The sequence below is a fragment of the Pseudomonas sp. MOIL14HWK12:I2 genome, from assembly GCF_000510745.1.
In the GTDB taxonomy this organism is placed as follows: Bacteria; Pseudomonadota; Gammaproteobacteria; order Pseudomonadales; family Pseudomonadaceae; genus Chryseomonas; species Chryseomonas oryzihabitans.
Map to the genome: position 1 here is coordinate 447,951 of NZ_AZOA01000003.1, position 113,963 is coordinate 561,913.

Genomic DNA, 113,963 nt, shown 5'->3' on the forward strand with positions numbered 1-113,963 from the left:
AACAGGCCCAGCAGGTGCTCAAGCAGCAGGTACCCATGACGCCCATCGCGCACTCCACGGTCTACATGCCGATGCGCAAGGAAGTCCAGGACTACAAGATCAGCCCCTTCGGGTTGAACGAGTTCTACGGCGTCAGCGTCAGCAAGTGAAGCCTCTTGGCCAGGGTCGGGAGCTAGACTCCCGACCCTGGCCGTTCATTTGACTGATGGAGTGAGACCCATGCGCCTTCCCTACGCCTACTCGTTGCTGGCGGCGAGCCTGCTCGCCTGTGCTCCGCTCGCCCAGGCGGCGAGCAACCTCGTCTATTGCTCGGAAGCCAGCCCGGCCGGTTTCGATCCGGCGCAATACACCTCGGGCACCGAATTCGATGCCTCGGCCGAAACGGTCTTCAACCGCCTGGTGCAGTTCCAGCGTGGCGGCACCACCCTCGAGCCGGGCCTGGCGACCCAATGGGACGTGAGCGCGGATGGCAAGACCTATACCTTCCACCTGCGCCAGGGCGTGAAATTCCACACCACCGACTACTTCAAGCCCACGCGCGACTTCAACGCCGACGACGTGGTCTTCACCTTCCAGCGCATGCTCGACAAGGAGCAGCCGTTCCGTAAGGCCTATCCCACGGAATTCCCCTACTTCACCGACATGGGGCTGGACCAGAACATCGCCAAGGTGGCCAAGGTCGACGACCACACCGTGGTCTTCACCCTGAACAAGGTCGACGCCGCCTTTGCCGCCGACCTGGCCATGAGCTTCGCCTCCATCCAGTCGGCGGAGTACGCCGCGCAATTGCTCAAGGCGGGCAAGCCCGAGCTGCTCAACCAGCAGCCCATCGGCACCGGCCCCTTCGTCTTCAGCCGCTACCAGAAGGATGCGGTGATCCGATTCAAGGGCAATCCGGACTACTGGAAGCCCGAGGACGTCAAGCTCGACAACCTGATCTTCGCCATCACCCCCGATGCCGCCACCCGCCTGCAGAAGCTCAAGGCCAACGAATGCCAGGTGAGCGGCTATGCGCGTCCGGCGGACCTGGTGGAGATGAAGCAGGATCCGCAGCTCAAGGTGCTGCAGCAGCCGGGCTTCAACGTCGGCTTCCTCGCCTACAACGTCCAGCATCCGCCGCTGGACAAGCCCGAGGTGCGGCGTGCCCTGGACATGGCCATCAACAAGCAGGCCATCGTCGACACCGTGTTCCAGGGCGCCGGCCAGGTCGCGCAGAACGTGATCCCGCCGAACCAATGGTCCTACGACAAGAACATCAAGGGCGCGCCCTACGACCCGGAAAAGGCCAAGGCCCTGCTCAAGCAGGCGGGGATCAAGGACGGCACCGAGATCGCGCTCTGGGCCATGACGGTACAGCGCGCCTCCAACCCCAACGCCCGCCAGTCGGCGCAGATGATCCAGCAGGATTGGGCCAAGGTCGGCATCAAGGCCAAGATCGTCAGCTACGAATGGGGTGAATACATCAAGAGAGCCAAGGCCGGCGAACATGATGTGCTGACCTATGGCTGGACCGGCGACAACGGCGATCCCGACAACTGGCTGGGCGTGCTCTATGGCTGCAGCGCCATCGGCGGCAGCAACTATGCGCGCTGGTGCGACAAGAGCTACGACGCCCTCATCCAGAAGGCCAAGACCAGCAATGATCGCGCCGAACGCACCCGTCTCTACGAGCAGGCGCAACAGATCATTCGCCAGCAGATGCCGGTGAGCCCCATGGCCCACTCGGTGGTGTCCCAGCCCATGCGCAAAGAAGTGCAGGGCTTCAAGATCAACCCCTTCGGCGTCACCGGTTTCTATGGCGTAAGCCTCGACCGCTGACCCTGTCCGGCCCGCCTCGCGGGCCTTCACGAGGAGCCTTCCGTGTCCAAACCGCTATTCTCGCTGTCTCTCGCCGCCCTCCTCTGCCTGACGGCCAATGCCGCCCTGGCACGCCCCCTGGTGGTCTGCACCGAGGCCAATCCGGAAGGCTTCGATCCGGGTCGCTACACCTCCGGCTATACCTTCAACGCCTCGGCCACCCCGCTGTACAACCGCCTGGTGGAATTTAAGCAGGGCACCGCTGAGCTGGAGCCGGGCCTGGCCGAAAGCTGGGAGGTCTCCCCGGATGGCCTGCAGTACACCTTCACCCTGCGCCAGGGGGTGAAATTCCACACCACCGACTACTTCAAGCCCACTCGCGACTTCAACGCCGACGACGTGGTGTTCAGCTTCGAGCGCATGCTCGACAAGAACAATCCCTGGTACAACCTCTCCCCGAGCGGCTATCCCTATGCCGCCGCCATGGAGATGGGCACCCTGATCAAGTCCATCGACAAGGTGGACGACAGCCACGTGCGCTTCACCCTCAACCAGCCCGAGGCGCCCTTCCTCGCCGACCTGGCCATGGCCTTCGGCTCGATCCTGTCCAAGGAATACGCCGACAGCCTGCTGGCCAGCAAGAAGACCGACGACATCAACCAGAAGCCCATCGGCACCGGTCCCTTCGTCTTCCAGCGCTATGCCAAGGATTCCAACACCCGCTACAAGGTCAATCCAGACTACTTCGGCAAGAAGCCGCAGATGGACGGCCTGGTGCTGGCGGTGACCCTGGATCCCAATGTGCGCATCCAGCGGGTGCGCAACAACGAGTGCCAGATTGGCCTGACGGTCAAGCCGCAGGACGTGCCGATGCTCAAGCAGGACAAGAGCCTCAAGCTGGCCCAGGTGGAAAGCCAGACCACCTCCTACCTGGCGCTGAACACCAAGCACAAGGCGCTGAGCGACGTGCGGGTGCGCCAGGCCATCGCCATGGCCTTCGATCAGCAGAACTACCTGAAGACGGTGTTCGGCGAAGGCGGCGCCAAGGCGGCGATCAATCCCTATCCCTCTTCGCTGCTGGGCTACGCCAAGGACATCAAGCCCTGGCCCCATGACGTGGAGAAGGCCAAGGCGCTGCTCAAGGAAGCCGGCTATCCCGATGGCTTCACCCTCAAGTACTACATCAGCACCGGCACCGGCCCGGGCGGCAGTCCGGCGCTGGTGGCCCAGCTGATCCAGGGCGACCTCGCCAAGATCGGCATCAAGGCCGAGATCACCCAGTTCGAGTGGGGCGAATTCGTCAAGCGCACCAAGGCCGGCGAGCACGACCTGATGATGATGAGCTGGACCGGCGACAACGGGGACCCGGACAACTTCCTCACCAACAACCTGAGCTGCGCCGCGGTGCAGGGCGGCGAGAACCGCGCCTTCTGGTGCGACAAGGCCTTCAACGACGCCATCGAAAAGGCCAAGCGCATCAACGACCCGGCTCAGCGTACCGCCCTCTACGAACAGGCCCAGCAGATCTTCCACCAGCAGATGCCCTGGATTCCGCTGGCGCATCCGCTGTTCACCGACGTCCTGCAACCCAAGGTACAGGGCTATGTGCAGAGTCCGCTGGGGGTCTACGACTTCTCCACGGTGACCCTCGACTGATCGGCACCTGATGCCGTAAGCGACCGGGCCCGGGCGGCCCGCCCCTCGACCTTTCCCGCCTCGCGCCGTGTTTCGGCGCGACGGGTTCGGTCGTGCCGGAAACGCCCAAAAAAACAGAAAAACGACCGCTTTGGAGCACAGTTGATGACCAACATCCACCGTGGAGGCCTCGCCCTCTCGCTACTCACCCTGGCCCTGACCGCCCACGCCCAGTCCCCGGCGCCGGAAGATCCCAGCTACGCCAACGAGGTCCAGACCCTGCCCAACGTGCAGAAGCCGGTGAAGGGCCAGGAAGGCGCCAAGGGCTTCTTCGCCGACGACAGCCTGACCCTGGCCACGCGCAACTTCTTCGCCCGCGAGACCAGCTCCGATCCGATCTTCAGCTACACCAAGAACGGTACCCGGGTGCGCACCCACTCGCGCAATACCTGGGTCCAGGCCACGGCGCTCAAGTACAGCTCCGGCTACACCCAGGGCCCGGTGGGTTTCGGCATCGACGTGGCGGGCTATCAGGCCACCAACCTGGAGCGGGGCAAGGGTCAGATCGGTGGCGGCGGCAACCGCACCCTGGCCAACGCCGAGGGCGAGGGCCATGCCGAGTGGTCCAAGCTGGGCATCGCCGACGCGCGCTTCCGCGTCTCCAACACCGAGCTCAAGATCGGTCGTTTCATGCTCGACACCCCGGTGATCAGCTACAACGACAACCGGCCCTTCCCCTCCGGTTTCGACGGCTTCGCCCTGACCAGCGACGAATGGGACAACCTCTCGCTGCAGGGTGGCAGCTTCACCCGCGTCAGTCCGCGGACCGGTGCCGGCGACGAGAAGTGGACCACCGAGTACGGCACCCGCGAGGTCACCGCCGACCGCCTGAGCTTTCTCGGTGGCAACTACAAGCTGCCCCAGGGCTGGGAAGTCAGCGTCTATGGCGCCAACTTCGAAGACGTCTGGAACCAGTACTTCCTGAGCGTGACCCAGGCCGGCGGCTCGCTCGACACCTTTGCCTGGAAGGCGGTGGCCAACGCCTATCGCACCGTCGACGCCGGCAGCGCCAAGGCCGGCGACATCGACAACACCGCCTGGAGCCTGGCGTTCACCGGCAGCCACCAGGCCCACAGCCTGACCCTGGCCTACCAGCAGATCGACGGCAACGAGTACTTCGACTACGCCCACGAGACCGCGGCCATCTACCTGGCCAACTCCCTGGTCTCGGACTACAACGGCCCCAACGAGAAGTCGCTGCAGATCCGCTACGAAACCGACTGGAGCTACTTCGGCGTGCCTGGCCTGAGCACCGGCGTCTGGTACGCCAAGGGTTGGGACATCGACGGCACCCACTACGACGCCGGCGCCGGCAAGTACGCCAACTATGCCGAGGTCCTGCAGCAGGATGGCGAGAAGCACCACGAGATCGGCCTGGTCACCACCTACAAGGTGCAGCAGGGCACGCTCAAGGACAGTCGCTTCCGCCTGCTGCTGACCGATCACCGCGCCAGCCAGAACCAGGTCGACGGCAACGTCAAGGAGCTGCGCCTAGTCTCCACCCTGCCGTTCAACCTGCTGTGATGACGAAACCCGGCGGATTTCGTGCAGCGCCCGGCATCTCGCCGGGATCGCGTCGCGAACACCGGCGAAGCCCTGGCCATGTCGAGGATATCGACGGCCGTGGCAACGTGGTAGTCTGCCGGGTTTGGAGCGCTGGCCCAGAGCGCTCTTCGAACCTATTCGTAGGACCGAACGAGGCTGCCGCTGGCAGGCCGCGTTCGTCGCGGACCAGGACGGTCCGCGCAGGGATGAATCCGGACCCCCGTCTGAGAGTCAGATCAAAAGCCTGCGGGCTTTTGAGCGGGCTTTCACTTAAAAACGCGGCCGGGCACGTACTCGCGCCGTCTTGATCAGCCTCAAGAGGAGATACCCCCTCCGATGCTCGCCTTCATCGCCCGTCGCTTCGGGCTGCTGATACCGACGTTCTTTGGCGTCACCCTGCTGACCTTCGCCCTGATCCGCCTCATCCCCGGCGATCCGGTGGAAGTCATGATGGGCGAACGCCGCGTCGATCCGCAGATGCACGCCGAAGCCATGCACCGCCTGGGCCTCGACAAGCCCCTGTACCAGCAGTATTTCGACTACATCGGCAATCTCGCCCAGGGCAACCTCGGCGAATCCCTGCGCAGCCGCGTCGGGGTCTGGGACGAATTCCTGACTCTGTTCCCGGCCACCCTGGAACTCTCGGTGGCGGCCATGCTGTTCGCCACGGTGTTCGGCGTGCTGGCCGGCATCATCGCCGCCCTCAGGCGCGGCTCCACGGTGGACCACGGGGTGATGGGCGTGGCCCTGACCGGCTACTCCATGCCGATCTTCTGGTGGGGCCTGCTGCTGATCATGCTGTTCTCGGTGCAGCTCGGCTGGACTCCGGTCTCCGGTCGCCTGGACCTGCTCTACGACATCCCGCCGCGCACCGGCTTCATGCTCATCGACACCCTGCTCTCCGACGAGCCCGGCGCCTTCGTCGATGCCCTCAAGCACCTGATCCTGCCGGCCATCGTGGTGGGCACCATTCCCCTGGCGGTGATCGCGCGCATGACCCGCTCGGCCATGCTCGAGGTGCTGCGCGAGGACTATGTGCGCACCGCTCGCGCCAAGGGCCTGTCGCCCAAGCGGGTGGTCTTCGTCCACGCCCTGCGCAACGCCCTGATCCCGGTGCTGACCGTGCTCGGCCTGCAGGTCGGTAGCCTGCTCTCCGGCGCGGTGCTCACCGAGACCATCTTTTCCTGGCCCGGCATCGGCAAGTGGCTGATCGAGGCCATCGGCGCCCGGGACTACCCGGTGGTGCAGAACGGCATCCTGCTGATCGCCACCCTGGTCATCCTGGTCAATTTCGTCGTGGACATCCTCTACGGCCTGGTCAATCCGCGCATCCGCCACCAGCGTTGATGCGCCCAAACGGACAGAGCCTATGACAACGGTAAACACCCCGGCCGCTCAAGACCCGAGCGCCCTCTATCCCTCTCCCTTCAAGGAGTTCTGGCACGCCTTCGCCCGCAACAAGGGCGCCCTCGGCGGGCTGATTTTCATGGTCATCGTGGTGTTCTGCGCGCTCTTCGCGCCCTGGGTCGCCCCCCATGCGCCCAGCGAGCAATTCCGCGACTTCATGCTCACCCCGCCACTGTGGCTGGAGGGCGGCAACAGCCAGTTCCCGCTGGGCACCGACGAGCTGGGGCGTGACCTGCTCAGCCGACTGATCCACGGCGCCCGGCTGTCGCTGCTGATCGGCCTGGCCTCGGTGGTCTTCTCGCTGATCCCCGGCATCCTGCTCGGCCTGGTCGCCGGCTTCTCGCCCAATCGCGCCGGTCCGGTGATCATGCGCCTGATGGACATCATGCTGGCGCTGCCGTCGCTGCTGCTGGCCGTGGCCATCGTCGCCATCCTCGGCCCAGGCCTGATCAACACCGTGGTGGCCATCGCCATCGTCTCGCTGCCGTCCTATGTGCGCCTGACCCGCGCCGCGGTGATGGGCGAACTGCACCGCGACTACGTCACCGCCTCGCGGCTGGCCGGCGCCGGCACCCTGCGGCTGATGTTCGTCAGCGTGCTGCCCAACTGCATGGCGCCGCTGATCGTCCAGGCCACCCTGAGCTTTTCCTCGGCGATCCTCGATGCCGCCGCCCTGGGCTTCCTCGGCCTCGGCGTGCAGCCGCCCACTCCCGAGTGGGGCACCATGCTGGCCTCGGCCCGTGACTACATCGAGCGCGCCTGGTGGGTGGTGACCCTGCCGGGTCTCGCCATCCTCTTCACCGTGCTGGCCATCAACCTGATGGGCGACGGCCTGCGCGATGCCCTCGATCCGCGTCTGAAGGTGCAGTCATGAGCCTCCTCGAAATCCAGAACCTCTCGGTGCGCTTCGGCGGCGCCGACGCTCCGCCGGTGGTGGAAGGCCTCGATCTCACGGTGGATCAGGGCGAAATCGTCGCCATCGTCGGTGAGTCCGGCTCCGGCAAGTCGGTGACCATGATGGCCGTGATGGGCCTGATCGATCACCCCGGCCGCATCACCGCCGACCGCCTGGCCTTCGACGGCCAGGACCTGCTCAGCCTCAAGGGTCGCCGCCGGCGCCACCTGATCGGCAAGGAGCTGTCGATGGTCTTCCAGGACCCGATGACGGCGCTCAACCCCAGCTACACCGTGGGCTTCCAGCTGGAAGAGGTGATCCGCCAGCATCTGGGCCTCAAGGGTCGCGCCGCTCGCCAGCGCGCCCTGGAATTGCTGGAAAAGGTCGAGATCCCGGCCGCGGCCAGCCGTCTCGGCGCCTATCCGCACCAGCTGTCCGGGGGCATGAGCCAGCGCGTCGCCATCGCCATGGCCATCGCCGCCGAGCCGCGCCTGCTGATCGCCGACGAACCCACCACCGCCCTGGACGTGACCATCCAGGCGCAGATCATGGAGCTCTTGGTCAATCTGCAGCGCGACGAGGGCATGGGCCTGATCCTCATCACCCACGACCTCGCCGTGGTGGCCGAGACCGCCCAGCGCGTGGTGGTGATGTACGCCGGCCAGGCGGTGGAGAAAGGCGTGGTGCCGACGCTGTTCGACGCCCCCGCCCACCCCTATACCGAAGCCCTGCTGGCGGCTATCCCCGAGCACAGCCAGACGGACCGCCTGCACACCCTGCCCGGTATCGTCCCCGGTCGCTATGACCGGCCGGCCGGCTGCCTGCTCAGTCCGCGCTGCCCCTATGTGCAGCCACGCTGCCAGGAGCGTCCGGCGCTGGAGCCCTATGACCGCGGTGCGGTGCGCTGCTTCTTCCCGCGCAACGTCGCCCCGGGCGAAGCCCCCGAGGTGCTGCCCGAACATCAACGTCCCAGCCAGTTGCCGGAGGATCGCCATGGCGCCGTCTGAAGCCACCGTCCTCGCCCGCTCCACTGCCCCGGAGCAGGCGCCCGAGCACCTCGTGCTCGAAGCCAAGGGCCTGACCCAGCACTATCAAATCTCCCGCGGGCTGTTCAAGGACAGCGCCACGGTCAAGGCGCTCAACGGCGTCTCCTTCGACCTCCAGGCCGGGCGCACCCTGGCCGTGGTGGGCGAGTCGGGCTGTGGCAAGTCCACCCTGGCCCGTGCCCTGACGCTGATCGAGCAGCCCACCGCCGGCAGCCTGGTCATCGGCGGCCAGGACGTGGCCCAGGCCGACGCCGCCCGCCGCAAGGAGCTGCGCCGCGAGGTGCAGATGGTGTTCCAGAATCCCTACGCCTCGCTCAATCCGCGGCGCAAGATCGGCGACCAGCTGGCCGAGCCGCTGCAGATCAACACCAGCCTGTCGCGCACCGAAAGGCGCGAGAAGGTGCAGGCGATGATGCAGCAGGTGGGCTTGCGGCCCGAGCACTACCAGCGCTATCCGCACATGTTCTCCGGCGGCCAGCGCCAGCGCATCGCCGTGGCCCGCGCCATGATGCTGCAGCCCAAGGTGCTGGTGGCGGACGAGCCGACCTCGGCGCTGGACGTGTCCATCCAGGCGCAGGTGCTCAACCTGTTCATGGATCTGCAGCAGCAGTACCGCACGGCCTATGTGTTCATCTCCCACAACCTCTCGGTGGTGCGCCACATCGCTGACGAGGTGATGGTGATGTACCTGGGCTGCATCGTCGAAAAGACCAGTCGCGACCTGCTGTTCGAGCGGCCCCTGCATCCCTATACCCAGATGCTGCTGTCGGCCACCCCGAGTCTGCACCCGGATCCGAGCAAGCCGCGCATCCGCATCCAGGGCGAACTGCCCAATCCGCTGGATCCGCCACCCGGTTGCGTCTTCCACCGCCGCTGCCCCTATGCGACGGAAAAGTGCAAGACCGAGGTCCCAGCGCTGCGCAACGTGGAAGCCCGCCAGGTGGCCTGCCACTATGCGGAGAATTTTCTGTAGGCCAACGGCGCCGTTGGGCTTCACTGGCGATCAATCCAACCTACTCACTGACGCTGGTACGTAGCAGCAACTCTCTTATCGCGGCCATGGGCCGCTCCTACATGGTGATCAGAACCCGTAGGAGCGGCCCATGGCCGCGATAGAGCCGTTAAAGCCAGCAGCATCCTCGAACGCACTTGTTATCTTTGGGCTTCATCCCGCTGCCGGACTTCCCATGCACATCCGCCCCTTCCAGCCCGCCGACACCGAAGCCATGGTCAGCCTCTGGCAGGCTTGCGGTCTGACCCGTCCCTGGAACGATCCCTACCGCGACATCCAGCGCAAGCTCGCCGAGCAACCCGAGTTGTTTTTGGTGGGCGAAGCGGACGGCGTGCTCATGGCCAGCGCCATGGTCGGCACCGATGGCCATCGCGGCTGGCTCTACTACCTGGCGGTGGCTCCCGCCCACCAGCGGCGCGGTCATGCCCGGCGACTGGTGGCGACCGCCGAACAGCTGCTCACCGAGCGCGGCTGCCCCAAACTGCAGCTGATGGTGCGCCGGGACAACGCGGCGATCCTCGGCTTCTATGCGGCCTTGGGTTATGTGGAGGCCGAGGTCGTCACCCTGGGCAAGCGGCTGATCGCCGACGACTAGAGTGGAAGAAGGCGAAGCCCTGTCCGCTGCCGATACTCAATGCCCAGTGGAAAACGCTTCGCGGCTTTCCACGCTATGGACTGACAGCTGACTGCAGGGTGGGTAACGGCGCAGCCTTACCCACGCGCAGCCGAACCTGTTGTGGAAACCCTGGACGGTTTCCACCAGGTATAGCCGGTGTAGAGTGGACGGATCCTCTGAGGAGACGGGCTTCCGAATCCCCCTGCCGGCGAGGCCGTCAGGTCCCTGTCGTCTCCCTGTCAGGCTGCTGTCGGGTTGCCGTCGTGTCGGACAGAGGGGTCTGCGGCTAGGCTTTCCCTCGTCCCTCATCGCTGGAGAAATCGAGATGCAACTGCCCAACAGGATCAAGGAACACCGCCTGGCGCGAGCCTGGTCGCAAGAGCAGCTGGCCGAACTCGCGGGCATCAGCACCCGTACGGTGCAACGCCTCGAAAATGGCGAGCAGGCCAGTCTGGAGACGCTGAGCGCCCTGGCCGCCGTCCTGGAGATCAGGGTGAGCGATCTGACCGAGCAAACCTCCCAGGAAGCAGGATCCGCCGCAGACGAGCGGATCGCCAATGCTCGTGAACAGGTGGCCGCCGAGATCGGCTTCTATTGGCAGGTGCTGCGAGGCCTGGTCATCTGCATCTTTCTCTATGTGCTCAATCGCGAGACTTCGCCCGACAGCCACTGGTCCTGGTGGGTCGCCGCCATCTGGGGAGTTCTGCTGCTGGGCCGCGGCATCCAGACCTTCTTCCTGCGCGACCGAATCGCCCTCTGGCAGCACGCCCGGCTGCAAAAGCTGCTACGCAAGTAGCAAAGGCCGGCGATCGGCACCCACCTCCCGGCGGCCTCGGGCCATAGCGCGGCCATCCGGCCATCGGACTGCCGAGCCAGGTGGCGATCCTGGACTTCAACAGGCTCAGCGCCAACCCACGAGCGTGCCACCCGCTGCCGTAGGTTGGGCTGAGACGGCTTCATCGTCGAAGCCCAACATCCCAGACCTTTTCCTTGCTGTTGGGCTTCGCTGGGCTCAACCCAACCTGCGTTTAGCGTGGCAGCAGCCCCACCAACGGCCCCGGATGCTTGCGGACCTCGGCGTAGGGCACCAGGGTGCCGCCGGGCTCGTCGCAGTTGCGGGCGGCGCGGAAGAAGGTCGGACCGAGGTAGAGACCCTTGGGCGTCAGGTACCAGGGCGCGAATTGCCAGACGTCGGCGCTACGATAATCGCAGCCGTCGCCATCGGCCGGCGCCTGCATCAGCTCTGGATACAGGCGGGTGAACAGCCCGATCACCCAGGGCGCCAGGGTCTGTTCCCGATAGTCCGCCAGGGCCTGGGAATAACGATCTTCCGGCTGCGGGCGGATCGGCTGGCCGTGACCCAGCCAGAGAATGTCTTCCAGCGCCAGCTCCTGGCCGGTCTGGAGATCCAGGGTCAGGGGCGCGCTGCCGAAATCTGGGTGGGCCGCGCCGCTGCAGCTGTACTGGCTGAACAGATTGACGCTGAGCACCCGCTCGGTGAGCAACTGCGGGGTCACCTGCAGGCTGTGCTCGCCGTCAGGACCGATGCAGCTCAGATGGGCGTCCACCTCCGCCCAGAGGCGTTCGCGCAGCACGGCATTGGCCGCCTCGCTGGCACCCTCCACGGTAAACAGCTGCATGCCCGAGACCGGCTCGCGCCACCCGCGCAGCTCACGCCCCATGAAGGTCTGGCGCTCGCCCGGTTCCAGCTGGAGTCCCTGCAGACGGCGATATTCGTAGGGATCGTCCCGGCGCAGTTGCTGCCGATAGCGATCGTCCGCGGCGGGCTGCGCCAGGTGGAGCGGGGCCAGGGCGAGGGGCAGGGTCTTGCCGGCCCCGCTCCAGCTGCCGGTCCAGCGACTGTCGGTGCCGCGCGTCAGCGACCAGCTGGCCTTGGCGCCCTCCTGCCAGGGCGCGCCCTCCTCCAGCTCCAGCCGGTCGCCCGGCTGGGCCGGACCGCTCAGGCGCAGGTCGCGGCGATAGCGGTCGTAGAAATAGCGCCCATAGGCTTCGTCATTGGCGGTGGGATCGAGCTCCACCACCACCCGGGCCTGGCCCAGGGTGCCTTCCAGCAGCAGCTTTTCGGCATGGGCGACGCCGGTGGTCAGCAGCAGGGCCAACCCCAGTCCGGACAGACAAGCTTTCATCAGGGCTCCCGCAGCCAGCGTATCGGTGTTGCGCCCAGGGTAGAGCAGCGGCGCCAGGCTGTCTCGCGGGTCGGCGGACGAGGCACTGCCGCCCGCGCGTTCAGCCATGGGAGAATGGCGTTTTTTTCGACCCCCGGACGCCCATGGATCTCCCCGCCCTGCTCACCCGCCTGCACGCGATCCGCGACGCCAACGCCTGGCGGCGCTATCACAACCCCAAGAATCTGGCGATGGCCGCCAGCGTCGAGATGGCCGAACTGGTGGAGATCTTCCAGTGGAAGAGCGATGTCGAAGCTCGCGCCCTGAGCGCCGCCGAGCGCGAACACGCCGGCCAGGAAATCGCCGATGTGCTGCTCTATCTGCTGCAATTGGGCAGCGAACTGGAACTGGACGTGGAACAGGCGGTGCTGGCCAAGCTGGCCGATAACGAGAGGCGCTTCCTGCCGTGAGCGATACCTTCTTCGACGACCGCGCCACCCGTTTCGCCGCCAACATCTATGGCGGCACCAAGGGCGCCATCCGCCTGGCCGTATTGCAGGCGGATCTGACCGAGGTGCTGCCGCAACGCCCGCTGCGGGTGCTGGACATCGGCGCCGGGCTCGGCCACATGAGTCTCTGGCTGGCGCAACAGGGCCATGCGGTGACCCTGGCCGAACCCTCGGCGCCCATGCTGGCGGGTGCCCAGGAGGCCTTCGCCGCCGCCGGCCTCGACGCCGCCTGGCTGGCGCTGCCCTGGCAGGAGCTGCCCGCCTTCGCCGAACCCTTCGATCTGGTGCTCTGCCACGCGGTGCTGGAGTGGCTGGAAACGCCCACGGCGATCCTGCCGACCCTGCAACGCTGCCTGGCGCCGGACGGCTGGCTGTCGCTGGCCTTCTACAACCGCGATGCCCTGATCTATCGCAACCTGCTCAAGGGGCACTTTCGCAAACTCCGGCAGGGTGAATACGCCGGCGCGGGCCAACGCGGCCTCACGCCGCAACAACCGCTGGACCCTCGCGAGGTCGAGGCCTGGCTGGCGCCGGACTGGCGGATCCGGGCGCGCAGTGGCGTACGGGTCTTCCATGACTACATGCCGCCGGAATTCCAGGCGCGCGCCGCGGGCGAGGAGCTGGTGGCCATGGAACTGGCCCATCGACGGCATCCGGCCTTCGCCGGTCTCGGCCGCTATCTGCATTGGCTCTGCCAAGCTAAGGCAGGATGACCCCGGGCGCGGTATGCTCTGGCCAGCATTCCTTCGAGGAACCGGTCATGCGTCGCCCCCTGCTCTGCCTGTCGCTCACGCTGCTCGCCCTGGCCGGTTGCCAGACGCCCAATCCCTATGTCGCCAGCAGCCTGCCCGAAGCCTCGGTGCCGGTGCTGCCGCAGCAGGATCCGGCGGCCTATCCGCCGGCACCGCGTGACTGGAGTCGCTATCGCACCTGGCGCTGGGCCCCCGGCGCCGCCGTGGTCAGCGGCGGCCTGGATGGCCAGACCGTGCAGCAGGCGGTGGCCGACGGTCTTGACCAGCGTGGGCTGCGACCGGCCCTTGGCGGTGCCCGCGCCGATCTGCAGGTGCGGGCCCGCCTTACCCAGCAGCAGCGCAGCGAGCAGTACACCGACTACTACGACACGGGCTATGGCTACGGCGGCTACGGGCCCTATGGCTACGGCCCGGGCTATGGCGCCAGCGTCGGCCAGGCGCGGACCCGCACCCGGACCTTTCTGGTCGACGTGCTGGAGGTGGAATTGCTCGATCCCGCCACCGGCCGCGTGCTCTGGCATTCGGCCGCCGAACAGGCCAGCGGCGGCAATAGCGGCGAACGCGCGCGTACCCTGAGGGATACCACCCGCCGCCTGCTGGCCAACTATCCGCCCAACTGACGCGATAAGTCGCCCTTAAGCCAGTCCAAGCAGACTAGTCCCCTGACCCAGAGGATCGCCCATGAAACGTTGCCTCCTGCTGCTTGCGGTCCTCTTGCTGGCGGCCTGCGCCGAGCGCGGCCCGCGCAACCTGGACTATGACGCCAGCCGCGACTTCGCCGCCTATCGCAGCTGGGGCTGGGCCGATCCCGCCATCGAGTACCGCCCCAACGATCCGCGGGTACGTAGCGATCTCACCGAACAGCGCCTGCGCGATTCGGTCAGCAGCGGGCTCGACCAGCGCGGGCTGCGTCCCGCACCGGCCGGCGCGCGCCCGGACCTGAAGATCAAGCTCTATGTGATCCTCGATCAGCGCCAGCAGAGCTTCAGCTATGCCGATCCCTACTGGGGCCCGGGCTGGGGTGGCCCCTGGGGCTCCGCCTGGGGTCCCGGTCCCTGGGGGCCGAGCTATGTGCGCACCCAGACCGTCACCTACCCGGTGATGACGGTGCAACTCGACATGCTCGATGGCCGTGACGGCAAGCTGGTCTGGCGCGCCAGCGAAGAGCGCCTGCTGGACGACCAGAACGCCACCCCGGCCCAGCGCAGCGCCGCCTTCAGCCGGCTGATCGGCGACCTGCTCGTCAGCTATCCGCCGCGGCCTTGAGCGGTTGACCGTCCGGGCGGCTCTTGGCTGCCCCCGGTCCGACGCTGAGCAGACGGCCGCTGGGCGGTAACGGATAATGGCCTCTGGCCAGGTACCCCGCGCGTCGTCTGTGGCCCGCTTGCGGGGAACCTGACTGTCTCCAGCGCCGCCCAGGTTGATCATGACGTCCACGCCCATCGCCACCCGCCGCAGCCACAATCTGCTGCTGCGCCTCTTTCCGGTCATCTGCGCCCTGCCGATCCTGCTCGGCCTCGGCTGCTACCTGCTGATCAGGACCGCCACCAGCCAGGACGCCGACGTCCAGCAACGCGCCCGCACCTATATCGAGCGCACCCTGGTGCAGGTGGAAAACGAAATCGGCCACAACATCATCAACTACGCCAAGTGGGGCGAGGCCTACAAGCACCTGCACCTGACGGTCGATCTGTTCTGGGCCAACGACGAGCGCAACGTCGGCGACATCCCCTATGAGCTCTACGGCTACAACGGGGTCTTCGTACTGGATCCGCAGGACCGGACCATCTACGCGGTGATCGATGGTCGGCCGACCGAGCGCGCGGCGGCGCAATGGCTCGAAGGCGATCTGGCCGGTCTGCTGGCGGAGACCCGCCAGCGCCCCGGCGAGACCGAAAGCCTGGTCCGGGTGCTGAGCGTGGGCGGCGTCCCGGCGCTGGTCGCCGCGGCCACCATCACGCCGGGCGCGAGCTACAGCGTGGCCCCTGGCCCCGGCGCGCCCTCGGTGATGCTGTTCGTCAACGTGCTCGATCCGGACACCCTGGCCCATCTCAGCGACACCTATGGCCTGCCGCGACTCGAGGCGTCGCGGGCGCCCCTCGCCGATCACCAATACCTGCAGTTTCTGGATTCGCCGCTGCTGCTCAACTGGCAACCGCCGCAACCCGGTGCCCAGCTCCTGCGCCGCACCCTGCCGATCTTTCTGGCCGGGGTGCTGCTGCTCGGGCTGGTGCTGGCCCTGCTGATCCGTCATGCGCTGAATTCGGCCCGCCAGCTCGACCGGCAATTCGATGCCCTGGTCGCCAGCCAGGCCGAACTGAGCCGCAGCGAAAGCCGCTTTCGCGAACTCGCCGAGGCCGCCTCCGACTGGCTCTGGGAAAGCGACGCCGCAGGCCGTATCACCTATCTCTCCGAACGCTTCGCCCGCATCACCGGTCATGCGCCCGGCAGCTGGCTCGGCCGGCCGCTCACGGAGCTGTTCAGCAGCGAGACCACCCGCCTGGCCAACTGGCTCCAGGACAACGTTCACCAGCGCGACGAGCGTCAGGTGCTGCGCTGCCACTATCGCGACCGCCAGGGTCACGCCCGGGTCTGCGAGATCACCGCCCGGCCGCTGCCCGAGGGCGCCGGCTTTCGCGGTACCGCCAGCGACATCACCGCCGCGGTCAATGCCCAGGCGGAAATCGAACACCTGTCGCAACACGACAGCCTGACCGGCCTGGCCAACCGGCTGCAATTGCAGCACTACCTGGCGCGCAAACTGGCGCAATCCAGAACGCCGCTGACGCTGCTCAGCCTGGACCTGGATCGCTTCAAGCCGGTCAACGACAGCCTCGGCCATGCCGCCGGCGATCGGGTGCTGCAGGAAATCGCCCGCCGCCTGCAGGCCAGTCTGAGGCCCGGCGGCCTGGTGGCGCGCCTGGGTGGCGACGAATTCATCGTGGTGTTGCTCGGTCACCTGGACGTGGCGACGGTCGACCAGATCTGTGCCCGCCTGGTAAACGCCGTCGGCCGGCCGATTCTGCTGGAGGAGCAGTCGGTCAGCGTCGGCACCAGCATTGGCATCGCCCAGGCCCCGGACCAGGCCACCCAGGTCGAGGACCTGCTGCGTCTGGCGGATATCGCGCTCTACCAGGCCAAGGCCGCGGGTCGCAACGGCTGGTGCTTTCATGCGCCGGCGATGGACGCCCAGCTCAGCCAGCGGCGGGATCTGGAGCAGGAGTTGCGCCAGGCGCTGGCGCTCGACCAGCTGCGCCTGGGCTACCTGCCGCGCAGAGGCGTCGCCACGGGTGACCTGAGCGGCGTCGAGGTCCAGCTGCACTGGGCCCATCCGCTGCGCGGTCTGCTGCCGTCCGCCGCCTTCCTGCCGCTAGCCGAAGAGACCGGACTCAGCGTTGCCCTGGGGCCGTGGCTGCTGGACGGCGCCTGTCGCGCCGCCGCGGCCTGGCCCGTGCCGCTGCGGCTGGTCATCAGTCTGTCGGCGCGCCAGTGCGCCGATGCCGAGGCCCTGGTGGAGGCGGTCGCCAGCGCCCTGCAGACCAGTGGTCTGGCAGCGGGACGCCTGGAGCTGCAAGTGCCCGAGGCCTTGTTGCAGGCGGAAGACGTGTCTCTCACTCAGCTGCAGGCGCTCAAGGCCCTGGGCGTGCGCCTGAGCCTGGCCGACTTCGGCAGCGGCTCAGGCGGCCTCGAGGCGCTGCGCCAGTCCGTGCTGGATGGCATCAGTCTGGATAGCCGTCTCGTCGCTCGTCTGGAAGACCAGCCTGCCGATGCCGCCATCGCCCAGGCCCTGATCGGCCTCGGACGGACCCTGGGCCTGCGGCTGGCGGCGACGGGCGTGGAGACGCCGGTCCAGCTGGACTGGCTGCGGGCGCACCTCTGCGACGAGGTCCAGGGCCCGCTGTTCGGCCCGGTCCTGGCGGTCAACGACCTGGCGTTGCTGCTGGCTACCGAACAGCGGCCGGGATGACGACCTAGAGGCGCTCCAGCCACCCCAGATCGCCCCCGCGGGCCGGTACCGGATAGCAGCCATAGGGCGCATAGCCATGGGTACAGACCGGATCGGCGCGCAGCGTGGGTTCGCCCACCGGTTGCGCGCGCCAGCCCTCCAGCAGGGCGATGGCGGCCAGGGCCAGAAGCAGGGCGATGAACAGCGCGGAGCGAATTGTTCTTGTCAGGCGCATGGTGACCTCCCGCGAGGCGATTGCCAGGATCGGCAGACAGCGTCCCCGCTCCTTGAGTATCGACCCTTGGAAGTCATTTCGCCGCCCCGCGCAGCTCCCGATTGCGCAAAGCTGCACTGCGGTGGGTGCAACAGTGGGCTAGGGCGAAGGGTGGAGATCCCGGACAAGGCTGCGCCGTTGTCCAGGCTACGCGCCAAGCCCCGCCCCACTCTAGACCGCCCCCTCTCCCGCCGGGAGAGGGTTGGGGTGAGGGTCACCTGGCCTCGCCTTGGCGATTTCCGGACAAGGCTGCGCCGTTGTCCAGGCTACGCACCTACGCGTGAAGCCCCGCCCCACTCCGGACCGCCCCCTCTCCCGCCGGGAGAGGGTTGGGGTGAGGGTCACCTGGCACCGCCTTGACCATTGCTGGACAAGGCTGCGCCGTTGTCCAGGCTACGCACGAAGCCCCGCCCCACTCCGGACCGCCCCTCTCCCGCCGGGAGAGGGTTGGCGTGAGGGTCACCTGGCATCGCCTTGACCATTTCCGGACAAGGCTGCGCCTTTGTCCAGGCTACGCACTAATCCCCGCCCCACTCCGGACCGCCCCCTCTCCCGCTGGGAGAGGGTTGGGGTGAGGGTCGAGCCGCGTCAGGCGATCTCCACCTGCTCGCCGTTCAGCCGCACCGCCCAGGTGGGCAGGGCCTGCTCGGGGTACTCCAGGCAGCCACCGTCCGCCAAGCGGAAGTGCTGCTTGTACAGCGGCGAGGCGATCACCAGATCCGGGCCCAGCTGGCCGACGATGCCGCGGCCGATGACGTTGGCGCCGGACTTGGGGTCGCGGTTGCCCACAGCGAAGACCTTCTGCTCGGTGTCGGGCAGGTAGAACAGCGCCACCTGCTCGCCCTCGTGCAGGGCCACCACGCCGGACTGGGGCACCAGGTCGGCCAGGCTGCACAGGGGTTGCCAGCGGGGTTCCAGGGCACGCGCGGTAGTGGTCTGGGTCATGGTCAGGCCTCCTCGGTCAGGTTGATCAGGTGCAGTTCGCCGTGGCGCGCCGGCCGACGCTGGCCACGCTCCTTGACGAAATGGATGTCCGGGTCGCTGCCGCGCTGGTTGACGAAGGTACGGAAGCGCTTGAGCTTGTCCGGGTCGTTCAGGGCGTTGGCCCATTCGCATTCGTAGCGATCCACCACCAGCTGCATCTGGGCTTCCAGCTCGGCGCCCAGGCCCAGGCTGTCGTCGATGATCACCTGCTTGAGGTAGTCCAGCCCGCCTTCCAGGGACTCGCGCCACACCGAGGTGCGCTGCAGGCGGTCGGCGGTGCGGATGTAGAACATCAGCAGCCGGTCGATGTAGCGGATCAGCGTCTCGTCGTCGAGGTCGGTGGCGAACAGCTCGGCGTGGCGCGGGCGCATGCCGCCATTGCCGCAGACATAGAGGTTCCAACCGTTCTCGGTGGCGATCACGCCGATGTCCTTGCTCTGCGCCTCGGCGCACTCGCGGGTGCAGCCGCTGACCGCGAACTTGAGCTTGTGCGGGGCGCGCAGGCCCTTGTAGCGGTGCTCGATGTCCAGCGCCATCTTGACGCTGTCCTGCACCCCGTAGCGGCACCAGGTACTGCCGACGCAGCTCTTCACCGTGCGGGTCGACTTGCCGTAGGCATGGCCGGTCTCGAAGCCGGCGGCGATCAGCTCGCCCCAGATATCCGGCAATTCGTGCAGCTGGGCTCCGAACAGGTCGATGCGCTGGCCGCCGGTGATCTTGGTGTAGAGGTCGTATTTCTTCGCCACCTGGCCGATGGCGATCAGGCCTTCCGGGCTGATCTCGCCACCCGGGATGCGCGGCACCACCGAGTAGGTGCCGTTCTTCTGCATGTTGGCCATGAAGGTGTCATTGGTGTCCTGCAGCGGCACCAGGTGCGGATCGGTGATGGGGGCGTTCCAGCAGGACGCCAGGATGGAGCCCACCGCCGGCTTGCAGATGTCGCAGCCATGGTGCCCGCGCCCATGCCGCGCCAGGAGCTCTTCGAAGCTCTCGATACCCTCCACCCGCACCAGGTGATAGAGCTCCTGGCGGGTATGGGCGAAGTGTTCGCAGAGACTCTTGTCGACCTCGACGCCCCGGGCGATCAGCTCGTGCTCGAACACCTGCTTGACCAGCGCCGCGCAGCCGCCGCAACCGGTGGCGGCCTTGGTGCAGCTCTTGATGCCGGCCAGATCGGTGCAGCCGGCGTCGATGGCGGCGCAGACTGCGCCCTTGGTGACGTTGTGGCAGGAACAGAGGGTGGCGGTGGCCGGCAGGGCATCGGCGCCCAGGGTCGGGGCGCCCTCGCCCACCGGCATGATCAGGCTGGCCGGATCCTGGGGCAGCGGGATGCCGTTCTGGGCGTATTGCAGCAGGGTGTCGTAGTAGCTGTTGTCGCCCACCAGCACGGCGCCGAGGACGTGCTTGCCGTCGGCGGACACCACCAGGCGGCGGTAGCTGGCGCTGGCTTCGTCGATGTAGCGATAGCTGCGCGCGCCGGGCGTGGCGCCGTGGGCATCACCGATGGAGCCCACGTCCACGCCCAGCAGCTTGAGCTTGGTGGACATGTCGGCGCCGGTGAAGGGCGTGGCCTGACCGTGGCAGAGGGTGGCGGCCACCAGGCGCGCCATCTGGTAGCCCGGGGCGACCAGGCCGAAGATGCTGCCGTTCCAGGCGGCGCACTCGCCGATGGCATGGATGAAGGGGTCGCTGGTCAGGCAGCCGTTGTCCACGGCCACCCCGCCGCGGGCGCCGAGTTCCAGGCCGCAGCCGCGGGCCAGGGCGTCCTGGGGACGGATGCCGGCGGAAAACAGGATCAGGTCGGTCTCGAGGAAATCCTCGCCGGCGAAGTTCATGCGGTAGCGGTACTCGCTGCCGGCGGTGATGTTCTGGGTGGCCTTGGACAGGTGCACGCCTACGCCCAGGTCCTCGATGCGCTGCCTGAGCGCGGCGCCGCCCAGATCGTCCAGCTGTACCGGCATCAGCCGCGGGGCGAACTCCACCACGTGGGCTTCCAGGCCCAGGGATTTCAGCGCATTGGCCGCTTCCAGGCCGAGCAGGCCACCGCCCACCACCACGCCGCGGCGCGCGCGGGCGGCGGCCAGGCGGATGGTGTCCAGGTCGTCCAGGGTGCGATAGACCAGGCGCGAATCGCCCTCGGCGCCCTCGATGGGCGGCACGAAGGGATAGGAACCGGTGGCCAGCACCAGGCGGTCGTAGCCAAAGGCGCCCTCGGGGGTCAGCACCTCGCGCTGCTCGCGGTCGATGGCGGTCACCGCGCAGCCCAGGTGCAGCACCAGGCCGGGCACGGCATAGAGACCGGCTTCGCTCATGGCCAGGGATTCGGCATCGCGACCGGCGAAGTACTCGGAGAGATGGACCCGGTCATAGGCGCGCTGGCGCTCTTCGCCGAAGACATGGATCTCGTAGTGGTCCAGGGCGCCGGCCGCCAGCAGCTGCTCGACGAGGTGATGGCCGACCATGCCGTTGCCGACGACGATCAGGCGTTCTTTGCGGGTCACGATGCTGTTCATGGAGGCTATCCCCCGGCCGAGGCCAATCAGGTTGATTCGCGGCAAATAAAAAGGCGCCTGAAACCTTGCGGTCTCAGGCGCCTTTGCCTGTTCTAGTAGGGAGGAGCCCTTGGCTCTGCTCCGTGCCCGTCGCCTGCAGTGGCTGTCGATCGCCGTTGATCGACCGGGCGACCCGAATGGGCGGGTCTGCCAGAGCTTTTGCATCGGTTGTGCCAGTTTCGTCGGCTGGCCCGCAGATCGGCCACTGGCGCGGGCTGCAGCCCGCCAAGCGGCTTGCCGGCGCCGGTCCGGACGGCTGCCGACTGGAACCACAACGGTGCAAGGCAGGGCCAGCCTGCCCTGTCCCGGCGCATCTCGACCGCCAGGGCTGCGACCCCGCCAAGCGCCACCGCCACCCCGCCAGGCCAACAGTCATGCGCTCCCCGCGCGCACCGGACCAAGCTGGCGCGAGCCTTGCTAAATCCCTGGCATGGAGCGGTCAACGTCGATCGCCCCCTTCACGACAAAGGCGCCGTGTTCGCCTCCCTCCGGGGAGCGCGACCGGCGCCTTTTCGCTTTCTGGTTTTCGAAGGATCCTTGCCATGACCACTACCCACCTCAAGAGCGTCTGCCCCTACTGCGGCGTCGGCTGCGGGATCGTCATGCAGGTGGAAGACGGTCGGGTCACCAAGGTCAGCGGCGATCGCGACCACCCCGCCAACCGCGGCCGCCTCTGCACCAAGGGCAGCACCAGCCACCAGGCGCTGGTGGACAGCGGACGCATGGAGCAGGCCTATGTCCGCCACGACCGCTCCCACGAACCGGTGCAGACCGGGCTGGAGCAGGCCGTCGCCGTCACCGCCGAGCGCCTGCGCGCCATCCTCGAACGCGACGGACCCGACGCCATCGCCTTCTATGTGTCCGGGCAGATGTCGCTGGAGGCCCAGTACCTGGCGAGCAAGCTGGCGCGGGGCTTCATCGGCACCAACCAGCTCGAATCCAATTCCCGCCTGTGCATGGCCAGTGCCGGCACCGGCTACAAGCTGTCCCTCGGCGCCGACGGTCCACCCGGTTCCTATGACGACCTCGACCGCGCCGACCTCTTCCTGGTCAGCGGCGCCAACATGGCCGACTGCCATCCCATCCTCTTCCTGCGGCTGCTGGACCGGATCAAGCGCGGCGCCCGGCTGATCGTCGTCGATCCCCGGCGCACCGCCACCGCCGAGAAGGCCGATCTCTTCCTGCAACTGCGTCCGGGCACCGATCTGCTGCTGCTCAATGGCCTCTTGCACCTGCTGCACGCCGAGGGCTATCTGGACGACGCCTTCATCGCCGCCCATACCGAGGGCTGGGCGGCCATGCCGGCCTTTCTCGCCGACTACAGCCCGGCGCGCGTGGCCGCCGGGACCGGGCTGGCCGAGGCGGACATCCGCACCGCGGCGCGCTGGATCGGCGAGGCCGGTGAATGGACCAGTCTCTGGACCATGGGCCTGAACCAGAGCACCCATGGCACCTGGAGCACCAACGCCCTGTGCAATTTGCACCTGGCCACCGGCAAGATCTGCCGCCCCGGCAGCGGCCCCTTCTCCCTGACCGGCCAGCCCAATGCCATGGGCGGACGCGAGATGGGCTACATGGGGCCCGGCCTGCCCGGCCAGCGCAGCCTGCTGTCCGCCGCCGACCGCGCCTTCGTCGAGCGTGCCTGGAAGATTCCGGAAGGCACCCTGCACACCCGCCTGGGCCAGGGCACCGTCGCCCTGTTCGAGGACCTGGCCGCCGGCACCGTGAAGGCCTGCTGGATCATCTGCACCAATCCGGTGGCCAGCGTGGCCAATCGCGACACGGTCATCCGCGGGCTGCAGGCCGCCGAACTGGTGATCACCCAGGACGCCTTTCTCGACACCGAGACCAACAGATACGCCGACATCCTCCTGCCCGGCGCGCTCTGGGCCGAGGCCGACGGAGTGATGATCAATTCCGAGCGCAACCTGACCCTGGCCCCCCAGGCCGTCAACCCGCCCGGCGCGGCCCGCGCCGACTGGCAAATCATCGCCGACGTGGCCTGCGCCCTGGGCTATGGCGAACACTTCACCTACGCCTCGGCCGCCGAGGTGTTCGACGAGATCAGGCAATTCCACAACCCCCAGACCGGCTACGACATCCGCGGCGCCAGCCATGCCCGGTTGCGCGAGACGCCGCTGCAATGGCCCTGCCCCAGCGCAGAGAGCGATCCGCGCCAGCCGATCCGCTATCGCAACGACGGCCGCAGCCAGACCCTGCGGCTGGACGAGACCGGCGAACCCAGCGCGCTCAACTTCGCCACCCCCAGCGGCAAGGCGCAATTCTTCGCTCGCCCGCACCTGGACCCGGCGGAACTGCCCGATGCCGATTACCCCTTCGTGCTCAACACCGGGCGTCTGCAGCACCAGTGGCATACGCTCACCAAGACCGGCAAGATCGCCGCGCTGAATCGCCTCAATCCGGCGCCCTTCGTCGAGGTACATCCCCAGGACGCCCAGGCCCTAGCACTCAAGGACGGCGATCGCCTGGAAATCGCCTCCCGCCGTGGACGTGCGGTGTTGCCGGTGACGATCAGCGACCGGGTGCAGCCCGGCAACTGCTTCGCCCCCTTTCACTGGGCCGACGTCCAGGGCAGCGACCTGGCCATCAATGCCGTCACCAGCGACGCCGTCGATCCGCTCTCGCTGCAACCGGAACTCAAGGTCTGCGCGGTGCGCCTGACCCGGGTCGCCACCATCCCCCACCGCCAGCTGCCGGCCGACGAGCCGGTCACCGAGAGCGTCCAGCAACCCGCCCTGGCGCGGCTGGCCGATCTCACCGGGGTCGCCACCGCGGTACGGCCCCAGCTCAGCGCGGCCGAACGCACCTACCTGGCCGGCTTCATGGACGGCCTGCGCGACGGGGGCGCCCAGGGCGTGCCCTGCCTGCCGGCCCAGGCGCCGCTGGCCGCCGACACCCGCCTCTGGCTCGATGGCCTGCTCGCCGGGCTATTCAGCCGCCTGCCGCAAAGCCAGAGTGCCGGCCTGCCCCAGACCGCTACCGCGCCGGCCGATCTGGTGGTGCTCTGGGCGTCCCAGACCGGCAACGCCGAAGCCCTGGCCGAGCGCTGCGTCGCCCGCCTGTGCCAGGCCGGTCTCACCGTCGAATTGCACGACATGGCCGCCTATGCCGTGGAACGCCTGCGCGGTGCCCGCCGCGTCCTGCTGGTGAGCAGCACCTTTGGCGACGGCGAGGCCCCGGACAATGGCCAGGCCTTCTGGCAGGGCCTCGGTCGCCTCGATGCCTCCCTCGCCGAGCTGGACTACGCCGTGCTGGCCCTGGGTGATTCCACCTACGAGCAATTCTGCGGCCACGGCCAGCGCCTCGACGCCCGCCTGGCCGAACTCGGCGCCCGCCGCCTCTGCCCGCGCCTTGACTGCGACGCCGATGGCCTCGACGCCGCCGACGCCTGGCTGACCGCCCTGCAAGGGCAGCTGGCGCCCCAGGCCGCCCAGGTGCCCGTCGCCCCTCCGACCACGAGCGGTCGCCCGACGGCGGTGCCCGCGCGGCTGGTCATCAACCAAAGACTCAACGGTGCCGGATCGAACAAGGAGGTGCGGATGTTCGGTTTCGAATCCGCGCAGCCCCTGACCTACCAGGCCGGCGACGCCTTGAGCGTGAAGGCGCGCAACTGCCCGGAACTGGTCGAGGAGGTGCTCGCCCTCGCCGGCCTGGACGGCGAACAAGCAGTCGCGGTGGCCAAGGTCGGCGAGCTGTCGCTGCGCCAGGCGCTGAGCGAACACTATGAGATCGCCCGTCCCAACCCCGAGACCCTGGCGCTGATCGCCGAGCGCAGTGGCGCTGCCGAGTGCCACGCCCTGCTGGGCAACCGGGATGAACTCAAGACCTGGCTCTGGGGCCGGCAACTGGCCGATGTGCTGGCGCGCTATCCCGCCCGCCACGATGCCGGCGAATTGCTCGGCAGCCTCAAGCGCCTGCAACCGCGCCTCTACTCCATCGCCTCCAGCCCCCTGGCCCATGCCGGCCAGGTGCACCTCACGGTCTCGGCGGTGCGCTACGGTCAGCGCAAGGGCGTGGCCTCCACCTTTCTCGCCGACCGTCTGCAGGACGCCACCACCGAGGTGCATGTCCAGCCTTCACGTCACTTTCGCCTACCGGACCAGGGCGACGTCCCGCTGATCATGATCGGCCCCGGCACCGGCATCGCGCCCTTCCGCGGCTTTCTCCATGAGCGCCGCGCCCGGGGCGACCAGGGCCGCAACTGGCTGTTCTTCGGCGAACAGCACGCCGCCCATGACTTCTACTACCGCGACGAGCTGGAAGCCTTCCAGCGCGATGGCCTGCTGAGCGAACTGAGCCTGGCCTTTTCCCGCGACCAGGCCGAGAAGATCTATGTGCAGGATCGCCTGCGCGAACGCGGCGCCGAGGTCTGGCGCTGGCTGCAGGACGGCGCCCGCGTCTATGTCTGCGGCGATGCCAGCCGCATGGCCAGGGACGTCGACCAGGCCCTGCGCCAGGTGGTGGCGACCCATGGCCACCTCAGCGACGAGGCCGCCGCCGACTATGTGCGCGGGATGAGCGAGCAGAAGCGCTATCTGAAGGACGTCTACTAGCGCCAGTCGCTATAGCACCGCGCGCACCAGGCGGGTAAAGGCCTCGATGGCCTCGCGCTCGCCCAGCGCCCCGCGCACCACGGCCGCGGCCAGGGCCTCGCCGGCGCCGACCAGGCCGATGCAGGACACCTGCAACTCCGCGGCGGACCTCGTGCTGTGCGGCGTGAGCACCGCCGCCACCATCCGGGTGCCGTGCTCCAGCAACTCCTGATACACCGCGGTCTTTTCCTCGCTCCCTGCCAGGGCCGCCGCCAGCACGCCGACCTCGCCCTGCATGTCGGTCACGCAACGGATGTAGCCCTCGGCCAGCGCCGCGGTGGCCTCTTCGGCGCTCTGCTGCCGGGCCGTCATGGCCTGGCGAAAGGCATCCATCTGCGCCAGATCGAGCCAGCGATAGAGTTCGATGAGCAGTCCCGAGCGGGTACCGAAATGCTCGTAGACGACCGGCTTGGAGACGCCTGCCTGTACGGCCAGATAGCCCAGGGTCAGGCGATCCGCGCCCTCTTCCCGGACGATGAGCCGCGCTGTTTCCAGCAATTGCTGACGCCGCGCCGCCTTAGAAAGACGCCGCCCGGCACCATCGGAGATCGGTTTTTCAGGGGTGGATCGCTCTGCCACTGGTCACGTCTTCTTGAAAACCTACTAAAGGTAGGTTAATTCTGATTTAGAACCTACTCTTGGTAGGTTAACGCGGGGAGCAGCTGCTGGCCAGCTGGCGGTGCGGTCTCCGCGATCTCAGCACTGCAGCCACGAGGACAGCATCATGCCACTGCAACCCATACTCTTTGCCGGCGGTTCGGGCACGGTAGGCCGCCAGGCCGTCCACTGGTTCCGCCAGCGCCAGCCTGACTGGCCGCTGCTGGTGGGGGGCCGCAACCTCGCCACGGCCGAGGACGTCGCCCAGGCCGCCGGCCAGGCCCGAGCGGTGGGCCTGGATCTCGACCAGCCGGGGCTGGGACTGGATCCCGCCCTCACCCCGGCAGCCATCATCATGCTGGCACCGGATCAGGCCCTGCACGGCCTGCGTCTCGCCCAGCGCCTGGGCATCCCCTATCTCAATGCCAACACCGGCGTCACCGAATTGGGGCCGGAAGTCGCCCAGTTCATGCACCACCCCGGCGCCCATGCCCTGGTGCTGTCCAGTCACTGGGCTTCGGGCGCCGCCCTGGCGCTGGCGCTCGATCTCGCCCGCCGCTTCACCCGGGTCGCGGCCATCGGGGTGGAGGTCTTGCTGGATGAGGAAGATCCGGCCGGTCCCCTGGCCTGGGAAGACATGGAACGGGTGCACAGCTCGGCGCCCGCGGCCCTGGCGTTTCGGCATGGGCGCCGCCACTGGCTGAGCGGTGCCGACCTGCAGGGCAGCGTCACGGCGCTGGACGGTCGCACGCTGGCCGCCACGGCCTTTGGCTCCATCGATCTGTTGAGCCTCTGGGCCACCACCGCCGCGCCGGAGCTCCGCTTCGACATCGCCATGGGCGAGTCCTCCAGCCGGCGGCGGGGCGCGGAAACGGCGGCCGAGATCGCGGTCAGGGTGACCGGCGAAAGGGACGGCCAGACCACCACCGCACGGTCCGTGCTGGAATTCAGCCAGGGGCAGGCCTCGCTGACTGCCCTCGGGCTGGTGCTGTCGCTGGAGCGGGCGCTGGGCCTGGTGGGCGGAGAGCCACTGCCGTCCGGTCTCTATATGCCCGAACAGCTCTGGGCGGCCGACTGGTTTCTGCAGGAGTTGCAGCGGGAGGGCGCGGTGCTGCATCACCCGGTGGACGGGCACTGAGCTCAGGAAATGGCGGAAGGCAGTGGGAGTCGAACCCACCCGGGAACGGCTGCCGTCCCCAACCGGGTTTGAAGCCCGGCCACGCCACCGGGCGTGATTGCCTTCCTCTGTTGCGCTAGCCCTCGGCGGCGCGGGCCCAGGCGCTGTCCGGGCGGACCCGGCGCTCGTCGCCGAAGCGACGGGTGAAACCGATGCGATCCAGGCATTCGAGGATCTGGATGCTGCGCTTTCGACCGATGCCGAGGGCATCGCGAAAGGCCGCGGCGCGAATGATCCCTGCTTCGCGCTCCAGGCGCAATGCCTCACTGGCCGCGGCTTCCAGACTCGCCTGGGGATAGAAGAGATCCTTGACCACCTGGGTCAGTTCCCCCAGCCGGGCCAGTTTGCGCAGCAACAGGCGCACCTCGGCCTCGGGCTGACCCAGGCTCTTGGCGAGATCGCGGGTCCAGGGCGGATCGAAGCGCTGGGCCTCCAGCAGCGGCCAGAGCCGGGCCTTGAGCCCCTCCTCCGCTTCGGTGAGGCGTACCCGGTGATCGGGCAGGTGCAGCCAGGGACCGCTGCTCTGCAAGTGTCCCTCGGCCAGGGCCGTCTCCAGCAGCGCCAGATAGACGGGCCGCTCCAGTTCCGGCGCGGCGATGCGGCGCAGACGATCCCGATCCGGTCCCAGTTCGTCGGGTTGCTCCTGGTGAAAGGTAGCCAGCGCCACGCCCAGGCGCTCGAGTGCCGCCTGCCACAGAGCCGCCGCGAACAGCCGCGGACCGACCCGCGTGTCCACCCTCAGGGTATCGGCGGGCAATTGCCAGTCGCCTTCGGGGCGGTTGAATTGCCGGGCCAGCAGTCGCGGATCGAGCCCGCCTGCGGCCTGGGCCAGGAGTTCGGGCAGGGCTTCCTCCAGGCCGCCCTGCCGCAGCGCCTGGAGTTGCGCCAGACGCTGCGGGGTGCGGCGATGGCGGGCCGGGGCGAAGGGATCGAGCAGCCGCGCACCGCCCAGGGTGCGCTGGGCGGACTGGTCGCGCAGCACCAGGCGATCACCGTGCACTCCGTGCAAAGGCGCATTGAGCACCAGTTGCGCCAGGGCAGTGGCATCCGGGGCGAGGCTGTCACCTTCCAGCAGGGCGACGCGCCCGGTGAGATCCTGGGCGCCCAGGTGCACGTGCACCGGCGTCCAGTGCGTCAGGTTGCGCGCCTCGCCGGGCAGCAGGCGCAGCTCCACGTCGATGCGGGTGGTGGGCGCGTGCAGCGCCTCGGCCACCAGCCAGTCGCCGCGGGCGAGGCTGTCGGTGCTCAGGCGCTCGCCCGCCAGATTGAGCGATACGCGCTGACCGGCCTGGGCGGTTTCTGCCGCGCGATTCTGCGCATGCAGCCCCCGCACCCGCAGTCGCTGGCCGCGCGGGGTGAGGATGAGCTCGTCACCAACGGCCACCTGGCCGGCGAAGGCGGTGCCGGTGACCACCACCCCGGCCCCGGCGACGCTGAACACCCGGTCTACCGCAAGGCGAAAGCCACCGCGGACGTTGCGCTGGCGCACCTGGTCCAGGGCCGCAAGCAAGGCGGCGCGCAACGCGGGGATACCGGCGCCGCTGGGGCTGGCCACCGGATACAGCGGCGCCCCGGCGAAGGGCCCGGCAGCCAGCAGCGCACTGACCTCCTGACCCACCTGCGCCAGCCGCTCGGCGTCCACCCGATCGGCCTTGGTCAGGGCCACCAGCAGCCGGGGAATGCCGAGCAATTCGAGGATCGCCAGGTGCTCGCGGGTCTGGGGCATGACGCCATCGTCGGCCGCCACCACCAGCAGGGCCAGATCCAGGCCGCTGGCACCGGCCAGCATGTTGTGCACGAAGCGCTCGTGGCCGGGCACGTCGATGAAGCCGGTGAGGCCGCCGTCGCCCAGATCGGCATAGACATAGCCCAGGTCGATGGTGATGCCACGCGCCTGCTCTTCACGGCGGCGGTCACCGGCGACTCCGGTGAGGGCCTGGATCAGCGCGGTCTTGCCATGGTCGATGTGGCCGGCGGTGCCGATGATCATGGGGACGATACCAGGCGGGAGAACAGGGGCGTCATAGGGGCTCCAGGCGGCGGACTGGCGCTCAGGGTAGCGGCGCCCCGCGCGCCCGCCTAGCCGTGATGCTCGCGCAGGAAGGCCACGAAGGCGCGCAGCGGGGCTGGCAGCTGGCGGCGATCCGCGTAGTAGAGCCGCGGACCGGGAAAGGACGGGGACCAGTCCGCCAGCACTTCCACCAGGCGGCCGTCGGCCAGGGGCGCAGCCAGGTAGTCGGCGAAGGAATAGATGAGGCCGACGCCGTCGAGGGCGGCCTGCAGTTCCAGGTCGAGTGCCGAAGCCAGCAGGCGACTGCCCGGCGCGATGTTGATGACCTCGCTGCCGCGCTCGAAACTCCATTGCGCCACCAGGCCGCTGGCGAAGCGATGCCCGATGCAGGAATGCCGGACCAGGTCGGCGGGATGCGCCGGTACGCCATGCTGTTCCAGGTAGGCCGGGGTTCCGGCCACGGCGAATCTCTGGGTGACCGGGCCCAGCCGCACGCTGATCATGTCGGCTTCCAGGTGCTCGTCGTAGCGCACCCCGGCATCGAAACCAGCGGCGAGCACGTCGATCAGCCGGTCCTCGGCCACCACCTCCAGGCGAATGCCCGGATACCGGGCCAGGAAGGGGCCGATCAGCGGCGGCAGCAGCACCCGGGCGACGATGGTGGGCACATTGAGTCTCAGGCTGCCCACCGGGCTTTCGCCCTCGGCATTGATCGCGTCCAGCGCGCCGCGCACCTCGCGCAGGGCCGGGGTAAGGCGTTCCAGCAGGCGCTGGCCAGCCGCGGTGGGCGTCACGCTGCGGGTGGTGCGGTGTAGCAGCCGCACATCCAGTTCCTGCTCCAGCCGCCGCACCGCATCGCTCAGCGAAGAGGCGGCCACGCCACGCACATAGGCAGCGCCGCGAAAGCTGCGGGCCTCGGCCACGGCGGCGAAGGCCGCCAGGTCATCCAGATTCAAGATGCCCCCATTGTACGGCTAGGCGAACAGGTCGTTGTGTCACGACCGGATTATCGCACGGCACCCTGGCGACTAGAGTGAAGCCTCATCCATCTGACGAGGAATCCCTTATGCAACAGCGTCGCTTGGGCCAGCAGGGCCCCCTGGTATCCACGCTCGGTCTGGGCTGCATGGGCATGTCCGATCTCTATGGCGCCGCCGACCGTGGCGAGGCCATCGCCACGGTCCAGGCCGCCCTCGAACGCGGCGTCACCCTGTTCGACACCGGTGACTTCTATGGCATGGGCCACAACGAACTGCTCCTGGGCGAAGCCTTGCGCGGCCGCCGCGATAGTGCCCTGATCAGCGTCAAGTTCGGCGCCCTGCGCGGTCCGGGCGGCGAGTGGCTGGGCTACGACGCCCGGCCGGCGGCGATCAAGAATTTCGTCGCCTACAGCCTCAAGCGCCTGGGCGTGGACCACATCGACATCTATCGCCCGGCGCGGCTGGATCGCCAGGTGCCCATCGAGGACACCATGGGCGCCCTCGCCGAGCTGGTGCAGGCCGGCTACATCCGCCACATCGGCCTTTCGGAGGTGGGCGCCCAGACCCTGCGGCGGGCGGCCGCGGTGCACCCGGTCTGCGACCTGCAGATCGAGTATTCGCTGGTCTCGCGCGGCATCGAGGCCGAGATCCTGCCGACCTGCCGCGACCTGGGCATCGGCATCACCGCCTATGGCGTGCTCTCCCGCGGTCTGCTCAGCGGTCACTGGCGCCAACCCTCGGGCAGCGGCGACTTCCGCGCCCTCAGTCCGCGCTTCCAGCCGGGCAACGTGGAGCGCAACCTGGCGCTGGTAGAGGGCCTGAAGCAATTCGCCGAACGCCGCGGCACCACCCCGGCCCGGCTGGCGGTAGCCTGGGTCGCCGCCCAGGGCGAGGACATCGTGCCGCTGGTGGGTGCTCGCCGCCGCGCTCAGCTCGACGAATCCCTCGGTGCGCTGGAGGTGACGCTGAGCGATGCGGATCGCGCCGAACTGGAACGCCTGCTGCCGCCAGGCGCGGTGGCCGGCGATCGCTACGGCGAACATCAGCTGCGCGATCTCGACAGCGAACGCTGAGCCACGCCCGTTAGCAAAAGCCCGCCTTGCGCGGGCCTTTGCGTTTCAGCGCTCGGCCGGACGCTCCTGCATCAGCACCCAGGGCGCCACCACCACCGCCCACAGCGCCACCGCGGGCGCCTCCAGCCGGCGCCGCGCGCGCGCTTCGTCGACCTTGGCCAGCTGGCCCTGCTGCAGCCACAGACCCACCTGGGCGGCATCGTCCTCGGTCACGGCGATGGCCGCCTCGATCAGGTCCAGCTCGGGCGCCACTTCCAGCAGCACGCCCCGCGCAAAATGCGGTTGCAATTCTTCCCAGCCGATGGCGGCCGTCTGCCCGAGCAGGGTGGCGTAGCGCGTTGCGTGATCGGTCATGGTGCGGGCCTCGCGAAAAGGGCGGATTCTACCGTCGCCCTCCCCGCTTGCCGAGCGCCCGGACGCACGGTCGACAAGTCCGACAAGTTGTCGTCGCCAGCTTTCCAAGACGAACAGACGGTGATTAAACTGCGCGGCGCGTCATAAAGAACAAAATCGGCACATTTTCGCTTCCAACTGCCTCATTAATAAAAGCATTCCGAGTGGAGCACTCATGAAAAAGGCAACTCTGCGTTTCTCCCGCTTGGTCGCGGCCCTGGCCCTGGCCGGCATGGCCAGCCACACCCTGGCAGCCGACACCCTGAAGATCGGTCTGGCCGGCCCCAAGACCGGTCCGGTCGCCCAGTACGGTGACATGGAGTTCATTGGTGCCCAGATGGCCATCGAGCAGATCAACAAGGCCGGCGGCGTCAAGGGCAAGCAGCTCGAAGGCGTGATCTACGACGACGCCTGCGATCCCAAGCAGGCCGTGGCGGTTGCCAACAAGATCGTCAACGATGGCGTCAAGTTCGTCGTCGGCCACCTCTGCTCCAGCTCCACCCAGCCGGCCTCCGACATCTATGAGGACGAAGGCATCCTGATGGTGACCCCGGCGGCCACCAGCCCCGACATCACCAACCGTGGCTACAAGCTGATCTTCCGCACCATCGGCCTGGACAACATGCAGGGCCCGACCGCCGGCAAGTTCATCGTCGAGCACGTCAAGCCGAAGATCGTCGCGGTCATCCACGACAAGCAGCAGTACGGCGAAGGCATCGCCACCGCGGTCAAGCAGACCCTGGACAAGGCCGGCGTCAAGGTCGCCGTGTTCGAGGGCATCAACTCCGGCGACAAGGACTTCTCCTCGCTGATCGCCAAGCTCAAGCAGGCCAACGTCGACTTCGTCTACTACGGCGGCTACCACCCCGAGCTGGGCCTGATCCTGCGTCAGGCGGCCGAGAAGGGCCTGACCGCCAAGTTCATGGGTCCGGAAGGCGTGGGCAACAGCTCCATCTCCGCCATCGCCGGCAAGGCCTCCGAAGGCCTGCTGGTCACCCTGCCGCGCTCCTTCGACCAGGATCCCAAGAACCAGGCCCTGGTGCAGGCGTTCAAGGACAAGAAGCAGGATCCGAGCGGTCCCTTCGTGTTCCCCTCCTACGCCGCCGTGCAGGTCATCGCCGAAGGCATCGCCAAGGCGGGCGACGAGAAGCCCGAGGATGTGGCCAAGGCGCTGCGCAGCAACACCTTCAACACCCCCACCGGCGAGCTGGCGTTCGACGAAAAAGGCGACCTGAAGAACTTCGAGTTCGTGGTCTACGAATGGCACGCCGACGGCACCAAGACTGAAGCCAAGTAAGCCCTGCCTGTAACACCGGAGCCCACCGCCAACGGCGGTGGGCTTCGTTTATCCGCCTCCATCCGAGGCCTGGGACCTGCACCAGAAGTGCACTTGGGTCCCCTGGAGACACCCATGCCCGAGTTCTACCACTACCTGCAACAGCTGGTGAACGGCCTCACGGTCGGCAGCACCTATGCCCTGATCGCCATCGGCTACACCATGGTCTACGGCATCATCGGCATGATCAACTTCGCCCATGGCGAGGTGTACATGATCGGCTCCTACGTGGCTTTCATCGCCATCGCCGGCCTCGCCATGCTGGGCATCCACAGCCTGCCCATCGTCATGCTCGCCGCCTTCGGCGCCAGCATCATCATCGCCAGTGCCTACGGCTACAGCATCGAACGCATCGCCTATCGCCCCCTGCGCGGCGGTAACCGGCTGATCCCGCTGATCTCGGCGATCGGCATGTCGATCTTCCTGCAGAACTGGGTGCTGCTGGCCCAGGACTCCAAGGACAAGTCGATCCCCAACCTGCTGCCGGGCAACTTCATCATCGGCACCGACGCCATGAATGGCGTGGTGATCTCCTATGTGCAGGTGCTGATCTTCATCGTCACCCTGCTCACCATGTTCGGCCTGACCTGGTTCATCTCCCGCTCCCGCCTGGGCCGCGCCTGCCGCGCCTGCGCCGAGGACATCAAGATGGCCAACCTGCTGGGCATCAACACCAACGGCATCATCGCCCTGACCTTTGTCATCGGCGCCACCCTGGCCGCCGTGGCCGCGGTGCTGCTGGGCATCCAGTACGGCGTGATCAACCCGAGCCTGGGTTTCCTGGCCGGCATCAAGGCCTTTACCGCCGCCGTGCTCGGCGGCATCGGCAGCATCCCCGGCGCCATGCTCGGCGGCCTGGTGCTGGGCGTGGCCGAGGCCTTTGGCGCCGACGTCTTCGGTGACCAGTACAAGGACGTGGTGGCCTTCAGCCTGCTGGTGCTGGTGCTGCTGTTCCGCCCCACCGGCATTCTCGGTCGCCCGGAGGTGGAAAAGGTATGAGTGCCCGTCTGCGAACCGCCTTCTTCAGCGCCCTGCTGGTGCTGGCCGTCGCCTACCCCATCCTCGGCCTCAAGCTGGAGACGGTGGGCGTCAATCTCGAAGTGCACGGCGCCACGCCGCGCACCCTCTGGATCGTGGCCCTGGCCGCGGTGCTGATGTTCGTCTGGCAACTGGTGCGTGACCAGGTCACCGCCGGCTGGCGCCGCAGCGGCGGCCTGCCGTTGCCGGCCACCGGCCTGGGCACCAAGCTGACCGAACCCAAGACCCAGCGCTGGGTGATCCTGGGCCTGGTGCTGGTCGCCCTGGTGTGGCCCTTCTATGGCTCGCGCGGCGCGGTGGACATCGCCACCCTGATCCTGATCTACGTGATGCTCGGCCTCGGCCTGAACATCGTGGTGGGCCTGGCCGGTCTGCTCGACCTGGGCTACGTCGGCTTCTATGCCGTCGGCGCCTACACCTACGCCATGCTCTCCCACTACTATGGCCTGGGCTTCTGGGTCTGCCTGCCGCTGGCGGGACTGATGGCGGCGCTGTTCGGCTTCCTGCTCGGCTTCCCGGTGCTGCGCCTGCGCGGCGACTACCTGGCCATCGTCACCCTGGGCTTCGGCGAGATCATCCGCATCCTCTTGCGCAACCTCACCGAATGGACCGGCGGTCCCAACGGCATCAGCGGCATCGACAAGCCGACCCTGTTCGGCCTGACCTTCGAACGCCGCGCACCCGAGGGCATGACGCCCTTCCACGAGTACTTCGGCATCCCCTACAACTCCGAATACAAGGTGATCTTCCTCTACCTGATCGCCCTGCTGCTGGTGCTGCTGACCCTGTTCGTGATCAATCGCCTCCTGCGCATGCCCGTCGGTCGCGCCTGGGAAGCCCTGCGCGAAGACGAGATCGCCTGCCGCGCCCTGGGGCTGAATCCCACGCTGATCAAGCTCTCGGCCTTTACCCTGGGCGCCTGCTTCGCCGGTTTCGCCGGCAGCTTCTTCGCCGCCCGCCAGGGCCTGGTGTCGCCGGAATCCTTCACCTTCATCGAATCGGCCATCATCCTGGCCATCGTGGTGCTGGGCGGCATGGGTTCCCAGCTCGGCGTGATCCTCGCGGCCATCGTGATGATCCTCTTGCCGGAGCTGATGCGCGAATTCAGCGAATACCGCATGTTGATGTTCGGCCTGCTGATGGTCGTGATGATGATCTGGCGTCCGCAAGGCCTGCTCCCGATGCAACGCCCGCACCTGGAGTTGCGCAAATGAGCCAAGCCCTTCTCGATGTCTCCGGCCTGTCCATGAGGTTCGGCGGCCTGCTGGCCGTCAACGGCGTCAACATCCGTGTGGAACAGGGCCAGGTGGTCTCGCTGATCGGTCCCAACGGTGCCGGCAAGACCACGGTGTTCAACTGCCTAACCGGCTTCTACCGGCCCAGCGGCGGCGAGATCCTCCTGCGCGGCGAGGCCATCCAGGGCCTGCCCGGACACAAGATCGCCCGCAAGGGCGTGGTGCGCACCTTCCAGAACGTCCGCCTGTTCAAGGAAATGACCGCGGTGGAGAACCTGCTGGTGGCCCAGCATCGCCACCTCAACACCGGCTTCCTGGCCGGGCTGTTCAAGACCCCGGCCTTTCGCAAGAGCGAAGCCGAGGCCATGGACTACGCGCGCTTCTGGCTGGAACAGGTCAACCTCACCGAGTTCGCCAACCGTAACGCCGGCAACCTCGCCTACGGCCAGCAGCGCCGCCTGGAAATCGCCCGCTGCATGATGACCCGCCCGCAGATCCTCATGCTCGACGAGCCGGCCGCCGGTCTCAACCCGCGCGAGACCGAGGACCTCAAGGCGCTCATCGCCCTGCTGCGCGCCGAGCACGGCGTCACCGTGCTCTTGATCGAGCACGACATGCACCTGGTAATGAGCATTTCCGACCACATCGTGGTGATCAACCAGGGTACCCCCCTGGCCGACGGGACGCCGGAGCAGATCCGCAACAATCCCGACGTGATCAAGGCCTACCTGGGCGAATCCTGATGGAGACCTCCATGCTGCAGTTCGACAACGTCTCCACCTTCTACGGCAAGATCCAGGCGCTGCATGGCGTCAGCGTGCAGGTGAACCGGGGCGAGATCGTCACCCTGATCGGCGCCAATGGCGCCGGCAAGTCCACCCTGCTGATGACCCTCTGCGGCACCCCGCGCGCCCATGGCGGCAGCATCCGCTACGAAGGCGAGGAACTGGTCGGCCAGGAAACCGCGCAGATCATGCGCAAGGGCATCGCCGTGGTACCGGAAGGCCGCCGGGTGTTCGCCCGCCTGACCGTGGAAGAGAACCTGGCCATGGGCGGCTTCTTTACCGACAAGCACGCCTATGAACGCCAGCTGGAGAAGGTCCTCGGCCTCTTCCCGCGACTCAAGGAGCGCTATGCCCAGCGCGCCGGCACCATGTCCGGCGGCGAGCAGCAGATGCTCGCCATCGGCCGAGCGATGATGAGCGAGCCGCGCCTGCTGCTGCTCGACGAGCCGTCGCTGGGCCTGGCGCCCATCATCATCCAGCAGATCTTCGAGATCATCGAGCAACTGCGCCAGGATGGGGTGACGGTGTTCCTGGTCGAGCAGAACGCCAACCAGGCGCTCAAGCTGGCCGACCGCGGCTATGTGCTGGAGAACGGCCGCATCGTCATGCAGGACAGCGGCGCCGAACTGCTGGCCAACCCGGACGTGCGCAAGGCCTATCTGGGCGGTTGAGCATGCCGTCGCTGCCCGAAACGCTTCAACCTCGGCGCAGCGAAGCCCAACGATGCCGTAGCGTGGAAAACGGCGCAGCCTTTTCCACTGGGGGGTTTCGCGGTGAAGCGCGCCCTCACCCCAACCCTCTCCCTCAGGGAGAGGGGGCTATCCATGCAACGCGTAGGTTGGGTTGAGACAGCTCCACCGTCGAAGCCCAACGGTGCCGTAGCGTGGCAAACGGCGCAGCCTTTCCACTGGGGCTTCACAGCGAAGCGCGCCCTCACCCCAGCCCTCTCCCGCAGGGAGAGGGGGCGATCCAAGCAGCGCGTAGGTTGGGTTGAGACGGCTCCATCGTCGAAGCCCAATAGCACCGTAGCGTGGAAAACGGCGCAGCCTTTTCCACTGGGGTTTCGCAGCGAAGCGCACCCTAACCCCAGCCCTCTCCCGCAGGGAGAGGGGGCGATCCATGCAACGCGTAGGTTGGGTTGAGACAGCTCCACTGTCGAAGCCCAACAGCACCGTAGCGTGGAAAACGGCGCAGCCTTTTCCACTGGGGGCTTCACGGTAAAAGGTGCCCTCACCCCAGCCCTCTCCCGCAGGGAGAGGGGGCTGTCTGCACAGGCGTTGAGCACCATCGCCCCCGCTACCCCAACGCCTCCAACCGCTGCCGACTGCGCTCGAACCAGTCGCTCAGGGCTTCCGCCACCACTCTGGTGCGCTTCGGCAACCCACCCTGGTAGGGATGGACCAGAAACAGCGGCTGGCTGGGGGTGCGCCATTCCCGGAGCAGCCAGACCAGGGCGCCGCTGGCCAACTCTTCGTGCACCATGAATGACGGCAGCCGGGCGATGCCCTGCCCGGCCAGGGCAGCCTGCTTGAGCAGGCTGTAGTGGTTGCAGGAAAGACTGGGCTCCACCTGGACGCGGCTGAGCTGATGCTCGCGGTGATAGAGCCAGACGTCGCCCTCGGCATAGTGACTGTTCACCAGGCAGCGATGGCCGAGCAGATCCTCGGGCACCCGGGGGACCTCGACCCCGGCCAGATAGGCCGGTGCCGCGCAGGTCACCTCCTGCATGGCGAACAGCGGGCGGGCGACCAGGCGTTCGTCCGGCTCCAGCCGGGCGCGGATCGCCAGGTCGAAGCCCTCGGCCACCAGGTCGCGGTAGCCGTTGTCCAGCACCAGGTCCAGCTGGATGGCGGGATGGGCGGCGCGACAGGCCAGTAGCACCTCGAAAAAGGTGTAGCCCAGGGACACCGGCACGGTCAGGCGCACCGGGCCGACGGCTTGCTCCTGCAGCCGGGCCACGCTCTGCAGGGCCCGCTCGCGCTGGCGCACCAGGGCCTGAGCCTCCGGGAGCAGGGCACGACCGGCGGGGGTGGGATCGAGGCGTCGGGTGGTGCGGTGCAGCAGCTTGGTCTCCAGGCGCATCTCCAGCGCCCGGATGCGCTTGGACAGCTGGCCCTTGCTGCAGCCCAGGCGCTCGGCCGCACGGGTGAAGCTGCCGCTGTCACAAAGGATGGCGAAGGCGGCGAGATCGGCGAAGTCGTCCTGCATCGTTTCCCCCTGGAAACACTGGATTGCCATTCAGGCGATTTATCCGGGCAATGGGCCATTCTAGGCTGAGGACTCCTTTCCCTTCACGGAGCCACCCCATGAAAATCATCCTCGTCGGCGCCAGCGGCACCCTGGGCAGCGCCATCGCCGAACGCCTGGGCAGCCGCCATGACCTGATCCGCGTCGGCCGCCGATCCGGCGACCTGCAGGTCGACATCACCCAACCCGAGTCCATCCGTGCCCTCTTCGCCCAGGTGGGTCGTTTCGACGCCCTGGTCAGCGCGGTGGGTTCGGTGACCTTCGCCCCCTTCACCGAGATGACGCCCGAGGCGTACCAGAAAGGCCTGCAGGACAAGCTCATGGGCCAGGTCAATCTGGTGCTGCTCGGCCAGCAGCAGGCCGCCGAGGGCGCCTCCTTTACCCTGACCACCGGCATCCTCAGCGAACAGCCCATCGCCCAGGGCAGCTCGGCGGCCATGGTCAACGCGGCGCTGGAAGGCTTCGTGCGCGGTGCGGCCATCGAGTTGCCCCACGGTCAGCGCCTCAACGCGGTCAGCCCGACGGTGCTGCAGGAGTCCCTGGGCCACTACGGTGATTTCTTCCGCGGTTTCAAGGCGGTCAGCGGCGCCGAGGCCGCTCTGGCCTACGAACGCAGTGTGGAAGGACGAGAAACCGGCAAGACGTATCGCGTCTGGTAAGTCCTTGAGCTCGCGGCGCTGTCTGAGTAACGTGTGCCCACCTCAGTCGGAGTCCTGCGATGCCAGCGCCGCGTGCCATCTTTCCCCTAGCCCTGCTCGGCCTCCTCGGCGGCTGCAGCCTGTTCCAGAGCGACGACACCCCGCGTGCACCGGGCGGCGAGCGCCTGCAGGGCGATCTGCGCTGGAGCGGTGACCAGCTGCTGTTCCGCCCCTGCCAGGAACAGCGTTTCTTCGACGTCACCGACGCCAACAACACCGCCATCCTGCGCGATGCCCACGAACTGGCCGCCGACAGCGGCGCCGCTTCGCTGTTCGCCGACCTGCGCGGCAAGCTCAAGTCCGGCGGTCGCGATGGTGCCCAGGGCGTGTTCGCCGTCACCGATGTCTACCGCGTGCAATACAGCGGACCGGGTTGCAGCGATCCCAACTTCAAGCGCACCGCCATGAACGCCGGTGGCCATGGACCGGACTGGAGCGTCCAGGTCAGCAACCAGGGCATGCTGGTCAGCACCGCCGGCCAGCAGCGCCGCGCCCTGCCCTTCGTGCAGGAAGAATTGCCGGGCGGCATGCGCGCCCTGTCCACCGAAGCCAATGGCGAGAAGGTCGAGCTGTGGATCAATCCGCGGCGCTGCGTGGACGGTCGCACCGGCACCGTGCAGTCACTGCAGGCCGAACTGCGCATCAATGGCCAGACTTGGCAGGGCTGCGCCTTCTATGGCGGAGCCGGCAACCCCACCTAACTCGGGCGTTCGCGCGATGCTTAGCGCGATCCCCTTGGCATCTCCCGCTTTACGTTTAGCGTCGCGCGCCCCAAGGGGCTAGTCTAGCGACGGCAAGGTTTCATCCGCTTCGCTTGGTCACTTCCGGGTTCCACCAGGCGAAGGCACAGGAACGCTCATCCAGCCAGGGTTCAGGCATGCCAACATCCCAAGCGTCTCGTAGCGCGCCTCCGCGCCGACGGGGCCATACCGTTCTCCTGCGGCTGTTCCCCGCGCTCTGCGTGCTGCTCCTGGGTCTCATCGGCCTGGGTTGCTATCTGCTGGTCGACAATGCCGTGCGCCAGGATGCCACCGTCGCCCAGCATACCGAGCGCGCCGTTGGCCGCACCTTCACGCGCCTCGACGAAGAGGTCGCCCGCAACCTGATCGACTACAGCAAATGGGACGAAGCCTATCGCCGCCTGCACCAGACACTGGACAGCGACTGGGCCTTCGAACAGGGCAATCTGGGCGAATCCCTGTTCCAGGTCTATGGCTATGAGGGAGTGCTGGTGTTCGACGGTCAGGATCGGCCCCGCTATCGCCTGCTCGACGGCCAGCTCGCCGATCCCGCTGCCCCTTGGCTGCAGGGCGACATCGCCGGCCTGCTGGCCGCGGCGCGCAGCGCCGACGCCCGCGCCGGCAGCGTGTCCGGCGTGCTGACCGTGGCCGGGATGCCGGCGCTGGTGGCCGCCGCCGCCATCACCCCGGGCGACCAGGCCGGCGTTCGCCCCCAGGACGCGCCGGCCTCGGTACTGGTCTTCGTCAATGTGCTCAGTCCGGCGCGGCTGGCGGCCCTGAGCGAAGCCAACAACCTGCCGCCGCTGAGCATCAGCGCCAACGGCGCCGGCAGCCGCGCCAGCTGGCAACTGCCGGGTTCCAGCTATCAGCTGACCTGGCGCCCACCGCGTCCGGGGCTGTGGCTGATGCAACAGACCCTGCCGCTGTTCGGCGGCGGGGTGCTGATCCTGCTGCTGGGGCTGATCTGGCTGTTTCGCCAGGCGCTGATCTCGATGCGCCAGCTGGATGCCCAGTACGATGACCTGCTGGCCAGCCGCAGCGAACTGGCCATCGGCGAGCGGCGCTTCCGCGACATCGCCGAGGCCACCTCGGACTGGCTGTGGGAGGTCGACGCCACGCTGCGCCTGGTCTATGTCTCGGATCGCTTCGCCGAGGTCACCGGGGAAGCCACCGAGCGCTGGCTCGGCCGGCCGCTCGCCGAATTGCTCACCCCCCATGCCGACACCCTGGCGCACTGGCTCGCCGGCCAGGCCCACGACCGCAAGCCACGACAGCCGCTGGTCTGCCACTACCTGGACGGCAACGGGCGCGAACGCACCTGCCGGGTGGCCGCCCGGGCCATTCCCGAAGGTGGCTATCGCGGTACCGTCACCGATCTCACCGACGAGATCGAGGCCCTGGCCCAGGTCCAGCACCTGTCCTGGCACGATCCCCTGACCGGCCTGCCCAATCGCCATCGCCTGCACCAGTTTCTCGCCACCCATCTGGAAGGCCCGGAGCCCCGCCCCCTGGCGCTGATCAGCCTGGACCTGGATAGATTCAAGACGGTCAACGACGCCCTCGGCCATGCGGCCGGCGATCAGGTCCTGCAGGAAGCGGCGCAGCGCCTGCGGCAGAACGTGACCGCCACCGACCTGGTGGCGCGCCTGGGCGGCGACGAATTCTGCGTGGTGCTCAGCGGCGATCGCGACCCCGCTGCCATCGCCGACCTCTGTCGGCGCCTGGTGGAGCAGTTGCGCCAACCCTTCCGCCTCGGCGAGCAGCGGGTCTTCATCGGCAGCAGCCTGGGCGTGGCCCTGGCGCCGCGGGATACCTGCATCCCGGCGGAATTGCTGCGTCTGGCCGACATCGCCCTGTACCAGGCCAAGGCCGCTGGCCGCGGCACCTGGCGCTTCCACGAACCGGCCATGAACGAGCAGGTGCTCCTGCGCCGGCAGCTGGAACAGGATCTGCGCCAGGCCCTGCGCGATGATCGCCTCAGTCTCTACTACCAGCCGCGCCGTTGCCTGGCAGATGGCAGCCTGCGCGGCTTCGAGGCGCTGGTGCGCTGGGAGCACCCGACCCAGGGCCTGCTGGAGCCGCTGGATTTCCTGGCCCTGGCCGAAGACGCCGGCCTCGGGCAGCGCCTGGGGCGCTGGGTGCTGGAGACCGCCTGCCACGACGCTCAGGGCTGGCCGGAACGCCTCTCGGTGTCGGTCAATCTGTCGCCGCAGCAATTCCACGCCAACGAAGATCCGGTGCAGACCGTGGCCGAGGCGCTCTACCAGAGCGGCCTGGCGGCCTCGCGCCTGGAGCTGGAACTCACCGAGCGCACCCTGCTGGATCCCGCCGCCGATGTGGCCAACACCCTGGGCGCGCTCAAGGGCCTGGGCGTGCGCCTGTGCCTGGACGACTTCGGGTCCGGCCTGTGCTCCCTGGCCTACCTGCGCCGCTATCCGCTGGACGGCATCCGCCTCGACCGCAGCTTGATCGCGCGGCACCGGCAAGCGCCGGAAGACAGCGCCCTGGTGCGGGCCATGATCGATCTCGGCCGCTCGCTGGGGCTGAGGGTGACCCTCAAGGGCGTGGAAGACGCCGAGCACCTGCGCCAGCTGCAGCACCTGCCGGCGGACGAGATCCAGGGCTTCCACTGCGGCGCGCCGCTACCGGCCGATCGGCTGGGCGCCTGGCTGGACGAAGGGGTGGCGGAGCCGTTGAGCTGAAGGGGTGCGCCGGGCGCCTAGCGCTCGGCCACCATGCTGCCCTCGCCCGCCGCACCGCGTCGCTGGTTGCGGTCGTCGCGAGGAGTGACGCCAAAGAAGTTGCGATAGGCGCTGGAGAAGTGCGGCCCCGACGAGAAGCCGCAGGACAGGCCGATCTGGATGATCGATTTGCTGGTCTGGGTGAGCATCTTGCGTGCCCGATTCAGCCGTAGCTCCAGGTAGTACTGGCTGGGCACCCGCGCCAGGTACTGCTTGAAGATCCGCTCCAGTTGCCGCCGGGAGACGCAGACGTGCTGGGCGATCTCGTCGGTGGTGAGGGGCTCTTCGATATTGGCCTCCATCAGCATCACCGCCTGGGTCAGCTTGGGATGACTCGACCCCAGGCGATTCTTCAGCGGAATGCGCTGCCGCTCGCTGCCTTCGCGCAGCCGCTCGACGATCAGCTCCTCGGCGATGGTGCCGGCCTGCTCGGCGTCGCGGTCACGGCCGATCATGGCCAGCAGCAGATCGAGGATGGCCAGGCCGCCGCAGGCGGTCAGGCGATCGCGGTCCCACTCGTAGAGGTGGTGGGTGGCGATGACCTTGGGAAACTGCTCGCTGAATTCCTCCAGCCAGCGCCAGTGCACGGCGGCGCGATGCCCGTCGAGCAAACCGAGCTGGGCGAGGATGTGCACCCCGGCGGAAAAGCCTCCCATCACCACCCCGGCCCGGGCGGTCTGGCGCAGGGCCGCGGCCAGGGGCGGCGGCAGCGCGGGCGAGGGTTCGTCGGCCAGCACGAAGAGGCGATCCAGGCGTTCCAGCTGCCCTTCCCAGTGGCCACCCGGCAGGCGCGGCTGCAACTCGCTGCCGGCCTGCAGAAAGCGCACCTCGTAGGGTGTATCGCTCGAATGGCGAGCGGCGAGTTCCAGCGCTTCCTCGACCAGGCCCACGGTCAGCGGACGAACGTCGGGCCACAGCAGAAAGGCGATGCGGATGGTCATCTAACGTCTGGCTTCCTGTCGAGAGCGGCGGGGGCGACCGATCCGGGGCCCGCGCGCCATGAAACCCTTGTGGGGTGGCACGCATGGTACGCCGGAGCGCTGCCCCTGTCCCGGCCTTTGCCCGGGGTAGCGGACCGGTGTGCCCTCCGGTCCGCCGGTTGGCGCGATTCTAGCGCCAGCGCAACGGCCAGGGCTTTTACCCTGGCGACAACTCCTTACAGGACCGCCAAAAACAAACCGCCCGCTACCGGGACGATAGCGGGCGGTTGGCGAAGCCGTTGAATCAGGCGACGGCCTGGCTCATCTGCTGGTGGGTGCCGACCAGATGCTGCACCACCCCCGGATCGGCCAGGGTGGAGATGTCGCCAAGGGCGTCGTACTCACCCACGGCGATCTTGCGCAGGATCCGCCGCATGATCTTGCCGGAGCGGGTCTTGGGCAGCCCCGGCGTCCACTGGATGACATCGGGCGTGGCGATCGGGCCGATCTCCTTGCGCACCCACTGCTTGAGCTCCTGGCGCAGGGCTTCGTTGCCCTCCTCGCCCTGGTTGAGGGTCACGTAGACATAGATGCCCTGGCCCTTGAGGTCGTGGGGCATGCCCACCACGGCGGCCTCGGCCACCTTGGGATGGGCCACCAGGGCGCTCTCGATCTCGGCGGTGCCCATGCGGTGGCCGGAGACGTTGAGCACGTCGTCGACGCGACCGGTGATCCAGTAGTAGCCGTCTTCGTCGCGGCGGGCGCCGTCACCGGTGAAGTACATGCCCTTGAAGGTCTTGAAATAGGTGTCGACGAAGCGGTCGTGGTCGCCATAGATGGAGCGCGACTGGCCCGGCCAGGAATCGAGGATCACCAGGTTGCCTTCCACGGCGCCGTCGAGCAGGTTGCCTTCGTTGTCCACCAGCGCCGGCTGGATACCGAAGAAGGGACGGGTCGCCGAACCGGGTTTCTGGCCGATGGCGCCGGGCAGCGGGCTGATGAGGATGCCGCCGGTCTCGGTCTGCCACCAGGTGTCGACGATGGGGCAGCGCTCCTGGCCCACGGTCTTGTAGTACCAGTGCCAGGCCTCGGGGTTAATCGGCTCGCCCACCGAACCGAGCAGGCGCAGGCTGCTGCCGTCGACGCCGCGCATGGCCGCGTCGCCCTGGGCCATCATGGCGCGGATGGCGGTGGGCGCGGTGTAGAGGACGTTGACCTGGTGCTTGTCCACCACCTGGCCCATGCGGGTGACGTCCGGGTAGTTGGGCACGCCCTCGAACAGCAGGGTGGTGGCGCCATTGGCCAGGGGGCCATAGACGATGTAGCTGTGGCCGGTGATCCAGCCGACGTCGGCGGTGCACCAGTAGACCTCGCCGGGACGATAGTCGAAGACCCGCTCGTGGGTCAGGGCGGCATAGGTCAGGTAGCCGCCGGTGGTGTGCAGGATGCCCTTGGGCTTGCCGGTGGAACCGGAGGTATAGAGGATGAACAGCGGCGCCTCGGCGGACATCTCCTTGGGCTCGCAGTGTTCCGGGGCCACCGAGGTGATGTCCTCGTACCAGACGTCGCGGTGGCGGTGCCAGGCGATGTCGGCGCCGGTGCGCTTGCAGACGATCACCTTGCGCACCGAATAGGTGGCCGGATTGGTCAGGGCCTCGTCGACGTTGGCCTTGAGCGGGATCTTGCGGCCGCCGCGCACGCCTTCGTCGGCGGTGATCACCAGCTTGGACTGGCAGTCGCTGATGCGGCCGGCCAGGGATTCGGGAGAGAAGCCGCCGAACACCACCGAGTGCACCGCGCCGATGCGGGCGCAGGCCAGCATGGCCACCACGGCCTCGGGGATCATCGGCATGTAGATGGTCACCACGTCGCCGCGGTGGATGTCCTGGCCGCGCAGGGCGTTGGCCAGCTGGCAGACCTCGCGATGCAGCTCGCGGTAGGTGATGTGGCGGCTGTCGGCCGGATCGTCGCCTTCCCAGATGATGGCGGTCTGGTCGCCGCGGGTTTCCAGGTGGCGATCCAGGCAGTTGTAGGAGGCGTTCAGGGTGCCATCGGCGAACCACTGGATGTCGACGCGATGATCGTCGAAGGAGGTCTGCTTGACCCGGCTGAAGGGCTTTATCCAGTCCAGGCGCTGGGCCTGCTCGCGCCAGAAGCCATCGGGGTTGAGGATGGACTGCTGGTACAGCCGGCGATAGGTGACTTCATCGGTCAGGGTCTGGGAAGCGACTTCCGCGCGGACCGGGTAGAAAGCGGCACTCATGGGACGATCTCCTCGGCGGGAAACTGTTGTTCTTGTTGTGTTCCGTTGTACGGCGCGCACCGGTTTCGGACCATTCGACCATGGTCGGACGGGACGCCGGGAGCTGACCGGCGGGTCTGTTACCCTGCCCTTTCGTGACTTTCTTTCCCCAAGGAGCGCCCCATGGCCGATCTCGCCCACTCCCATTGCGTCCCCTGCCGCTCCAGCGAGCCTGCCCTGAGCGAGGCCGCCAGCAACGAATTGCTCAAGGCCGTCCCGGGCTGGACGCTGGTGGAGCGCGAAGGAATTCCACGGCTGGAACGCCGCTATGCCTTCGGCAACTTTCTGGAAGCGCTGGACTTCACCAACCGCGTCGGCCGCGAGGCGCAGGATGAGGATCACCACCCGGCCCTGCTCACCGAATGGGGCGCGGTGACGGTGAGCTGGTGGACCCACAACATCGGCGGCCTGCACCGCAACGACTTCATCATGGCCGCCCGTACCGATGCGGTCGCCCTGGCGGCCAACGTCTGAACGCCGGAATACCGGAGCGCCGGGGCGCCGGGGCGCCGGATCGCCGGCCGCCGGATTGCCGGGCCACACGCTAGTCGCAGGCGGCGGCGAGTCCCTCGGCATGCACGAAGCACAGCTTGTTGCCTTCCGGATCCCGGCAGTAGGCGGCGTAGAAGTCCGCGCCATAGTCCGGCCGGATGCCGGGAGCGCCCTCGTCATTGCCGCCCAGTTGCAGGGCGCGGTGCCAGGCCGCCTCCACGGCCGCCGGCGAAGGCGCGGCGAAGCTCACCTGGACGCCATTGCCCCAGGAGGCCGGCAGGCCATTGAAGGGCAGCTGTACATAGAATTGCGGCCACGCTCGCCCTGGCCGCTGCCAGCCACACCCGGGCGGGCCACCATCGTCTTCGGCCGGCATCCGCACCAGACCGAGCTCGTGCAACACGCCGTCGTAAAAATCGATCAGGCGCTCCAGATCACGCGCGCCTACCTGTACATGGCTGAACATGGGCTCTCTCCCGCTTGCCAGGGGCCATCAGGCCACGTTAGACCAGTCCGCTGCGGCTGCCTATCGGCTCGACAAGCCCGGTCCGGGCGGTTAGCGTGGCGGCCTTTGCCTGTGACGACATAGCCATGAATCTGCGCACCCTCCCCCGCCTGACCAAGATCGGTCTGGTCTTCTTCATCCTCGGCCTGCTGGGCGTGGCCTTCGCCCTCTATGGCCTCTACCAGGGTCCGCGTCCCTCCGAACCCGGCGCCATGCGCAGCCTGCTGTTCGCGGCAGGCTTGCAGCTGACCGGCTACGTGCTGCTCAACCGCAATCGCTTCCGCATGCTGTCCGGCCGGCGCAAGGACTGACCATGACCCTCCAGTGGAGCTGCCGCGCCGCACCGGCGCTGACCACCGCCGAGCTCTATGCCGCCCTGGTGCTGCGTGCCCGGATCTTCGTGGTGGAGCAGCAGTGCATCTATCCCGACGCCGATGGCCTGGACCTGGCGGAAGACGTCTGGCACCTGTTCGGCTGGCGCGACGACCAGTTGCACGCCTACCTGCGCCTGCTCGGCGCGGTACGCGAGGAAGTGGTGATCGGCCGGGTGATCGTCGCCCCCGAGGGCCGCGGCAGCGGCCTGGGGCATCTGCTGCTGGCGGAAGCCCTGCGCGTCTGCGCCGAGCGCTGGCCCGGGCGCCCGCTGTTCCTCTCCGCCCAGGCCCATTTGCAGGCCTACTATGGCCGCTATGGCTTCACACCCTGCTCAGCGGTCTATGACGAAGACGGCATTGCCCATATCGACATGCGTCGCCTGGCGGACTAACGGCGGCGGCGCAAGGGATCGAGCAGCGGCTTGAGGCCGTTATGGTCGATCTCCTGCATCAGCGCCAGCAAGCGGCCCAACTCGCCAGGCGGAAAGCCGCTGCGGGCGAACCAGTTGAGGTAGTGGCCCGGCAGGTCGGCCAGCAGGCGGCCGGCGTACTTGCCATAGGGCATGGTCCAGGTCACCAGGGCTTCCAGATCCGCGGGTTGCATCTCTTGTCTCCTCTACACGGCCTGGCGATTATGCCATGCCCTCAGGGGCCAACCGTCGGCCGCGGGGAGCGCCAGCCGCCCGCGACGATCCCAGCTACACCAGGTCTGCAGAGGATTTCAGCATGAGCAACGTTTCCCGGCCGCTGGCCGCCGTCACCGGTGCCTCCAGCGGCATCGGCTTCGAACTGGCCAAGCAGCTGGCCCGCCACGGCCATGATCTGCTGCTGGTCTCCCGCGGCGACGGGCTGGACGCCGCCGAGCGCGAATTGCGTGCCCTGGGGGTCAAGGTCTGGAGCCATGCGGCCGACCTGCGCACCGCCGTGGGTGTGGAAGAGACCTTTAGATTCCTGCGCCGCCAGGGCCGCCCGCTGGACGTCATGGTGCTCAACGCCGGGGTCGGCCTGGGCGGCGCCTTCGTCGGCCAGACGCGCCTGGAAGACGAGATGGCATTGATCCAGCTCAATGTGATGGCCACCGTGCACCTGGCCAAGCTGGTGTTGCCGGAGATGGTCGCCGCCGGCCGCGGCCGGGTGCTCTTCACCTCCTCCATCTCGGCCACCGCGCCGATTCCCTTCGAGGCCGTCTATGGCGCCTCCAAGGCCTTCATCAATTCCTTCGCCTTCGCCCTGCGCAACGAGTTGAAGGACAGCGGCGTGACCCTGACGGTGCTCATGCCCGGCCAGACCGACACCAATTTCTTCCACCGCGCCGGCGAAGACGACACCAGCGTCGGCGCCGGGCCCAAGCACGATCCGGTGCAGGTGGCCGCCCAGGGTTATGCCGCCCTGATGCAGGGCCTCGACCATGTCTATGGCGGCGGTCCCGAGGTCCAGCACGAGGGCGAGGTGCTCAATCGGGTGGAAAGCGAGGCTCAGAAGGCCGAACGGCACCGCGCCTGGTCGGAGCCGGGATCGGCGGAAAAGGACTAGCTGCGCTTACGCCAGGCGAGGTGTCAGGCCCCTGCCTGACGTCCGCCCGACAGCCTCTAGTTGACCGGCGTGGCCCCGGGCGTGCCGCACTTGGCGAACTTGCCCTTGGCATCCTTGCATTGCACCGCCTTGGTCTTGGTCGTGTCGCATTTGACGAACTTGCCGTGGGCATCCCGGCAGGGCGCCGCCTGGACGCTGGCGGATGCGAAAAGGGTCAGGGCTAGCGCGGCGAACAGTGCTTTGAGCATGACGATCACCTCCAGGGCCGGGAGTGGCCTCTCGAAGCGTAGCTTGCATGCCAGGGCGCTGCCACCGGCGCTAGCTAGCGACACAAAAGCTCGTATCCAGCCACTGGAGGGAAGACCGTCAGGCTTGCTCGACGCGTGTCGAGGCCGCTCCCCAACGCTCGTTGACGTCATCCGCAGGCTGCCTCATCTTCCGCAGGCTCGTATGGACGAGAAAGTCTTGCCGCCCCCAATTAATGTACATACGATAAATCCATGGACATCACCTTCGACCCGGCCAAGAACGCCCTCAACATCGCTGCTCGCGGATTGAGCTTCGAAGGGGTTGCCAACTTCGATTTCTAAACGGCGCTGATCTGGGTCGACGACCGCAGGATCTATCCGGAAGTACGGTATTCGGCCCTGGGCCTGGTTGCGGGCCGAGTGCATGCCGTGGTGTTCACCGAAACCGCTACCGGCATTCGGGTCATCAGCTTCCGCAAGGCAAACAATCGCGAGGTAAAACGCTATGAGCAAGCCACTCAACCCTGAATTGATCGACGCGGAAAACCCTGAGTGGACCGACGAGAAGGTTGAGCAATCGGTGCGTATCGGTGCGTTGCCGGTGACCTTGCAAGCCAAGCTGCGTCGCGGCCGACCCCAAGCGAGCGTCACCAAGGAGCGCATCACCATTCGGCTTTCCCCGGACGTTGTCGACGCCTTCCGCGCGACGGGTTCAGGCTGGCAAACCCGCATGGATGCCGCGCTCAAGGACTGGCTGAAAACGCATTCGCCGTCCTGATCGTGCTCCGCCTTGCCCTGACACTGGGCGTCCATCTCCAAGCTGGATAAATCAGGAGTCGCGCTCTCCAGACCTGCCGCTAGAGGCCTAGGGCAGCATCCGCCGATTCCGCTCGACGTTCTTGCGGCCGACCAGGCTGCTCACTGTACCGCCCGATCTCTGCCTCACTGATCCTCGCGCACCGCGGGGACAGGCGCCAAGATGCCCATTCGCCAATCACCATGGGAAAGACCATGCGCACCCTGGGCCTGCTGGGCGGCATGAGCTGGGAGAGTTCGGCTCACTACTATCGCATCCTCAACGAAGAGGTCCGGCGGCGGCTGGGCGGCAGTCATTCGGCGGCCTGCCTGCTGCTGTCGGTGGACTTCGCTGAGATCGCCACGCTGCAGCATGCCGGCGACTGGGCGACGCTGGGTCTACGTCTGCAGGCGCATGCGCGACAACTGGCGGCCGGCGGTGCCGAGGCATTGCTGCTCTGTACCAACACCATGCATTGCCTGGCGGCGGAGATCGAGGCGGCCACGGCCCTGCCGCTGTTGCACATCGCCGATCCCACCGGGGCGGCGATCCAGGCGAAGGGCCTGCGGACCGTCGGCCTGCTGGGCACCGCCTTCACCATGGAGCAGGCCTTCTATCGCGAGCGGCTGACGGCGCGCTTCGGCCTGGAGGTGCTGGTGCCTGAAGCGGACGCGCGCCAGACCGTGCACCGCATCATCTATGAAGAGCTGGTGCGCGGCGAGGTGCGCGCCGAATCGCGGGCCGCCTATCGCGCCATCATCGCCGAACTGGTCGCCCGGGGCGCCGAGGGCATCGTGCTCGGCTGCACCGAGATCATGCTGCTGGTGGACCAGAGCGACAGTGCGGTGCCGCTGTTCGACACCACGCGACTGCACGCCCTGGCCGCCGTGGACTGGGCCCTGGACGAGCCCCGGGACTAACCCTGCAGTCGCTGCGCCACCTCGGCCAGCAGCGGACGGGCATCGAGCGCGGGCTGCTGGCACTCCGCGGCCAGGGCCGCCAGTGCCGGATCGACCGGCTCGCTGCACCGCGCCAGCCACTCCTCCAGCAGGATGCCGAAGGCGCGACTCTCGAAGCGTTGCAGGCGCGCCGCCTGAATCTCGTCCTCGGGCAGCAGCGAGGCACCGCCGAAATCCCCCAGCAGGCAGCGGGCGCCACCGTCCCAGAGGATGTTGTGGGCATAGAAATCACCGTGGACCAGGCCGTGCCCGTGCAGGTGCGCCAGGGCACTGGCCATGCCGCCAGCCATGCTGCGCACGGCGCTGGCGGTGAAGCGGGTGTCCTCGGGATAGACGTCGCGGCTGCAGGTGGTGAAGCTGGGCGGACCGGCCAGGTTGCCGAAGGCCGGCTCCACCAGCTCCAGCACCAGGCCGCTGCGCTGCTCGGGATGCTCGGCCAGGTCACCGAGAGCACCGATCAGCCAGGGATGGGTGCCGGCGCTGAGGCTGGCGGCGCTTTCGCTTTCCGGGGTGCCATCGCTGGTCATGCTACCCTTGAACAGCTTGACGGCGACCTCGCGCGACCCGGTGGGCGATTGCCAGCGCGCCTGATGGATGATGCCGGAGGCGCCCTCCCCCAGCCGCTCGCCAAGCTGCAGATCACCCCAGGCGATGCGCTGCTGGCGGGCGGCCTGAGCTCGCACCGCGCGCTCGCGCTCGGCGCCCAGGGGATTGTCGCCATAGGCCAGCCAGGTCAGCCGTGGCAACTCCAGGATGGCCGGCGGCAGCGCGGCGAAGCGATTCGCCGACAGCCGCAGCAGTTCCAGCTGGTGCAGGTCGGCCATGGACGCCGGCAGATGCTGCAAGCGGTTACCGGCCAGCATCAGCTTTTGCAGGGCGGGTCGCTCGCCCAGGGCGGCGGGCACCTCGGCGATGCGGTTGTCGGTAAGGATCAGCCAGCGCAGGCGTGGCGGCAGGGCCGCGGCGCCTACCCGCTCCAGCTGGCAGGCCTTGAAGCCGATCATCTCCAGCCTGGGCAATGTGCCCAGCACCTCGGGCAGCTCGGTGAAGGGATTGCCCGAGCAGAAGAGAATGCGCAGCTGGTGCAACCGACCCAGGTCGGCGGGCAAGCGGGTCAGCCGATTGCCCGACAGGTCGAGGATTTCCAGGCTGTCGGCCAGGCCATAGATCTCTTCGGGAAATTCGGTCAGATCGGCGCGCAGGGTCAGGCGCGTGGCCCCGGCCAGTTCGCCGGCACGCAGCCGGGCAAGGGTATCCGTCATGGGAAAGCGACTCTCAGTGTCTGGAAAAACCGGCACCCGCCGGTGATGGCGCGGACGTTAGCACGCCGGGGCAACTAGCCGCGGCCCTCGTAAGCCAGAATGCGCGCCACTGCCTCTTGCAGCGTGCCGGCAGTCAGCTTGGGCGGCGCCAGGGGATTGGCCGCCTGGTCGGGACGCCGCTGCAGCAGGGCACCCTTGAACCCGGCGGCCTGGGCGCCGGCGATGTCCCAGGCATGGACGGCGATCAGCCACAGGTCTTCGGCGGGTTGACCCAGGCTGCTGGCGGCCTGGCGATAGGTGGCCGTAACCGGCTTGCTGGCGCCGGCGTCCTCGGCCGAGAGGATATCGGCGAAGGCGTCGCTCAGGCCGGCGTATTCCAGCTGAGCCCGGGTCGCGGCGCGCGCATTGTTGGAAAAGGCGATGCAGCGCACGCCCTGTGCCCGGGCGAAATCGAGGCCCGCGCGGACATCGGCATGGGCGGGCAGCCGCTTGAGGGCGTCGGCGACGCGCCGCTTGTCGGCGGCGCTGAGCGTTCGCCCGAACCGTGCGCCGATCATCTCCAGCGCCGCCTGACCCTGGGTCTCGAAGGGGGCGTGCCGGCCACAGAGCTCGGCGCTCATGGCGTTCTGCAAGGTCTGGGCGAACCATAGCGTGCGGCTCTGGGGGTCACCGAACAGGTCGGTGAACAGGCTATCCAGCGCGGACAGGTCCAGCACGGTCTCGTTGATGTCGAACAGGCAGGTCAGGGTCATGGTCGCTACTCGGCAGGGGATATCCCTTCGACCAGGGCTCGCGATCGACGTGCAGCCGCGCTAAGGTTCCAGACTGGCAGGCGAGACGAAACGGCTAAAGTCTTATGATTTCTCGCCGATACTTCCGCAGACCTGCCTCTCGTTTGCTGCACTCGCCTGGCTCGGGTCGCGGCAGTTCTTCCAGGATGGGCTTGTAGCTCGAGCAAGGCTCATCGATATTCCCGAGATAGCCTGATGGCCGATTCACTGAAGTACGAAGATGACCGCCTCAACGCCCTGCACGCCCTGGAGTTGCTCGATTCGGCGCCGGCGGAGGAATTCGATCGCCTCTGCGAGCTGGTCGCCAGCAGCTTCAATGTGCCGACCGCGCTGATCAGCCTGGTGGATCGCGATCGCCAGTGGTTCAAGGCCCGCGTCGGCTTCGACCTGGCGCAGATGCCCATCGAGGACGCCTTCTGCGCCCACACCATCCAGGCCGAGGATGGCCGGATGGAGATCAACGATGCCTGCTGCGATACCCGCTTCAGCCATAACCCCCTGGTGGTACGCGCCCCCCATGTGCGCTTCTATGCCGGCTCGACCCTGGTCACCGAGGGCGGCTACGCCATCGGCAGTCTGTGCATCCTCGACAGCCAGCCGCGCGAACTGACGGCCGCGGAACGCAAGCGCCTGGACGATTTCGCCGCCCAGGTGATGAGCCTCATAGGCCTGCGCCAGCACCTGCGCCGCCGTGATCCGGTCAGCGGCCTGCCCAATCGCCAGCAGTTCCACGCCGATGTCGCCCAGCTGGCCGAACTCCAGCCCGACGAGGGGCGCCTGCTGGTGCTGGTGGATCCCCTGGAGACCCACTGGAAGGAGCAACTGATTCTGGCCCAGGGCATGTGGCCCTTCGAGACCTTCCTGCGCAGCCTGGCCTTGCGCCTGTGCGACGCCCTGAGCGAGCGGGCCAAGGTCTATCACGTGGACACCAAGAGATTCGCCTTCCTGCTGCCGGAGGACTGCGACTATCAGCCGCTGCTCGACGCGCTCATCGCCCAGTTGCGGATGCCGGTCCAGGCCGACCGCATTCCCATCGATCCGCCGGTCAAGGCCGGTGTGGTGCCCTTCCTGCTCGACGCGGGCGAAGTCCGCGACCTGCTGCGCAAGGCCATGGTGGCGGTCGATCAGGCGGCGCTGAGCAGTCGTCACTGGGTCGTCTACGAACGCCCCCGGGACGAGGCCTTCCAGCGGATCTTCCAGCTGGTCCGGCAGATTCCCGAAGGCCTCGAACGCGGCGACTTCAGCCTGGCCTTCCAGCCGCGCCTGGCCCTGCCCGAGCGCCGACTGTGCAGCGCCGAAGCCCTGCTGCGCTGGACCCATCCGCAACTCGGCCCCATCGCTCCGGGCGATTTCATTCCCGCGATCGAGAAGACCGCGCTGATCCACAGCGTCACCCGCTGGGTGATCCGTACCGCCATCGGCCAGCTGGCGCACTGGGACAATCGCTATCAGGGGCGACTGTCGCTCAACCTGTCGCCACGGGATTTCGACGAAGGCGATCTGGTCGAGTTGTTGCGCGAGACCTGCCAGCGCCAGGGTGTCGATCCGCGGCGGCTGGAAGTGGAGATCACCGAAGGCGAATGGCTCAGACGCAATCCCGAGGCCATCGCCCAGCTGCATGCCCTGCGCGAGCTGGGCCTGGAGATCGCCATCGACGACTTCGGCAGTGGCTACAGCAACTTCGCCTATCTCTACGAATTGCCGGTCACCAGCGTCAAGCTCGACCGCTCGCTGATCCATGACCTGCCCGAGGATCCACGCAAGCAGGAGGTCGTCAGGGCGCTGCTGGCGCTGATCGGCAAGCTCGGCTATCGCAGCGTCGCCGAGGGCATAGAGACGCCCGAGGTGCTGGCCTTCCTGCAGGAAGCCGGCTGCGACGAGGTCCAGGGCTATCTGCTGGCCCGGCCCATGGCCCTGCCCGCTTTCGAGGCCTGGTACGCCGAACGGGGTTAAGCCGAATGGATGAGGTCATTTGACTGACAAATTCATTCCAGGCTCTACACTGGTTCAGGTCGTAGTTTCCCGGGAGTGAGGACATGAGGGAATCAGGTACCGAGTTGTTGGAGGTGGTTGGCCTGGATACCGGCAACCTGAGCAGCCAGGGCTGCATCGACAAGGTGCTGCACGCGCTGCGCATCCACCTGGACATGGACGTGGCCTTTCTTGCCGAATTTCGCCAGCAGGATCGGGTCTTTCGCAACGTCGATGCGGCGCCCGATGCGCCGCTCAAGGCCGGCGATGCCCTGCCGCTCAGCCAGGGCTATTGTCAGCAGGTGGTGACCGGCCACCTGCCCGAACTCATCCCCGACACCCGCGCCGTCGGCGCTACCCGGCTGATCCCGGAGACCCGCAGCGTGCCCATCGGCGCTCACGTCAGCGTGCCGGTGCGGCTCAGCGATGGCGAACTCTATGGCACCTTCTGCTGCTTCAAGTACCAGCCCGATCCGACCCTGAGTCCCCGTGACCTGGAGTTGGTGCGGACCTTTGCCGAACTGGTGGCCGATCGCCTCAGCCTGGACGTCTCCAGTCGCCGCGGCCAGGTGGAGATGCGCGAGCGCATCCAGGGCGCGGTGGCCGCCCACCAGCCGAGCATCGTCTACCAGCCGATCTATCACCTGACGGATCTGCGCATCGCCGGCTGGGAATCCCTGTCGCGCTTCCACTGCCCGCCGCAGCGCAGCCCGGACCTGTGGTTTTCCGAAGCCAGCGCCGTCGGTCTCGGCGACGAACTGGAAGAAAGCGCCATGCGCTTCGCCCTACAGGGACTGCGGAGTCTGCCCGACGACAGCTACCTGACCATGAACTGTTCGCCGCAGACCATCCTGGGCGGGCGCCTGCCAGCGCTGCTGGCCGGCAATCCTCCCGGACGCCTGGTACTGGAGATCACCGAACATGCCGAGGTCGACGACTACGACGCCCTGCACGCCCAGCTGCAACCGCTGCGGGCCCAGGGCGTGCGCCTGGCCATCGACGATGCCGGCGCCGGCTATTCGAGTCTGAGACACATCCTTCGACTGCGGCCGGACATGATCAAGCTGGACATGAGCCTGGTGCGCGACATCGATCGCGACGCCGAACGCCGGGCGCTGGCCTCGGCAATCATCGCCTTCGCCCGCGAGACCCACAAGGAGGTGATCGCCGAGGGGGTGGAAACCCTCGCCGAGCTGGAAGCGCTCAAGGCGCTGCAGGTGGACAAGGTGCAGGGCAACCTGCTGAGTCGCCCGCTGCCGCGCGACGACGCCCTGCGCCTGCCCCGGCGGCGCCAGCTGGAAGGCCAGGCGGACCGCTGAACCGGGAAGGATCGGCGGCCATTCAAGTCGTCGATCCTTTGGCCGATACGCAGAGGCGAATGATCCCTTCCTCTGACGCCAGAACTATTCTCGGCCGATCTTTGCCCTGCAGGAGTTACCGGTGCGCTCCATCCTGGTCATCGAAGACAGCCCCATGGTCCTCAAGATTCTGGCGCACCTCTTTCGTCAGCAGCGCGACTTCGAGCCGGTATTCTGCGCCACCCTGGCCGAAGCCGAGCTGATGCTGGAAACCTCGGCCAATCTGTTCTTCGCCGCCCTGGTGGACCTCAACCTGCCCGATGCGCCCAATGGCGAAAGCGTCGATCTGGTGCTGCGCTATCGTCTGCCCTGCATCGTCCTCAGCGGTTCCTACGACGAGCGCCGGCGCGACGACCTGCTCACCAAGGGCGTGGTCGACTATGTGCTCAAGGAAAGCCAGTACTCCTACGAATTCGCCTTCCGGCTGCTGCGGCGGCTGGACAGCAATACCGCGGTCAAGATCCTCATCGCCGAGGACTCCGACGCCACCCGCAACTACATCCGCCATGTGCTGACGCCCCACCGCTACCAGCTGCTGGACGCCTGCGACGGCAACGAGGCCCTGCGCCTGCTGCAAGAGCAGCCGGACATCGACCTGCTGGTGGTGGACCACAGCATGCCCGGCCTCAGCGGCTTCGAACTGGTGCAGATGTTGCGGCAGAAGCTGCGCCGCCACGACCTCAGCATCATCGGCCTGTCGGCCGACGAAAAGGGTTCGCTCAGCGCCAAGTTCATCAAGCAGGGGGCCGACGACTTCCTGCGCAAGCCCTTCTGCCCCGAGGAGCTCAATTGCCGAGTGGTCTCGACCCTGGAACGGCGGGATCTCATGCGCGCCCTCACCCACGCCGCCCAGTACGATTCCCTCACCGGGCTGCGCAACAGGCGCGCCTTCCAGGATCAGGCCCAGGAGCTGTTCCGCCAGGCCGAACGCGAGGGCCATTCGCTAAGCGTGGCCATGCTCGACCTGGATCACTTCAAGCGCATCAACGACGAACACGGCCATGCCAGCGGCGACAGTGCCCTGGTGGTCTTCGCCCAGGCCTTGGCCCGGACCCTGCCCCAGGATCTCACCGGTCGCCTGGGTGGCGAGGAATTCGCCCTGGTCAGCCGGATGCCACCGGAGCAGCTGCTGCAAGCGCTGGACCTGCTGCGCCGCTACTGCCACGCCCAGAGCTATGCCCCCGGCGCCCCGCCGCTGTCGTTCAGCGCCGGCGTCTTCAGCGGCCTCGCCGACGACCTCGAAGGCTTCCTCCACGAAGCCGACCGGCGCCTCTATCAGGCCAAACGCCAGGGCCGCGGTCGGACCTGCCTGGTGCTCGAGGCCGACTAGGCCCGTGCCCCGGTTGGCGCCATCCATCACAAGACATATGATGTCATACGATAAACCTGCCGATGCAGGTTGATCCGCATTGCCTCGTCTGAACAATAACAATCAAGGACCTGCACCATGCATGACTCCCTCCCGCGCCTCGCCCGGCCATTGTCACGTCGCCAGTTGCTCCAGGGCAGCCTGGTCTGCGGCGCCGCCCTCGCCCTGCCCGGTCTCGCCCGCGCCGGGGAACCCCTGAGCCAACGCTATCCCGATCCGCTGATCGAGATCCTCGACGACCGCTTCCTCGAGTTGCGGCTGTTCAACGCCAGTGTCGAACGCCTGGCCACCGGCCTGCGCTGGGCCGAAGGCCCGGTGTGGATCGGCGATGGCAACTACCTGCTGATGAGCGACATCCCCAACAACCGCATCGTGCGCTGGGATGAGGTCAGCGGCCGGCTGGACACCTACCGCGCCCAGTCGAATTTCGCCAACGGCCTGACCCGTGATCGCCAGGGTCGGCTGATCGCCTGTGAAGGCTCCACCACTCACGGCCTCGGGCGGCGGGTCACCCGCACCGAGCACGATGGGCGTATCACGGTGCTGGCCGATAGCTTCGACGGCAAGCCGTTCAATTCGCCCAATGACGTGGTGGTCAAGCGTGACGGCTCCATCTGGTTCAGCGACCCGCCGTTCCAGGCCAACAGCGACTACGAGGGTCATAGGGTCAAGACCGAGCAACCCGATGGGGTCTATCGCATCGACGGCGAGAGCCTGGCGGTGACCCGGGTGATCGGTGATCTCAACGGCCCCAACGGCCTGGCCTTCTCGCCGGACGAAAAGCTGCTCTACGTGGTCGAGGGCCGCGCCAAGCCCAATCGCCTGGTGTGGGCCTATACGGTCAGGGACGACGGCAGCCTGGGCGAGCGCCGCAAGCACATCGAGGCGCTGGAATACGGCGCCCTGGACGGCATCAAGTGCGACGTGGCGGGCAATCTCTGGTGCGGCTGGGGCAGCAGTGGCGCGCCGGCGGCCAAGCCCGAGGCGCTCGATGGCGTGCGGGTCTTCGATCCCAGCGGCAAGGCGCTGGGGCACATCCACCTGCCGGAACGCTGCCCCAACCTCTGCTTTGGCGGCCCGGAAGGCAACCGCCTGTTCATGGCCGGTTCCCACTCGCTGTACAGCCTCTACGTCAACATCCGCGGTGCCGGCCTCTAGCGGCTAGCGGGACTCGGGCGGCGACTGCTCGGCCAGGACGGTCAGGGAGTCGAGCACGCTGTCCAGGGCATAGGCCGCTTCGAAGCGCGCCAGATTCTGGGTGAGGTCGGCCAGGCTGGTGGTGATCCCCAGCCAGTTGCCCAGGCCGATCTGGCGCGCCGCTTCCGGCAGCGAACAACCGCCATCGCGGCGTTCCAGCCAGGCCAGCACCAGTTCCGGCGGGGTATCGGCTTCGAGGCCCAGGGTGCGCAGCAGTCGCAGGGCCTTGGCTTGTTCGCGGGGTGGCAGCCGATGGCGGGCCGTGGGAGTGGGCTGGTCGACGATCAGCGTCAACCGGGAGCCGGGGGTATCGGTCATCTGGACCTCTAGGGACTACACCAGAACCGTACGGCGCGAGGCCGCTTCATCGCCCCATGTTAGGCGAATAGTCTGGCCAATTGCCATCCCCGGCCCGACCCTCGTCACCTGGAAAACGCCGTTCGGCCCCCTGCTCCCCTCAGCGCGCGGCGCGGCCCCGGCAGCGCTGCCAGCGTTCCTCAACCCGCTGGGCGAACCAGGCGGTGGTGAGGGTGCGGGTGATCTTGGGACTTTCCAGGGTGATGCCCGGCAGGATGGCGCGCGGCAGGCTGCGACCGGCCTTGCGCTCGGCCAGGGCATAGACCTTGGCATAGAGATCGGTCTTGGCGAAGTCCTCGGACTCCCCCGCCTCCAGGTCATGGCGGATGGCGATGTCGCTCATGCCCAGGGCCGGCGCCAGGCGATTGACCGCCCGCTCGGTCTCGCCCTGGGTCCGCGAACCGGGCACCACCAGATCGCCGTCCAGCGCCAGCTTCATCCCCGTGGCCCGGCTTACCGCGCTCTGGAAGGCCGCATTGCGACTGGCGTACCAGCCGGCGTTGAAATCGGCGAAGCGATACAGCGGCGTGGCATAGTCCGCGGGATAGCCCAGCAGGTGCGCGGTGCCGAAATAGAGACCGCCCCGCCGGCTGAACACCTCATGGCGGATGGAACCCTCGCGCTCATAGGGATAGCCGCGGGCATGAGCCTCGGCGAAGTCGATGCTGACCTGCATGGGGCCGCCGGTGCGCACCGGATTGAAGCGCCCGAACAGCTGGCCTCCCAGGGGCACCATGGCGATGAAGTCCTCGAAGATCAGACTCAGCTCGCGCTCGGTTCGGGCACTGTCCAGGCGCTGGGCGTAGGTCTTGCCGGTGGGCGACCTGAGGTTGAGCGCGGTGCGCACCAGCAGTTGAGGCACATAGGCCCGCGCCGCACGCCTGTCGATCTCTTCCCGGGCGATCCGCCCCAGTCCCGGCACCGGCGGATCGACCTGGTAGGTGGATTCCTGCTCCGCCACCGCCAGCACGGCGCAGAGGTTGTCCGTCGAGGGCTCGAGGCCCTGGGCGCTGAAGGCGGTCTGGATATCGCTGGCCCAGCCCTGCCGATCCGCGACGCTGGCCGGCAGCAGCCGCAGGAGCTCGGCGCGCACCTCGGCCGGCGAACGGGTCGGCCCCTGGGAGCTGGGCGTCAGGCTGCAACCGGCCAGCACCAGGGCAGCGGCCAGGGCGGTCCAGCCGCGCAATCGCGACAGGGTGGGCAAGGCGGGAACAGACGGCACGGCAGCGGCGGACACGGCGACTCCAGGGGATTCCTTTGGCCGCTTTGACCACGCCCTCGGCCAAACGGCTGTCCTGAACGCTAGATAACTTCTGGCTATATCGATGTAACCCTTTCATTGAACCAGAGCTGCCGGGTGGCTGGGATTCCTGGGCAAGTCCTACTAAAATAGTCGGACTTTAGTTCGAAGCTACCGGAACCATGATGCAGCAGACCTCTACGCTTTCCTCTCCTCGCCTGCCCTGGGCGGCCCTGTGGGCGACCTGCCTGCTCGCCCTGGGCATGCTCTTTCTCGGCCAGGCCGTGGGCGGCCGTCAGGCGCTCCTGCTGCTGCTCGGCGGCGCCCTAGGCCTGACCCTCTACCACGCCGCCTTCGGCTTCACCTCGGCCTGGCGGGTGTTCATCCTCGACCGCCGCGGCGCCGGCCTGCGCGCCCAGATGGTGATGCTGGCCCTGGCGGTGCTGCTGTTCTTTCCCGCCCTGGGCGCCGGCAGCCTGTTCGGCGAGGCGGTGCGCGGCAACGTCTCGCCGCTGTCCACCTCGGTGGTGGTCGGCGCCTTCCTGTTCGGCATCGGCATGCAACTGGGCGGTGGCTGCGCCTCCGGCACCCTGTTCACCGCTGGCGGCGGCAATGCGCGGATGCTGGTGACCCTGCTGTTCTTCGTCATCGGTTCGCTGATCGCCACCCAGCACCTGGGCTGGTGGTTCGCCCTGCCCAGTCTGCCGCCGACCTCCCTGGTAACCAGCCTGGGCGTGCTGCCCGGCATCCTGGTCAGCCTGGCGGCCTTCGCCCTGATCGCCGGGGTCTCGGTGGTGCTGGAGCGCCGTCGTCACGGCTCGCTGGAAGTCACGGTGCCCGGTGAACATCAGGGCGCGGCGCGCCTGCTGCGCGGCAGCTGGCCGCTGGTCTGGGGCGCCATCGCCCTGGCCATACTGAACTTCGTCACCCTGGCCCTGGCCGGTCGCCCCTGGGGCGTCACCTCGGCCTTCGCCCTCTGGGGCGCCAAGGGTGCCGGTCTGCTCGGGCTGGACGTCTCCGGCTGGGCCTTCTGGCAGCAACCGGCCAATGCCCGGGCGCTGGCCGAGCCCTTCTGGTTCGACGTCACCAGCGTGATGAATCTCGGCATCATGCTGGGCGCCCTGGCCGCCGCGGGCCTTGCCGGGCGCTTCGCCCCCAGCCTGCGCATTCCCGCGCGGTCGCTGGTGGCGGCGGTGCTGGGTGGCCTGCTGCTGGGCTACGGCGCGCGGCTGGCCTATGGCTGCAACATCGGCGCCTACTTCAGCGGCATCGCCTCGGGCAGCCTGCACGGCTGGCTGTGGCTGGTGGCCGCCTTCTTCGGCAACAGCCTGGGCGTGCGCCTGCGCCCCTTCTTCTTTCCCGGCGAACGCCGCGTCGAACGCCTGACCGGCTGCTAGACCGGCAGGACCTGGCGACCGGGCGGCAGCGCTCCCGGTCGCTCCGGCAGGCTGATCACCCCGTACTGGGGCGCGCCGTGGTAGGTCTTCAGCGCCTGCATGACGAAGAGCAGGGCCGCGGTGCCCTGGTATTCGAACAGTCCCTGCAGCGGCCAGATGGTCATGAAGGCGAGGAATACCGCCAGGGTGAATTCCAGGTCGCGGCTCAGCTTGCGCGCCACCAGATAGTGGACCGCCAGGCCGATGGGAATCACCAGGATCGACAGGAAGCCGAAGCGGAACACGGTGCCGAAGATGCCGACGTCGGAAAGGAAGAAGTAGTCGCCGAAGATCGGCTTGAAGCCGTCGTTCCACATCAGGCTGAGGCTGCCGCTGGGCAGGCCGTTGTACAGCTGCAGGTGGTTGATGATCTGGGAAATGGTGTTTTCCCGGACGTTGTCGGTAGGGCCTTCCTGCACCGAGCGCGCATAGAAATCCAGGTTGAAGCCGAGGGTTTCCAGGAGGTGCGGATAGAGGATCAGCGGCGCGATGATGATGGCGCCGAACAGCGCCGGGCCGACCAGGCGCGCGCGCAGGGCGAGGATGGTGAACACCAGGCAGACCACGATCAGCTGGCGAGTCTGCAACACCACCACGATGGTCGCCAGAAAGAACAGCGCCAGCAGGCCGTGCCTCAGCTTGGGCCGCAACTGGCCGTCGATGAAGGAACGCCCGCGACCGGCGAAGTAGATGCAGATGAAGTAGCCGAAGAAGATGGCGCCCGCCCCCGTGGAGGCCCGTCCGGGACGGCTGAGGTCCTTCACCTCCTCGCGCAGGTCCGGCAGCATCTTGAAGTAGGACAGCCAGCACAGCAGCGCCGAGAGCAGCCCGACCAGGATGATCAGATTCTCGAACTGCACGGCATTGAGTCGCTTGGCCAGGTAGAGCACCAGGAAGGCGCTGAAGCAGTAGAGCACGCGCCGCTCCTCGATGAGGCCGTAGACCAGCGGCTGGCCCCAGAACAGCTGGGCGAACACCGCCGGCAGGCCGACGAACACCGCCGTGGAAAACAGGCAGAAGCCCATCAGCAGCCGATAGTCGCGCTGCGGCCGATGCCAGGTGCTCAGGGTGAAGAGCGCGAAGAAACCCAGGCAGATCGCCAGGTACAGCTCGCCCACGTAGCGGATGCCCACCGGATTGGTCGGGCTCTGTTCGAAGACGCCGAACTGCAGGACCATCAGGCCACCCAGGGCCAGAAAACTCAGTCGATTGATCAGCGTACCCGGCATACCCGGTTTCCTCGCAGCACGTTCATGGATGGGGCGTTCATTGCAGGCGCCAGTCACCCTCGACCTTGGCGTAGGTCAGTTGGCGACCGTCCGCCAGACTCAGGCGGGCGCGGGTGTATTCGGGCAGGTCGACGCGGAAATCCCGGCCTTCCAGATAGAGTCCGCCACAGGCCCCCGGCTCGCCGTGGTAATCCAGCGGCTGGCGCTGCAATTCGTGGATGCTGCGGTGGAACAGCAGGTTGGCGTAGCCGCGCACCGTCATGTCGGTGGAGATGAGGGTGCAGTCCAGCGCGACCTGGCCTTTCACCAGCCCGACCAGGGCCTGATTCTGCCGGTCGATGGCGCCCCAGCCGGCATAGCCGGCGAGGTCCTGGCGATAGGTCTGGCCGTTCTGCAAGGCCGCGGCTACCAGCACCACGGCGAGCACGGCGCGCCCCGGGGTCTTCAGGGCCAGAAAGGCCAGGCCGAGCAGCAGCGCGGCGGGAAAGATGAACTTGAGGCGATCGAAGGAAAACTGGGTGGCATGCTGCAGCAGCAGCAGATTTTCCAGCAGCGGCACGCTGGCGGCGACCAGCAGCAGCGTGGTGCTGCGCGGCCAGTTCAGGCTCTTGCGCTTCCAGACCAGTACCCCCAGGGCGATGGCCACCGCGGCCAGGAACAGGCCGAAGGACAGCCCGTAGCCGGCGAAGAAGTCGGTCAGGTGGGCATTGTTCGGACTGCGGGCGAGAAAGCGCCGGGCAAAGGCCTTGAGCGTCGGCAACAGGCCCGCCGCCAGGCTGTAGTGCAGCAGCACCAGCAATCCGGCCAGCGCCGTGGCGAAGGCCAGGCGCCAGGCCATCCGCTGGCCTTCCGGCAATTGCCGGCGCTGCAGCCAGAACAGCGCGACCAGCCCGCCGCCGAAGACGTAGCCGGTCCATTCGGTCAGGGCGCCGAAGCAGACCAGGCCGGCCAGCAGCCAGCCCAGTCGCTGGCGCTGGCCGGCAGGCGCCTGCAGGTAGTGGAAGAGCGTCAGCAGACTGGCCAGCAGCAGCACCTGGTAGAAACTCTGCACCCAGTAGAGCAGGCCCTGGGACAGCAGCGCCTCGCGGCTGAACACCGCGATCAGGCAGCCCAGCACCGCGCTCGTGGCGGCCAGGCCGCGGCTGGCGCCGTGACTGCGCAGCACCAGGTAGAGCAGGCGGAACAGCAGCAGCGCCGTGAGGGCGCCGAGGGCGGCGTTGAACAGCGCGAGGCTGTGCAGCGAAGGCGTCAGCCCCGCGGCCTTGAGGCCGAGATAGGGCGCGAGAAAGCCGTAGCTGCTGAAGCTGGTGTAGACATAGTCGCCACTGTGGGTGGGGATGGTCGCGCCCCAGGACACCTGCTTGTCGTGACTGCCGCCCAGGGTCACCGTGGGCAGCCACCAGTGGCGGGTCACGCCGGATTCGTCCAGGGCATTGAGACTGAGCAGGACGTGATAGCTGGCTTCGAGATTCTGCGCCCCGGTGCCGTCGCGAAAATCCGGCAGGCGCCAGAGCAGCGCCAGCAGCAACAGCAGACCGACCATCAGACCGCCCAGCCAGAACGGCCACCGTCCTACCCGGACCCCGGGATGGGTCACGTCAGATACCACGCTCATTGTCCTGTCTCCTGACAGCCATGCAGTCGAGAACGCCGTCCAGGGCAGTGAAGAACCAGGCGCCATCCTCCGCAGGCCTGGTACAACCGGTGCAAGACCGCCCACGCAGGCCAAGAGGCGCGTGGGCGGGTAACCGGGCTTCAACCGCTGACTACATTCAAGAAGCCGTCAGGAACACGTCGTTGCCAGGGGCCGCGGCGTTTGCATCTGCTACCTGGGGTGCCTTCGCCAGCAAGGGCACGGGCACGGGCACGAGCGACCCCGGAACACCAGGCGCTGGCCATGGCTTGTCGTCCGGAGACACGACAGGTCGCGAAGAAGACTGCCTTAGCACCTTGACGCTGCCAAGCGGGCATCCGTCGCGTTCTGCACGGAGTGTCACATTTTTGGCTTTTGCTTTCGCTTAGAGTCGACGCAGCACTCCAGCCGACAAGGCGCGGATCCCCGATCCAGCGCCTGGCGTTCCCAGCTGTGCCCTGCCTGGTGTGACGATTTCGACCCCCGGTTCGCCGCGCGCTGCCCTCTCGCCAGCGTGCGGCTGCGACGGCTGTCCTTTCTCGTACCTGCCCCAAGGCCCGCTCCTGCATGGACAAGTCGCATCAGACGCTCCCCGCCGCCACCCAGGCCGTGGACATAGGTTTCGCCCGTTACTGCGCCGCGCTCTGGCGCCATCGCCGCAGCCTGCTCGTTTGCATCGTCCTCTGCACCCTGCTGGGCGTGGCCTATGCGCAACTGGCCGCGCCGCGCTATCAGGCGGTGGCGACGGTGCAGATCGAATACCAGCGCGGCATCGTGCGGCTGGACGAAGCCGACAACGGCCGACCGCTGCCGCCGCCGGAAGCCATCACCGAGATGCAGCTGCTCACCTCGCGGCGGGTGGTCGGCGAGGTGGTGGACGCCGAGGGCCTGGACCTGAGCGTCACCCCGCGGCGTCTGCCGCTGCTGGGCGACTGGCTGGCGCGCCGCCACGAACGCGCGGGCACCGGGGTGGCCCCGCCGCTGTTCGGCCTCGCGCGCTTCGCCTGGGGCGGCGAACAGCTGACCATCGCCAGGCTGAGCGTGCCCGACGCCCTCTATGGCCAGCCGCTGACCCTCACCGCCGAGGCCCCGGATCGCTTCCTGCTGAGCGATGCCCAGGGCAAGCGCCTGCTGGAAGGTCGGCTGGGCCAGCCGGCCAGCGCCGGCGAGCTGCAGCTGGACATCGCCCAGCTGCACGCCTATCCGGGCACCGAATTCATCCTCGTCAAGCAACGCCGCGGCGTGGCCATCCAGGCGCTGCAGGAGCGGCTGATGGTCAGCGAGCGCGGCAAGCGCTCGGGCATCCTCTCGATCCAGCTGCAGGACACCGATCCGCAGCGGGCGCTACGCATCCTGCGGGGCATCACCGAGGCCTATGTGCGCCAGGACGTGACCCGCAACGCCGACGAATCCACCCAGCAACTGGCCTTCCTGCGTCAGGAGTTGCCGCGGGTGAATCAGCGCCTGGCCGACGGCCGCCAGGCGCTGGACCGCTACCAGCGCCGCCAGGGCTCCATTGCCATCGGCGAAGAGGGACGCAGCCTGCTGCGCCAGGCGGTGGACCTCGATGGCCAGCTGTCGGCCCTGGAGATGGAGCGCCTCGGACTGGCCCTGCGCTTCACCACCACCCACCCGCTGTACCAGACCCTGCTGGCGCGCCGCCAGGTGCTCAACGGCGAGCGCCAGGCCGTGCAGCAGCGCCTGGCCAAGCTGCCCCAGACCCAGCAGGAGGTCCTGCGCCTGCAGCGCGACGTCGAGGCGGCGGACAAGCTCTATGCGCTGATGAGCAAGCGCATCCAGGAATTGTCGGTGGTGCGCGCCGGCACGGTGAGCGATGTGCGCATCATCGACAGCGCCTATACCCAGATCGCCCCGGTCTATCCCAAGAAGCCCCTGCTGATCCTTAGCGCCCTGCTCTTCGGCTGCCTGGCCGGGATGGCCTGGGTCTATCTACGCGCCAGCCTGGAGCGCGGCATCGAAGACGCCGAGGGCCTGGAAAACCTGGGCCTGCCGGTGCTGGCGCAATTGCCGCTGGCGCCGAGCCGCCAGCTCGGCGGCCCGCTGCAGACCTCACTCGACAGCGGCTACCAGGAGGCCCTGCGGATCCTGCGCACCAGCCTGGCCTTCGCCCGCACCGAGGCGCGCAACGACCTGCTGCTGATCACCAGCGCCAGCCCCGGCGCCGGCAAGTCCTCGGTGGCCATGCAACTGGCGCGGGTGCTGGCCGAAGGCGGGACGCGGGTGCTGCTGGTGGATGCCGACCTGCGGCGCGGACGCCTGCACCGGCGCCTGCAACTGGCCCGCCGCCCGGGTCTGGCCGAGGTGCTGGCGGGGCTGGCGACGCCCGAGCAGGCGATCCAGCCCTCGGCGATCCCCGGCCTGGATTGCCTGGTGGGCGGCGTCCGCCCGCCCAATCCGGCCGAACTGCTGATGAGTGCGCGCTGTACCGAGCTGCTGCGCGGCCTGCAGCAGGACTACGAACTGATCATCCTCGACACCCCACCGGTGCTGGCGGTGACCGATGCCGTGCTGCTGGCCGCCCAGGCCGGCACCTGTCTGCTGGTGTCGCGCCATGGCTGCAACACCGCCAAGGAAATCGAAGCCACCCAGCGCCAGTTCGCCCACAGCGGTCTGGTGCTCCAGGGTGCGGTGCTCAACGCCGTGCCGCCCCCGCCGTTCACCCGCGCCGCCCTGGGGGTCCTGACCGGTTGACGCCCACCTGGCCAGGCCCGGCGCTATGCTGGCGCCTGGCCAGCTCCTGTCATCAAAGCTCAACACGGAGCCCCTAGGCTGCATCGACCTCCCGAGAACGGATTCGTATCGATGTCGTCCGCTCCCCTGCCCTCCGCGCGTGCCGCCTCCCGCCCCAGCCAACGCTGCGCCCTCGACCTCTGCACCCAGTGGCCCGCCGTCGAGGCCGAGCACACCAACGCCATGGTCATGGACCTGTTCAACGAACGTCGCGAGATCACCAGTCTCGCGGTAGTCGAGCACGACCGCCCGATCGGCCTGATCAACCGCGACATCTTTCTCTCGCAGATGAGCAAGCCGTATCACCGCGAAGTCTACGATCGCAAGAGCTGCATCGCCTTCATGGACAAGGAGCCCCTGGTGGTGGATGCCGGTCTGTCCATCGAGGAGCTGACCCGGCGCACCGTCGAGGTGGGCGAAAAGGCCCTGGCCGATGGCTTCATCGTCACCCGCGAAGGGCGCTTCGCCGGGCTCGGCCTGGGCGTGCAGCTGATGCGCATCGTCTCGGACCTGCAGGCCGAGAAGAATCGCCAGATCATGCACAGCATCGAATACGCCAGCGTCATCCAGCGCGCCATGCTGCGCAGCTCGCGCGAAGCCCTGGCGGTGATGGAACAGGACGCCACCCTGGTCTGGCAGCCGCGCGACGTGGTCGGTGGCGACTTCTATCACTTCGCCCAGCACGCAGACGGCTGGTTCGGTGCCATCGCCGACTGCACCGGCCACGGCGTACCCGGTGCCTTCATGACCCTGATCGCCTCGGCGTCCCTGACTCAGGCCCTGCAACAGCTGGGACCGCGCGATCCCTCGGCGTTGCTCGCGGCGATCAACGCCAGCGTCAAGGCCATGCTGGGGCAGTCCGGCGGCATCTCCGAATCCAACGACGGCCTGGACCTGGCCTGCTTCTGGGTGGACAGAGGCAGCCACAGCCTGACCTACGCCGGCGCCCGCATGCCGCTCCACCTGCTGGCACCCGACGCCGCGGACGTCCTGACCCTGGCGCCGCTGCGCCTGGGGATCGGCTACGCCGACAGCCCGCTCGACCAGTGCTGGCCGGCCACCACCCTGCCGTTGCCGCCGGGCAGCCTGCTGTTCGCCACCACCGATGGCCTGATCGACCAGATCGGCGGCCCGCGGCGCACCTCCTTTGGCAAGCGCCGCGCCCTGACCCGGCTGAGCGAATCGCGTGCGCTGCCCACCGCGGCCTTCTGTGAGCAACTCAGCGCGGACCTCGCCCACTGGCAAGGCGACGAAATGCGTCGCGACGACCTCACCTTCCTCTGCATCCGCGTGGCCTGACCGACATGACCGCCTCCTTTCCCGCGAACGGCGCCTTTCTCGACATCGCCCAGCAGCAGCACGTGATCTTCTATCACCGCGGTTATTTCTCCCATGGCATCGTCGCCGCCATGGCCGAGGTGGTGAAGCTGCAACTGGAATTCGAAGGCATCAGCGGCGCCACCCGGCGCAAGCTGTTTTCCTCCTTCATCGAATTGTCACAGAACGTCCTGCATTATTCCGCCGATGCCCTGCCGCCGGATGCCCTGGCGGACACCAAGCTGGGCCAGGGCTCGGTCTGTATCACCCGCCAGGACGGCAACTACCAGATGCTCTGCGCCAACCCCATCGCCAGCGACAAGGTCGACGCCCTGCGCGAGCGGCTCGAGCCGCTGTGCAGCATGTCGCTGGAACAGATCAAGCAGGCCTATCGCGAATCCCTGCGCGCCGAGACCCCGGCCGACAGCAAGGGTGCCGGCCTCGGCTTCCTGACCATGGCGCGCGATGCCAGCGCGCCTCTGGAATTCGCCTTCCATCCCTCGACGCAGACGCCGGGCACCACCCTGTTCTGCCTGAAAGCCATCATCTGACAGGGACCTCCACCTCGTATGGACACCATGTTCATCGCTCCCACCGCCACCTCTCCGGAGGTGGATTTCCGTTTCGCCGAGGACGAACTCTGGCTCAAGGGCGAATCCTTTCCGGAAAACGCCGCGGCCTTCTATCTGCCGGTGATCGAGTCGCTGCGGGCCTACCTCGACCAGCGTCGGGACGCCTGCATCCGGGTGCACGTGGCCCTGGCCTACTTCAACAGCTCCAGCACCAAGATGCTGTTCACCCTGTTCGACGCCCTGGACCAGGCGGCCCAGGCCGGCAACCGGGTGGAGCTGCACTGGTATTACGATGCCGAGGACGAGACCATCCAGGAATTCGGCGAAGAACTGCGGCTGGACTTCCAGGCGCTGACGTTCATCGAGCATCCCGAGCTGCCGGCATGACCGCCAGCGTCAGGCGCTGCAGCCCGGCCGAGGCGGGCCCCGACCTGTTCGAGCAGGAAGCCGGGGTGCTGCAGGCGGCGCGCGCCCTCTATGGGGCCGACGACGCCGATGCCGAGCGCTACCGAGCCGCCCTGGGCGACCTGACGCTGCACTTCGAACGCCTGATGCGCGAGACCCGTCGGCTGATCGCCCGCAGCGATCGCGCCGAACGCGAGATGAACGCCCTCAACCAGCAACTGCAGACCCTCAGCCAGCAGCTGGAGTACCGCGCCACCCACGACGCCCTCACCGGGATGCTCAATCGCGGCGCGGTGATCGACCAGGCCGGCCAGGCCCTGCGGCAACGGGGTGGGGCCATGATCGTGCTGGACATCGACCACTTCAAACGCATCAACGACGAGTTCGGCCATCCCGCCGGCGATCGGGTGATCCAGGCCATCGCCCGCTGCCTGCAGGAGCTGGTCCAGGCGCCGGCCATCGTCGGTCGGGTGGGTGGCGAGGAATTCACCGTGCTGCTCCCGACCCTGGCGCGGGACGAGGCCCTGGCCATGACCGAACGCCTGCGTCTGCGCATCGCCCGGGAGGCGACCGGCACAGCGCCGGTGACGGCCAGCTTCGGCCTCAGCCTCAACCTGCCGGGGACCGACTTCGAGCTCGCCTACGGCCTGGCCGACGCGGCGCTCTACCGGGCCAAGCGCGCGGGGCGCAACCAGGTGGTGCTGGCCGACTGACCACCGCGATCAGTCAGCCCCACGCCCTTCTTCCGGGCACAAAAAAGCCGCTGCGCCGGGGAGGCACAGCGGCTTTTTGCTGACCGCTTAGGACTGTTTCCAGTCCGGATAGCGGCGCTGGTCGGCGGCTGGCGGGAAGTACTGGTACAGCCAGGTTTCGCTCAGGGCGCGATCCTGGGTGCGGATGAAGGCACGCATCTGCACCGGATCGGCCTTGTCGCTGGTGGGGTACCAGTCGAAGATCACCCGGTAGCCGCCGATCTCGTCGATCTTGAGCACGTGGAAATCCTGTACCTTGCCGTCGGTGACGGTGACCACCGGCTCGATGCCGGTACCCTCGGGCAGGAACGACAGGCCGCCGCCATTGAAATCGATGGCGAAGCGCCGCGCCCAGACCTTGGGCCAGTGCTCACCGGGCGCCCAGCCCTCGGGGAAGCCGCCGATGCCGGAACGGGTGGCATAGACCCGCGCCAGCGGCGTGCTCACCGGCGGCAGCGCACTCCAGTGCAGCTTGTAGCCATAGTGCAGCGACTTGCCGGCGGTGATGGTCTCGGCCGGCGCCCAGAAGGCCACGATGTTGTCCAGGGTCTCGCCGGTGGTGGGGATCTCCAGCAACTGGATGGCACCCTCGCCCCAGGCGGAGGTGGGCTCGACCCACAGACTCGGCCGGCGGTCGTAGCGGACCATGACGTCCTGGTAGCTTTCGAATTCGTGGTCGGTCTGCACCAGGCCGAAGCCCTTGGGACTGTCGTCCTTGAAGGCGTTGAACTGCAGCTTGGGCGGATTGTTCAGCGGACGGCAGATCCACTCGCCGTTGCCCTTCCACATGGCCAGGCGGTCGGAGTCGTGGATCTGCGGGTGGTAGGTGTTGCAGGTCTGGCGCTCGTGGGTGCCGCAGCCGAACATGCTGGTCATGGGCGCGATGCCCAGTTGCTTGATGTCGCGGCGGGCGTTGACGTTGGCGTCCACGTCCATCACCACGCGGTCGTTCAGGCAATCGATGTCGAAGCGATAGGCGCCGGTGGCGCTGGGCGAATCCAGCAGCGCATAGACCACGAAGCGGGTGCTGTTCTTGTTCGGGGTGACGAACCAGAACTTGGTGAAGTCGGGGAATTCCTCGGGCCGATCGGCATAGGTGTCGATGGCCAGACCGCGGGCCGAGAGGCCGTACTGGCGGGTCTTGTCCACGGCGCGGAAGTAGCTGGCGCCAAGGAAGGAGACGATGTCGTACTGGGCCAGGTGCGGCGCCTTGAACAGCTTGAAGCCGGCGAAGCCCAGGTCGCCCTTGAGCTGGCTCTTGTCGACGCCGCTGTCGTTGTAGTTGAACAGCTCGGGGCGGAAGTGGACTTCCTTGGCCTCGTTGGTCTTGGGGTCCACCGAGAACATCCGCACCGGGGTCTTGAAGCCCATGCCGACGTGGAAGAACTGCACGTCCAGCTGGCCCTTGAGGTCGTGCCAGAGCGAATGCTTGGCATCGTAGCCGATGGCGTTGAACTGCTGCGGCGTCATGTTCGCCAGGGTGTCGGGCAGTTTCTGGGCGGTGGGCTGGTAGGCCTGGCCGGCCAGCTCCTTGGCGTGCTGCTTGAGCCAGTCGAAATCGAAGGCCTGGCCATCGCCGTTGGCCGGATTGGCAAAGGCCTGGAGGGCGAACAGCCCGGTGGAGGGAATGCCGGTGTAGGCCGCCAGGGCCAGGGACGCTTTGAGCAGGTGTCTACGCTGCATGGATCAACCTTGGTCACTAAGGATGAAAGATTCGGCCCAGCCGAACCGCCAGAAAGGAAAAAGAATGCACGATACCCGGATAGGTTCGCCATCGCACCGGTGAACTGCAGCCTAGCGCACGCTCTGGCCTGCCAGAGGGGTTACCAAAGCTTTCCGGATCACAGTTCCGGTTGCCGGGCCTCCCGGAAAGCGCATCATCGACCTTCCCTTGCCGCTTCCCTGGAGACCCTCATGGCCGCTGCCGCCATCGCCTTCGGGCCACCCAGCCCCATCCTGCGCATCTTCGATGACGAAAAGGCACGTGAATTCTACTGCCACTTCCTGGGTTTCCGCCTGGTCTGGGAACACCGCTTCGAACCGGGGCTGCCGCTGTACGCGGAAGTCGAGCGCGCCGGCCTGCGCCTGCACCTCTCCGGCCACCACGGCGATGCCTGCCCCGGCTCGACGGTCTTCGTCCGCCTGACCGGCATCCGCGCCTTCCAGGCCGAATTGCTGGCCAGGGACTACGGCTTCGCCCGCCCGGGTATCGAGGAATTGCCCTGGGGCCTGGTGATGGAGATCGCCGATCCCTTCGGTAACAGGCTGAGGTTTTGCGAGGAGACGCCGGAGGCCTAAGCAACGGCTGGACGGTGATCGCGGCCAGGGGCCGCTCCTACAGGCTCGATGATGGAGATGACCGCCTGCGCGGATGGCTCCCTCTCCCCTCGGGAGAGGGTTGGGGTGGGGGCGCCCTCGCCACGAAGTCCCCAGTGGAAAAGGCTGCGTCGTTTTCCACGCTACGGCTCTACACCTAGTGCACCCCTATAACGGCTAAGACAGTGGCTCCTACAGGCTCGATGTAATCGTAGGAGCAGCCCATGGCCGCGATCAACAAAACACCGGAGTGCCATAGGATCAGTTGCATCGGCGGGCGGCCATGACCGCGATAGCCTTCAAGCCGGCGCAGGTTCGCCCGTGGGCACCGCGCCCTCCTCCACCTGCCACCAGGTCGGCAGCAGCGCCTTGACCTCGGGCTGGGTGAATCTGTCGTCGATGAGATAGAGGCAGCCGCGATCCTGCACGGTGCGGATCACCCGGCCGGCGGCCTGGATGACCTTTTGCAACCCAGGATAGAGGTAGGCATAGCGATAGCCGTCGCCGAAGCGCCGCTGCAGGCGCTGGCGCAGCTGTTCGTTGACCGGATTCAGCTGGGGCAGGCCCAGGGTGGCGACGAAGGCGCCGATCAGGCGGTCGCCGGGCAGGTCGATGCCCTCGCCAAAGCTGCCGCCGAGCACGGCGAAGCCGATGCCGCGGCCATCGGCCTGGAAACGCTCGAGAAACGCCTGGCGGGCGGCTTCGTCCATGCCGCGGGACTGGCGCCACTGGGGCACGTCGGGCGCCAGCTCGGCCAGCGCCTCGGCCACCTGGTCGAGGTAGTCGAAGCTGCTGAAGAAGGCCAGGTAGTTGCCCGGGCGCTGGCGATAGCGACTGGCGATCAGGGCGGCGATGGGCGCGCGGGAGGCGGCGCGGTCGGCGTAGCGGGTGGACAGCCGCACCAGGCGCACCTCCAGCTGCTCGGCGGCGAAGGGCGAGGCGACGTCGACCCAGGCGCTGCCGGCCGGGACCCCGAGCAGGTCGCGGTGGAAATGCTGGGGAATCAGGGTGGCGGAGAACAGGGTGCAGCTGTGCGCCGCCGCCAGCCGCGGACCGACGAAGGGCGCCGGCACCAGGTTGCGCAGGTTGAGTTGCGACTGCGCCTTGCCGCGACCCTTGAGCAGGGTGACATCGAACAGCGAGTGATCGCCGAAGGTCTCGCCCAGGCGCATGAACTGCAGCAGGTCGAAGAACAGCGTCTGCAACTCCGGCGCCGGCGGCTGCCCGGATTCGCCGAAGTGCTCGGTGAGCAGACCCACCACCCGTTGCAGGGCGGTCAGGAAGGCGGCGGGCAAGTCCGGCTGCACCTGGTAGTCGACCTGCTGTTCCTTGTGCAGGCGATTCCATTCGCGGTTGAGCGCCTGCAGCCCCTTGGCGATGGCAGGCGGCGCCACGGCCTTGCCGGCGGCCAGGCGACGCTGGTCGAGGCTGGCGCTGTACATGCCGCGGGCGCGGTCGAGTAGGTTGTGGGCCTCGTCCACCAGCACCCCGACCCGCCACTCCTGGGTCTGGGCCAGGGCGTGGAGCATGGCGCTGCCGTCGAAGTAGTAGTTGTAGTCGCCCACCACCACGTCGCTCCAGCGCGCCAGTTCCTGGGCCAGGTAATAAGGGCAGACCTCATGGGCGAGGGCCGTCTCCCGCACCCGCGCCCGGGTCAGCTGGGTGGGCTCGGCCAGGGCGGCGGCGCGGGCGGCCGGCAGGCGGTCGTAGAACCCCCGCGCCAGCGGGCAGGACTCGCCATGGCAGGCCAGCTCCGGGTGTTCGCAGGCCTTGTCCCGCGCCACCAGCTCCAGCACCCGCACCGGCGCGGCCAGGGACTCCAGACCATGCAGGGCCAGGGCGCGGCCAGGGGTCTTGGCGGCGAGGAAGAACAGTCGGTCCAGCTTCTGCCGCGGCATGGCCTTGAGCAGCGGGAACAGGGTGCCCACCGTCTTGCCGATACCGGTGGGCGCCTGGGCCAGCAGGCAGCAGCCGACGCTGGCGGCCTTGTAGACGGCTTCCGCCAGGGGCCGCTGGCCGTGGCGAAAGTCGGGATGGGGAAAGGCCAGGGTCGCCAGCGCCGCATCCCGCGCGGCGCGATGGGCCAGTTCCTGGCGCGCCCAGGCGAGAAAGCGCGAACACTGGAGTTCGAAATGCGCGGCCAGGTCCGCCGCCGTCCACTGCTCGGTGAAGACGGTCTCGGCACCCGTGCCGATGTCGAAATAGACCAGCGCCAGGGTCAGCTCCGAAAACTCGCGGCTCTGGCAGAGCAGATGGCCATAGACCTTGGCCTGGGCCCAGTGCAGGTGGCGGTGGTTGCCTGGCTGGCGCTCCAGACTGCCCCTGTGGGTCTTGATCTCCTCCAGGCGCTGGGCTGCGGCGTCGAAGCCGTCGGCACGGCCGCGCACCTGCAGGTCTTCGAAGTCGCCCTGCAGACTGACCTCGCGCTCATAGCCGGGGCCGCGCCGGGCGGCCACCCGCTGATGGCCCTCGATGCCTTCCAGGGCGGTGGGCGACGGGGTGAATCTGAGATCCAGATCGCCGGCCTTGGCGGTGAATTCGCAGAGGGCGCGAACGGCGATGCGATAGCTCATGCGGAGGTTGCGGCCACCTGCCACTGCACGTGGCAGACGCTGACCGGGATGTCATGGGCAGCGAAGAAGTCCAGCCAGCGGCGCTGGTTGTCCTGCAGGCGGTCGCCCGGACCCTTGACCTCGATCATCCGGTAGCGGCCTTCCGCCGGCCAGAACTGGATCAGGTCGGGCAAGCCGGTGCGGTTGTTTTCCGGATCCTCCAGCAGCCGTTCGAAGCACAGCCGCAGGTGCCGCGCCGGCAGGCAGGCCAAGGCCTGGTCGAGCAGTTCGCTGCCGAGAATGCCCCAGGCGACGAAGGGCGAGGCCAGGCCGCGCTTGCTGGCGAAGCGCTCGCGGATCACGCTCGGATAGGAGCCGTCGTCCAGGCGCGCCAGGCAGGCGGCGAAGGCCTCGGCCCGCCGCTCGCGAAAGCCCGGCAGACGCAGGTCGGCCGGTTCGCGCTGATAGGGGTGGAAGAAGGCGCCGGGGATGGCGAGGAAGATGGCGTCCCAGCACAGCAGCCCGAACAGGCTGGTGAGCAGGGTGTTTTCCACGTAGTGCACCGGCGCCTCGTCGCAACCCAGGTGCTCGCGCACCAGCCACTCGACCCGGCGCAGGCCGTCGTTGACCAGTTCGAAGTCGAGGCGCTCCACCGGGCTGGCCGGACGGCGCCTGTTTGGCGGGCCGCCCTGCTTGCGCACCAGCCGCGGCAGGATGCGCGCCACCTGCTGGCGTTCGGCGTCATGGGCCGGGGCGGCGACGATGGCTTCCGCCAGCGCCTGGGCAGCGGGCCAGTCCTCCAGCCGTTCGAGCATGCGCAGGGCGCGGATGCGCGATTCGGGGTGCGCCGAGGCGGCATAGAGCGCCTGGGCCTGGGCCAGTTCGCCGAGGCGTTCGTGGTGCTGCGCCAGTTCATGCAGCAGCTTGCCGCGGCGCAATTCCAGCCAGGTGTTGGCGAAGCGTTCGGCGGGCAGCAACGGCAGCAGCTCGGCGGCCGGCAGCCCATCGCGCAGCGCCTGGCGGCAGCGCTGGATGTGGAGGTAGGCGTCCACCTCGTGGCGCTGGCCGAAGGCGCGGGATTCGGCGCTGAAGGCCACCGTCTCGTACTGGAAGATACCCAGATCGGCTAGCACGAAGTCGGTCCAGTCCTGGTGCAGGTTGCCAAAGAACAGCAGACGCAGGCGATCGCAGAGGTCCATCAGCGTCAGCCGCCAGACGCCCTCCGCCACCAGCTCGGGCACGGTGGCGGTCCAGCCGCTGAAGGCCAGGGGTGTGGCCTGCTCGGCCTCCAGCCGCGCCAGCCAGTCTTCCTTGCGCCCGGCCTTGGGTAGGCGATTGCCAAAGCAGCCGAGCAGCTCTTCCTTGCGCAGCAGGGCGAAGAGTTCGATCAGGTGCAATTCCGGATCGGCCAGCAGCCATCCGAGCTCCACCAGCGGACTCGCCGCGGCGCGGGGGCAGCCGATCTCGCCATAGACCAGCTTGCTGGCACGGAACACCTCGCCCTTGCGCATCACCAGGCGCACCAGCAGAGCCCGCGAGGGCTGCGGCAGCTCGGCGAAGGCGGTGATGAAGGCCTGCTCGCGGTCGTCGAGCAGATCGGGATAGCGCAGGGCGACCCAGTCCAGTACCCGCTGGAAGTTGTGCAGATAGTAGAGGGGATCTTCGAGCGGAGCTTTCATGCGAAAGGTGCGAATAGGGTGGCGGCTGGCTATTTATCCAGCCCCGACCGGAGCGGGCAACCCCGATGCGATATGCGGTCATCCCGCCGAGGTCATGGCACTTCTTTCGGTTGAAGATCCCGATCGATAGTCATACGATGACTGACAAAGACCACCACAACTACAAGTCCAGGAGTCTGAGCGTGAAGATCAAACGGATCACCGTCACCCCCATCGCCTTTCGCGATGCCCCGCTGCTCAACGCCAGCGGCATCCACGAACCCTATGCGCTGAGATCCATCATCGAGGTGGAAGGCGACAACGGCCACATCGGCCTCGGCGAGAGCTATGGCGACGCCCCGGTGCTGGCGGTGTTGAAGGCCATGGAAAGCAGCCTGGTCGGCCTCTCCGCCTGGGACCTCAACGGCCTGCGCGCCCGGGTGGTGGAGACCGTCGCCGGCCTCGCCGGCGGCGTGGTGGCCGGTGCCGAACTGGCGCCCGGCTCCCATCCGAGCAAGCAGGTAGCCAACGCCTATTCCGCCTTCGAGGTGGCCTTCCTCGATCTGCAGGCGCGCTCCCTGGGCATTCCCCTGGTCGAATTGCTGGGCGGTGCGGTGCGCCGCGAGGTGCCCTTCAGCGCCTATCTGTTCCTCAAGTACGCCGAGCATATCGATGCGCCCTACCCGCCCGATCGCTGGGGCGAGGCCATCAGCCCGGAGCAGGTGGTGGCCCAGGCGGCGCGGATGATCGAGGAGAACGGCTTCCAGAGCATCAAGCTCAAGGCGGGCACCCTGCTCGGTCCGGACCACGAGGCGGCCTGCATCAAGGCCCTGCGCCAGGCCTTCCCGCAGGCGCCGCTGCGCATCGACCCCAACGGCAACTGGTCGCTGGAAACGTCGCTGCGCATCGCCGAGGTGCTGAAGGACGACCTGCAGTACTACGAGGATCCGACTCCGGGCCTGGACGGCATGGCCGAACTGCACCGGCGCACCGGCATACCCCTGGCCACCAACATGGTGGTCACCGATTTCGACGAATTCCGCCGCAGCGTGGCCCAGAACAGCGTGCAGATCGTGCTCGCCGATCACCACTACTGGGGCGGCCTCCGGGACACCCAGATCCTCGCGCGGCTGTGCGACACCTTTGGCCTGGGCGTCTCCATGCACTCCAACTCGCACCTGGGCATCAGCCTCATGGCCATGACCCACGTGGCCGCCGCGGTGCCCAACCTGGCCTATGCCTGCGACACCCACTATCCCTGGCAGGAAGAGGACGAAGAGGTCATCCGGGGCGGCAAGCTGCCGATCCGCAATGGCTGCGTGGCGATCACCGATGCGCCCGGCCTGGGCGTGGAGCTGGACCAGGATCAGCTCGCCAAGCTGCACGAGCAGTTCCTCGCCATCGACATCCGCAGCCGCGACGACGTGCGCCAGATGCGCAAGTACCAGCCGGACTGGGAAACCCGCAAGCCGCGTTTCTAGATCTTCGCCCCCCTCTCCCAGGCCCCTGACGACCGGCTCGCCCGCCGGCCGTCAACGGCTCCGCTTCCCGGCGTCGCGGTTGTACAATCCCCTCGGCACAAGGGTGCCCAAGAACAACGAGAAAGTACGCACAGGGAATTGGGGGACGATGTTGAACGCACCACGCCTCACCGCACTCATGCTCGGCCTGGGACTGGCGGTCAGCGCCACCCTCGCCCCGGCGCAGGACAGGGATCCGGCACGCGCCTACGTCGACGCCCTGCTGGCGAAGATGACCCTGGAGGAAAAGATCGGCCAGCTCAATCTGGTGAGCGTCGGGCCGGACTATCCCAAGGAAGCCATCATGGCGGACATCCGCGCCGGCAAGGTGGGCGCCATGTTCAACACCGTGACCCGCCCCGACATCCGCCAGATGCAGGACCAGGTCGCCCACAGCCGGCTGAAGATCCCGCTGTTCTATGCCTATGACGTCATCCACGGCATGCGCACCATCTTCCCCATCAACCTGGGCCTGGCCAGCACCTGGAATCTCGACGCCATCGCCACCAGCGGGCGCATCTCCGCCCTGGAAGCGGCGGCCGATGGCCTCAACCTGACCTTTTCCCCCACCGTCGACGTGACCCGCGAACCGCGCTGGGGCCGTGCCTCGGAAACCTTTGGCGAAGACACCTGGCTGACCTCGCGCATTGGCGCCACCCTGGTGCACGCCTACCAGGGCAGGGACCTGCGCGCCCCCGACAGTCTCATGGCCAGCATCAAGCACTTCGGTGGCTACGGCGCCGTGGAAGCCGGGCGTGACTACAGCAACGTCGACATGAGTCCGCAGCGACTCATGCAGGACTACCTGCCGCCCTATCGCGCCGCCGCCGAGGCCGGTGCCGGGGCGGTGATGGTGGCGCTCAACAGCATCAACGGCGTCCCGGCCACGGCCAATCGCTGGCTGCTGCAGGACCTGCTGCGCAAGGACTGGAACTACCAGGGCCTGCTGATCAGCGACCACGGCGCCATCAACGAGCTGGTGCTGCACGGGGTGGCCAAGGACACCCGCGACGCCGCCGAACAGGCGCTCAAGGCCGGCGTCGAGCTGAACATGCACGACGACGTCTACGGCAAGCAGCTGCCCGCCCTGCTGGCCGCCGGCAAGGTGACCCAGGCCGAGATCGACCAGGCCGTGCGCGACATGCTCTTGACCAAGTACCGCATGGGCCTGTTCGACGATCCCTATCGCCGCCTGCAGGGCCAGGATCCGGCCGACACCAACGCCGAATCGCGGCTGCACCGCGCCGAGGCGCGCCAGGTGGCCCGCGAGAGCCTGGTGCTGCTGAAGAACGAAAAGGCCGTGCTGCCGCTGCGCAAGGGCGCCACCCTGGCGGTGGTCGGTCCGCTGGCCGACAGTCCGCGCGACGTCATGGGCAACTGGTCCGCCGCCGGCGTGGCCGCCCAGGCCGTCTCCATCCGCCGCGGCCTGGAAAACGCCGTGGCCGGTCAGGGCAAGGTGCTCTATGCCAAGGGCGCCAACCTGCTGGACGACCGCGATGTGCTGGCCTACCTCAACTCCTACGAACCGGCGGTCGCCGTGGATCCGCGCAGCGCCAGCGAACTGATCGCCGAAGCCGTGGCCACCGCGCGCCAGGCCGAGGTGGTGGTGGCCGTGGTCGGCGAATCCCAGGGCATGGCCCACGAGGCCTCCAGCCGCGCCCGCATCAGCGTGCCCGACACCCAGCGCGAGCTCATCAAGGCGCTCAAGGCCACCGGCAAGCCGCTGGTGCTGGTGCTGATGAACGGCCGCCCGCTGGCGCTGGAATGGGAGCAGGAACAGGCCAACGCCCTGCTGGAAGCCTGGTTCCCCGGCACCGAAGGCGGCAACGCCGTGGCCGATGTGCTGTTCGGCGACCACAACCCCTCCGGCAAGCTGACCATGACCTTTCCCCGGGAAGTGGGCCAGGTGCCGCTGTACTACAACCACCTGAGCAGCGGTCGCCCCTTCGATGCGGCCAAGCCGAACAAGTACACCTCGCGCTACTTCGACATCGTCAACGGTCCGCTCTACCCCTTCGGCTACGGCCTGAGCTACACCTCCTTCGAGGTCTCGGCGCCGCAGCTGTCCAGCGCCACCCTGAAGAAGGGCGACACCCTGACCGCCAGGGTCACGATCAAGAACACCGGCAGCCGCGCCGGCGCCACCGTGGTGCAGCTCTATCTACACGACGTGACCGCCTCCCTGGCGCGACCGGTCAAGGAGCTCAAGGGCTTCCAGAAGGTGATGCTGCAACCGGGCGAGAGTCGCGAGCTGGACTTCCCCATCACCGAGGCGGACCTGCGGTTCTACAACAACGACCTCAAGCTGGTCTCGGAGCCGGGCGAGTTCAAGGTGATGGTCGGCCTGGATTCGGAGCGGGTGCGCGAGGGGAGTTTCACGCTGCTCTGAGGGGGCTCAGCCCTCACCCCAGCCCTCTCCCAAGGGGAGAGGGAGTAAAGGCGTGCAGCTCGATGCCGCCTTGCCTTCCAGCGGACCCTCACACCAGCCCTCTCCCAAGGGGAGAGGGGGTAAAAATCCTGCACCTTGATGCCGCCGCATCCCTTCATGCCCCAGCCGCCCCCTCTCCCTCCGGGAGAGGGTTGGGGTGAGGGAACGGGTGCGCGCCCTGAGTCCAACCCGTTGGGCTTCGCTGGCGCTCAACCCCACCTACGGGGCCCGTAGGTGGGGTTGAGGCGACTCCATCGCCGAAGCCCAACAAATCGAACCAGGCCTCGTAGCGCAGGCTCGCGGCCGATCAAGCCCCGGCCTTTATTACAGCCTGTTATACGCGGGCAACGACTTGCTCTAGGCTAGAGCCCTCGGGATCAACAATAAGCAACCGCGGTATAACGGTCGGTCAATGAAGCATCTCGCCAGCCTCAACGCCATCATGTCGCGCCTGCACGCCAAGCAGCTGCGCCTGCTCATCGCCCTGGCGGAAAAGGGTTCGCTGCTCAATGCCGCGGAAGGCCTGGGGCTCACCCAGCCGGGCGCCAGCAAGGCGCTCAAGGAGCTGGAGTCCGCCCTGGGAGTCGAGTTGTTCCTGCGCACCAATCGCGGCCTGCTGCCGACCCCGGCGGGCACCTGCGCTATTCGCTTCGCCCGGCTGATTCAGGCCGACCTGGACAATCTGCGCCTCGAACTCCACGCCATCGCCAGCGGCTCCGGCGGCAAGCTGGCCATAGGCACCATCATGGGCGCCGTGCCCCTGCTCACCCATGCCATCTCGCGGCTGCTGGAGTTGCAGCCACGGCTGTCCATCGAGGTGGTGGAAGACACCAGCACGACCCTGCTCGGCCTGATCGACCAGGGGCGGCTGGACGCGGCCATCTGTCGCCTGTCGGTCAGCGAGCGGCCGGAAAGCTACGACGCCCTGGTCATCAAGGACGAGTCCCTGGCGGTCATCGCCCACGCCGCCCATCCGGCCGCCCAGCGCGAGCGGGTCGAGTTGCGGGATCTCTCGGACAGTCGCTGGGTGGTCTATCGAGCCAACATGCCCATGAGACGCACCCTGGAACACGAATTCTTCGAGGCGCAGCTGCCTTTTCCGCTGCACCTGATCGAGACCACCTCGGCGCTGACCACCCTTTCGCTGTTGAGCCGCAATCCCCGGCTGGTGGCCCTGGTGTCGGTCGAGGTGGCGGACTATGTCTGCCAGCATGGCCTGGTCAGCCGCCTGCCGCTGGAGCTGAGGTCGCACAGCGAGCCCTATGAGCTGGTCTCGCGGCGCAGCGCCCAGCAGAATCCGGCGTTCGCGCTGCTGGTGGAATCGCTCTACGCCATCCAGCGGGAAGACTGAGCCGTCCCGCAGCTCAGGACGTGCGACTCGTCTCCGCGGCCTCCGTCCGGGCCGTCTTCGCCGCCGCGGCGACGGCATCGCCGGAATGCGCGGCGCAGCAGTCCTCCTGCCAGCGATGGCGCCGCGTCAGCTGCCCGATGCCGGGATTGAAGGCGTTGGTCGGATCGAGCTGGCGATAGTGCCGCTCCAGTTCCGGCGCCGCGGCGTAGAGGTGACCGACATTGTGCTCGGCGGGATAACGGGCGCCGCGGGCCTCCAGCAGGGCCAGCAGGCGACGCTTGAGCGCCGCGCAGTCCCGGCCCTTCTTCACCAGGTATTCCTGGTGCAGCACGTGGCAGAAGAAGTGCCCGCAATACATGGTCACCTCGATCTGCTCCGCCAGCTCCGGCGGCAGGGTCTCGAACCAGTCCTGGGTGTTGCGCGGCAGGGCGATGTCCAGGGCGAGGATGTCCTCCACGGTGTCCCGGTGCACCGCCCGGTAGCGATTCATGGCATTGCCGACCGCGAAGCGATTGAGGAAGGCGGCGTTGCCCTCCTCCGCGTCGCACTCGATGAAGTCCGCGTCGGCGCTGGGCAGCCAGGACTGCAGATAGGCGCGGGCCTCGTCGATGCCGTCTTCCCCCATCTTCAGCAGCAGATGGTGCTCGAAGCGCGCGGCAAAGGCGTTGAGGCGCGCCGGCAGGTGCTCCGGCAAGGGCGCCGCCAGACGTTGCAGCAGGCGATCGCCAAGCTGGGCACCCAGGCCCAGGCGTTCGCTCAGGGCATCGAAGCGGGTCTTCCAGGCAAAGGCCTGGGGCACCCGTTGCGCACCACAGCGCTGGATGAACAGGAACAGGTCCTTGCCGTAGGTACGACTGAGTTCGTAGGCCGTGCGGTGCATGTATTCGCCGGCGATGGGCAGCTGGGCGAAGTTGACCAGGATGTGCCGGCGGATGGCTTCCAGATCAGCGGCCCGATTGGAGCCGATGTAGAACACCCGGGTGTTGCGATCGGCGACGAAGGTATCCAGGCGCAGGGCGAACACGGCGATCTTGCCCGCCGAACCCGAGGCTTCGTACAGCCGCCGCGGATCGGCGTTGTAGCGCGCCGGGGTGGCCGAGGCCACATCGCGGACATGGCGGGCGTATTCGCGATCTGAGGCCATGGCACCGGCCAGATCCTGCACGACGCTGTCGTCGAAGCGACCCTCGTCGAGTCGGCTGAGGATCTCCTCGGGGGTGTCGCCCAAGGCCAGGCCCAGGTGGTTGACCAGTTGCAGCTGCCCGGCTTCATCGATGCGGGCGAACAGCGACAGCTGGGTGAAGGCCGGTCCGCGGCGGATCAGCGAGCCGCCGGAGTTGTTGCAGACGCCACCGGTGACGGAGGCGCCGATGCAGGTCGAGCCGATCACCGAGTGCGGCTCGCGCCCCAGGGGTTTCAGTGTCGTCTCCAGCTGGCTCAGGGTCACACCCGGCTGGGACAGCACCTGCTCGCCCTGGCGCAGCAGGGCCAGGCGGGTCAGGCGCAGGGTGTTGATCAGCACCACCGGCCGGTCGTAGCCCTCGGCCACCGGGGTGGAGCCGCCGGTCAGGCCGGTGTTGGCCGCCTGGCAGATGATGATGGTGCCGGCGCTGTGGCAGCGCTGCAGCACGCGCCACATCTCCAGCAGGCTGCCGGGCCGCACCACGGCGAGCACCGCCCCGCCACCATAGCGGATGCCCAGGCGGAAGCGTCGGGTCGCCGCGTCGCCCTGCAGGACATGGCGCCGCCCGACGATGGTGTGCAACTCGCTGACCAGATCCATGACGTCCTCTTCACTGACAAGGAAAGCGGCAGCGAAGGATAGTCGCTTCCGCTCGAAAGGCGCGGCTGGCGCGGCGTGGCTAATCGGCCAGCAGCCCGGTAGTCGACGGCGCGGGCCGGCGGGTCACCCACAGCATCAGCGCCGCGCACCCCAGCAGGCAACCCCCGAGCAGCATCAGCCCGACCTGCGCCGAGCCGAACAGCGTGGTCAGCAACCCCAGCAGATAGGGCCCGGCGAAGCCGCCGAGATTGCCGAAGGAGTTGATGATGGCGATGCCGGCCGCGGCGGCGGCGCCCTGCAGAAAGGCGCCGGGCAGCCCCCAGAACAGCGCGATGGCGCTCAGGCTGCCACCCACGGCAAAGGCGACACCCAGGATCATCAGCAGCAGGTGCTGGGGAAAGGCCGCGCAGAGGATCAGGCCGATCCCGGCCAGCACCGACATCAGGGCGCCATAGGCGCGCTGGTTACCGGTACGCTGGGCCTGGCGGGTGACCCAGACCATGGTCGCCGCGCTGAACACATAGGGGATGGCGGTGATGAGGCCGATGTCCAGGACCGAGGCCACCCCGGCGTTCTTGATGATGGTCGGCACCCAGAAATTGATGCCGTAGTTGCCAAGCATCAGCAGGACGTAGATGACCGTGAGCAGCCAGATGATGGGCAGGGCATACAGCCGCTTGAGGGCGATGCGCGGCTTTTCCGCGGCCTCCAGGGCCAGACGCCGGGTGAGTTCGGCCTTTTCCTGCTGGTTCAGCCACCGGGCGTCCTGGATGCCGTTGTCCAGCAGCCAGAGCACCACCACCCCGACCACCACGGCCGGCACCGCCTCGATGACGAACATCCACTGCCAGCCCGCCAGCAGGCCGTTGCTGCCCATGTAGTACATGATGGCGCCGCTGAGCGGACCGCCAAAGATGAAGGACACCGGATTGCCGAGGATGACGATGGCCATCATGCGGCTGTGCAGCGCCGCGGGAAACCAGTAGGTCAGGTAGAGGATGACCCCGGGAAAGAAGCCCGCCTCGCAGACGCCGAGCAGGAATCTCAGGCCATAGAAGGTCAGTTCGTGGCTGATGCCCAGCAACTGGGCGATGGGCCCGGTGAAGGCCATCAGCGACGAGACCAGGCCCCAGGTGATCATGATGCGGGCGATCCACAGCTTGGCGCCGACGCGATGCAGCATCAGGTTGCTGGGGACCTCGAAGAGGAAGTAGCCGATGAAGAAGATGCCGGCGCCCAGGCCATAGGCCGCGTCGGATATGCCGAGGTCGCTGAGCATGGCGAGCTTGGCGAAGCCGACGTTGACCCGATCGAGATAGGCGATGATGTAACCAAGCAGCAGCAGCGGCAACACGCGCCAGGCCACCTTGCGATAGAGCGGATCGAATTGCACCGGGGATGCGGCGGTACTGGGATGGGCCATGATGTTTCGCGTCCTTTAATTGTTGTGATTGTCGCGAGGGTCTTGCAGAACGGCTGACGGTCATCCGCAGCCCACTACCCGCCCGGAACGAGTCGAGGCGCAGGGCAGGATGGCGGATGACGCTGCAGCGGAAGGGCTTGCCGCTAGGGAAGTCGGGGCCTCAGAACGAGGCCTGGATCAGGTCGGCATAGTCCTCCGCCGAGGCTTCCCGGGGATTGGTCCGGTGGCTGTGATCGGCCAGGGCGCCGGTGACGATGCGCGGGATGAGCCCCCTGTCGACCCCCATCTGCGCCAGCCCCGTCGGCAGCCGCAGGGCTTCGGCCTTGTGCGCCAGCGCTTGCTCCACCGACAGCTGCGGCGGCAGTTCCATGGCCTGGGCGAGGCGTTCGAGTTTCTCGTCGCGGACCACCGATTCGGCGCTCCGGTTGAAGGCCACCACGGCCGGCAGCAGGACCGCGTTGAGGGTGCCATGGTGCAGCCGCGGATCGATGCCGCCCAGTGAGTGACTCAGGCTGTGCACGCAGCCCAGCCCCTTCTGGAAGGCCAGCGCCCCCTGCAGCGAGGCGCTGAGCATCTGGGTACGGGCTTCCAAGTTGGTGGGCTCGTTGAACGCCAGTTCCAGATGGCGCCAGGCCCGGCGCAGGCCGTCCAGGGCGATGCCCTCGGCCGGCGGATTGAAGCCGGGCGCGAGAAAGGTCTCGATGCAGTGGGCCACCGCGTCCATGCCCGTGGCGGCGGTCAGGTGCGGCGGCAGGCTGAGCGTCAGCAGCGGATCGCAGATGGCCACCCGCGGGATGACATGGGGCGAGAGGATGCCGACCTTGCGGCCATCGTCGAGGATGATGATGGCGCCGCGTCCCACCTCGCTGCCGGTGCCGGCCGTGGTCGGAATGGCCACGATGGGCACCGTCGCCGCGGTGATCCGCGTCAGGCCGCCTTCGATGAGGGCGAATTGTTTCAGCGGTCCGGGATGGCGCGCGGACATGGCGATGGCCTTGGCCAGGTCGATGGGCGAACCCCCACCGACGGCGATGATGCCGTCGCAGTCCGCATCCCGGAAACAGGCGACGCCCTCGCGGGTGGCGGCCTCGGTGGGATTGGCCGGGGTGGCGTCGAACACCTGGTAGGCGGCCAGGGGATTCTGCTCCACCAGCTGCTCGATGAGACCGGCGGCCACCACGCCCCGATCGGTGACGATCAGTGGCCGCTGGAAGCGCAGCCGGGCGTTGACGTCGGCCAGTTCGGCCGCACAGCCGGCGCCGAAGCGGATCTCCGTTACATAGTTGATTATCGCCATGACCCGTCCTGTTATTCTTGAAATTGATAGACGGCCCGACTATAGCGAGGCGCCTCCCGGCCAAATACTGAGAGGTAGCGATAGCGGTATAACCGGGAGGCAACCCAGCCTGTTCAGCTAAAGCCGGCATAGCCCTGCCTCCCCTGCCGGACGCCCTCCCCATAGCGATGGCCGGGCCCGCTCTCCCGGGCGCTGCCGCTTTCCCTGGAGTCCCGATGCCCACCCCTACCCTGGCCGCCGCCCAATCCGTTTCGCTCGCCGGCGACCTCGCCGCCAATCTGCGCACCCATCTCGATTTCATCGCCGCGGCTGCCGACGTCGGGGTGGAGCTCCTGCTGTTTCCGGAACTGTCCCTGACCGGCTATGAGCCGACCCTGGCGGCGGCGCTGACGCTGGAGGGTACCGATGCGCGTCTGCGGCCCTTGCGCGAGGCCTGCCGCGTGGCCGGGCTCACGGCCGTGGTCGGGGCGCCCATCCAGGGTCTGACGGGGCTGCAGATCGGTGCGCTGATCCTTGGCGCCGATGGCAGCTGTCGCGTCCACACCAAGGAATACCTGCATCCGGGCGAGGTGCCGCCCTTCGTGCCCGGCCATGGCGGGGACTTGCTGGAGGTGCGCGAGCTGAAGGCCGCCCTGGCCATCTGCGCCGACAGCAATCACGAGGCCCATGCCGATGCCGCCCGCGCCCGCGGCGCCGATCTCTATCTGGCTTCGGCGGTGATAGGTCCGACCGGCTATCCCGCCGACAGCGCCCGCCTCGCCGGCCATGCCCGACGCCTGGGCATGCCGGTGCTCCTGGCCAATCACGGCGCGCCCACCGGCGGCTATGCCTGCGTGGGCCGCAGTGCCTTCTGGCAGGCCGATGGCGGGTGCCTGGTCGCGGCGCCAGGCGACGGTTCCTGCCTGGTGATCGTCCGGCGGGTCGCCGGTGCCTGGCAGGGCGAAATCCGCACAGTGCGACCTTGATCGCCGCACGGCGCAATCCTCTGACCGGAAAGCGGCTGCCAGGTCACGGCGCGACTGGATTCGCGTCCCGATATCCCGCGCCTCCTGCGACTAAAGGTCACACGTCAGACGCCGATAAGGCTCTGACATCCTCGTTCAGAACACCGCCAAGGATGCCTTTCGCAGCGTGAACGACGCTGTAACCGCAGGAGCGACACCATGGCCTTGAACACCATTCGGACCCGCTACACCCTGATCTTCCTCGGCTTCATCGGCGCGACCCTCGCGGCCACCGTCATCGGCATTCGCCTGTGGGTGACGCCGGACCTGGTCGCCGCCGGTGAATCCGCCGTGCTCACCCGCGTCAACGAGGTGGGCACCCGCATCTATCGCGAACTCAACCAGATCCAGGCGCAGCAGCGCTCCATCACCCAGACCGTGCCGCTGCTGGACAGCGCCGCCATCGACCGGGTGCTGCCCGGCCTGGTGGACCAGTACGGCGATGCCAAGGTGTTCGGCGGCGGCATCTGGCCGCTGCCCAACCAGCGCGAGCAGGGTCGCGACAAGTTCAGCACCTTCTATCACCGCGATGCCGGCGGAAAGCTGATCGTCAACACGCACTGGAACTCCCCCGAGTCGCTCAACTACTGGGAGCAACCCTGGTTCCAGGCTGGCCTCAAGGCTCCCGCCGGCCAGTGCGTCTGGGCCGCCGCCTACAAGGACGCCGCCAGCGCCGAGCCGCGCACCAACTGCGCCATGGCCATCCAGCGCGACGGCAAGGCCTTTGGCGTCTCGACCATCGACCTCACCCTGGGCTTCTTCAACCCCCTGGTGGACAGCCTGCGCAAGGAACTCGACGACACCGACATGATGATCGTCGAGGCCGACGGCAAGATCCTCAGCAACCTCAGCGAACTCGGCGATTCGCAGATCCTGAACAACGTCTCGGCCTATGCCACCCGTTCGCCCTTCGTCGCCGCCATCCAGCAGAACCTCGGCAAGCTCAAGGGCGAGGCCGTGGTGCGCGACACCTATGTCGACGAGCACGGCACGCCCCACACCTTCTTCCTGCGCCCGCTGGCCGGCACCCCCTGGCTGCTGGCCACGGCGCTGCCCACCTCGCTCATCGCGGCGACCAACACTGGTATCCTCAAGACCCTGGCGGCGATCCAGCTGCCGCTGGTCCTGCTGCTGGTAGGCATCATGGTGCTGGCGCTCGGCAAGCTGATGGGTCGCCTGGGCCTGCTGCAACGCAACATCGAATCCCTGTCCGCCGGCGATGCCGACCTGACCCGGCGCATCCCGGTGCACGGCCAGGACGAGGTGGATGCGGTGGCCGGCGCGGTCAACGGCTTCATCGGCTATCTGCAGCGGCTGATCGGCGAGGTGGGCGACGCCACCGACCGCATCGACACCGGTCTCAAGCAGCTGCACGGCCAGGCCCAGCAGAACGGTGCCATCCTGGCCCGCCATGCCAGCGAGACCGACCAGGCGGTAACCGCCATCACCGAGATGAGCGCCACCTCCGACTCCGTGGCCCGCAGTGCCAGCGACACCGCCACCCTCACCCAGGCCGCCAACGGCCAGGCCGAGCGTTCCCGCGCGGTGGTCCAGCAGGCCTCGGCCAGCGTGCTGGCCCTGGTGGATCAGGTGGAAGACGCCACCCTCAAGGTGCAGGCCATGCAGAGCGATGCCCAGCGTATCAACGACGTGCTCGGGGTGATCGGCGGAATTGCCGGCCAGACCAACCTGCTGGCGCTCAACGCGGCCATCGAGGCGGCCCGGGCCGGCGAACAGGGTCGCGGCTTCGCGGTGGTGGCCGACGAGGTCCGCGCTCTGGCCGGCCGTACCCAGCAGAGCACCGCCGAGATCAACGAGATGCTCAACCGGTTGCAGCAGGGGGTGAGTTCCGCGGTCGCGGCCATGGAAATGACCAAGGCCAGTTGCCAGAGCACTGCCGAGCGCACCCGCGAGGTCACCGAAGGCCTGGACGAGATGAGCGGTTCGGTGGTGCGCATCAGCGATCTCTCGACCCAGATCGCCGCCGCGGCCGAAGAGCAGAGCGTGGTGGCCGGCGAGATCAACCAGAACATGGTTGCCGTGCGCCATATCGTCGACGACCTGGTCACCAGCGGTCAGCGCACCGCCGAGAGCACCGCGGCGGTGCAATCGTCCAACGAGCAGCTGATCGCGGTGGTCCGGCGCTTCCGGGTGAGGTGACCCGAGCGCCGCGACAGGAAAAAGCCGGGCACTGCGCCCGGCTTTTTCGTCTAGCCCACCAGATGCAGGAAGTGCATGTGGCGCTCGTACTGGTCGAGGATGTCGCCGATCACGTCCTCGCGGGACCAGCCCATGACGTCATGGTCCTGGCCCCCCTCGCGCAGATAGACCTGAGCGCGGAAGTACTTGCGCTCCTCCCCCGGCTCGCTGCCCATGACGAAACTGGGCATGGCGTAGGCGTGGGGTCTGACCTGGTAGACAAACTCGGGCTGCTCGGCCGGACCGACATACAGCCGCACCCCGCCATCCTCGCGGTCTTCCACGCCACAGACATAGCCCTGCTTGCGCCATTCCTCGGCCACCGCCAGGCAAGCCGGCTTGGCCACCTCGCCGATGAAGCGCACCACGTGGCTACGCCGCGGAAACATCGCCAGGCCGCGCAGGCGGCGCTGCCAGCCGCCCGGCGTACGGCTGGTGGGCGGGGTGAGACTCAGCGACTGATGGCGCAGGCCGCGCTTGGTGGCGTCCAGCTTCAGGGCCTTGAGCAGGCCATGCATGCTGAACAACAGGGCGAGGGTGAACGGCAGGGCACTGGCGATGGTGGCGGTCTGCAAGGCCTTGAGGCCATCGGCCAGCAGCAGCGCGATGGCCACCAGCCCCATGCTGGCGCCCCAGAAGACGCGCTGCCAGACCGGCGTCTGGTCCTGGCCGCCGGAGGCCAGCATGTCTACCACCATGGCGCCGGAATCGGCGGAGGTGACAAAGAACACCACCACCATGACGATGGCGATCAGCGAGATCACGCTGGCGAAGGGGAAGTGCTCGAGGAAGGCGAACAGCGCCAGGGAGCTGTCCTGGGATACCGCGGCGGCCAGATCGGTGATGCCCTCGGTGAGGATCATGTGGATCGCCGTGTTGCCGAACACCGTCATCCACAGCAGGGTGAAACCGGCCGGCACCAGCAGTACGCCGGAGACGAATTCGCGGATGGTCCGCCCGCGCGAGATGCGCGCGATGAACAGCCCGACGAAGGGCGACCAGGCCAGCCACCAGCCCCAGTAGAACAGCGTCCAGCCGCCGATCCAGTCGGTGGGTCGATAGGCGTTGAGGTTGAGGGTGCGGCTGACGATCTCGCTGAGATAGCCGCCGGTGTTCTCGACGAAGGTCTGTAGGATCAGCACCGTGGGGCCGAGGATGACCACGGTCAGCATCAGCAGCACCGCCAGGCCCAGATTGAGTTCCGACAGCCGCCGGACGCCCTTGTCCAGCCCCGAGACCACCGAGAGGGTGGCCAGCGCCGTGGTGACGACGATCAGGCCGATCTGCACCGGGGTGGACACCGGCACGCTGAACAGCACGTTGAGTCCGGTGTTGATCTGCGAGACGCCGAAGCCCAGGGAGGTGGCGACGCCCAGCACCGTACCGATGATGGCGAAGATGTCCACGGCATGGCCGATGGGCCCATGGATGCGCTCGCCGATCAGCGGATAGAGCGCCGATCTCAGGGTCAGCGGCAGGCCGTGGCGATAGCTGAAGTAGGCCAGGATCAGGGCGACGATGGCATAGATCGACCAGGCGTGCAGGCCCCAGTGGAAGAAGGTGATGCGCATGGCCTGGCGCGCGGCGTCCACCGTCTGGCCATCGGCATAGGGCGGGTTGAGAAAGTGCATCACCGGCTCGGCGACGCCAAAGAACATAAGACCGATGCCCATGCCGGCGGAAAACAGCATGGCGAACCAGGTGGTGTTGGCGTAGTCCGGCTCGCTGTGGTCCGGGCCGAGCTTGATGTCGCCATAGCGACTCATGCCGAGAAACACCACGGTGCCCAGGATGATGGCCACGGCGAGGATGTAGAACCAGCTGAGGTTGGTGATGATCCAGCCCTGGATGGCGGCGAACAGCCACTGGGCGTTGGCCTGGAACAGACTGGCATAGAGCACCAGCACGAGTAGCAGCAGGGTCGAGGTCCAGAAGACCGGAGGACTGAAGGTGGGACGAGCGGCGGATTCTCCCTGGCCGGTCATAAAAGGGCTCCTGTTCATGAAGTGCGCACAGGTTGACTGCCCTCGGCCGTGATCGTTTCGCTGGCGACGCTACGGGAACGGCGCATGCCGCTGTGTGCTGCCGCACCAATCGCTGGGGCGCTAAGGGTCGGATGCGCTAGCCAGCACAGTGGCGCCGGGTGCTCCCGCCAGCCCCCGAAACCAGCGCGCCGGCGCCACGCCGAAGGCCTGGCGGAAATGTTTCGTCATATGACTCTGGTCATAGAAGCCGGCGGCAACGGCGGCCTCGGCCAGCCCCCGACCGAGGCGCACCTGCAGACGCACCTGGTCGAGGCGGCGCAGGGTCAGGTAGCGATGGGGACTGGTGCCGAAGTAGGCACGGAAATCCCGGGTCAGACTCCAGCGATCCCGACCGGCGCAACGGGCCAGGTCGTCGAGGGTGACCGCCTGGTCGAGATGATCCTCCAGGTATTCCCGCGCACGCAGCGCGGCGGCGAAGTCCACCCGCCCGCGACTGGGCCAGGCCTGGCAGACCTCGGCGAGGGTGGCGACCAGGCCATAGAGGGCGTCGTCGCGAGCTAGGACATCGGATTGCGCGTCGAGGGCGGCGAACACCGCCTCGGTGGCCCGGGCCAGGCGCGGATCCCGGGAGACGCTCTCGCGGTGGAAGGGCAAGGGCCGTCCACCCAGGATGTCCTGCATCAGGGTCGGCGGCAGGTAGAGCATGCGATAGCGAAAGCCATCGGCGGCGCCGGCACGCCCGTCATGGACCTCGTCCGGATGCAGGATCATGGTCTCGCCGGGCAGGCTGTTGGTCCGGGCGCCGCGATAGGAAAAGCTCTGCACCCCGGCCAGGGTACGGCCGATGGCATAGGTGGCATGGCGATGGGGGTCGAAGGCATGGCCACTGAAGAAGGCCTCGATGGACTCCAGCTCGGCATAGGCCGGGGCGTGCCTCACCCAATCCGTGGCGCCGGGCAATTCGATCTGGCTGCTCATGGCGACTCCTCCGGCGCTCAGCCTAGCAGACCACGCCAGGCGTCGTGGAACAACAGCAGGGCGCAGCCAACCAGACTCAGGCCCAGCAGCCGATTCACCGCGCGAAAGCCGCGTCCCTGCACCAGGTAGCGCCCGAGCAGCGCCCCGAGCAAGGCGTAGCTCGCCGGGGCGCCGCAGGCCGACAGCGCCAGGGGCAGCGACCAGAGGGCGATCTTGCCCCCGGTCACCTGGGCCGCCGGAAACATCACCGTGGCGATGGGCAGCACCGCCAGCCACGCCTTGGGATTGAGGCCCTGGATCAGCAGGCCGCTGGCAAAGGTCAGCCGCGTGGCGGCGCCTTCCCCCTCGGCCGTCGGCGGCGCGGCCCGGGCGATGCGATAGCCGAGGTACAGGCAATAGCCACCGCCGAGGAGCGCCAGCCATGGCAGCAGCGCCCCCGAGACCACGACCGCCCCGGCATAGCCCAGCGCCAGAAAGAGCACCAGCATGGCGCAGCCCACCCCGGCATAGAAGCCCAGCGCCCGGCGGGCCTGGCCGCGCAGACCGGCATTGAGGCCCAGGGCGTTTACCGGGCCAGGGCTGTAGATGACGCTGAAGGCATAGAGGACGATTTCCAAGGGGCACCTGCCAGGCTGCGAGAAGGAAGCCCAGGCTAGCCAGCGCGCCCGGGGTCTGGCTTGTACGTCTGTGGCTGAGATGAGCCACCCGCTCTGGCACTCGAACTCCGCCGGGGTGTGGCACTCTATCCAGGCCAAGGCCTGGAAGAGAAAGTCCATGTTCGGATCGCTGCGCAGTCGTCTGATTGCCCTGCTGCTGATGCTCGGCGGCATGGCCGTCGGGGTCGGCTGGCTGATGATCCTGCTCTTGCGCCAGTCGGAAAGCGCCCAGCTCGGCCAGGCCACGGTGGAAGCCGAGCAGGCCTGCCAGGCCATCGCCAGCAGCTATCGCTTCTACAGCAATGGCTGGTCCGGCCCTACCGCGGGCCTCGCCGACCCGACGCTGCAGCGCAGTCTCGGGGGCGTGGCCAGTGTCGCCCTGCTGCGCTATCGCGGCATGGCCGGCGGCCTCTGGCAGGAACAGGCGGGACTGCTGGCCGATGCCAGTCCCTTCCCCCTGACCGCCGCCGAACGCCAGCACCTGGCCGATCTCTCCGCCGCGACCCTGGCCGAGGCACGCAGCCTGAGCGACAGCTTCAGCGCGGACGGCGCCACGGTGCTGGTGGCCGCCTGCCCGCTGTCCGGGCCCATTGCCGATCTCGCCGCCTGGACCCTGACCCGCCTGACCTTCGCCGAGGGCAGCGGGCAGCGCCAGCTGAAACTGGGCCTGGGCCTGCTGCTGCTGGCCATGCTCGCCGCCACCCTGCTGCTCGGCCGACTCACCTGGCAGTGGTCGCGCCATGTCGCGCGGGTCGAGCGCGATCTGGGCGCCAATGCCAGCCACGACCTGCCCACCCTCGCCCTCACCGGCGAACGCGAGCTGGACCGGGTGCTGGCGGCGCTCAACCAGGCCGGGCAGCGCCTGACCCAGGCCCGGGACGAGGCCCAGCGACTGACCACCCAGGTCCACGCCAGTGAACGGCTGGCCGCCCTTGGCCGAGTGGCCGCCGGGGTCGCCCACGAGATCCGCAACCCCCTGGCCGCCATGCGCCTCAAGGCCGAGAACGCCCTGGCCGGCGACAGCGGCCGGCAGCAGAAGGCGCTGGACGCCATCCTCACCCAGGTCACCCGGCTGGACCGCCTGCTGCGCCGCCTGCTCGACCTCACCCAGCCGCTGCACCTGCAACCCACTGTCATCGCGCTGCCGGCCTTTTGTCGCGAGGTGCTGGCCGGTCACGAAGACCAGGCCGCCCAGCGCGGCATCCGCCTGACCGCCCGGGTGGCCGTCGATGAGGGCTGGTTCGATCGCGACGCCCTGGCCCGCGCCCTGGACAACCTGCTGCTCAACGCCCTCCAGGCCGCCCCGGCAGACAGCGAGATCCGTCTCGACGCCAGCCGGCGCGGCAACTGGCTGGTGCTGGCGGTGGAAGACGAAGGCCAGGGGCCACCCGCCGAGTTGCGCGCCCAGCTCTTCGAGCCCTTCGTCACCGGTCGCCCGGAGGGCACCGGCCTGGGCCTGGCCCTGGTCCGCGAGACCGCCCGCGCCCACGGCGGCGAGGCGCGACTGATCGATCCCTCCCTTCCCACGCGCTTCGAGATCCTCCTGCCATGCCAACCCTGCTGATCATCGATGACGACGCCGGTCTGCGCGACGCCCTGGCGGAAACCGCCGCGGACCAGGGCTACCGGGTGCTGCAGGCCGACGGGGGCGAAGCGGGCTTGCAGCTCCTGACGCAGGAGGCGGTGGACGCCGTGCTGCTCGACCTGCGCATGCCCGGGCTGGATGGCCTGGAGGTGCTGGCGCGCATCCGCGCCCTCCCCGAACCACCGGCGGTCACGGTGCTGACCGCCTTCGCCAGCGCCGGCAACACCATCGAGGCCATGCGCCTGGGCGCCTTCGACCACCTCACCAAGCCCATCGGCCGTGACGAGCTGATCCGGGTACTGGCCGGCATGACCGCCCAGCGCCGTCCGGCCAGTGCGCCACCGGCCGCGGTCGAGGGCCATACCCTGGTGGGCGGCAGCGACGCCCTGCGCCAGGTGCAGAAGACCATCGGCCGCCTGGTGGACAGCGAGGCCACGGTGCTGGTGACCGGCGAGACCGGCACCGGCAAGGAACTGGTGGCCCGCGCCATCCACGAGCATGGCAAGAGACGCGGGGCGCCCTTCGTGGCGGTCAATTGCGCGGCCATCCCGCCGGATCTGCTGGAAAGCGAACTCTTCGGCCATGTGCGCGGCGCCTTCAGCGGGGCCACCGCCAATCGCCTCGGTGCCTTTCGCGAAGCCCAGGGCGGCACCCTCTTTCTCGACGAGATCGGCGACATGCCGCTGCCGATGCAGGCCAAGATCCTGCGCGCCCTGCAGGAACGCGAGGTGACGCCGGTGGGTGGCGCGCCGGTGCGCCTGGACGTGCGCCTGGTGGCCGCCACCCACCGCGACCTGGCCCAGCGGGTCGCCAGCGGCGACTTCCGCGAGGACCTCTTCTATCGCCTGCACGTGGTACCCATCCACCTGCCGGCGCTGCGCGAGCGGCGGGCCGACATCCTGCCGCTGGCCGAACACTTCCTCGCCCCCAGCGGCCGCGTCCTGGCGGACGATGCCGCCGCCCTGCTCTTGCGCCACCCCTGGCCGGGCAACGTGCGCGAATTGCGCAACGCCATCCAGCGCGCCGCGACCCTGGCCCAGGGCGAACGCATCGTCGCCGCCGACCTGGCCTTTCTGCAGGGCGAGCCCCCGGATGCGGTCGCCATCGACGCCAGCTGGCCGGAGGAGACCCTGGCCGAAGCCACCGCGCGCCTGGAACGCCTGCTGATCGAGCGCGCCCTGCAGCGCAGCGGCGGCAATCGCGCCGAAGCGGCCCGCCGCCTGGGCATCCATCGCCAGCTGCTCTACACCAAGCTGAGTCGGCTGGGCCTGGGTGTCGGCGCAGACGACAGTCCCGCTTAGAGCCTATTCAAAGTCTCGCGAGCTAGAGACAAACAAGGCGAAAATGACTGAGGAAGCGGAGTTTACGAGTGGTAAATGAGCATTCCGAAGCCATTTTCAACGCCGTTTGGCCGACGCGCAGCAGACTTTGGACAGGCTCTTAGGCTGTCCGCTTTGCCGACAGGTATGTCCGCCAGCCGGACGCAACGCCGGGCTCGGACGGTCTCAATAAATCGCAAGGTATTGATTTATATAGAAAATAAAATTTGGCACAGGCCCTGCAATATCCTGATCGTCAACCACCGCAGGAGTCATCCATGCCTACCAAGACCCAAACCCTCGTGATCGGGACCTTCGCCCTGCTGTCCGTCAGCGGCCTCGTCCTGGCACAAACCGCACCCGCCGGCAGCACCGCCTCCACCACCGCGGCCAGCGCCCAGATCCCTACCCAGCAGGGCCAGCTCAAGCAGTTCCTGCTCAATCCCCGCGGCGATATCGACGGCCTGATCCTGGCCGACGGCACCGAGGTCAACACCCCGCCGCACCTGTCCGAGCAACTGGCCGCCACCTTCAAGCCGGGTGACAGCATCAACGTCGCCGGTCTGCGCGCCGCCAGCCTGCCGCTGGTCCAGGCGGTGTCCCTGACCAACGTCCAGACCGGCAAGACGGTCACCGACGAAGGCCCCGATCGCGTGGCCGGTCGCCGTCCGCCGGCACCCCCGGCACCGGGCACCGAGCGCGATGGCGACAGCCTCCAGGGCCAGATCGTCCAGTTGCTGCACGGTCCCCGTGGCGACGTGAACGGCGCCCTGCTGCAGGACGGTACCGCCCTGCGCCTGCCGCCCCATGAAGCCCTGCGCCTGCAAGCGCTGCTCAAGCCCGGTCAGACCGTAGCCGTCCGCGGCGAGCTGGTGGCCAATGCCCAGGGCCGTGCCTTCCGGGTCAGCGCCCTCGGCGCCGATGCCAACTCGCTGCAGACCCTGGATACCCCGCCGGCACCCCGCGGTCCCGGTCGTCTGCCGCCGCCCCCGCCCCCCGGCGTCCAGCCGGTCGCCCCGGGCGCTCAACCGCCGGCGCCCCCGGCACCGCCGGCCGGCTGATCAGGCCAGCAGCCGCCGGGTCGCTTCGGCGATCCGGCGGCAGGCTTCCTGCAGCACCTCGTGCGAGGTGGCGTAGGAAACCCGGAAGTAAGGCGCCAGGCCAAAGGCCGAGCCTGGCACCACCGCCACCCCGCCCTCGTCCATGAGGTAGCGGGCAAAGGCCGTATCGCTGTCGATCAGCTCCCCGACCGGCGTCCGCCGACCCAAGACCCCCGCGCAACTGGCATAGACATAGAAGGCCCCCTCGGGCCGCCGCGCCGACAAGCCCGGCACCGCGTTCAGCGCGTCCACCACCAGATCCCGCCGCTGGCGAAACAGCTCGCAGCGCTCGCGCACGATGTCCTGCGGCCCATCCAGGGCGGCGATGGCCGCGGCCTGGCTGACCGAGCAGGGGCAGGAGGTCACCTGGCTCTGCACACTGGCCATGGCCTGGATCAGCGCCTTGGGTCCGCCGGCATAGCCCAGGCGCCAGCCGGTCATGGCATAGGCCTTGGAGACGCCGTTGATGGTCAGGGTCCGCTCGCGCAGCCGTGGCTCCAGGGCCGCCGGAGTGACGAAGCGAAAGCCGTCGTAGAGGATGTGCTCGTACATGTCGTCGACCATCAGCCAGACCTGCGGATGGCGCAGCAGCACCTCCAGCAGCGGGCGATAGTGTTCCTCGCCATAGGCCGCCCCGGAGGGGTTGGAGGGCGAGTTGAGCATCACCCAGCGGGTGCGCGGGGTGATGGCCGCATCCAGTGCCTCGGCGGTCAGGCGGAAGCCATCCTCCTCACGGCACGGCAGCACCACTGGCGTGCCGCCGAGGATGGTGACGATGTCGGCATAGGTCACCCAGAAGGGCGCGGGGATGATCACCTCGTCGCCCGGGTCCAGGGTCGCCATCATGGCGTTGAAGATCACCTGCTTGGCCCCGGCCGAAGCGGTCACCTCGTCCTGGGCGAACACCAGGTCGTTCTCCCGGGCGAACTTGCGGCGAATGGCCTCCTTGAGCGCCGGGCTGCCGTCGAGCACCGGGTACTTGGTCTGGCCGGCGCGGATGGCCTGGATCGCCGCCTCCTTGATATGCTCCGGGGTATCGAAGTCCGGCTCGCCCGCACCCAGCACCAGTAGATCGGCGCCCTGGCGGCGCAGGGCATTGGCGCGCTCGGTGATCTTGAGGATCTCGGAGACGCCCACGGAGGCGAGGCAGTGGGCGAGGTGCAGGGTCGAATCGGCGGCCATGACAGGGCTCCAGGCAGGACGAAAAGAGGTGCCGGAAGCGTCCGGCAGGGATCGTCTCGCACTATCGAACCGCGGCCGCTTGCCTTCAAACGCTATAAAGGACTCACGTCATTCCGCCGGGGCATGGTCTGGCGTCAACACGGAGGCTAGAGTGGCGACCATGACCACCGCACCCTCCCCCCTCGCCGCCTACCGCCGGATCCTGGCCCAGGGCGAACGCCTGCCCGATGCCGCCCAGGAGGCCGCTGTCCTGCGCCTGGAAGCCTGCCACGCGGCGCTGCTGGCGGGTCGGCCGACGCGCGGTCTCTATCTCTGGGGGCCGGTCGGCCGTGGCAAGACCTGGCTGCTGGATCTGTTCCACGCCAGCTTGCCGGTGCCCGCCCGCCGCCAGCACTTCCACCACTTCATGCGCTGGGTGCACCAGCGTCAGTTCCAGCTCGCCGGCACCCGCGATCCCCTGCAGGTGCTGGCCCGGGAGCTGGCCGCCGAGGTGCGGGTGCTGTGCTTCGACGAACTCTTCGTCAGCGACATCGGCGATGCCATCCTGGTGGGCGGCCTGCTGCGCGCCCTGCTGGACCAAGGTCTGGTGCTGGTGGTCACCTCCAACCAGCCGCCGGAGCAGCTCTATGCCGGCGGCTTCAATCGCGAGCGCCTGCTGCCCGCCATCGCCGCTCTGCAGGCACACCTGGACGTGCTGGAGGTGGACGGCGGTCAGGATCACCGCCTGCACCAAGGCCAAGCCGAACCGCGCTTCTGGGTGGACGATCCCACCGCCCTCGCCACGACCTTTGCCCGCCTCACCGCGGGAGAAGCCGTGACGACCGCGCCCCTGATCCTCGGCGAGCGCCCGCTGCCCGTGGTGCAGCGGGCCTCCAGCGCGATCTGGCTGGATTTCGCCGTGCTCTGCCAGGGCGCCTGGGCCACCACCGACTACATGGATCTCTGCACCCGCTTCCCCGCCCTGTTGCTGAGCGGCGTGCCCTGCCTGTCCGGCGATCCCCGTGCGGGCCGCATCGCCCGCGGCACCGAAGACGGCGCGACGCGGGTCCTGGCCGGCGACCGCGAACTGCCCCGCCTGGCGCCCCAGGACGACGCCGTGCGCCGCTTCATCGCCCTGGTCGACGAAGCCTACGACCGCCGCCGCCCGCTCTACCTGGACGCCGCCGTGCCCCTGGATCAGCTGTACACCCGCGGCTTTCTGGAATTCCCCTTCCGCCGCACCCTGAGTCGCTTGAAGGAGATGCAGCAGGCCCGGTACTAGGCCTAGCACGGCAATCGGGCGCTGCGGCGACGAGGCACGCCGCGGAGCGGCGGAGCCCCGTGGTAAGGTGGGACATCCCACAGCTTGACGAGGCCCGGTCATGACTCCGCGCATCGAACCCTTCTTCGACGCCACCACGTCCACCTTCACCTATGTGATCTACGAAGCCCCCGGCAGTCGCTGCGCCATCGTCGACTCGGTGCTGGACTACGATCCGCATTCGGGTCGCACCGCCACCCTTTCGGCGGATCGCGTCGCCCGCTTCGTGCGCGATCAGGGGCTGACCGTGGAGTGGCTGCTGGAGACCCATGCCCACGCCGACCACCTCTCCGCCGCGCCCTATCTGCGGCGGCAACTGGGCGGGCACATCGCCATCGGCGAGGGCATCCGCCGGGTCCAGGGCGCCTTCAAGGACGTCTTCAACCTGGAGCCGGAATTCCGCCTCGACGGCTCCCAGTTCGATCACCTGTTCCAGCCCGACGAGGTCTTCCACATCGGCGCCCTGACCGCCCGCGCCTTGCACGTGCCCGGCCACACTCCGGCCGACATGGCCTACCAGGTGGAAGAGGAGCATGTCTTCGTCGGCGACACCCTGTTCATGCCCGATGTCGGCTCGGCGCGCTGCGACTTCCCCGGCGGCAGCGCTCGCGACCTCTATCGTTCGATCCGCCGGCTGCTGACCCTGCCCGAGGCCACGCGCCTCTATCTGTGCCACGACTATCCGCCCGCCGGCCGCGAAGCGCGCCACGAGACCACCGTGGGTGAAGAGCGCGCCCTCAACGTGCATGTCCGCGACGGAGTGGACGAAGACGCCTTCGTCGCCCTGCGCACCCGCCGTGATGCCACCCTGTCCATGCCGACGCTGATCCTGCCGGCGATCCAGGTGAACATCCGCGCCGGCACCCTGCCGCCCGCCGAGGCCAATGGTCGCCGTTACCTGAAGATTCCCATTGACGGTTTCTAGAATCGTTGCCACCCGTCGTACAAGGTAAGAGCCACAGGCATTGGACGCAGCGGCGCCGCTGCGTCCAGGCTTTTTCACTTCGCACAGCTTCTCTGCTCCGTCCAACCCAGCGGCAAGGTTGGACAGCGCCTCGGCCGAATTTAGATACAGACCTGGTAGTGGCCCATGGCCTGCGACCACCCATCCCCTGGCCGGGAAACCTCGCCGCGTCCGCTCCTCAATACCAGGGCAGGCAATGTGTTCTGCACTACATTCCCAAAAGAGGTAGAGCGACCATGACCACCAAGAATTCGAACTCCAATCCCGGCAACTTCGCCAATGATCGCGAGAAGGCTGCCGAGGCCGGGCGCAAGGGCGGCCAGAACAGCGGGGGCAACTTTGCCAACGATCGCGAGAAAGCCTCCGAAGCCGGACGCAAGGGTGGTAGCCGCTAGGCGCTTCCCTCCTTGTAGCGGAGCCACGTCCGGGTGGACCCGGCTCCTTCGTCCCACGATCAAGAGGAATTCACGATGAGCACCAACAACTCCAATCCCGGCAACTTCGCCAACGATCGCGAAAAGGCCGCCGAAGCCGGCAGCAAAGGTGGACAGAACAGCGGGGGCAACTTCGCCAACGATCCCGAGCGCGCCGCCGAAGCCGGCCGCAAGGGCGGCGAGAACAGCGGCGGCAACTTCGCCAATGACCCCGAGCGCGCCGCCGAAGCCGGCCGCAAGGGCGGCGAGAACAGTGGCGGCAACTTCGCCAATGACCGCGAGAAGGCGTCCGAGGCCGGCCGCAAGGGCGGTCAGAACAGCGGCGGTGGCGGCCAGCAGTAATCCGGCCTGATCCAGGCCAGGGCGAAGGGCAGGCTCATCCTGCCCTTCCTGCTTTCACGTCCGTTCACTTTTCTCCCGGCTCGGGTATCACCGAGATCTGGCCGTTCTTTTCCAGCACCGCGAAGCGGATCTGCTCCAGCCGTTCCAGCCCCTGACTCTGCCGCGCCGCCTCGAGGATGTCTTCCTCGGTGAGGCGGGCCTTGCGCAGTCGCTCCGTCAGCGGCTTGCCGTACTCCACCACGATCAGCGGCACCCCGTCGAGAAAGCGCCCGACCCGGGGCGAACGTTCCTTGAACAGCGACAGCAGGATGTCGATCAGCACCAGGGTGGCGATCACCACGAAGGCATTGATCACCGAAAAATCATCCCCCAGCAGCGCCTGCTGGGTCGCCTCGCCGATCACCAGCAACAGGACGAAATCGAAGGTGGTGATCTCCGACAGCGCCCGCCGTCCGGTGATGCGAAACAGCACCAGCAGAAAGGCGTAGAGGGCGGCGGCGCGCAGGACGGATTCCATGGCAATTCCCTAGGGATAGATGAAGGCGGAGAGTGCCAGCGGTGGCTGGCCGGGTCGCAGGATCCGCCAGTCGACGGTGCCCAGGCGGTCCGGGCGCAAGGCGAGGTGCAGTCGACTCGACCCCGCTCCCGGCGCCAGATCGAGCCAGAGCACCCCGTCGCTGCTGGTCATGCGCAGCGGCTGGGGATAGAGGGCTTCCACCGTCCAGTCGGCCACCAGGCGCTCATCCAGGCCAATGCGGTCGAGGCCGGATGCCAGTTCCAGGGTCAGGGTCGCCGGCGCACCCCGGCGCTGGAAGCGCTCGTACTCGACCCGGAGCTGGCCGTCCGCGCTGACCCGGGTCGCCGTGGCCCAGGGCCCGCCGCTGGCGAACAGGCCGGCCAGGGCCAGGGCGACGAACAGGCCCAGCAACACCCAGCCCAGCCGCTCGCAGCGCCAGATCCAGCGTTGCAGGCCCGGCTCCTCGCGGATTGGCAGAGGCTTTTCCACCCGTGGCGTCATGGCGGTCGCTCCGGAATTCGATAGAGCTTGGAGCCCGACCGGAGGTCGCCGGTTCGACCGCTTCGCCCACCCACTGGGGCATACTGCGCGCCCCTTTTTTTCTGGAGTCCTGTCGATGCCCGTCTGGTGGCTGCTCGTCCTGCCCTTCATCGCCGGTGCCTGCCTGCCGCTGCAGGCCGGCATCAACGGCCAACTCGCCCGGCACCTCGGCAGCGTCTTCGCCGCGGCGTCCATTTCCTTCATGGTCGGTCTCGTCGCCCTGCTGGGCCTGACCTTCTGGCAGCGTGGTGTCCCTACCCTGGGTGCGCTGCGCGACCTGCACTGGTGGCACTGGTGCGGCGGCCTGCTGGGCATGTTCTTTATCGCCATGGCCGCCTTCGCCGGTCCGCGCATCGGCGCCACCCTGTTCATGGCGCTGGTGATCGCCGGGCAGCTGGCCATGTCGCTGAGCCTGGATCACTTCGGCTGGGCCGGCTTTCGCCAGGATCCGGTCACCCTCGGCAAGCTGGCCGGCGTGGCGCTGATCGGTGCCGGCGTCTGGTGCATCGCCCGGGCCTAGGTCTAGTAGAGATCGCGACGGTAGCGCTGTTCGTCGATCAGCCGCTGGACCTCGGCCTCGCCGAGCAGCGCCGCCAGGGTAGCCTGGACGCTGCGCCCCAGGCCCGGCAGGCTGCCGCAGACCATGATCACGGCATCCGCCGCCAGCCAGTCCAGCAGCAGTTCCTGTTGCGCTCGCAGGCGGTCCTGCACATAGCCATCGCCGTCCCGCGAGAACACCCGGTCCAGCCGTTCCAGTTCACCCCGCGCCTGCCAGGCATCCAGCTCCGCCCCATAGAAATCGTCGTGGGCCGCCGTGCGTTCGCCGAACAGTAGCCAGTTGCGCCGGTACCCGGCGGCGATACGGGCAGCCAACAGCGGGCGCACCCCGGCCAGTCCGGTCCCGGCAGCGATCAGGATCAGCGGGCGCGGGTCCAGCGGCGGTCTGAAGCCCGGATGGGCGCGGAGCCGCGCCTGCACCGCATCGCCCGGCCTCAGCCCTGAGGTCAGCCAGCCGGAGGCGATGCCCAGGCGACCGTCCGCCTTGCGCGCCTGGCGCACCAGCAATCGCAGCGCGCCTTCATCGGGCAGCGAGGCGATGGAGTACTGGCGCACGGCGAGCGGTAGCAGAGCGTCGAGTAGCGCCTGGGCGTCCAGGCCCGCCAGCGCGGCCTGGTCTTTCGGCAACAGGCGGGTGTCCAGGGCCGCGGCGAGGGTCTGGCTGACGCCGTCGCCCACCACCACGCTATCCGCGGCCAGCCCCAGGGGCGACAACCAGGCCGCCACGCGCTCGGCGCCCTGGCGCGGCGCGATCTCGAGGATATCGCCGGGTGCCCAACTGCTCCCAGGCGGCGGCAACAGCTGCAGCTCGAAGACGGCTCCACCGGGGCTGCCGGCATTGAGCGGCTGCACCGCTAGCAGCGGCCAGGCCCGCAGTGGCCGTTCGACCGCTGGCTCGATGGCCACGGCGCCCAGGGCCTGGAGTCGACCCTGCCAGAGCGCGAGCGCCCGAGCGTCGCCATTGTCCACCTCCACCGGAGCGAACAGCGACCGGGCGCCCTGCCCGGCGAGCCAGGCATCCAGCCGCCGGGCGAAGGCGCAATAGGCCGGATAGCGCCGATCGCCCAGGGCCAGCACCCCGAAGTTCAGATTCGGCAGCGCGGTCTGGGTCAGCATCCGTCGTTCGAAGCCACGGGCGGCGTCCGGTGCCTCGCCGTCGCCGTGGGTGGCGACGACGAACAGCGCCTGGGTAGCCTGCTGCAGGCGCTCGACCGAAAGCCGTCCGAGTGCGACCACTTCGGCGCTGAGTCCCGCCGCCTGCAACTGGCCGGCGGCCTGCCAGGCCAGCGCCTCGCCCTGGCCGCTCTGGCTGGCATAGCCGATCAGCCAGTCGGCGGCGCCCGGCGTGGCCGGCAGCAGGCCGCGCCGGGCCTGGTGCGCCTGGCGACGCTTGCGGCGGCGGTCCAGATAGAGCCAGAGGCCAGTCACCATGAACAGCGGCATGGCCAGGCTGGCGAGCGCCAGGGCTACCCGTCCCGCCAGGCCGAAATACTCGCCCGAATGCAGCGCATAGACGCTGAGCAGCAGCCGAGCGCCGAGCGGCTGTTCGCTGTAGCGGCGGTGATCGAGCACCCGTCCCGCGCCATCGAAGACGATCCGATTGAGGGCACGGACATGCTCGGCCTCGTCGGGCAGGTACCAGAGGGTCGGCTGACTGACCTTGCGCGCCGGATTGGGCAGCAGCAGGCCATAGCCCTCGACCTGTCCGCCGGTCTCCTGCCGAAAGCTCTGCCAGAGCGCATCCAGGTCCACGTCCTGGCGCGCCACCACGCCGCTGATCCGGGGCTCCGGCGCCGCCCCCAGCAATCGCTCGCTGGCCTGGCGATACCAGTCATAGGACCAGTACAGACCGGTCAGGGCCGCCAGCAGATAGAGCAGCAGGCACCAGGTGCCCGCCACGGCGTGCAGGTCCCAGTGGAAACTCCGCCCCCGACGCGCCCAGTCGAGGGTCAGCCAGGTGCGCCAGCGCCCTGCCTGGCGCGGCCAGCGCAGGTAGAGGCCGGACAGGCAGAGCACCAGCAGGATCAGGGTGGCGGCCCCGGTCAGGGCCTTGCCTACCGGCCCCAGGGCCAGGGAGCGGTGCAGGTCCAGGACCAGGCGAAAGAATCCCTGGCCGCGCGGCGCCTTCAGCACCTCGCCGGTGTAGCGATCGAACAGCAGCACCTCGCCACGGCCCTGGCCGCTCGCCGGCGCCAGGCCGAGCAGGCCGTAGCCCTCCCCCGCCATGCTGGAGACGAAGCCTAATTCCTGACCCGGAGCGAGCAGACGCTGCCGCACTTCCGGCAGTGTCAGCGGGCGCCGGTCCGGCGTCGCGGCGGTCGGCGGCGGATTGAGCAGCTCCAGCAACTCCAGCTGAAAGCTGTAGAGCGCCCCTGTCACCCCCAGCACCACCAGCACCAGACCCGCCACCAGCCCGAGCAGGCTGTGCAGCTGGAACAGACCCCCGCGGATCAGGGCTGGGCCCACAGCCGCAGGAGGTTGTGATAGACGCCGGTCAGCTGCAGGCAGGCCTCGTGGCCCTGCCCCAGCTCGGCCGCCGCCCGCTGGATACCCTGGTCGAGTTCGAACAGCTGGCCGCGCTGGCCGGCGTCGCGCACCAGGCTCTGGATCCAGAAGAAGGAACACAGCCGGGTACCGCGGGTGACCGGCAGCACCCGGTGCAGGCTGCTGGCCGGATAGAGGATCAGATCGCCCGCCGCCAGCTTGACGCTGTGGGCGCCATAGGTGTCTTCCACCACCAGCTCGCCGCCGTCGTATTCGTCCGGCTCGCAAAAGAACAGCGTGGCCGACAGATCGGTGCGCAGGTAGCCGCTGCCATCCGGTAGCGGCCGCAGGGCATTGTCCACGTGCAGGCCAAAGGACTGGCCGCCCTGGTAGCGATTGAACAGCGGCGGAAACACCCGTGCCGGCAGCGCCGCGGCGACGAACAGCGGATGCCGTGCCAGCGCCTGCTGGATCAGCTCGCCCACCGCGCGCGCCGCCGGCTCGTCCGCCGGCAGCTGCAGATTGTCCTTGGCCATGGCCGACTGGAAACCGGCCGTGTGCCGGCCATCGGCCCAGGCGGCCGCCTCCAGCCGCTCCCGGCATTCCCTTACCTGCTCGGGCGTCAGCACGCCCGGAACGCTGATCATCATGGTGATTCCCCTCTAACGCCGAAAGCCCTGCGCAGGCAGGGCTTCGGTTGCTGCAGGCGACCTCAGAAGCTGTAGGTCGCGGTCAGGATGGCGGAACGGGCATCGCCGTATTCGATGGCCGACGACCGGGTGCTTACGCCCAGTTGCGAACGCACCCGCTCCACATAGTCCTTGTCGAAGACGTTGTTGACGTTGAGCTGCAGGTCGACGTTGCGATTGACGCGATAGCCGACCATGGCGTTGTGCAGCCAGTAGTCGTCGAGCTTGGCGCCGTCGTTGCTGGAGGTGACGTTGCGCTCGCTGACGTAGCGGGCGCCATAGCCCACCCGCCAGCCGGCCGGCAGCTCATAGGTGGTCCAGAGATTGAGCGAACGCGGCGGAGTGTTGGCCAGCGCCTGGCCTTCACGATTGCGGCCGTCCAGGGTGTCGGCGGCCTTGAGCGTCTCGCTGTCGAGGAAGGTGAAGTTGGCGTAGACGTTCCACTGCGGAGTGATCCGTCCGGTGGCGCCCAGCTCGATGCCCTGCACGCGCTGCTTGCCGGCCAGGGCGGTGCTGCCGTCGGCCAGGGTTTCCCGCGCATTGCTCTTCTCAACGCGGAACAGCGCGCCGTCCAGCTCCAGGCGCTTGTCGAGGAATTCCCACTTGGTGCCCAGCTCCCAGGTCTTGTTCTTTTCCGGACCCAGATCCTGGTTGGCGGCGCTCAGCCCGGCGCCGGTGGAGGTCAGGCTTTCCGCCGAGGGATTGAAGGAGGTGCCATAGGCCACGTAGACCCGGCCGTTCGGAGCCGGCTTGAACACCAGGCCGGCGCGCCCGCTCAACTTGGCGTCATCGGAACTCAGCTTGGTCTTGGCGCCGCGCACGCCGTTGGCGACCGGGGTGGTGTCGCTGTCGCCATCGAACCAGTCGTAGCGCAGGCCCAGGTTCAGATCCCAGTAGTCGTTGAGGGCAATGGTGTCGAAGGCATAGAGCGCCTTGTCGGTCAGCACGTTGTTGGCGATGGCCGAGGTCTGCTTGTCGGTCGCGCCGTCATAGCGCTCCGGCGGCGCAGCCAGGGAATAGCCGGCGGCCGGGAAGGTCAGGCCATAGCTGTAGGTGTCGCGGTCGTAGTCCTCGCGGGAGAACTCGGCGCCCAGCACGAAGGAATGACCCAGGCCGAAGGTATCGACATTGCCGGTCAGGTTGGTCTGGTTGATCCACATCTCCGAGGTCACGTCGCGGCCATAGCCCTGGGGACCGGCCGGGCGATAGCGACCCGCGGCCACGCCACCCAGGTTGACGTGGGACGCCGAGATCACCACGTCGCGCTCGATGCGGCTATAGCGGGTCAGGTTCTGCAGACTCAGGTTGTCGTTGAAGCGGTGCTCCAGCTCCACGGTGAAGACATTGTTGTTGATGTCTTCCTTGTCGATGTTCTTGAAGCCGAAATAGGCATCGCGATCCACCCCGCCCAGGCGCTTGCCGTTGAGCGCCGGCACCCCGTAGTCGGGCTGGTTGTTGTCGGTCTGGTGGAAGTAGCTCAGGGTCAGGCGGGTATCGTCCGACAGGCCCAGGGCCAGCGACGGCGCGATGCCCCAGCGCTCGCGATCGATCTGGTCGCGGCCGGGCACGTCGTTCTCGTGAGCCATCAGATTCAGGCGGAAGGCGCTATCGGTACCCACGCCCTGCAACGGCTGGTTGGTGTCCAGGGTCAGGCGGCGATAGCTGTCGGTGCCCAGGCCCGCGCCGATGCGGGTGAACTGGCGCTCCTGGGGCTTCTTGCTGATCAGGTTGATAGAGCCACCGGTGGTGCCGGCGCCGCCGAACACCGAGTTGGGGCCCTTGATGACCTCGACCGACTCCAGGTTGAAGGTGTCGGTGCGGTTGGTCTGGGTGCTGTCGCGCAGGCCATCGATCTGGATGTTCGAGTTGGCGCTGAAGCCGCGGATATTGATGCTGTCGCCGGAGCCACCACCGCCCTCGCCGGCGTTGAAGGTGATGCCGGACACGTTGGACAGCACCGATCTCAGACTCAGGGCCTGCTGGTCCTGGATGACCTGCGCCGGCACCACGGTGACGGTCTGGGGGGTGTCCAGCAGGGGCGCGGTGTACTTGCGCGAGGCGGACTGCTCGGCCTTGAAGCCTTCCTGCTGCGCCTGACCTTCGATGGTCAGACTTTCCAATCGGGTCACCGGCTCCTTGGCGTCCTGGGCCTGAGCCCCGAGGGAAAGCGAAGCGACGGCGACACTGAAGGTAGAAACCAGCAAACGGCGCTGGGACAGCGAGGACATTTCCTTGGACATGATGGCGGGCCGCCTCCTTATGTGAATGCGGCGCGATTCTATTTGCAAACGATTATCAAATCCATAGCGAATGTAAATTATTCTTAACAATCCGGAAAACCGCCTGACACAGGGCTTTTCCACAGGCATGAAAAAGCCCGCGTCCCTGATGGGACGCGGGCTCGACTACCGCGGGAAGACCTTAGAGGTAGAAGGCCTTCAGCGGCGGGAAGCCGTTGAATTCCACCGCGCTGTAGCTGGTGGTGTAGGCACCGGTGGACAGCCAGTACAGGCGGTCACCGCTGGCCAGGTTCAGCGGCAGACCGTACTTGTAGTGCTCGTACATGATGTCGGCGCTGTCGCAGGTCGGCCCGGCGATGACGACTTCTTCCATCTCGCCCTTCTTCTCGGTCCAGATCGGGAACTTGATGGATTCGTCCATGGTTTCGATCAGGCCGGAGAACTTGCCCACGTCGGTGTAGACCCAGCGCTCCACGGCGGTACGCGACTTGCGCGCCACCAGCACCACTTCGCTGACCAGGATGCCGGCGTTGGAGATCAGCGAGCGGCCCGGCTCGAGGATGATTTCCGGCAGCTCGTCGCCGAAGTCTTCCTTGAGGAAGCGGATGATCTCCTCGGCATAGGTCTCCAGGCTGTTGGTGCGCTGGATGTAGTTGGCCGGGAAGCCACCGCCCATGTTGATCATTTTCAGGGTGATGCCGTCTTCTTCCTTGAGGCGCTCGAAGATCACCTTGACCTTGGCGATGGCGGCGTCCCAGACGTCGATGTCGCGCTGCTGGCTGCCAACATGGAAGGAGATGCCATAGGGCTCCAGGCCCAGCTGGCGGGCCAGGATCAGCAGATCCAGGGCCATGTCGGGCTGGCAGCCGAACTTGCGCGACAGCGGCCAGTCGGCGGAGTTGGAGCCTTCGGTGAGGATCCGCACATAGATGCGCGAGCCCGGGGCGGCCTTGGCGATGTTGCGCAGGTCGGCCTCGGAGTCGGTGGCGAACATGCGCACGCCCTTCTCGTAGAAGTAGCGGATGTCCTTGGACTTCTTGATGGTGTTGCCGTAGCTGATACGCTCCGGCTCGACACCGGTGGACAACACCTTGTCCAGCTCGTAGATGGAGGCGATGTCGAAGTTCGAGCCCTTGTCGCGCAGCAACTCGGTGATCTCGATGGCCGGGTTGGCCTTGACCGCGTAGTAGATCTTGGCGAACGGGAAGTTGCCAACGAGATCGTCATAGGCCCGGCCGATGGTGGCGGTGTCGATGACGACGAAGGGGGTTTCATGCTGGTCGGCGAAGGCCTTCATCTTCTGGAAGGTTTCGCGAGAATAGTAATCTTCGACCTTGATGGACATGCGTCGGACTCCCGATGGGCAGAACAAATTGAAGGAGGGGGTGTTCTGAACGCCTAATCCGTTTCCCCACTTTGGTTCGCCTACTTCCCAAGGCACATCGCCGAAAGCAAAAAGGTCAACGCGTACTGGCGTTGACCTCGCTGTCTCGTCGTCGGTACTTGAGCCGTATGGATCGTTTCCAGCATGGACGTTCGGGCGCGAACTTTAGGGCCAGACGCCTCAGAGATCAATGTTAAATCCATGATCTTTACCGAACGGTGACGCGCACGGACTCACCCCTCTCCTGCAACCGACCGGAGCGGGCGCCGAGATGTTCCTGGGGGGCGATGACAGGAGGTTTCCACGCGGGGAATCAAGAGGCCGAACAGTGCCATCGTCGGGCTTTGACGGTGGCGCTGGGCGATCACGGCCATGGGCCGCTCCTACAGGCACGAAAGCAACCGTAGCATCGGCCGCATCGGCCGCATCGGCGGACCGCCATGATCGCGATCAGTCTCTTGCCACCGTAGCGTGGAAAACGGCGCAGCCTTTTCCACTGAGACTTTCGATGCTGAGGCGTGCCCTCACCCCAACCCTCTCCCAGAGGGAGAGGGGGCCATCAGCGCGACTCTGGACCAATCGAGCTGGGGCTCATCGCCTTACCATAAGTCTGGTTGAGCGCAGCGAAGCCCAACAATCCCAACCCCAACCCTTACCGGAACGGCGGCTCGTCGAAGCTACGCAGCTTACGCGAGTGAAGGGAGTCGAGCTGGGTGCGCAACTGGTCCAGGGCGGCAATGCCGATCGCCAGGTGCTGGCTCACCGCGCGGGCATAGAAGGCGTTGGCCGAGCCCGGCAGCTTGATCTCGCTGTGCAGGGGCTTGTCGGAGACGCACAGCAGGGTGCCGTAGGGCACCCGCAGGCGATAACCCTGGGCGGCGATGGTGCCGCTTTCCATGTCCACCGCCACGGCGCGCGCCAGGTTGATCAGCGGGCGTTCCTGGGCCCAGCGCAACTCCCAGTTGCGGTCGTCGTAGGTCAGCACGGTGCCGGTGCGCAGGCGGCGCTTGAGCGCCTCGCCGCGTTCGCCGGTGACGCTGGCGGCGGCTTCCTGCAGTGCCACCTGCACCTCGGCCAGGGCGGGGATGGGGATGTGCGGGGGCACCACGCGGTCGAGGATGCCGTCGCGTCTCATGTAGGCGTGGGCCAGCACATAGTCGCCGATGGTCTGCGACTGCCGCAGGCCGCCGCAGTGGCCGATCATCAGCCAGCAGTGCGGACGCAGCACCGCCAGGTGATCGGTGATGTTCTTGGCGTTGGACGGGCCGACGCCGATGTTGACCAGGGTGACGCCATGGCCGTCGCCGGCGATCAGGTGGTAGGCCGGCATCTGGAAGCGGTGCCAGGCGATGGCGGCGATGACCGCCTGGGCCTCGGTCGGGTCCATGTCGCGTTCGATGATGACGTTGCCCGGCAGCACCAGGCGCTCGAAGCGCGGATCGCTGCGCAGCTGTTCAAGGCCGTGCTGGATGAACTGGTCGACGTAGCGATGGTAGTTGGTCAGCAGGATCCAGGGCTGCACGTGGCGCCAGTCGCTGCCGGTGTAGTGGACGATGCGACGCAGCGAGAAGTCGGTACGGGCGGCGTCGAACAGCGCCAATGGCAGCGGATCGATGCGCTCCCAGTCGTAGTGGCCGTCGGCGATGTCGTCGTGGGCGGCGGAGAGATCGGTGCTGGGAAAGACCCGCGCCAGCTCGGCGGCGGTCACGCCACTGCCGGCCAGTTCGTCGCCCTGCTCCACCACATAGGGATAGGGGATGTCCTGGCGACTGCGACCGATCTCGACCTGGACGTCATAGTCGCGCATCAGCGGTTCGAGCTGTTCCAGCAGATAGCCGCGAAAGGCCGCCGGATGGGTCACGGTGGCCACATAGGTGCCGGGCAGCTGGATCTTGGCGTAGGCGCGGGTGGTGGCCGGCGGCACGCCGGGGGCGCGATAGCGGATGCGGATCTCGGGATAGCGGAACAACTCGCGTTCGGCCGCGCTGGGCTCGACGCGATCCTTGAGATAGCGCTTGAGGGCGGCATCCAGGGCCTGGGTGGCCTCCTGATGCAGCGCCGCGAGACGGTCCACCGCCTCGCTGGCGGTGGCAACGACGGTGAAATCCTCGGGTACGGAGGTCATGCAAGTTTCCTTGTTGGGGCACTGCTATAGCTGACACCCTAACACCCCTGCATGACAACGGCTTCCCCCGCTAAAGCGTCTTTTCCCCCTGAGCGTGCTGCTCCCACAGGCGCCGATAGTGGCCGTCGGGACGCTGCAACAAGGCCTCGTGACTGCCCTCCTCCACCTTGCGCCCATCGCGCAGCACCAGGATGCGATCGGCATGGCGGATGGTGGAGAGCCGGTGCGCCACCACGATCAGGGTGACCTGACCGCGCAACTCGTCCAGCGCCCCCTGCAGCCGTGCCTCGGTGGCGCTGTCGATGCTGGCGGTGGCCTCGTCGAGCAAGAGCACCTTGGGTTCGCGCAAGAGCGCCCGCGCCAACGCCAGCAGCTGCCGCTCGCCGGTGGACAGGGTGAAGCCGCGCTCGCCCAGCAGGGTATCCAGGCCCTCCGGCAGACGCGCCACCAGGTCGTCCAGGTGGGCGGCGGCCAGGGCTTCGCGCAGTCGCGCGTCCGGCACCTGACTGCCGAGCAGCAGGTTGTCCCTCAGGCTGCTGGAGCGGATGAAGGGTTCCTGGGGCACGCTGGCCAGGGCCGCGCCCAGCACCTCCGGGGTCAGGCTGCCCAGTTCGCGACCGTCCAGGCAGAGGTGGCCGCCGGTGACCGGCTGCAGCCCGGCGAGCAGGTCGAGCAGGGTCGACTTGCCGCTGCCGGTGGGCCCGACGATGCCAAGAAAGGTGCCCGGGGGGATGTCCAGGTCGATGCCGTGCAGGGTGTCGTGCCCGGCGCCGGCATGGCGGAAGCGCACGGCGTCGAGGTGGAAGTGCGCGGTCGCGATGGGCCGGTCGTCTTCGCCGCTCAGCGCCGGCTTCTCTTCCAGCAGGTGCAGCAGGCGGGTACCGGCCACCGTGGCCTGCTGGAACAGGTTGAATCTCTGGGTGATGTCCATCAGCGGCTCGGTCACCCGCCCCAGGTAGGTGACGAAGGCATAGAGCACGCCGATCTCGGCGCCGCCCTGCAGATGGCCCATCCCGTAGACCAGCAGCAGCACCGCCAGCACCGCCACGCTGACCAGGTCCAGGGCCGAACGCAGCAGGAGCCCGGAGACGCGGATGGTGCGCATGCGGGCGCCGTACTGCGCCTGGTTGAGCCGCTGGAAATCCTGGCGGAAGCGCTCGGTCTGGTTGAAGGCCTGCAACAGGCCCATACCGCCGATGGCTTCGCCCAGGCGGGCGCTCTGCTCGGCGCGCAGCATCCGCACCTCCATGGCCGCCGCCCCGCTGTATCGCTGATAGGCCCAGACGATCAGCATGGCCGCCGGGATCAGCAGCACGGCGATGGCCATCAGCCGTACGTCGAGCAGGGCCATGGCCACCAGGATGCCGATCAGCAGCACGATGTTGCCGACCATGTTGCCGAGAAAGGCCACATAGAGTTCACGCAGGGCGTCGGTGTCGTTGGTGACCCGCGCCACCAGTT

93 protein-coding genes, 1 tRNA gene and 3 pseudogenes (2 of these 97 cut by a window edge) are annotated in these 113,963 nt (G+C 67.8%); 58 read left to right on the forward strand and 39 right to left on the reverse strand.

Annotated elements, in window-relative coordinates; genetic code table 11:
* The 10 genes from PSK12I2_RS0102115 to PSK12I2_RS0102160 form a co-directional block, all read left to right on the forward strand.
* Positions 1-149, forward strand: partial view of an ABC transporter substrate-binding protein gene (locus PSK12I2_RS0102115; protein WP_007159545.1) — the 3' end only. 1,450 nt of this gene lie to the left of the window's left edge; 149 of the gene's 1,599 nt are visible here — the last part of the coding sequence; its start codon lies beyond the left edge, outside the window; the stop codon is at positions 147-149.
* 70 nt (positions 150-219) lie between these two features.
* On the forward strand, positions 220-1,818 hold the full coding sequence (locus tag PSK12I2_RS0102120; RefSeq protein ID WP_027597106.1) for an ABC transporter substrate-binding protein: 1,599 nt from the start codon (positions 220-222) through the stop codon (positions 1,816-1,818).
* A 42-nt stretch (positions 1,819-1,860) separates the two neighbouring features.
* The gene (locus PSK12I2_RS0102125; protein ID WP_027597107.1) at positions 1,861-3,453 is read left to right on the forward strand and encodes an ABC transporter substrate-binding protein; all 1,593 of its coding nucleotides are present in this window, start codon (positions 1,861-1,863) and stop codon (positions 3,451-3,453) included.
* Positions 3,454-3,597: 144 nt separating this feature from the next.
* Complete coding sequence (locus PSK12I2_RS0102130) at positions 3,598-5,016, forward strand: OprD family outer membrane porin (RefSeq protein WP_027597108.1); 1,419 nt, start codon at positions 3,598-3,600, stop codon at positions 5,014-5,016.
* 357 nt (positions 5,017-5,373) lie between these two features.
* Positions 5,374-6,384, forward strand: coding sequence for an ABC transporter permease subunit (locus PSK12I2_RS0102135; RefSeq protein WP_007159549.1), 1,011 nt, complete (start codon positions 5,374-5,376; stop codon positions 6,382-6,384).
* Between the two features lie 22 nt (positions 6,385-6,406).
* Complete coding sequence (locus PSK12I2_RS0102140) at positions 6,407-7,318, forward strand: ABC transporter permease subunit (protein WP_027597109.1); 912 nt, start codon at positions 6,407-6,409, stop codon at positions 7,316-7,318.
* Positions 7,315-8,346, forward strand: a complete 1,032-nt coding sequence (locus tag PSK12I2_RS0102145; protein WP_007159551.1) for an ABC transporter ATP-binding protein — start codon at positions 7,315-7,317, stop codon at positions 8,344-8,346. The genes PSK12I2_RS0102140 and PSK12I2_RS0102145 overlap by 4 nt, the downstream gene beginning before the upstream one ends.
* Complete coding sequence (locus tag PSK12I2_RS0102150; RefSeq protein WP_037007462.1) at positions 8,333-9,358, forward strand: peptide ABC transporter ATP-binding protein; 1,026 nt, start codon at positions 8,333-8,335, stop codon at positions 9,356-9,358. The genes PSK12I2_RS0102145 and PSK12I2_RS0102150 overlap by 14 nt, the downstream gene beginning before the upstream one ends.
* A gap of 214 nt (positions 9,359-9,572) precedes the next feature.
* On the forward strand, positions 9,573-9,992 hold the full coding sequence (locus PSK12I2_RS0102155) for a GNAT family acetyltransferase (RefSeq protein WP_027597111.1): 420 nt from the start codon (positions 9,573-9,575) through the stop codon (positions 9,990-9,992).
* A 346-nt stretch (positions 9,993-10,338) separates the two neighbouring features.
* Positions 10,339-10,809, forward strand: a complete 471-nt coding sequence (locus PSK12I2_RS0102160) for a helix-turn-helix domain-containing protein (RefSeq protein ID WP_027597112.1) — start codon at positions 10,339-10,341, stop codon at positions 10,807-10,809.
* A gap of 232 nt (positions 10,810-11,041) precedes the next feature.
* Here the strand turns inward: PSK12I2_RS0102160 and PSK12I2_RS0102165 are convergent, their stop codons facing one another.
* Entirely contained in the window at positions 11,042-12,160 is a 1,119-nt protein-coding gene (locus PSK12I2_RS0102165; protein ID WP_027597113.1) for a hypothetical protein, read from the reverse strand.
* 143 nt (positions 12,161-12,303) lie between these two features.
* Here PSK12I2_RS0102165 and PSK12I2_RS0102170 point away from each other — a divergent pair, with 143 nt between their 5' ends.
* From PSK12I2_RS0102170 to PSK12I2_RS23550, 5 genes are all read left to right on the forward strand, one after another.
* Positions 12,304-12,609 (forward strand): nucleotide pyrophosphohydrolase, encoded by a 306-nt coding sequence (locus PSK12I2_RS0102170; protein ID WP_007159555.1) that lies wholly within the window; start codon positions 12,304-12,306, stop codon positions 12,607-12,609.
* Positions 12,606-13,361 (forward strand): methyltransferase domain-containing protein, encoded by a 756-nt coding sequence (locus PSK12I2_RS0102175; protein ID WP_007159556.1) that lies wholly within the window; start codon positions 12,606-12,608, stop codon positions 13,359-13,361. Before PSK12I2_RS0102170 ends, PSK12I2_RS0102175 begins: the two co-directional genes overlap by 4 nt.
* Positions 13,362-13,408: 47 nt before the next feature.
* A complete protein-coding gene (locus tag PSK12I2_RS0102180) occupies positions 13,409-14,020 on the forward strand; it encodes a DUF4136 domain-containing protein (RefSeq protein ID WP_027597114.1) in 612 nt (203 codons plus the stop codon).
* A 61-nt stretch (positions 14,021-14,081) separates the two neighbouring features.
* Positions 14,082-14,666, forward strand: a complete 585-nt coding sequence (locus PSK12I2_RS0102185; protein WP_027597115.1) for a DUF4136 domain-containing protein — start codon at positions 14,082-14,084, stop codon at positions 14,664-14,666.
* Between the two features lie 160 nt (positions 14,667-14,826).
* Complete coding sequence (locus PSK12I2_RS23550) at positions 14,827-17,367, forward strand: EAL domain-containing protein (protein WP_037007463.1); 2,541 nt, start codon at positions 14,827-14,829, stop codon at positions 17,365-17,367.
* Positions 17,368-17,371: 4 nt separating this feature from the next.
* On the opposite strand, the gene PSK12I2_RS23555 is transcribed toward PSK12I2_RS23550, so the two are convergent.
* The 3 genes from PSK12I2_RS23555 to nirB all read right to left on the reverse strand — a co-directional run bounded on the left by PSK12I2_RS23555 (position 17,372) and on the right by nirB (position 21,117).
* Positions 17,372-17,581, reverse strand: coding sequence for a hypothetical protein (locus tag PSK12I2_RS23555; RefSeq protein ID WP_007159560.1), 210 nt, complete (start codon positions 17,579-17,581; stop codon positions 17,372-17,374).
* A 627-nt stretch (positions 17,582-18,208) separates the two neighbouring features.
* Positions 18,209-18,565 (reverse strand): nitrite reductase small subunit NirD, encoded by a 357-nt coding sequence (gene nirD, locus PSK12I2_RS0102200; protein ID WP_027597116.1) that lies wholly within the window; start codon positions 18,563-18,565, stop codon positions 18,209-18,211.
* Between the two features lie 2 nt (positions 18,566-18,567).
* On the reverse strand, positions 18,568-21,117 hold the full coding sequence (gene nirB / locus PSK12I2_RS0102205; protein WP_027597117.1) for a nitrite reductase large subunit NirB: 2,550 nt from the start codon (positions 21,115-21,117) through the stop codon (positions 18,568-18,570).
* A 581-nt stretch (positions 21,118-21,698) separates the two neighbouring features.
* Here nirB and PSK12I2_RS0102210 point away from each other — a divergent pair.
* Positions 21,699-25,730 carry a bifunctional nitrate reductase/sulfite reductase flavoprotein subunit alpha gene (locus tag PSK12I2_RS0102210; protein ID WP_027597118.1) on the forward strand — a complete coding sequence of 1,344 codons (4,032 nt, stop codon included), beginning with the start codon at positions 21,699-21,701 and terminating at the stop codon, positions 25,728-25,730.
* Positions 25,731-25,739: 9 nt separating this feature from the next.
* Here the strand turns inward: PSK12I2_RS0102210 and PSK12I2_RS0102215 are convergent, their stop codons facing one another.
* Positions 25,740-26,267 (reverse strand): TetR/AcrR family transcriptional regulator, encoded by a 528-nt coding sequence (locus tag PSK12I2_RS0102215; RefSeq protein ID WP_027597119.1) that lies wholly within the window; start codon positions 26,265-26,267, stop codon positions 25,740-25,742.
* Positions 26,268-26,493: 226 nt separating this feature from the next.
* Between PSK12I2_RS0102215 and PSK12I2_RS0102220 the strand changes: the two genes are divergently transcribed.
* Entirely contained in the window at positions 26,494-27,504 is a 1,011-nt protein-coding gene (locus PSK12I2_RS0102220; protein ID WP_027597120.1) for a hypothetical protein, read from the forward strand.
* A gap of 10 nt (positions 27,505-27,514) precedes the next feature.
* On the opposite strand, the gene PSK12I2_RS0102225 is transcribed toward PSK12I2_RS0102220, so the two are convergent.
* The 3 genes from PSK12I2_RS0102225 to PSK12I2_RS0102235 all read right to left on the reverse strand — a co-directional run bounded on the left by PSK12I2_RS0102225 (position 27,515) and on the right by PSK12I2_RS0102235 (position 30,510).
* Positions 27,515-27,610: transfer RNA gene (locus tag PSK12I2_RS0102225), tRNA-Sec, on the reverse strand.
* 9 nt (positions 27,611-27,619) lie between these two features.
* Positions 27,620-29,533 (reverse strand): selenocysteine-specific translation elongation factor, encoded by a 1,914-nt coding sequence (gene selB / locus PSK12I2_RS0102230; protein ID WP_027597121.1) that lies wholly within the window; start codon positions 29,531-29,533, stop codon positions 27,620-27,622.
* 89 nt (positions 29,534-29,622) lie between these two features.
* Positions 29,623-30,510, reverse strand: coding sequence for a LysR family transcriptional regulator (locus tag PSK12I2_RS0102235; RefSeq protein ID WP_027597122.1), 888 nt, complete (start codon positions 30,508-30,510; stop codon positions 29,623-29,625).
* A 110-nt stretch (positions 30,511-30,620) separates the two neighbouring features.
* Here PSK12I2_RS0102235 and PSK12I2_RS0102240 point away from each other — a divergent pair, with 110 nt between their 5' ends.
* Positions 30,621-31,607 carry an aldo/keto reductase gene (locus PSK12I2_RS0102240; protein WP_027597123.1) on the forward strand — a complete coding sequence of 329 codons (987 nt, stop codon included), beginning with the start codon at positions 30,621-30,623 and terminating at the stop codon, positions 31,605-31,607.
* A gap of 45 nt (positions 31,608-31,652) precedes the next feature.
* On the opposite strand, the gene PSK12I2_RS0102245 is transcribed toward PSK12I2_RS0102240, so the two are convergent.
* Positions 31,653-31,961: a DUF2288 family protein gene (locus PSK12I2_RS0102245; RefSeq protein ID WP_027597124.1), complete on the reverse strand. Its 309-nt coding sequence runs from the start codon at positions 31,959-31,961 to the stop codon at positions 31,653-31,655.
* Between the two features lie 214 nt (positions 31,962-32,175).
* Between PSK12I2_RS0102245 and PSK12I2_RS0102250 the strand changes: the two genes are divergently transcribed.
* The 5 genes from PSK12I2_RS0102250 to PSK12I2_RS0102270 all read left to right on the forward strand — a co-directional run bounded on the left by PSK12I2_RS0102250 (position 32,176) and on the right by PSK12I2_RS0102270 (position 37,065).
* The gene (locus PSK12I2_RS0102250; protein ID WP_007159570.1) at positions 32,176-33,297 is read left to right on the forward strand and encodes a branched-chain amino acid ABC transporter substrate-binding protein; all 1,122 of its coding nucleotides are present in this window, start codon (positions 32,176-32,178) and stop codon (positions 33,295-33,297) included.
* 114 nt (positions 33,298-33,411) lie between these two features.
* Positions 33,412-34,335: a high-affinity branched-chain amino acid ABC transporter permease LivH gene (gene livH / locus PSK12I2_RS0102255; protein ID WP_007159571.1), complete on the forward strand. Its 924-nt coding sequence runs from the start codon at positions 33,412-33,414 to the stop codon at positions 34,333-34,335.
* Positions 34,332-35,588: a high-affinity branched-chain amino acid ABC transporter permease LivM gene (locus tag PSK12I2_RS0102260; RefSeq protein ID WP_027597125.1), complete on the forward strand. Its 1,257-nt coding sequence runs from the start codon at positions 34,332-34,334 to the stop codon at positions 35,586-35,588. Before livH ends, PSK12I2_RS0102260 begins: the two co-directional genes overlap by 4 nt.
* Positions 35,585-36,352: a high-affinity branched-chain amino acid ABC transporter ATP-binding protein LivG gene (gene livG, locus PSK12I2_RS0102265; RefSeq protein WP_007159573.1), complete on the forward strand. Its 768-nt coding sequence runs from the start codon at positions 35,585-35,587 to the stop codon at positions 36,350-36,352. Before PSK12I2_RS0102260 ends, livG begins: the two co-directional genes overlap by 4 nt.
* 11 nt (positions 36,353-36,363) lie before the next feature.
* On the forward strand, positions 36,364-37,065 hold the full coding sequence (locus PSK12I2_RS0102270) for an ABC transporter ATP-binding protein (RefSeq protein ID WP_027597126.1): 702 nt from the start codon (positions 36,364-36,366) through the stop codon (positions 37,063-37,065).
* 625 nt (positions 37,066-37,690) lie between these two features.
* Here the strand turns inward: PSK12I2_RS0102270 and PSK12I2_RS0102275 are convergent.
* Positions 37,691-38,602, reverse strand: coding sequence for a LysR family transcriptional regulator (locus tag PSK12I2_RS0102275; protein WP_027597127.1), 912 nt, complete (start codon positions 38,600-38,602; stop codon positions 37,691-37,693).
* A gap of 98 nt (positions 38,603-38,700) precedes the next feature.
* On the opposite strand from PSK12I2_RS0102275, the gene PSK12I2_RS0102280 reads away from it, so the two are divergent.
* The 3 genes from PSK12I2_RS0102280 (at position 38,701) to PSK12I2_RS0102290 (ending at position 42,781) form a co-directional block, all read left to right on the forward strand.
* On the forward strand, positions 38,701-39,300 hold the full coding sequence (locus PSK12I2_RS0102280) for a short chain dehydrogenase (RefSeq protein WP_027597128.1): 600 nt from the start codon (positions 38,701-38,703) through the stop codon (positions 39,298-39,300).
* A gap of 59 nt (positions 39,301-39,359) precedes the next feature.
* Positions 39,360-40,040 carry a lipoprotein gene (locus tag PSK12I2_RS0102285; protein ID WP_007159577.1) on the forward strand — a complete coding sequence of 227 codons (681 nt, stop codon included), beginning with the start codon at positions 39,360-39,362 and terminating at the stop codon, positions 40,038-40,040.
* 176 nt (positions 40,041-40,216) lie between these two features.
* Positions 40,217-42,781, forward strand: a complete 2,565-nt coding sequence (locus PSK12I2_RS0102290; protein ID WP_027597129.1) for an EAL domain-containing protein — start codon at positions 40,217-40,219, stop codon at positions 42,779-42,781.
* 17 nt (positions 42,782-42,798) lie between these two features.
* Here the strand turns inward: PSK12I2_RS0102290 and PSK12I2_RS0102295 are convergent, their stop codons facing one another.
* Positions 42,799-43,761 (reverse strand): GlxA family transcriptional regulator, encoded by a 963-nt coding sequence (locus PSK12I2_RS0102295; RefSeq protein WP_007159579.1) that lies wholly within the window; start codon positions 43,759-43,761, stop codon positions 42,799-42,801.
* 283 nt (positions 43,762-44,044) lie between these two features.
* Positions 44,045-46,003, reverse strand: a complete 1,959-nt coding sequence (acs, locus tag PSK12I2_RS0102300; protein ID WP_027597130.1) for an acetate--CoA ligase — start codon at positions 46,001-46,003, stop codon at positions 44,045-44,047.
* Between the two features lie 162 nt (positions 46,004-46,165).
* Between acs and PSK12I2_RS0102305 the strand changes: the two genes are divergently transcribed.
* Entirely contained in the window at positions 46,166-46,516 is a 351-nt protein-coding gene (locus PSK12I2_RS0102305; RefSeq protein WP_007159581.1) for a 4a-hydroxytetrahydrobiopterin dehydratase, read from the forward strand.
* Between the two features lie 70 nt (positions 46,517-46,586).
* Here the strand turns inward: PSK12I2_RS0102305 and PSK12I2_RS0102310 are convergent, their stop codons facing one another.
* On the reverse strand, positions 46,587-47,000 hold the full coding sequence (locus PSK12I2_RS0102310; RefSeq protein WP_027597131.1) for a VOC family protein: 414 nt from the start codon (positions 46,998-47,000) through the stop codon (positions 46,587-46,589).
* A 125-nt stretch (positions 47,001-47,125) separates the two neighbouring features.
* On the opposite strand from PSK12I2_RS0102310, the gene PSK12I2_RS0102315 reads away from it, so the two are divergent.
* Positions 47,126-47,350, forward strand: a complete 225-nt coding sequence (locus PSK12I2_RS0102315; protein ID WP_007159583.1) for a hypothetical protein — start codon at positions 47,126-47,128, stop codon at positions 47,348-47,350.
* 2 nt (positions 47,351-47,352) lie between these two features.
* The gene (locus PSK12I2_RS0102320; RefSeq protein ID WP_027597132.1) at positions 47,353-47,805 is read left to right on the forward strand and encodes a GNAT family N-acetyltransferase; all 453 of its coding nucleotides are present in this window, start codon (positions 47,353-47,355) and stop codon (positions 47,803-47,805) included.
* Here PSK12I2_RS0102320 and PSK12I2_RS0102325 read toward each other — a convergent pair.
* Positions 47,802-48,017, reverse strand: coding sequence for a DUF3820 family protein (locus PSK12I2_RS0102325; protein ID WP_007159585.1), 216 nt, complete (start codon positions 48,015-48,017; stop codon positions 47,802-47,804). The two genes, PSK12I2_RS0102320 and PSK12I2_RS0102325, sit on opposite strands and share 4 nt — an antisense overlap.
* Before the next feature lie 122 nt (positions 48,018-48,139).
* Here PSK12I2_RS0102325 and PSK12I2_RS0102330 point away from each other — a divergent pair, with 122 nt between their 5' ends.
* Positions 48,140-48,946, forward strand: a complete 807-nt coding sequence (locus PSK12I2_RS0102330) for an SDR family oxidoreductase (protein WP_027597133.1) — start codon at positions 48,140-48,142, stop codon at positions 48,944-48,946.
* Positions 48,947-49,002: 56 nt separating this feature from the next.
* On the opposite strand, the gene PSK12I2_RS0102335 is transcribed toward PSK12I2_RS0102330, so the two are convergent.
* The gene (locus PSK12I2_RS0102335; RefSeq protein WP_007159587.1) at positions 49,003-49,194 is read right to left on the reverse strand and encodes a hypothetical protein; all 192 of its coding nucleotides are present in this window, start codon (positions 49,192-49,194) and stop codon (positions 49,003-49,005) included.
* 351 nt (positions 49,195-49,545) lie between these two features.
* Here PSK12I2_RS0102335 and PSK12I2_RS25370 point away from each other — a divergent pair, with 351 nt between their 5' ends.
* From PSK12I2_RS25370 to PSK12I2_RS0102355, 3 genes are all read left to right on the forward strand, one after another.
* Positions 49,546-49,722 carry a BrnT family toxin gene (locus PSK12I2_RS25370; protein WP_371100246.1) on the forward strand — a complete coding sequence of 59 codons (177 nt, stop codon included), beginning with the start codon at positions 49,546-49,548 and terminating at the stop codon, positions 49,720-49,722.
* Positions 49,700-49,972: a BrnA antitoxin family protein gene (locus PSK12I2_RS0102350; RefSeq protein ID WP_027597134.1), complete on the forward strand. Its 273-nt coding sequence runs from the start codon at positions 49,700-49,702 to the stop codon at positions 49,970-49,972. Before PSK12I2_RS25370 ends, PSK12I2_RS0102350 begins: the two co-directional genes overlap by 23 nt.
* A 233-nt stretch (positions 49,973-50,205) precedes the next feature.
* Entirely contained in the window at positions 50,206-50,910 is a 705-nt protein-coding gene (locus tag PSK12I2_RS0102355; protein WP_027597135.1) for an aspartate/glutamate racemase family protein, read from the forward strand.
* Here PSK12I2_RS0102355 and PSK12I2_RS0102360 read toward each other — a convergent pair.
* Complete coding sequence (locus PSK12I2_RS0102360; RefSeq protein WP_027597136.1) at positions 50,907-52,211, reverse strand: leucine-rich repeat-containing protein kinase family protein; 1,305 nt, start codon at positions 52,209-52,211, stop codon at positions 50,907-50,909. The genes PSK12I2_RS0102355 and PSK12I2_RS0102360 overlap by 4 nt on opposite strands.
* A 74-nt stretch (positions 52,212-52,285) precedes the next feature.
* On the reverse strand, positions 52,286-52,963 hold the full coding sequence (locus tag PSK12I2_RS0102365) for a haloacid dehalogenase type II (RefSeq protein ID WP_027597137.1): 678 nt from the start codon (positions 52,961-52,963) through the stop codon (positions 52,286-52,288).
* 234 nt (positions 52,964-53,197) lie between these two features.
* On the opposite strand from PSK12I2_RS0102365, the gene PSK12I2_RS0102370 reads away from it, so the two are divergent.
* From PSK12I2_RS0102370 to PSK12I2_RS0102385, 4 genes are all read left to right on the forward strand, one after another.
* On the forward strand, positions 53,198-54,955 hold the full coding sequence (locus PSK12I2_RS0102370; protein WP_027597138.1) for a bifunctional diguanylate cyclase/phosphodiesterase: 1,758 nt from the start codon (positions 53,198-53,200) through the stop codon (positions 54,953-54,955).
* 83 nt (positions 54,956-55,038) lie between these two features.
* Positions 55,039-56,292 (forward strand): EAL domain-containing protein, encoded by a 1,254-nt coding sequence (locus PSK12I2_RS0102375; RefSeq protein ID WP_027597139.1) that lies wholly within the window; start codon positions 55,039-55,041, stop codon positions 56,290-56,292.
* Positions 56,293-56,413: 121 nt separating this feature from the next.
* Positions 56,414-57,661: a diguanylate cyclase domain-containing protein gene (locus PSK12I2_RS0102380; protein WP_027597140.1), complete on the forward strand. Its 1,248-nt coding sequence runs from the start codon at positions 56,414-56,416 to the stop codon at positions 57,659-57,661.
* 117 nt (positions 57,662-57,778) lie between these two features.
* On the forward strand, positions 57,779-58,858 hold the full coding sequence (locus PSK12I2_RS0102385; RefSeq protein ID WP_037007464.1) for an SMP-30/gluconolactonase/LRE family protein: 1,080 nt from the start codon (positions 57,779-57,781) through the stop codon (positions 58,856-58,858).
* Between the two features lie 3 nt (positions 58,859-58,861).
* Here the strand turns inward: PSK12I2_RS0102385 and PSK12I2_RS0102390 are convergent, their stop codons facing one another.
* The gene (locus tag PSK12I2_RS0102390) at positions 58,862-59,215 is read right to left on the reverse strand and encodes a hypothetical protein (RefSeq protein ID WP_007159597.1); all 354 of its coding nucleotides are present in this window, start codon (positions 59,213-59,215) and stop codon (positions 58,862-58,864) included.
* 139 nt (positions 59,216-59,354) lie between these two features.
* Positions 59,355-60,458, reverse strand: coding sequence for a DUF1615 domain-containing protein (locus tag PSK12I2_RS0102395; RefSeq protein ID WP_371099746.1), 1,104 nt, complete (start codon positions 60,456-60,458; stop codon positions 59,355-59,357).
* A 221-nt stretch (positions 60,459-60,679) separates the two neighbouring features.
* On the opposite strand from PSK12I2_RS0102395, the gene PSK12I2_RS0102400 reads away from it, so the two are divergent.
* A complete protein-coding gene (locus PSK12I2_RS0102400; RefSeq protein WP_027597143.1) occupies positions 60,680-61,891 on the forward strand; it encodes a YeeE/YedE family protein in 1,212 nt (403 codons plus the stop codon).
* Here the strand turns inward: PSK12I2_RS0102400 and PSK12I2_RS0102405 are convergent.
* Complete coding sequence (locus PSK12I2_RS0102405) at positions 61,888-63,159, reverse strand: hypothetical protein (protein WP_027597144.1); 1,272 nt, start codon at positions 63,157-63,159, stop codon at positions 61,888-61,890. The two genes, PSK12I2_RS0102400 and PSK12I2_RS0102405, sit on opposite strands and share 4 nt — an antisense overlap.
* 37 nt (positions 63,160-63,196) lie before the next feature.
* Positions 63,197-64,774: a hypothetical protein gene (locus tag PSK12I2_RS0102410; protein ID WP_027597145.1), complete on the reverse strand. Its 1,578-nt coding sequence runs from the start codon at positions 64,772-64,774 to the stop codon at positions 63,197-63,199.
* A gap of 585 nt (positions 64,775-65,359) precedes the next feature.
* Here PSK12I2_RS0102410 and PSK12I2_RS0102415 point away from each other — a divergent pair.
* From PSK12I2_RS0102415 to PSK12I2_RS0102435, 5 genes are all read left to right on the forward strand, one after another.
* On the forward strand, positions 65,360-67,504 hold the full coding sequence (locus PSK12I2_RS0102415) for a polysaccharide biosynthesis tyrosine autokinase (protein WP_027597146.1): 2,145 nt from the start codon (positions 65,360-65,362) through the stop codon (positions 67,502-67,504).
* Positions 67,505-67,615: 111 nt separating this feature from the next.
* Positions 67,616-68,842: a SpoIIE family protein phosphatase gene (locus PSK12I2_RS0102420; protein ID WP_027597147.1), complete on the forward strand. Its 1,227-nt coding sequence runs from the start codon at positions 67,616-67,618 to the stop codon at positions 68,840-68,842.
* A 5-nt stretch (positions 68,843-68,847) separates the two neighbouring features.
* Positions 68,848-69,411: a SiaB family protein kinase gene (locus tag PSK12I2_RS0102425; RefSeq protein WP_007159604.1), complete on the forward strand. Its 564-nt coding sequence runs from the start codon at positions 68,848-68,850 to the stop codon at positions 69,409-69,411.
* An 18-nt stretch (positions 69,412-69,429) separates the two neighbouring features.
* On the forward strand, positions 69,430-69,819 hold the full coding sequence (locus PSK12I2_RS0102430; RefSeq protein ID WP_027597148.1) for a DUF1987 domain-containing protein: 390 nt from the start codon (positions 69,430-69,432) through the stop codon (positions 69,817-69,819).
* On the forward strand, positions 69,816-70,550 hold the full coding sequence (locus PSK12I2_RS0102435) for a GGDEF domain-containing protein (protein ID WP_027597149.1): 735 nt from the start codon (positions 69,816-69,818) through the stop codon (positions 70,548-70,550). The genes PSK12I2_RS0102430 and PSK12I2_RS0102435 overlap by 4 nt, the downstream gene beginning before the upstream one ends.
* An 87-nt stretch (positions 70,551-70,637) precedes the next feature.
* On the opposite strand, the gene PSK12I2_RS0102440 is transcribed toward PSK12I2_RS0102435, so the two are convergent.
* The gene (locus tag PSK12I2_RS0102440; protein ID WP_027597150.1) at positions 70,638-72,272 is read right to left on the reverse strand and encodes a glucan biosynthesis protein D; all 1,635 of its coding nucleotides are present in this window, start codon (positions 72,270-72,272) and stop codon (positions 70,638-70,640) included.
* Between the two features lie 231 nt (positions 72,273-72,503).
* Between PSK12I2_RS0102440 and PSK12I2_RS0102445 the strand changes: the two genes are divergently transcribed.
* Positions 72,504-72,887: a glyoxalase superfamily protein gene (locus tag PSK12I2_RS0102445; RefSeq protein ID WP_027597151.1), complete on the forward strand. Its 384-nt coding sequence runs from the start codon at positions 72,504-72,506 to the stop codon at positions 72,885-72,887.
* A 317-nt stretch (positions 72,888-73,204) separates the two neighbouring features.
* On the opposite strand, the gene PSK12I2_RS0102450 is transcribed toward PSK12I2_RS0102445, so the two are convergent.
* Complete coding sequence (locus PSK12I2_RS0102450) at positions 73,205-75,478, reverse strand: ATP-dependent DNA helicase (protein WP_027597152.1); 2,274 nt, start codon at positions 75,476-75,478, stop codon at positions 73,205-73,207.
* On the reverse strand, positions 75,475-77,136 hold the full coding sequence (locus PSK12I2_RS0102455; protein ID WP_027597153.1) for a VRR-NUC domain-containing protein: 1,662 nt from the start codon (positions 77,134-77,136) through the stop codon (positions 75,475-75,477). Before PSK12I2_RS0102455 ends, PSK12I2_RS0102450 begins: the two co-directional genes overlap by 4 nt.
* Before the next feature lie 182 nt (positions 77,137-77,318).
* On the opposite strand from PSK12I2_RS0102455, the gene PSK12I2_RS0102460 reads away from it, so the two are divergent.
* From PSK12I2_RS0102460 to PSK12I2_RS0102470, 3 genes are all read left to right on the forward strand, one after another.
* Positions 77,319-78,596: a glucarate dehydratase family protein gene (locus PSK12I2_RS0102460; RefSeq protein WP_027597154.1), complete on the forward strand. Its 1,278-nt coding sequence runs from the start codon at positions 77,319-77,321 to the stop codon at positions 78,594-78,596.
* Positions 78,597-78,744: 148 nt separating this feature from the next.
* A complete protein-coding gene (gene bglX, locus PSK12I2_RS0102465) occupies positions 78,745-81,024 on the forward strand; it encodes a beta-glucosidase BglX (protein ID WP_027597155.1) in 2,280 nt (759 codons plus the stop codon).
* A gap of 451 nt (positions 81,025-81,475) precedes the next feature.
* A complete protein-coding gene (locus tag PSK12I2_RS0102470; protein ID WP_027597156.1) occupies positions 81,476-82,414 on the forward strand; it encodes a LysR family transcriptional regulator in 939 nt (312 codons plus the stop codon).
* 13 nt (positions 82,415-82,427) lie between these two features.
* On the opposite strand, the gene dld is transcribed toward PSK12I2_RS0102470, so the two are convergent.
* The 3 genes from dld to PSK12I2_RS0102485 form a co-directional block, all read right to left on the reverse strand.
* Positions 82,428-84,197: a D-lactate dehydrogenase gene (gene dld, locus PSK12I2_RS0102475; RefSeq protein ID WP_027597157.1), complete on the reverse strand. Its 1,770-nt coding sequence runs from the start codon at positions 84,195-84,197 to the stop codon at positions 82,428-82,430.
* Positions 84,198-84,276: 79 nt separating this feature from the next.
* Positions 84,277-85,620 (reverse strand): MFS transporter, encoded by a 1,344-nt coding sequence (locus PSK12I2_RS0102480; RefSeq protein ID WP_027597158.1) that lies wholly within the window; start codon positions 85,618-85,620, stop codon positions 84,277-84,279.
* Between the two features lie 160 nt (positions 85,621-85,780).
* Positions 85,781-86,917, reverse strand: a complete 1,137-nt coding sequence (locus PSK12I2_RS0102485; protein WP_027597159.1) for an iron-containing alcohol dehydrogenase — start codon at positions 86,915-86,917, stop codon at positions 85,781-85,783.
* A gap of 215 nt (positions 86,918-87,132) precedes the next feature.
* Here PSK12I2_RS0102485 and PSK12I2_RS0102490 point away from each other — a divergent pair, with 215 nt between their 5' ends.
* From PSK12I2_RS0102490 to PSK12I2_RS25380, 3 genes and pseudogenes are all read left to right on the forward strand, one after another.
* Positions 87,133-87,882, forward strand: a complete 750-nt coding sequence (locus PSK12I2_RS0102490) for a carbon-nitrogen hydrolase family protein (RefSeq protein WP_027597160.1) — start codon at positions 87,133-87,135, stop codon at positions 87,880-87,882.
* 198 nt (positions 87,883-88,080) lie between these two features.
* A pseudogene (locus PSK12I2_RS25375) lies at positions 88,081-89,220 on the forward strand (cache domain-containing protein); the annotation flags it as partial.
* Positions 89,221-89,508: 288 nt separating this feature from the next.
* Positions 89,509-90,081, forward strand: a pseudogene (locus tag PSK12I2_RS25380) (methyl-accepting chemotaxis protein); the annotation flags it as partial.
* Between the two features lie 50 nt (positions 90,082-90,131).
* Here the strand turns inward: PSK12I2_RS25380 and PSK12I2_RS0102500 are convergent.
* The 3 genes from PSK12I2_RS0102500 to PSK12I2_RS0102510 all read right to left on the reverse strand — a co-directional run bounded on the left by PSK12I2_RS0102500 (position 90,132) and on the right by PSK12I2_RS0102510 (position 93,700).
* On the reverse strand, positions 90,132-92,105 hold the full coding sequence (locus PSK12I2_RS0102500; protein WP_027597162.1) for a choline BCCT transporter BetT: 1,974 nt from the start codon (positions 92,103-92,105) through the stop codon (positions 90,132-90,134).
* A gap of 120 nt (positions 92,106-92,225) precedes the next feature.
* On the reverse strand, positions 92,226-93,083 hold the full coding sequence (locus tag PSK12I2_RS0102505; protein WP_027597163.1) for an AraC family transcriptional regulator: 858 nt from the start codon (positions 93,081-93,083) through the stop codon (positions 92,226-92,228).
* 17 nt (positions 93,084-93,100) lie between these two features.
* A complete protein-coding gene (locus PSK12I2_RS0102510; protein ID WP_027597164.1) occupies positions 93,101-93,700 on the reverse strand; it encodes a LysE family translocator in 600 nt (199 codons plus the stop codon).
* A 157-nt stretch (positions 93,701-93,857) separates the two neighbouring features.
* Here PSK12I2_RS0102510 and PSK12I2_RS0102515 point away from each other — a divergent pair, with 157 nt between their 5' ends.
* The 3 genes from PSK12I2_RS0102515 to PSK12I2_RS0102525 all read left to right on the forward strand — a co-directional run bounded on the left by PSK12I2_RS0102515 (position 93,858) and on the right by PSK12I2_RS0102525 (position 97,704).
* Positions 93,858-95,303, forward strand: a complete 1,446-nt coding sequence (locus tag PSK12I2_RS0102515; RefSeq protein ID WP_027597165.1) for a PAS domain-containing sensor histidine kinase — start codon at positions 93,858-93,860, stop codon at positions 95,301-95,303.
* On the forward strand, positions 95,288-96,625 hold the full coding sequence (locus tag PSK12I2_RS0102520) for a sigma-54 dependent transcriptional regulator (protein ID WP_027597166.1): 1,338 nt from the start codon (positions 95,288-95,290) through the stop codon (positions 96,623-96,625). Before PSK12I2_RS0102515 ends, PSK12I2_RS0102520 begins: the two co-directional genes overlap by 16 nt.
* 296 nt (positions 96,626-96,921) lie before the next feature.
* On the forward strand, positions 96,922-97,704 hold the full coding sequence (locus PSK12I2_RS0102525; RefSeq protein ID WP_027597167.1) for a hypothetical protein: 783 nt from the start codon (positions 96,922-96,924) through the stop codon (positions 97,702-97,704).
* On the opposite strand, the gene PSK12I2_RS0102530 is transcribed toward PSK12I2_RS0102525, so the two are convergent.
* Complete coding sequence (locus tag PSK12I2_RS0102530) at positions 97,705-98,925, reverse strand: pyridoxal phosphate-dependent aminotransferase (protein ID WP_027597168.1); 1,221 nt, start codon at positions 98,923-98,925, stop codon at positions 97,705-97,707. It lies immediately after the preceding gene.
* 160 nt (positions 98,926-99,085) lie between these two features.
* Between PSK12I2_RS0102530 and zapE the strand changes: the two genes are divergently transcribed.
* The 4 genes and pseudogenes from zapE (at position 99,086) to PSK12I2_RS0102550 (ending at position 101,965) form a co-directional block, all read left to right on the forward strand.
* Positions 99,086-100,186, forward strand: a complete 1,101-nt coding sequence (gene zapE, locus PSK12I2_RS0102535; RefSeq protein ID WP_027597169.1) for a cell division protein ZapE — start codon at positions 99,086-99,088, stop codon at positions 100,184-100,186.
* Positions 100,187-100,286: 100 nt separating this feature from the next.
* A complete protein-coding gene (locus PSK12I2_RS0102540) occupies positions 100,287-101,150 on the forward strand; it encodes an MBL fold metallo-hydrolase (RefSeq protein WP_027597170.1) in 864 nt (287 codons plus the stop codon).
* A gap of 302 nt (positions 101,151-101,452) precedes the next feature.
* A pseudogene (locus tag PSK12I2_RS0102545) lies at positions 101,453-101,584 on the forward strand (general stress protein); the annotation flags it as partial.
* A gap of 75 nt (positions 101,585-101,659) precedes the next feature.
* The gene (locus PSK12I2_RS0102550; RefSeq protein ID WP_027597172.1) at positions 101,660-101,965 is read left to right on the forward strand and encodes a general stress protein; all 306 of its coding nucleotides are present in this window, start codon (positions 101,660-101,662) and stop codon (positions 101,963-101,965) included.
* Positions 101,966-102,029: 64 nt separating this feature from the next.
* Here PSK12I2_RS0102550 and PSK12I2_RS0102555 read toward each other — a convergent pair whose 3' ends face one another.
* Together PSK12I2_RS0102555 and PSK12I2_RS0102560 are read right to left on the reverse strand one after the other, a co-directional pair.
* A complete protein-coding gene (locus tag PSK12I2_RS0102555) occupies positions 102,030-102,482 on the reverse strand; it encodes a DUF421 domain-containing protein (protein WP_027597173.1) in 453 nt (150 codons plus the stop codon).
* A 9-nt stretch (positions 102,483-102,491) separates the two neighbouring features.
* The gene (locus tag PSK12I2_RS0102560; protein WP_027597174.1) at positions 102,492-102,983 is read right to left on the reverse strand and encodes a hypothetical protein; all 492 of its coding nucleotides are present in this window, start codon (positions 102,981-102,983) and stop codon (positions 102,492-102,494) included.
* 109 nt (positions 102,984-103,092) lie between these two features.
* Here PSK12I2_RS0102560 and PSK12I2_RS0102565 point away from each other — a divergent pair, with 109 nt between their 5' ends.
* Positions 103,093-103,542, forward strand: a complete 450-nt coding sequence (locus PSK12I2_RS0102565) for a DMT family transporter (protein ID WP_256203936.1) — start codon at positions 103,093-103,095, stop codon at positions 103,540-103,542.
* Positions 103,543-103,544: 2 nt separating this feature from the next.
* On the opposite strand, the gene PSK12I2_RS0102570 is transcribed toward PSK12I2_RS0102565, so the two are convergent.
* The 6 genes from PSK12I2_RS0102570 to PSK12I2_RS0102595 form a co-directional block, all read right to left on the reverse strand.
* Entirely contained in the window at positions 103,545-106,031 is a 2,487-nt protein-coding gene (locus PSK12I2_RS0102570; protein ID WP_027597176.1) for a sulfite reductase flavoprotein subunit alpha, read from the reverse strand.
* Positions 106,031-106,714, reverse strand: coding sequence for a Fe2+-dependent dioxygenase (locus tag PSK12I2_RS0102575; protein WP_027597177.1), 684 nt, complete (start codon positions 106,712-106,714; stop codon positions 106,031-106,033). Before PSK12I2_RS0102575 ends, PSK12I2_RS0102570 begins: the two co-directional genes overlap by 1 nt.
* A 62-nt stretch (positions 106,715-106,776) precedes the next feature.
* Positions 106,777-108,993: a TonB-dependent siderophore receptor gene (locus PSK12I2_RS0102580; protein WP_027597178.1), complete on the reverse strand. Its 2,217-nt coding sequence runs from the start codon at positions 108,991-108,993 to the stop codon at positions 106,777-106,779.
* Positions 108,994-109,174: 181 nt separating this feature from the next.
* Positions 109,175-110,338, reverse strand: coding sequence for a type III PLP-dependent enzyme (locus PSK12I2_RS0102585; RefSeq protein WP_027597179.1), 1,164 nt, complete (start codon positions 110,336-110,338; stop codon positions 109,175-109,177).
* Positions 110,339-111,029: 691 nt separating this feature from the next.
* Positions 111,030-112,502 carry an AMP nucleosidase gene (amn, locus tag PSK12I2_RS0102590; RefSeq protein ID WP_027597180.1) on the reverse strand — a complete coding sequence of 491 codons (1,473 nt, stop codon included), beginning with the start codon at positions 112,500-112,502 and terminating at the stop codon, positions 111,030-111,032.
* 70 nt (positions 112,503-112,572) lie between these two features.
* Positions 112,573-113,963: the 3' portion of an ABC transporter ATP-binding protein gene (locus PSK12I2_RS0102595; protein WP_027597181.1), read on the reverse strand. 355 nt of this gene lie beyond the right edge of the window; 1,391 of the gene's 1,746 nt are visible here — the last part of the coding sequence; its start codon lies off the right edge, out of view — the gene reads right to left on this strand; its stop codon occupies positions 112,573-112,575.

Coding starts and splice junctions, on each gene's coding strand:
- PSK12I2_RS0102120 (WP_027597106.1), top strand. CDS start 220: ATGCGCCTTCCCTACGCCTACTCGTTGCTGGCGGCGAGCCTGCTCGCC.
- PSK12I2_RS0102130 (WP_027597108.1), top strand. CDS start 3,598: ATGACCAACATCCACCGTGGAGGCCTCGCCCTCTCGCTACTCACCCTG.
- PSK12I2_RS0102135 (WP_007159549.1), top strand. CDS start 5,374: ATGCTCGCCTTCATCGCCCGTCGCTTCGGGCTGCTGATACCGACGTTC.
- PSK12I2_RS0102140 (WP_027597109.1), top strand. CDS start 6,407: ATGACAACGGTAAACACCCCGGCCGCTCAAGACCCGAGCGCCCTCTAT.
- PSK12I2_RS0102145 (WP_007159551.1), top strand. CDS start 7,315: ATGAGCCTCCTCGAAATCCAGAACCTCTCGGTGCGCTTCGGCGGCGCC.
- PSK12I2_RS0102150 (WP_037007462.1), top strand. CDS start 8,333: ATGGCGCCGTCTGAAGCCACCGTCCTCGCCCGCTCCACTGCCCCGGAG.
- PSK12I2_RS0102155 (WP_027597111.1), top strand. CDS start 9,573: ATGCACATCCGCCCCTTCCAGCCCGCCGACACCGAAGCCATGGTCAGC.
- PSK12I2_RS0102160 (WP_027597112.1), top strand. CDS start 10,339: ATGCAACTGCCCAACAGGATCAAGGAACACCGCCTGGCGCGAGCCTGG.
- PSK12I2_RS0102165 (WP_027597113.1), bottom strand. CDS start 12,160: ATGAAAGCTTGTCTGTCCGGACTGGGGTTGGCCCTGCTGCTGACCACC.
- PSK12I2_RS0102170 (WP_007159555.1), top strand. CDS start 12,304: ATGGATCTCCCCGCCCTGCTCACCCGCCTGCACGCGATCCGCGACGCC.
- PSK12I2_RS0102180 (WP_027597114.1), top strand. CDS start 13,409: ATGCGTCGCCCCCTGCTCTGCCTGTCGCTCACGCTGCTCGCCCTGGCC.
- PSK12I2_RS0102185 (WP_027597115.1), top strand. CDS start 14,082: ATGAAACGTTGCCTCCTGCTGCTTGCGGTCCTCTTGCTGGCGGCCTGC.
- PSK12I2_RS23550 (WP_037007463.1), top strand. CDS start 14,827: ATGACGTCCACGCCCATCGCCACCCGCCGCAGCCACAATCTGCTGCTG.
- PSK12I2_RS23555 (WP_007159560.1), bottom strand. CDS start 17,581: ATGCGCCTGACAAGAACAATTCGCTCCGCGCTGTTCATCGCCCTGCTT.
- nirD (WP_027597116.1), bottom strand. CDS start 18,565: ATGACCCAGACCACTACCGCGCGTGCCCTGGAACCCCGCTGGCAACCC.
- nirB (WP_027597117.1), bottom strand. CDS start 21,117: ATGAACAGCATCGTGACCCGCAAAGAACGCCTGATCGTCGTCGGCAAC.
- PSK12I2_RS0102210 (WP_027597118.1), top strand. CDS start 21,699: ATGACCACTACCCACCTCAAGAGCGTCTGCCCCTACTGCGGCGTCGGC.
- PSK12I2_RS0102220 (WP_027597120.1), top strand. CDS start 26,494: ATGCCACTGCAACCCATACTCTTTGCCGGCGGTTCGGGCACGGTAGGC.
- selB (WP_027597121.1), bottom strand. CDS start 29,533: ATGATCATCGGCACCGCCGGCCACATCGACCATGGCAAGACCGCGCTG.
- PSK12I2_RS0102240 (WP_027597123.1), top strand. CDS start 30,621: ATGCAACAGCGTCGCTTGGGCCAGCAGGGCCCCCTGGTATCCACGCTC.
- PSK12I2_RS0102245 (WP_027597124.1), bottom strand. CDS start 31,961: ATGACCGATCACGCAACGCGCTACGCCACCCTGCTCGGGCAGACGGCC.
- PSK12I2_RS0102250 (WP_007159570.1), top strand. CDS start 32,176: ATGAAAAAGGCAACTCTGCGTTTCTCCCGCTTGGTCGCGGCCCTGGCC.
- livH (WP_007159571.1), top strand. CDS start 33,412: ATGCCCGAGTTCTACCACTACCTGCAACAGCTGGTGAACGGCCTCACG.
- PSK12I2_RS0102260 (WP_027597125.1), top strand. CDS start 34,332: ATGAGTGCCCGTCTGCGAACCGCCTTCTTCAGCGCCCTGCTGGTGCTG.
- livG (WP_007159573.1), top strand. CDS start 35,585: ATGAGCCAAGCCCTTCTCGATGTCTCCGGCCTGTCCATGAGGTTCGGC.
- PSK12I2_RS0102270 (WP_027597126.1), top strand. CDS start 36,364: ATGCTGCAGTTCGACAACGTCTCCACCTTCTACGGCAAGATCCAGGCG.
- PSK12I2_RS0102275 (WP_027597127.1), bottom strand. CDS start 38,602: ATGCAGGACGACTTCGCCGATCTCGCCGCCTTCGCCATCCTTTGTGAC.
- PSK12I2_RS0102280 (WP_027597128.1), top strand. CDS start 38,701: ATGAAAATCATCCTCGTCGGCGCCAGCGGCACCCTGGGCAGCGCCATC.
- PSK12I2_RS0102285 (WP_007159577.1), top strand. CDS start 39,360: ATGCCAGCGCCGCGTGCCATCTTTCCCCTAGCCCTGCTCGGCCTCCTC.
- PSK12I2_RS0102290 (WP_027597129.1), top strand. CDS start 40,217: ATGCCAACATCCCAAGCGTCTCGTAGCGCGCCTCCGCGCCGACGGGGC.
- PSK12I2_RS0102295 (WP_007159579.1), bottom strand. CDS start 43,761: ATGACCATCCGCATCGCCTTTCTGCTGTGGCCCGACGTTCGTCCGCTG.
- acs (WP_027597130.1), bottom strand. CDS start 46,003: ATGAGTGCCGCTTTCTACCCGGTCCGCGCGGAAGTCGCTTCCCAGACC.
- PSK12I2_RS0102305 (WP_007159581.1), top strand. CDS start 46,166: ATGGCCGATCTCGCCCACTCCCATTGCGTCCCCTGCCGCTCCAGCGAG.
- PSK12I2_RS0102310 (WP_027597131.1), bottom strand. CDS start 47,000: ATGTTCAGCCATGTACAGGTAGGCGCGCGTGATCTGGAGCGCCTGATC.
- PSK12I2_RS0102315 (WP_007159583.1), top strand. CDS start 47,126: ATGAATCTGCGCACCCTCCCCCGCCTGACCAAGATCGGTCTGGTCTTC.
- PSK12I2_RS0102320 (WP_027597132.1), top strand. CDS start 47,353: ATGACCCTCCAGTGGAGCTGCCGCGCCGCACCGGCGCTGACCACCGCC.
- PSK12I2_RS0102325 (WP_007159585.1), bottom strand. CDS start 48,017: ATGCAACCCGCGGATCTGGAAGCCCTGGTGACCTGGACCATGCCCTAT.
- PSK12I2_RS0102330 (WP_027597133.1), top strand. CDS start 48,140: ATGAGCAACGTTTCCCGGCCGCTGGCCGCCGTCACCGGTGCCTCCAGC.
- PSK12I2_RS0102335 (WP_007159587.1), bottom strand. CDS start 49,194: ATGCTCAAAGCACTGTTCGCCGCGCTAGCCCTGACCCTTTTCGCATCC.
- PSK12I2_RS0102350 (WP_027597134.1), top strand. CDS start 49,700: ATGAGCAAGCCACTCAACCCTGAATTGATCGACGCGGAAAACCCTGAG.
- PSK12I2_RS0102355 (WP_027597135.1), top strand. CDS start 50,206: ATGCGCACCCTGGGCCTGCTGGGCGGCATGAGCTGGGAGAGTTCGGCT.
- PSK12I2_RS0102360 (WP_027597136.1), bottom strand. CDS start 52,211: ATGACGGATACCCTTGCCCGGCTGCGTGCCGGCGAACTGGCCGGGGCC.
- PSK12I2_RS0102365 (WP_027597137.1), bottom strand. CDS start 52,963: ATGACCCTGACCTGCCTGTTCGACATCAACGAGACCGTGCTGGACCTG.
- PSK12I2_RS0102370 (WP_027597138.1), top strand. CDS start 53,198: ATGGCCGATTCACTGAAGTACGAAGATGACCGCCTCAACGCCCTGCAC.
- PSK12I2_RS0102375 (WP_027597139.1), top strand. CDS start 55,039: ATGAGGGAATCAGGTACCGAGTTGTTGGAGGTGGTTGGCCTGGATACC.
- PSK12I2_RS0102385 (WP_037007464.1), top strand. CDS start 57,779: ATGCATGACTCCCTCCCGCGCCTCGCCCGGCCATTGTCACGTCGCCAG.
- PSK12I2_RS0102390 (WP_007159597.1), bottom strand. CDS start 59,215: ATGACCGATACCCCCGGCTCCCGGTTGACGCTGATCGTCGACCAGCCC.
- PSK12I2_RS0102400 (WP_027597143.1), top strand. CDS start 60,680: ATGCAGCAGACCTCTACGCTTTCCTCTCCTCGCCTGCCCTGGGCGGCC.
- PSK12I2_RS0102405 (WP_027597144.1), bottom strand. CDS start 63,159: ATGCCGGGTACGCTGATCAATCGACTGAGTTTTCTGGCCCTGGGTGGC.
- PSK12I2_RS0102410 (WP_027597145.1), bottom strand. CDS start 64,774: ATGAGCGTGGTATCTGACGTGACCCATCCCGGGGTCCGGGTAGGACGG.
- PSK12I2_RS0102415 (WP_027597146.1), top strand. CDS start 65,360: ATGGACAAGTCGCATCAGACGCTCCCCGCCGCCACCCAGGCCGTGGAC.
- PSK12I2_RS0102420 (WP_027597147.1), top strand. CDS start 67,616: ATGTCGTCCGCTCCCCTGCCCTCCGCGCGTGCCGCCTCCCGCCCCAGC.
- PSK12I2_RS0102425 (WP_007159604.1), top strand. CDS start 68,848: ATGACCGCCTCCTTTCCCGCGAACGGCGCCTTTCTCGACATCGCCCAG.
- PSK12I2_RS0102430 (WP_027597148.1), top strand. CDS start 69,430: ATGGACACCATGTTCATCGCTCCCACCGCCACCTCTCCGGAGGTGGAT.
- PSK12I2_RS0102435 (WP_027597149.1), top strand. CDS start 69,816: ATGACCGCCAGCGTCAGGCGCTGCAGCCCGGCCGAGGCGGGCCCCGAC.
- PSK12I2_RS0102440 (WP_027597150.1), bottom strand. CDS start 72,272: ATGCAGCGTAGACACCTGCTCAAAGCGTCCCTGGCCCTGGCGGCCTAC.
- PSK12I2_RS0102445 (WP_027597151.1), top strand. CDS start 72,504: ATGGCCGCTGCCGCCATCGCCTTCGGGCCACCCAGCCCCATCCTGCGC.
- PSK12I2_RS0102450 (WP_027597152.1), bottom strand. CDS start 75,478: ATGAGCTATCGCATCGCCGTTCGCGCCCTCTGCGAATTCACCGCCAAG.
- PSK12I2_RS0102455 (WP_027597153.1), bottom strand. CDS start 77,136: ATGAAAGCTCCGCTCGAAGATCCCCTCTACTATCTGCACAACTTCCAG.
- bglX (WP_027597155.1), top strand. CDS start 78,745: ATGTTGAACGCACCACGCCTCACCGCACTCATGCTCGGCCTGGGACTG.
- PSK12I2_RS0102470 (WP_027597156.1), top strand. CDS start 81,476: ATGAAGCATCTCGCCAGCCTCAACGCCATCATGTCGCGCCTGCACGCC.
- dld (WP_027597157.1), bottom strand. CDS start 84,197: ATGGATCTGGTCAGCGAGTTGCACACCATCGTCGGGCGGCGCCATGTC.
- PSK12I2_RS0102480 (WP_027597158.1), bottom strand. CDS start 85,620: ATGGCCCATCCCAGTACCGCCGCATCCCCGGTGCAATTCGATCCGCTC.
- PSK12I2_RS0102485 (WP_027597159.1), bottom strand. CDS start 86,917: ATGGCGATAATCAACTATGTAACGGAGATCCGCTTCGGCGCCGGCTGT.
- PSK12I2_RS0102490 (WP_027597160.1), top strand. CDS start 87,133: ATGCCCACCCCTACCCTGGCCGCCGCCCAATCCGTTTCGCTCGCCGGC.
- PSK12I2_RS0102500 (WP_027597162.1), bottom strand. CDS start 92,105: ATGACCGGCCAGGGAGAATCCGCCGCTCGTCCCACCTTCAGTCCTCCG.
- PSK12I2_RS0102505 (WP_027597163.1), bottom strand. CDS start 93,083: ATGAGCAGCCAGATCGAATTGCCCGGCGCCACGGATTGGGTGAGGCAC.
- PSK12I2_RS0102515 (WP_027597165.1), top strand. CDS start 93,858: ATGTTCGGATCGCTGCGCAGTCGTCTGATTGCCCTGCTGCTGATGCTC.
- PSK12I2_RS0102520 (WP_027597166.1), top strand. CDS start 95,288: ATGCCAACCCTGCTGATCATCGATGACGACGCCGGTCTGCGCGACGCC.
- PSK12I2_RS0102525 (WP_027597167.1), top strand. CDS start 96,922: ATGCCTACCAAGACCCAAACCCTCGTGATCGGGACCTTCGCCCTGCTG.
- PSK12I2_RS0102530 (WP_027597168.1), bottom strand. CDS start 98,925: ATGGCCGCCGATTCGACCCTGCACCTCGCCCACTGCCTCGCCTCCGTG.
- zapE (WP_027597169.1), top strand. CDS start 99,086: ATGACCACCGCACCCTCCCCCCTCGCCGCCTACCGCCGGATCCTGGCC.
- PSK12I2_RS0102540 (WP_027597170.1), top strand. CDS start 100,287: ATGACTCCGCGCATCGAACCCTTCTTCGACGCCACCACGTCCACCTTC.
- PSK12I2_RS0102550 (WP_027597172.1), top strand. CDS start 101,660: ATGAGCACCAACAACTCCAATCCCGGCAACTTCGCCAACGATCGCGAA.
- PSK12I2_RS0102555 (WP_027597173.1), bottom strand. CDS start 102,482: ATGGAATCCGTCCTGCGCGCCGCCGCCCTCTACGCCTTTCTGCTGGTG.
- PSK12I2_RS0102560 (WP_027597174.1), bottom strand. CDS start 102,983: ATGACGCCACGGGTGGAAAAGCCTCTGCCAATCCGCGAGGAGCCGGGC.
- PSK12I2_RS0102575 (WP_027597177.1), bottom strand. CDS start 106,714: ATGATGATCAGCGTTCCGGGCGTGCTGACGCCCGAGCAGGTAAGGGAA.
- PSK12I2_RS0102580 (WP_027597178.1), bottom strand. CDS start 108,993: ATGTCCAAGGAAATGTCCTCGCTGTCCCAGCGCCGTTTGCTGGTTTCT.
- PSK12I2_RS0102585 (WP_027597179.1), bottom strand. CDS start 110,338: ATGTCCATCAAGGTCGAAGATTACTATTCTCGCGAAACCTTCCAGAAG.
- amn (WP_027597180.1), bottom strand. CDS start 112,502: ATGACCTCCGTACCCGAGGATTTCACCGTCGTTGCCACCGCCAGCGAG.